This is a genomic window from Delftia acidovorans NBRC 14950, from assembly GCF_001598795.1.
GTDB lineage: Bacteria > Pseudomonadota > Gammaproteobacteria > Burkholderiales > Burkholderiaceae_C > Comamonas > Comamonas acidovorans.
This window is the reverse complement of record NZ_BCZP01000002.1, coordinates 170371-282478: the sequence shown is the minus strand read 5'-3', so window position 1 is coordinate 282478 and position 112108 is coordinate 170371. Positions and strand designations below refer to the sequence as shown.

Below are 112108 nucleotides of genomic sequence, written 5' to 3'. Positions count from 1 at the left end.
GGCACGATCTGGCGCACCAGCCGCGGATACAGCGACGCCAGGTCCAGCTGCCTGCAGGCCAGTTGCATGGAGATCGCCAGGGCGGCGGCAATGCCGCATCCCAGCAGGCGGTCGCTCCAGAACCCGGGCAGGCCCGTCAGCTGCTGCACCAGCCCCAGCGATACCACCTCATTGAGCACGCAGACGCTGAGATAGGCCAGGAACAGGCCGCTCAAGGGGGCCCGCGTGCCCAGCCAGAACACCAGTTGCACGCCGATCAACAGCAGGTACAACCCGAAATACAGGCCGAATGACAGGGCCTCACGCCGCGTGTGGTTGTCGAACGCCAGTCGCTGCCACAGATCGATGCGGGTGACGAGCGCGTTGCGCGCGCGCAGGCGCACCAGCAACTCGTAAGACCCGGCAGCAGGGGGCTCGAACTGGAATGCCGGACTGCGGTAGTCCACCGGCCAGGCGTGGCGCGGCACTTCTTCGCCGCTGCGCCCCAGCAGCTGCCAGGGGCCACCGGATCTGCGCACGTGAACCTCCACCTCGTCCAGCAGGGCATTGCCCAGCAGCAGCATCCAGCTGCCGGGCTGCTCCACCTGCAGCGGCATGCGCAGCCAGACCGCCACCTGCGTGAAACTGGCGTTCAGGTGACCGGGCAGCGGCTGCCATCCAGGGGCGGCGTCGGCTTGCCCGGCGTCGAGCAGGCCAGCAGCGTCATCGAGCCGCTGCCACTGACCGGCAGTCTCCAGCATCGGCAAATCGGGGTTCAGCAGGAGCGCCTGGGCCTGGGTCAGCAGCGGACACAGCAGCCAGGCCAGCAGCAGGAGGGTTGCACGGTAATATCGCATCGGAGGTCCACCACAGGGCCGCCAGCGTACACCAGCCTCCCGGCCTCGCCGCTCAGCCCCCTTCCCCCATGCTTGATGTGATCCTGCTCGAAGACGAGCCCGTGCTGCGCCATGAACTGGGTGAATTCCTGGAGGGCCTGGGCTACGCGCCGCAATGCGTTGCCAGCCTGCAGGAGTTCGACCGCCACTTCGACGCCCGGCGCCACCGCCTGGCCATCATCGACATCGGCCTGCCCGATGGCAGCGGCCTGGCCCTGATCCAGCGCCTGCGCCAGCAGGGCCAGCAACTGGGCATCATCGTGTTCAGCGCGCACAACACCAGCGCCAACCGCATCGACGGCCTGGAAAACGGAGCCGACCACTATCTGGGCAAAGGCTGTGATCTGGACGAGCTGGAGGCCACGCTGGCCGCGCTGGTGCGCCGCCTGGGCCTGCAGCAGCGCCAGGCGCGCTGGCTGTTGCAGCTGGGTCCGAGCCGCCTGCTGCCCCCATCGGCCCCGCCGGTCGCGCTCTCCCAGCAGGACCTGCTGGTGCTGCAGTGCCTCATGGGCCAGGCAGGCACCGAGGTGAGCCGCCGAAAGATCGTGCAGGCCCTGGGCGGCGACTATCTGGTCTACGACCAGCGCCGCCTGGACACCCAGATGCGCCGGCTGCGCCGCAAGGTGGAGGAGGCCAGCGGCCAGCAACTACCCGTCAAGACGCTGCGCAACAGCGGCTATTGCTTCTACCAGCCGGGCGAAGTGCAGGCCTGAAGGCGGGCCTGAAAGCCCCCGGCCTTGGGCCCGCAGAGAAATCAGACGACCGAACGCACCCAGCGCACGATCTCGCCGGCTGGCAGGGCGCCGGAGACACGGGCGATCTCGCGCCCTTCCTTGAACACCACCATGGTCGGGATGCTGCGGATGTTCCAGGGCGCGGCGGCCTGGGGATGGGCTTCGGTATCGAGCTTGGCCAGCTGCACGCCGGGCGCCAGCGCCTGCGCCGCCTGCTCGAAGGCCGGCGCCATCATGCGGCAGGGGCCGCACCAGGGTGCCCAGAAATCGACCACCACCGGCGCCTGGCTGCGCCCCACATGCCTGGCAAAGCTTTGCGCATCCAGCGCCACGGGCTGGCCGGTGACCAGCGGCTGGTGGCAGCTGCCGCAGTCAGGCGCGCTGCCGAGCTGGTCGGCCGCAATGCGGTTGGTGGTGTGGCAATGGGGGCAGACGAAATGCAGCTTGTCGGACATGGGCGGCCTCTTGTTGGCGAGTCATGGGGGCAATTGCATGCATATACGGGCGCTGCGCCCGTGCTTCAAGCCATGCTCAGACCAGCTTGGCGATCAGGGCGGCAATCACGCTGAGCAACACGGTGCTGGCAATGGGCAGAAAAATCACGCGGCCGAACAGGCGAAAGCGGAAGTCGCCCGGCAGGCGGCCCAGGCCTATGCGCTCCAGCCAAGCGTGCAGACCATTGAACAGCAGCAGGGCCAGGAAGATGACGAGGAGCCAGCGGATCATGGCGCCGAGTGTACGGCGGCGGCGCGTCATGGGCAGGACACATGGGCGTCCTACATTGGGAAAGTCCCGTGGCGGGAGGCTTCGGGACCATTCGCGACAAGCCCCTTCTTCCATGGCTCCATGCCGCAACAAGACAACCCCACCATGCAACACACATCCAGGCGCCTTCTTCTCGCCATCCTGCCTGCCGCCCTGCTGGCGGCCTGTGCCAGCGCTCCGGCCCCCACCACGGCAGCCGCAGCGTCGGGCGCCATCGACAACAGCGCCCTGCAGCGCAGCGATTTCCGCGCCCACCAGGCCACCTATGGCCTGGTCTACCGACTGCCGGCCGATGCCACGGCCATCATGGACAGCCAGGTCACGCCCGTGGTGCACGAGCAGTTGCTGCGCCTGAAGCTGGTGGCCGAGGCCAACACCTTCAACCTGCCCCATGTCACCGTGGTGCATATCCACAGCGCCGACCCGACCACGCCGCGCAAGATGCTGGCCGCCCTGCCGGCATTGCCGCCCGTGCTGCAGGACGTGCACCTGAAGAATTTCTACACCACCGAGGCCGCCAAGGGCGCCGGCAAGCCGTGGTGGCTGGACCTGGGCATCGTCAAGTCCGGCCCGGCCTACGAAGCCATGATGGACTTCAACACCCGCGCCACCGCCGCCATGGCACCGCTGCGCGACGGCCCGCTGCCGCGCGTGACGGGGCCCGTCTATGCCCGCATGAACGATTCGGCCAAGGCCATGGTGCAAAGCGTGGGCGTCAGCGGCATCAACCAGGTGCAGGCCGGCAAGGAGGTGCGCAGCCACAACCCGCACAACACCCTGGTCTACAGCGAAGCCACCTTCACGCCCGAGATCGAGCGCGCCATGGGCGAGACCGCCGCGCGCCTGAACCGCATCCTGCCCGGCGGCTTCACGACCACGTTCGAGAACCTGTCCATCGTGGAGCTGGGGTTTTCCGGCAACGTCACGCGCGAGATCTACCGCATCAACCTCAAGGACCAGACGGCCTACGAGGTGAGCAACGGCCGCAGCGTCCAGCGCTGAGGCCGGGGCGGAGCTCTGGCCGGCGGCTACAGGCGGTGCGTGCGATCGCCGCGCACAAAGCCCATGGCGTCCCAGGGCTCCACGCCCTTGGCCAGGCCGATGACCTTGAACAGCTCGCCCATCTCGTGCTCCATCATCAGCTTGGTGGCCATGGCGCGCGGCCCCTGGGCCAGTGCGTCGAGCTTGGGCCCCAGGCCGCAGTTGATGAGGAAGTGGGCCTGTGAGGTATAGCCCAGCACCTCGAAGCCCGCCTCCTGCGCGGCCACGGCCGTGCCCGTGAAGTTCACGTGGGCCGTGATGTCCTTGAGGCCGACCTCGGCCAGCGGGTCGTCGTCCACCTTGTGCAGGCGGTGGCAGACCAGGGTGCCCATGTGGCGCTGCGGATGGAAGTACTCGGACTCGCCGAAGCCGTAGTCGATGAAGAAGGCAGCGCCCCGCGCCATGCGCTCGCCCAGCGTGCGGATGAAGGCCTCGCCCTGCAGATGGATCTCGGTCAGGTAGTCGTGCTCGCCCTCGATCTCCATGGGCGGGCGCAGCTGCGTGGGCCGGTCTTCCCAGCCCAGGCTGCCGTCCGGCTGCAGCACCACGCCGCGCTCGTGCCAGACACCTGCCTTGCGCACCAGCAACTGCACGGGCATGGCATCCAGTACCTCGTTGCCGATGACCACGCCTTCGAGCCGCTCGGGCAAGGCATCGGCCCAGTGCACCAGTCCTTCGTACTTCACCAGCCTGAGCTGCTGGCGCGCACGCAGCGTGCCCGACAGATCGACGATGGTGTAGCGGTCCGGCCGCACGCCCAGGGCGGCCAGCTCGTCCAGCACCTGCAGTGCCAGCGCGCCCGTGCCGGCACCAAACTCCCAGACTTCGCGGGTGTGCGTGCGCTGCAGCGCCTCGGCCACCTGGGCGGCCAGCAGCTGGCCGAAGACCGGGGACATCTCGGGCGCGGTCACGAAATCGCTGCCCGACGATGGCATCAGCCCGAACTTGGCGGTGTCATTGGCGTAGTAGCCCAGGCCCGGCTCGTACAGTGCCAGGGCCATGAAACGGTCGAAAGCCAGCCAGCCTCCAGAGGACGCAATCTCTTGCGCAACACGGGATTGCAGGGCGGCCGTTAAAATTGAGGGTTCTGTCGTCACGATCCGTAGATTGTCCTCGAATGTCCACACCTGCCCGAACACGCACCGTTTTGGTGACCGGCGCGGCCCGCCGCCTGGGGCGCGACATCGCGCTCGCGCTTGCCAGCGCCGGCTGGCAAGTGGCCGTGCACTACCGCGACTCGCACGACGAGGCGCTGGAGACGGCCGCCGCCTGCGCTGAACTGGCCGGCGACAGCGCCGCCCTGGATGCCGATTTCTTCAACGAGGATTCGGTGCGCTCGCTGGTGCCGCGCGCCGTGGCGCACTTCGGCCACCTGGATGCCGTGGTCAACAACGCCTCGCTGTTCGAGCATGACGACGCCGGCAGCTTCAGCTACGTGGCCCTGGAAGCCCACCTGCGCAGCAACACCGGCGCGCCCATCCTGCTGGCCCAGGCGCTGCATGCCCATATCGAAGAGCGCGTGGCCGCCGGAGAGGAGCATGCCAGCGGCGCCGTGATCAACATGCTGGACCAGAAGCTCTGGAACCAGAACCCCGATTTCCTCAGCTACACGCTGTCCAAGGCGGCTCTCGAGGCCGCCGGCACCATGCTGGCGCTGGCGCTGGCGCCGCGCGTGCGCGTTGTCGGCGTGGCCCCGGGCCTGACGCTGACCAGCCACATGCTGAGCCAGGAGCGCTTCGAGTCGCTGCACCGCCTCAGCCCGCTGGGCCGCTCGTCCAGCGCGGCCGACGTGGCCGCCACCGTGTGCTTTGCGCTGGACAACCAGTCCATCACCGGCACCACCTTGCTGGTCGATGGCGGCCAGCACCTGCAGCGCTTCGAGCGCGACTTTTCCATGATGTAGGCGCCTGCGCGCGCCACCCCAAACACTCCACGGCTTTTCCCCATGCACTCCGCCACCGGACAACAGATCCTGACGCTCACGGGTTTGCGCTTCGACGCCAACCTGGGCATCCTCGCCCACGAAAAACAGACGCCCCAGCCCATCCAGGTCGATGCCGAGCTGAGCCTGGGCACCCAACCGCTGGCGCCGCGCGACGACGACATCCTGCATGTGCTGGACTACCGCAAGGTGCGCCAGATCATCATCGATGAATGCACGGCCGAGCATGTGAACCTGCTGGAGAGCCTGATCGGCAAGCTGGCCCAGCGCCTGATGCAGCTGCCCGGCGTGCTGGGCGTGCGCGTGAAAATCGCCAAGCTGGAAATCTTTGAAGACTGCGAAGTGGCCATTCGCATAGAAACCGGACAATGGTGAACCCCATGAATGCAGTGACCGACAACCCCTGGCTGGCCGAAGAAGCCGCCCCCGAAACCGCCGCCGCCGATGCGGATGCCCAAGCCAATACCGCGAACGGCAACCGCATCAAGATCGAGCGCGAGCAGGTCAAGCTGGAAAAGCGCCTGTGCCGCGAGGTGGGCCGCGCCATCACCGACTTCAACATGATCGAGGAAGGCGACAAGATCATGGTCTGCATGTCGGGCGGCAAGGACAGCTACACGATGCTGGACGTGCTGCGCAAGCTGCAAAAGCGCGCGCCCGTCAAATTCGAGCTGGTGGCCGTGAACCTCGACCAGAAGCAGCCCGGTTTTCCCGACCATGTGCTGCCCGAGTACTTCAAGAGCATCGGCGTGGACTACCACATCGAAACGCAGGACACCTACAGCGTGGTCAAGCGCGTGGTGCCCGAGGGCAAGACCACCTGCGGCCTGTGCTCGCGCCTGCGCCGGGCCATCCTGTACAAGGTGGCCGACGAGCTGGGCTGCACCAAGGTGGCCCTGGGCCACCACCGCGACGACATCGTGCAGACGCTGATGCTCAACATGTTCTACGGCGGCCGCATGAAGGGCATGCCCCCGAAGCTGGTCTCGGACGATGGCAAGCATGTGGTGATCCGCCCGCTGTGCTACGTGCCCGAGAAGGACACCGTCCGCTGGGCCCAGTACCAGAACTTCCCCATCATCCCCTGCAACCTCTGCGGCAGCCAGGACGGCCTGCAGCGCGTGGCCGTGGGCGAGCTGCTGCGCGAATGGGACAAGAAATTCCCGGGCCGCGTGGAAAGCATGTTCCGCGCCATGGGCCACATCGTGACCACGCACATGATGGATCCCGGGCTGCACGACTTCAAGAACGCCAAGGCCACCGGCATTGCCGACCCCAACGGCGACATGGCCTTCGACCATGAAGAGATGCCCGTCTCCGCATCACTGCCCGGCCTGCAGGTGGTACAACTGTCGTCCTGACGGCTGAACCTATAACAATCGCCCCACTCCAACCAAGGCCCGTGCAAACGGGCCTTTTTTCGACCAAGGAGTACACCATGAAGCTGCGCTGCATCCATGTCCTGGCCATCGTGGCCACGGCCTTGCTCACGGGCTGCGCCAGCGTGCGCGAAGTCCAGAGCACCGTCCAGAGCTATTCCACGCTGGGCGCCCTGCCCGCGCCGCCCACCTACCGCCTGGAAGTGCTGCCATCGCAACGCGAGGCGCAGACGCACTTCGCGGCCATCGAGTCCCAGGCCCAGCAGGCCCTGGGCCGCGTGGGCCTGCAGCGCGATGACTCCCGGGCCAGCCTGATCGTGCAGATCGGTGCCGACGCACGCTATGCGCGCGACTACGCCGCCTGGCCCTACTACGACCGCTGGGGTGGCCCGCGCTGGGGTTGGGGCGTGGGCTACGGGCGCGGCTGGGGCATGGGCTTTGGCGGCAGCTTCATGTTCGACGGCCCGCCGCTGGAGTACTACCGCGCCGTCAGCATCGTGATGCGCAACGCCACCACGCAGCAGATCGTCTATGAGACCTCGGCCCAGCGCCAGGATGTGTGGACCGACGACCCGGCCATCTTCGGCATCCTGTTCGACGCCGCCCTGACCGGCTTCCCCAACCCGCCCAAGGGCTCGCGCGTGGTGCGCACCACCATCGGACCGGTGCAGCAGGGTGGCGCGCCGGCGCAGCCGCCGGCTCCGTCGGCACCCACTGCAGTCCAGGCCGCACCGGCAACGCCAGCACCAGCCCGGTAAGCCATCGCGCCCCCAAAGCAAAGGCCTGCATACGCAGGCCTTTTTTGCATGGTTATGACGCGTGAAGCAGTGCCTCAGTGCACATGCTCCATATCAGGCACGGCAGCCATCAACGCGCGCGTGTATGCATGCTGCGGTGCATCGAGCACGGCGCCGGCCTCGCCGGCCTCGACCAGGCGGCCGCGCTGCATGACGCCGATGTCGTCGCACATGTGGCGGATCACGGCCAGGTTGTGGCTGATCAGCAGATAGGTCAGGCCGAACTCTTCCTGCAGGTCGCGCATGAGGTTGAGCACCTGGGCCTGGACCGAGACGTCCAGCGCCGAGGTGGGTTCGTCGCAGATGATGAATTCGGGCCGGCTGGCCAGGGCGCGCGCGATGGCGATGCGCTGGCGCTGCCCGCCCGAGAACTGGTGCGGGTACTTGCGCGCATCGTCGGGCTTCATGCGCACGCGGCGCAGCGCCTCCTGCACGCGCTCGGCCGTCTCGTCCTTGCCGGCCGTGAGGGCCAGCACCTGCAGGGGCTCGGCAATCAGTTCCTGCACGGTCCAGCGCGGGTTCAGGCTGGCATACGGGTCCTGGAAGATCATCTGGAAGCGCCGGCGCATGGCCACGGTCTGGGCGGCCGGGCTCCACTTGTCCACGCCGTCGAACAGCACGGTGCCGCTGGTGGGAGGCGTCAGCCCGGCCACCATGCGCGCCACCGTGGATTTTCCCGAGCCGGACTCACCGACCAGGCCGAAGGTGGAGCCCTTGCGGATGGAGAAGCTGACGCCGTCCACGGCCTTGAGGATCTTTTTGTCCTCGCGCGCCAGCAGACGGGCCAGCCAGCCGCTGGACAGGTCGAACTCCTTGCACAGATCCCTGACTTCCAGCAGGGCAACCGCGGGCTCCTGCGCACCGACCCCAGGCTGCCAGGGCACGGCGGGCGCGGCCGGGCCGCCGCCCACCTCGGGCACGGGCAGGCGCTGCACGCGGTGGTGCACGCTGGGAATGGCACCCATCAGCACCTGGGTGTAGGGCTGCTGCGGTGCGTCCAGCACCTGGCGCACGGGGCCGGTTTCCAGCACGCGGCCCTGGTACATGACCATGACGCGGTCGGCCGTCTCGGCGATCACGCCCATGTCGTGGGTGATAAGCATGGCGGCCGCGCCGCGCTCCTTGCACACGCGGCGCAGAAGGGCAATGATCTGCGCCTGCACGGACACGTCCAGCGCCGTGGTGGGCTCGTCGGCGATGATGAGTTCGGGCTCGGCGCACAGCGCCAGGGCGATGGCCACGCGCTGGCGCATGCCGCCCGAGAACTGGTGCGGATACTGGGCCATGCGCTCGCGCGCCTGCGGGATCTCCACCTCTTCGAGCAGGGCCAGCGCGCGGGCTTCAGCCTCCTTCTCGGAGACGGGCAGGTGCGTGCGGATGGTCTCCACCAGGTGCCGGCCCACGGTGTAGACCGGGTTCAGGCTGGTCAGCGGGTCCTGGAAGATGGAGCCTATGCGCCGGCCGCGTATGCGCCGCAGGTCCTCGCCGCGCAGCGTGTCGATGCGCTCGCCGCGCAGCTGCACCGTGCCGGCCGAGATGCGGCCCGGCGGCTCGATCAGGCCGATCACGGCGGCGCCCGTCATGGACTTGCCCGCGCCCGACTCGCCGACCACGCCCAGGATCTCGCCGGGCGCGATGTCGAAGGACACATCGTCCAGCACCTGCACGGGGCCCTTGTAGGTATCGAAGGTGACGGACAGGCCGCGAACGCTCAGCACCGGAGGCTGTGCAGGGGGCTGCCCGGATTCTTGTGTCGTGCTCATTGCAGCTTGGGGTTCAGTGCGTCGCGCAGCCAGTCGCCGACGAGGTTGACGGACAGCGCCAGCGCCAGCAGCACCAGCGAGGGGAACAGCAATATCCACCACTCGCCCGAGAACAGGAAGCCTTGGCCGATGCGGATCAGCGTGCCCAGCGAAGGCTGGGTGGGCGGCAGGCCCACGCCCAGGTAGGACAGCGTGGACTCGGCCACGATGGCATGCGCGAAGCTGATGGTGGCGATCACCAGGATGGGCGCCAGCAGGTTGGGCAGGATGTGGCGCACCAGAATGGCCACGCGGCTGCGGCCTATGAGCTGGGCCGCCAGCACGTAGTCCTTGTGCTTTTCCACCATCACCGCGCCGCGCACGGTGCGTGCGTACTGCACCCAGTCGGACAGGCCGATGGCCACGATGATCACGAAGACCGCCATGTCGTCGCGGTAGCCCTCGGGCAGCAGGCCGCGTGCGATGCCGAAGACCAGCAGCGCCACCAGGATCACGGGAAAGGTCAGCTGCACATCGGCGATGCGCATCATCAGCGTGTCGAACCAGCCGCCCGCATAGCCGCAGACCAGGCCCAGGGGCACACCGATCAGCAGGGACAGCCCCACGGCCGACACGCCCACCAGCACCGACATGCGCAGCCCGTAGAGGATGGCGCTCCACACATCGCGGCCCTGGTCGTCCGAGCCCAGCGCGTACAGCGTGCTGCTGGTGCCCGCCTGGCCCGGCGGCGTGAAGGCATCCATCAGGTCCAGATTGGCCGGATCGAAGGGGTTCTGCCAGGCCAGCCAGGGCGACAGCAGCGTGGCCGCCACGATCAGCGCCAGCACCAGCGCCGCCGCCTGCACCAGGCGCGAGCGTGCAAAGGCGCGCTTGACCGGCGAGTCGCTGGCGCGCCAGCCCGTGGGAGGGATTGCTTGTTTGGCGGAATCGGTCATCGGTTTCTCAAGCGGGGGTCCACGATCACGTACAGGAAATCGACGAGCAGGTTGATGCCCACGTACAGCAGCGCGATGAACATCAGGTAGGCGGCGATCAGCGGCACGTCCACGCCCTGGATGGAGGAGATGAACAGCAGGCCCACGCCGGGCCACTGGAACACGGTCTCGGTGACGATGGCAAAGGCGATCAGCGAGCCGATCTGCAGGCCCGCGATGGTGATCACGGGAATCAGGGTGTTGCGCAGCGCATGGCCAAAGTACAGGTCGCGCTCGCGCAGCCCGCGCGCACGGCCGAAGCGCATGTAGTCGGCGCGCAGCACCTCCAGCATCTCGGCGCGCACCAGGCGCATGATCAGCGTCATGTTGTAGAAGCCCAGCGTGATGGCCGGCAGGATCAGCGCCGACCAGCCCGAGGCCGTCAGCAGCCCGGTCTCCCAGCCGCCCAGCTTCACTGTCTCGCCGCGCCCGAAGGACGGCAGCCAGCGCAGCTCCACGGCGAACAGGTAGATCAGGGCGATGCCGATCAGGAAGGTGGGCAAGGACACGCCCACCAGCGACACCGTCATGATCGAGCGGCTCAGCCAGCCCTCGCGCCGTATGGCCGTATACACGCCCAGCGCCACGCCGATGACCAGGGCGAACAGCGCCGCCGTCATCGCCAGCTCCAGCGTGGCGGGCAGGCGCTCGGCAATGATCTCGGTCACGGGGCGCTTGAGCCGGTAGGAGATGCCCAGGTCGCCCTGCAGCACCTTGCCCACGTAACCCAGGTACTGCAGGGGCACGGGCTTGTTGAAGCCCAGGCTTTCCGTCAGCGCCTCGCGCTCGGCAACCGTCGCGTCCTCGCCCAGCAGGCTGATCGTGGGATCGCCGATATGGCGGAACACCATGAACGAGACAAAGGAAACGGCCAGCAGGACCAGGGCGGACTGGCCCAGCCGGCGCAGCAGATGGACCAGCATCGGCGCTTACTTCTTCTCGAACTTGACGAACTTGAAGTGCAGCGCGTTGTCCGGGTGCACGGGCACATTGATCCGGGGCACGGACGCGAAGTGGATCACCTGGTCATGCAGCGCAATGTAGAAGCGCTCCTTTTGCACGGTCTCCCAGATGCTCTTGATGGTGGCATCGCGCTTTGCCTTGTCGCTCTCCGAGGACAGGGACAGTATCTTGGCATCCACATCGGCATTGCTGTAGTGCGTCGCGTTCTGCGCGCCACGGCTGTCCTTGCCGCGCGTGTGCACCAGGAAGTCGAAGATGTAGGCCGAGTCATAGGTGGGCACGCCCCAGCCGTACAGGTAGAAGTCGCTGTCCGCCTTGGTCAGCGACACGCTGTGCATGGCAATCGGCCGGGCCGAGACTTCGGTCTTGATGCCGATGCGGCCCAGGAAGCCCGCGACTGCCGTGGCAATGGCCTCGTCGTTCACATAGCGGTCATTGGGCGTGTTCAGCGTGATGGTGAAGCCGTTGGGGTATCCCGCCTCGGCCAGCAGCTGCTTGGCCTTGGCGGCATCCGCCTTGGGATAGGCCGCAAAGGCCTTGTCGTAGCCATTGACGAACGACGGCGCGATCACGCCCGTGGGAATCGACAGGCCGCGCATCACCGAGCGCTTGATCGCATCGCGGTCGATGGCCAGCTCAATGGCCTGGCGCACCTTGGGATCGGCCAGCGGATTCTTGCCCTTGACGTTGCTGCTCTTGAGCTCTGCCGCACCCACGTTCAGGCCCAGGAAGATGGAGCGGTTCTCGGGACCTTCATTGATGCGCAGGCGCTTGTCCTGCTTCAGGCGCGCCACGTCCTGCGCGGGAATGTCCTGGGCGAAGTCCACCTCGCCCGACAGCAGGGCCGCCACGCGCGTGGCCGGGAACTTGATGGGCAGGTAGATCAGCTCGGTCACCTGCAGCGGGAACTGGCCCTTGCCCCAGTAGTCGGGGTTGAGCTTCATCACCGTCTTCGAATCGACCTCGCGGCTGGCCAGCACATAGGCGCCCGTGCCGTTGGCCGCGCGCGTGGCGCCGTTCTCGGTCTTGCTGGCCGTGTCCTGCGTGGTCTCGGCGCCGTTGGCCTTGGACCACTTCTCGCTCATGATGAAGAGGTTGGTCAGGTTGTCGGGGAAGATCAGGTTCGGGCCCTTGGTCTTCACCTGCACCGTGAGATCGTCCACGGCCTTGGCCTCCTCCATCGAGGACAGCAGGGACTTGACCTGGGCGTTCTCGCCCTTGGCGCGGTTCAGCGAGAAGACCACGTCGCGCGCCGTGAACGGCGTGCCGTCATGGAACTTGACGTTGGGACGCAGCTTGAACTCCCAGACCGACGGGTCGGAGGTCATCTTCCACGAGGTGGCCAGCGTGGGCACCAGCTTGCCGTCGGCCGAGCGGATGACCAGGGTTTCGTAGATCTGGTGCAGCAGCACGAAATTGGTGCCCACATTGAAGGCATGCGGGTCCAGCGAAGTCGGATCGGAGCCGCGCGCCCAACGCACGGTCTCGGCCTGGGCCAGCGCGGCCGAGGTCAACAGGCCTGCGGCCAGCAAAGAACTGCCCAGAATCTTCATGATCATTTGTCTGCTCCCCTGTGGATTGATTGGAATGGCGGCGGTCATGCGACGCAGCAGCCCGGGCGCCGCAAGAAGCGGGCCATATAGGTGCGCCCCACTGTAAATAACTTTTACAGCTTGTTGAATTGATTTTTATACTTAAAAGCCATTTCCAAATAACAAGACCGCCGCCTGCGGCCCGCCATTGGCGTGCGGCCATTATGGACAGGCCAACGGCTTTGACAGCTAGTGAAAACGCGAAAGACCGCCACGGCCTGCTCTGGCAAAGGTTTGCAATCGGGCACAGGTCTGCGCCGCACGGCGTGCTAATTTCAGGCCCTGTATCGAGCCTGCGGGTTGCCGCGGAAAGGAAGCATCCATGAAGACATCCATTGCCAGCGCACTGCTATGCGCCATGCTGGGCCTGGGCGCCCTGCCTGCCCAGGCGTCGGGCCTGGGCGACTCGCTGCGCCAGGCCTCCGGGCTTGGCGGTGACAAGGCCGCCGCCAGCAGCGAAGGCGCCGGCTCCGGCCTCGGCGGCATGCTGGGTGCGGGGGCAGGCGGTGCGGGTGCGCTGTCCGCCCTGGGCCTGAGCCCCTCGGCCACGGCCGGCAATGCGGCAGGCGTCATCTCCTACTGCATGAAGAACAACTACCTCAATGCCGACAAGGCTGCCCAGGTCAAGGACCAGTTGCTGGGCAAGCTGGGCATGCAAAAGCAGGAAGAGCCCAAGGACACGGGATTCCAGAACGGCCTGGGCGGCCTGGTCACCGGCTCCAACGGCAAGAGCTTCAGCATCGACAAGCTCAAGGGCGACCTCAAGGAGAAGGCCTGCGACTTCGTGCTGGACAACGCAAAATCGCTGATCTGACCCCCTGAGCGGCTGCGCCGCTTCCCCCTTCTCGCTTCGCGGAGGGGGACGACGCCTTCGGCCGGGCGCCCCCGCCGCGAGGCGGCTCTTGCTCGGCGTCCCTGAGTTGGGCCGCGCCAGTTTCAACGGTGGCGCGCGATGCAGGCTTGCCTGGCTTGCGGGACAATGCCTGCTCTTTTTGCAGCACCCCACGCCAGCCCCTCATGCAAGCCACGCGCATCATTGCCATCCGCCACGGAGAAACCGCCTGGAATGTGGACGCCCGCATCCAGGGCCATCTGGACATTCCTCTGAACGACATGGGACTTTGGCAGGCCGCCCAGGCCGGCAAGGCCCTGGCGGGTGAGTCGGTGGCCGCCATCTACAGCAGCGACCTTCTGCGTGCCTATGTCACGGCCGAGGCCGTGGCCGCAAGCACGGGGGCGACGCTGACGGCCGACAAGGGCCTTCGCGAGCGCTGCTTCGGCAGCTTCGAGGGCCAGACCTTCAACGATATCGAGGCGTCCCACCCTGAGGATGCGCTGCGCTGGCGCAAGCGCGATCCCGAGTTCGTGCCCGCAGGCGGCGGCGAGTCGCTGCTGATGCTGCGCGACCGCATCTCGGCCACGGTGAACCGGCTGGCCATTGGCCATCCCGGCGAGCAGATCGTGATCGTGGCGCATGGCGGCGTGATGGATGTGCTCTACCGCCTGGCCACGCACCAGGAAGTGCAGGCGCCACGCACCTGGGCGCTGGGCAACGCGGCCATCAACCGCCTGCTGTGGACGCCCCAGGGCCTGGGCCTGGTCGGCTGGGGCGATGTGCAGCACCTGGAAGGCGGTGCGCGCGACGAGGTTTTCAGCTGAGCACCCGCACGGGGAAAGGCGCCGCAGCGCACCTCCCCGCCGCTTGTCGCTTACCAGTTGTCGTCGTCCTTCTTGCCGACCGGGGCATCGGCCTCCTTGGCGGGCGAGGCCGCGCGGCGTGCTGCGGGCGGTTGTGCAGCACGGGCCGGTGCGGCCTGGGGCTCAGCGGCCGCGGCCGTATCGCCTGATGCAGCCTGTGCGGCCAGCACCGGCGCGGCGGATGCCTTCAGCACCTCACGCACCTGCAGCCCGCCCGGTGGCAGGTCTTCCATGCCGCCGCGCATGTTCTCCAGGTGGCCGTAGGAGAGGTTTGGAGTCACGCGATCGACCACCAGTTCGCAGCACGGTGACTCCAGGCGCCCCAGGCTTTGCCCGGTCTGCGGGTCCTTCATCTCCTTGCCCATGGCCACCACCTGGTAGCGCGCGCCCTCCTTCACGGCCTGGCCGCCCTGGCTCAGCACCACGCTTTCGCCATCGCGGGCGACCACGGTCAGCGGAAAGGTGCGCTGCAGGATGGAGCTGACCACGCCGGCGACCAGCGCATCGCTCATGTCGGTCATGACCTTGTTGCCATCCACGCCCGCGCCCAGCGTGGTCGGTGCCGTGGAAGGGACGGAGCCGCGCAGCGAATCCGAGGCCGTGACCTGGCGCGTGGCCACATTCACCAGCTTCTGCGACAGGGCCCAGCCGCCCGAGTAGCTCACCAATTGGCGGTCACTGGTCTTGAGCTGGCGGGCATGGCGGTTGTAGGCAAAGCTGCTGACGCGGGCGCTCCACACCAGATCGGCGCTGGCAGCCTGGGACAGCTTGGCCAGCTCGGCACTGGGCGCCTGGCCCGTGGCGATGATGGCCAGTTCCTGCTCGATCTCGGGGCTGAATTCGCGGTCCAGCACGGCAAAGCGGCCTGTCTGCACCAGGGCGTCGCTGATGCGTTGCCTCAGCGTTGCACCCACCTCGGCGGCGGAAACGCTGCGGTCGCCCATGGGCAACGAGGCCTGCTCGAAGCGCATCGGCCCGACCACGACCTTGATCTTCTGCATCTCGGCCGAAGGCTTGAACTTGGAGATGCTGGCCTTGATGGTGTACTTGTAGCGCTTGGCCCAAGGCTTGGGCTCTTCCAGATCCACCACCTGGACCGACTGGATGACGCCACCGGACTTTTGCTTGACCACCTCGGCGAAGGCGCTGGCGCGCAGCGAGGCGGCGTCCTGCCCCAGCGCCACGTCGAGGCCGTACTTGGCCGTGACCGAGGCGGACTGGATCACCGCGCCATTGACCTGCAGCAGCGCCATCTGCAGCGCCTGCGCCATGGCTTCGCCAGGGGACTGGCCCAGGCCGGTGACCTGGACCTCGACGGTCTCCAGCCTGCCCACGTCGGGCACGGGCGGGGCGACGCTTTGGGGTTGTTCAGGCGCGTCGGTCCTGGGCTGCTCGGACGGCTTGTCGCCACAGCCGGACATGGCGGCGCAGGCAGCCACGACGGCCGCAATGATGCGGATACGCATAGAAAGTGCTCCTTGCCTGTACCGGATCACAGCTTGAGCGTGCCCAGCGCGGCCGTGGCGTCAGCCGCATTGGCCGGCACCTCGATGTCGTTGGCCCGCGCGAATGCAATGGCCGTCTGCACAGTGCTGAACAGGTCGGAGGCCGAGCCGGGGAACTTGGACACCACCCAGGCCGCGGAGGTGAGCTTGGTCAGTTGCATGGGGTTGGCGCTTTGCAGGCTCTTGCCCATGACCGATACATCCTTGCCCATGCCGGCGTACTTCACGCTGCCGTTGACCAGGTGCACCAGCCCCTCGGCGAAGGTGGCCTTGGAGGCGGCATCGAGCACGGGCTTCTTCGCCATGGACTCGGCAATCGCGCCGCTGGTGTCCGAGACCACCTTGTTGCCATCGCCCAGCGCGCCGAGGGTGGCGCCATCACCCAGGCTGTCCGCCGTGCTGGCGGCGCTGGCGGCCTGCTCCTTCAGGCCCAGGGCCGTGGCCATCTTGGCATTGGCGCTGAGCACCTCCTTGCTGGCGCCCACATAGCTGCGCACCAGGGCGTCGCCCTGGCCGGCCACGTCGGCAGAGCCGCTGCCGCCCATGAGCTTGCCGACACCCGGGATGGAGGGCATGGAGAACTGGGCCTGTGTCAGGGCGGGGCTGGCCATGGCGGCGGCAACGGCGACGGTGGTGAAGAGCTTTTTCATGGAGATGGACTCGGGTTGCAGCAGTCCGTGAACGCGGACGGCGAAGATAAAAACGAGGAAAGCGAAAGAACGGAAAAAAGGTCCGGCTGCATGGCAGCCGGACCTTGGAAGCCGCAGCGCTCAACGCAGGCCCAGATTGGTGACCTGGCTGGTGAGATCGCGGGCCGCGTTGTTGGCGGCCAGCTTCAGCGCGTTGTTGCGCGCCTCATCCTCGGACGGGCCGGTGCCCGCGTACAGCACGGGGCCGACGGCGGCAATCGTGTCGGGAATGGTCTGGGCGATGTCCAGGATCTTGGCGTTGACCGTCACGCTCACGCGCATCAGGCCGGTCTGGGGATCGGGCTCGCCCATGCCCACATCCAGCGTGCCCAGGGCGATGTAGGGAATCTGCGCCGTGCGCATGCCGGCCACCATGGCCGCCAGCGTCGAGGGCTGCAGGTCCATGCCGCTCTTGTAGTCGTTCTCCACGGCCGCGACCTTGAAGTGGCCGCCCGTGTAGGGCTCCACCATGGCAGCCTCTGACACCTTGAAGCCGGCCTTGGCGAAGTTGGAGGAAAAGACCTGGGACAGGTTGGCGCTGGGGATCACGCGCCAGGTGGACTCGGCCGAGCGTCGCGTTGTGCTGCCGCCGGTCTCGGAAGTGCGGCTACTCTTGACCGAGGCAGTGCCCGAGGTCGCCGTGGAGGCATTCGTGCTGATGCGTCCGCCACGGATGGATTCACCCTCGCTGCCCTTTTCGGAAGCGCTGACCTGGGCCTTGACGTCCTCGGTCTCGTCCACGCGCTTGTAGACGCGGTCATCGAAGGACTTGGTCGTGGCCACCTGGCGCGAGACGAACATGAAGGCCAGCGGCGACCGGCCTGCAGGCCCGCCCCTGGCCACGGCAGAGTTGGCCTTGACGGCATTGCGCAGATTGGCCACGTTCAGCGCCACGCGCACGGAGACCGTGTACTGCTTTCTGTCGGCGTTGTCCTCTTCGCTGAGCACGGTGTGCTCAAGGATGTAGCGATCGGGGTTGGCCAGGATCTTGTCGCGCACGGCGTCGAAATTCTCGGCCTCCGACTGGCCCGCTTCGGCGTAGTAGAACTCCACGGCCTTGAGCTGGGCCGCCATCAGTGCACGCTCCTTGTCCTGCGGGCTGACCTTTGAATCCTGATAGCTGACCGAGGCCTTGCCGCGTGCCTGCTGCACCTGCGCGCCCGCACCGGCCGCGAACAGCGCCATGGAAAGGCACAGGAGGATTTTCTGGATTACTTGCATAGATTCATCAGGTCTTTTGTTTTGACAATTTGCGCTTCGATGTCGCTCTCGGCAGCAGCCGACTTGAGCCAGTCATTGCCCTTTCCAGCCGCCACCGTCTCGGCCAGCTTCACGAAAAGGCCGTTGAGCGAGTCATAGAACGCCGGAAAGTCATCGACATGGGTTTGCGTGGAAGGCACCACCTTCACTTCCGCGTTCTTCAGCGAGGCGCCGAGAAACACCGGCCCATTGGGTTCCTGGATGCGCATATCGGCAAAGGTGCCGTAGACATAGCTGGTGCCGGCGCTGGATTCCTTGAACTTGAGCTTCTTGAATCCCTTGAAATCGACGCTGATGGCGTAGTCGGCACTGGGCAGCTGCAGCGTGTAGACCTCTCCGTCAAGCACCTGCATGCGCATCACATTGCCCACGGCATAGCCCATGGCAAAAGGAATGATGGGCACACCAATGCGGCTGGAAATGGCCTCGCCCACGATATCGGCAGCCCAGGTCTTGTGCACCTGCGGGTCCTGCAGATAGCCGGGCAGCATCTCGGCCATGGCGGCGGGAATCTGGATATCGGTGACCTGCAGGAAACGCGGCGTCTGCGAGGGCACGGTGGCCGTGGCCAGCACCTGGGCAAAACGGCCGAAGATGCCGGGCTTGCCTCCCGCGCCTTCGTATACCTTGGTCACGCGCTCCATGATTTCCTCTTGCGACGGCTCGTGGCGCAGGTTGTCGATGAAGGCAAAGCTGAGCGGATACGAACGCACCGCCGTCATGGACTTGAAGTCGAAAAACAGGGCCTGTCCACGAATCAGGATGAACAGCTTGCGCACGCCGCCAAAGCTTTCCACGGAGACCGTCTCGGAATTGAGCACCAGAGAAACCACCAGGGCCTGGTCGCGCCCCTTGAGCTCATCGATGGGATTGGTGGATATCTGCAGATGCTGTGCAGGCGCCTGCTGCACGAATGCCAGTGCCCGCGCATAGGCACTGTGCCCGGCGGCCTTCAGGCGGCTCTCATACTGCTTTGAATAAGGGAATCGCTGCTGCTGCGAACTGGCGTCGCCCGAATAGGCGACTCCCGCAAAAGTGACATTGGGCCGGTCCTCGGCCATTGCAGCGCCCGACGCTGCAAGCGCAAAAAGCCAGAGCCATGCCATGGCCCGGCGCATGATTTTCTCCACCCCCACACCGCCCCCTTAAAAATGTAAGCGGAGGGTAACAGATTTCACACACCAATACGTGGCACTCGGCTCACAAAGGCGACTGCAGACAATGCCGCCGATTTCGCCGGTCCAGTCTTCATTCAATGGAAAAAAACGGTCACCCGCTGACCGCCAGCGCGGCCTATTCCACCTGGATATTGGCGGACTTGACGATCTGCGTGTAACTCGCCTTTTCCTTTTTCAGGAACTGGGCGAACGTGGCCGGCGTGCCCGAGCCGGGCGTGGCGCCACTGTCCTGCAGGCGCTTGCGGACCTCGGGCAGCTTCAGCACCTCGGCCAGTTCGGCGGCCAGGCGGCTGACCACGGGTTCGGGTGTGCGGGCGGGGGCGAACAGGCCGGTCCAGGCTTCCAGCTCGAAGCCCTTGAGATCGGGCGCCTCCGCAAAGCTCATCACCTCGGGAATCACGTCGATGCGCTGTGCCGAGGTCACGCCCACGCCTTCCAGCTTTTTCTGCTGCACCAGCGGCGTGGCGCCGGTGGTCATCAGAATGCCCAGATCGACCTGGCCGCCCATGACCTCGCTGGTCACCTGGGCCACACCACGATAGGGCACATGGACCAGGCGGATGCGGGCGCGCTCCTGCAGCCGTTCCATGGCCAGGTGCAGCACCGTTCCCACGCCCGGCGTGGCATAGGTCAGCGCGCCGGGCCGGGCGCGGGCCATGCTGATCAGCTCGTTGAGGTTGTGCACCGGCAGGCCAGGGCGGGCCACGATCACCATGGGCGCCACCGAAGTCAGGCCCACGGGAGCCAGATCGCGCTCGGCGTCATAGCGCACGGAGGAGTTCACCAGTTGCGCAATGCTCACCGGCCCGTCAAAGCCCAGCAGCAGCGTATAGCCATCGGCGTGCGAGCGTGCCACCTTGCTCACGCCCAGCACGCCGCCCGAGGCCGGCACGTTGTCCACCACCACCGACTGGTGCAGCCGCGCACCCAGCTTTTCGGCGATCAGCCGTGCGGTGGCGTCCACATCGCTGCCCGCGCCAAAGGGCACGATCAGGGTGATGGGCCCGGCTGCCGGCCAGGGCTTGCCCGCGCCCGGCGCGGCATGGGCGGCGGGTGCAGCGGCAAGGGCCGCAGCCAGTGAGGCGGCAGCCGATAGCAGGGAGCGGCGGGACAAGGGCATGGGGCTTGGGCATGCAAGGCGCATGCCGGCAAAGGCGGTGCGGGCTGGCGATGGCCTGCAGGGCAAGCACGTCCAGCGCGTGGAAAGCGGGCGATTCTGCCATAGGGCGCAATTTTCCTGCCACGTGCTTGCCATGAAGCCCCATTTATTGCAATCCGTTTCAACCCTTGTGATTCCGTGTCCTAGGGTTCTCGCCTAAGGCGCTGCCCCGCCGCCATGCCCAGAATCGGCTGACCATGCTCTCACCCAGCCAAGTCATTGTCTTCGCCACGCCTGCCTTTTTGCTGCTGATCGCGCTGGAATGGGGCGTGAGCCTGTGGCGCGGGCGCAATGCCTACCGGCTGGCCGACGCCATCAGCTCCATCAGCCTGGGCATGCTCAGCCAGACCAGCGCCGTCTTCACCACGCTGCTGCGCGTGGGCCTGTACACGCTGGCCTTCGAGCACCTGGCGCTGTGGCGCAACGATGCCTTCTGGACCAGCATTCCCGGCTGGCTGCTGGCCCTGCTGTTCTACGACTTCTGCTACTACTGGCTTCACCGCATGGGCCACGAGGTGGCCGTGCTGTGGGCAGCCCACGCCGTGCACCACCAGAGCCAGGACTACAACCTGTCGACGGCGCTGCGCCAGACCAGCTCGGGCGCGCTGCTGGGCTGGCTGTTCTACCTGCCCATGGCGCTGGCGGGCGTGCCGCCGCTGGTGTTTGCCATCGTGGGACTGATAGACCTGCTCTACCAGTTCTGGGTCCATACCGAGCAGGTTCGGCGTCTGGGCTGGTTCGACCGCTGGTTCTGCGCGCCCAGCAACCACCGCGTGCACCACGCAGTCAACGACGCCTACCTGGACAGGAACTACGGCGGCATCCTCATCGTCTGGGACCGCATGTTCGGCACCTTCAAGCCCGAGGACGACAGCGAGCCCTGCGTCTACGGCACGCGCGGCCTGCTGCAAAGCTGGGATCCGCTGTGGGCCAACGCCGTGGTGTACCGGCAACTCATCCATGACAGCTGGCATGCGCGGCGCTGGAGCGACAAGCTGCGCGTCTGGCTCAAGCCGCCCGGGTGGCGCCCTGCCGACGTGGCGCAGCGCTTTCCCAGGCCGGCCTTCGACTTGGACGCGCACCGCGTGCTCTACGCACCCGACATGCAGCGCAGCCTGCGCTGGTTTGCGGGCTTGCAGTTCGTGGCGCTGATCGCCGGGGTGTCGCTGTTTCTGTGGCATGCCGACCAGTCCTCGACGGCGCGCAATGCGCTGTGGTTTGGCGTGCTGCTGGCCTGCCAGTGGGCACTGGGCGCGGCCATGCAGGGGCGTATCAGCCTGTGGCTGGCACTGGCCATTGAGGCCGGCGCACTGGCCACCGCCACCGCCGCGCTGGACATGCTGCACTGGCACTGGCTGTTCAAGCCGCTGACCATGGTCTTTGCGCTGATCGCCGTCATGCAGCTGTGGCGCGGCAGCACGGCCTTCTCGGCACTGGCGAAACCCGCGCGCGGCGCCTGCTGGCTGGCCGCGGCGCTGGCGGCCTCGATGGCGGGCGACGTGTTCCTGATGCTGCCCGATCTGTTCATCCCGGGCCTGGCCAGCTTCCTGCTCGCCCACCTGGCCTATATCGTGCTGCTGCGCCAGGACGCACCCTGGTTTGCACACCGGCCCTCGCTGGCCGCCACGCTGGCCCTGGGCGCGGGCATGTATGCCGTGCTCTGGCAGGGCGGGCTGCCCGCCGCGCTGCGCCTGCCCGTGGCCGCCTATGTACTGGTCATTGCGCTGATGGCGGCCCAGGCCCTGGGCCGCGCCAGGCACCTGGGCGGCCAGCCCGCCTGGACCGTGGCCATCGGCGCCTGCCTCTTCATGGTCAGCGACTCGCTGCTGGCCATCAACCGATTTGTGCAGCCCTTCGACGGCGCGCAAGCCGGCGTGCTGTCCACCTACTACGCGGCGCAACTGCTGATCGTGCAGGGCTGGCTGGCCCGTGGCGCATCGACATCAGGGTTGACCCGAAGCAGCTCGCAAGGCACAATCGAGGGATCGCATTTTCAGGAGTCCTCCGTGGACAGTGCCAGTTCAACCAGTGACAAACAGCGCGCCGCAATGGCTTCGCTGCTGGCTGACTGACCGACTCCTGTGATGGGAGCGGCCATGTCGGTCGGCTTCCATCCATTGCTGCGTTTCCCCTTGGATCTTCGCGCCGCCCGGCGCTGCAGTGGCGCTTGGCCTGCATCAGGCACGCCGCTCCTGCACCGAAGATTCCAATGGCTGTTGATCACTGACCGCGTGCCCGTGTGGCTGCCATCGAGCAGCACCCGGCCCACGCTGCTTGACGGCCCTGCCTACGGCGGTCTTCCTGGTTCGCCAAGGAGAAAGCCATGTCCACACCGTTCGTCCGCCCCGCAATGCAACGCCTGCAGCCTGCCACTGCCGCGCCCTGCCCCGGCGCCACCGGTACGCGCGTGGCTGCCTCCCAGGCAGCAATGCAGGCCAAGGCACAGGCACAGATGCAAGCCCAGGCCCCTTCGGCCATGGAGCACGCCATGCACCTGGACCTGCAGACCCACTGGCCCACGCACCGCATCCGCAGCTTTCTGAGCCTGCAGCCGCGCTGAACGCGCGCCGCAGCCTTGTCCGCCCCATCGTCAGAAAGGAGTTCCCCCATGGACCCCGATCCGAGTCGATCTTGCCCTGACCCCTCCGATACGGTCCGGCCGCACATGCCTGCGGCCCTTCCGCCTCATCCCAAGGCCCCGGCCGGGAGACCCGCGCACGTCCATTGATGGACAGATGGCGGGCTTCTTTCGGCCGCAACGAAAGAAGCCCGCCATGCAACACGTCATCACCGCGCTGCGCACCACGCCGGCAACCACGCCCGCCACAGCACCCGTCTCCACACGCGCCAGCCACACCTCCCGCGCCAGCACCCTGCAGCTGGCCCTGCAAGCCGCCATTGCGGCACGCCATACCGGACAACTGCACGCCCTGCTGCAGCAACACGGCCCCGGTCTCTTCGCCCCTGCCCTCGTGGCGCTCACGCAGCGCCAGCAGGCCGACGTTCTGTCCCTGCTGGCGGCGCAGGAGCGCGCCGAGGTCTACCGCCACCTGCCTGCCCATGCGCGTCGCCAATGGCTGCAGTCGGCCACCGTGACCCGCCCGCCGCTGCGCCGCCGCCTGCTGTGCGCCTGCCAGCGCAACTGGCACTGGCTGCGCGCCACCCTTCGTTCGAGCCAGGCCTGAGCCGCCAGGGAGGTCACCATGAAAAGCCTCAAGCACCTGTTCCAGGCATTTCTGCGCAGCCGCCACGCCCTGGGGCTGTTCCGGCGCAATGCCCTGCCCTCGGGCACGGCCGTGCACCACTCGTGCTCGGTATCGCCGACCCTCACGCGCGAGCTGCTGCGCGCCTCGCGCGATGACATTGCCGCCGTGCTGGCGCGCACCGGCTCCAGCGAGGACGGCCTGACCCGCGAGCAGGCCCGCGCCGCGCTCGCACGTCTCGGCCCCAACGAGGTCGAGCACGAAAAGCCGCTGCCCGGCTGGCTGCACCTGTGGTACTGCTACCGCAATCCCTTCAACCTGCTGCTGACGCTGCTGGCCGTGGTCTCCTACGCCACGGAGGACATGAAGGCCACGGTCGTCATCGCCTCCATGGTGCTGCTGTCCACGCTGCTGCGCTTTGTGCAGGAAGGCCGCTCCAACCGCGCCGCCGCGCGGCTCAAGGCCATGGTCAGCAGCACGGCCACGGTGCTGCGCCGCAATGGCGGCCCACCGGCCCCTGCAGATGCCGACTCCGCAGATGCCCCGCACAGCGGCTTCGGCCAGCAGGCGCGCCGCTACGAGGTGCCGCTGCGCGAGGTCGTACCCGGCGATTTCGTGGTGCTGTCGGCCGGGGACATGATTCCTGCCGACTGCCGCGTGCTCAGCGCCAAGGACCTGTTCGTGAGCCAGTCCGCCATGACCGGCGAATCCCTGCCCGTGGAAAAGCGCGCCGACGCCAGTGCATCGAATGGCACCGGCGTGCTGGACGCCAGCAACCTGCTGTTCATGGGCACCAACGTGGTCTCGGGCACGGCGCTGGCCGTGGTGCTGGCCACGGGCAACCGCAGCTATTTCGGCACCATTGCCACGCGGGTGACCTCCAACGACCGCGCGCCCACGGCCTTCGAGACCGGGGTCAACAGCGTCAGCTGGCTGCTGATCCGCTTTGCGGCCGTGATGGTGCCCGTGGTGCTGTTCATCAACGGCTACACCAAGGGCGACTGGGCCGAGGCCTTCCTGTTCGCGCTGTCCGTGGCCGTGGGCCTGACGCCCGAGATGCTGCCCATGATCGTGACCTCCACCCTGGCCAAGGGCGCCGTGGTGCTGTCGCGCCGCAAGGTCGTGGTCAAGCGGCTGGACGCCATCCAGAACTTCGGTGCCATGGACGTGCTGTGCACCGACAAGACCGGCACGCTGACCCAGGACCGCATCGTGCTGGAGCGCCACACCGACGCCTTCGGCCAGCCGTGCGACGAGACGCTGCGCTTCGCCTACCTCAACAGCCACTACCAGACCGGCCTGAAGAACCTGCTCGACCATGCCGTGCTCGAGCATGTGGAGCTGCACACCCAGATGCGCCTGGCCGAGGACTACCGCAAGGTCGATGAGATCCCCTTCGACTTCGAGCGCCGCCGCATGTCCGTGGTGGTGGCCGAGCGCGGCCACCACCACGAGCTGATCTGCAAAGGCGCGGTCGAGGAAATCCTGGGCGCGTGCACCCGGCTGCGCGAGGGCGACGGCACGCGCCCGCTGGACGAGGAGCAACTGGCCCGCGTGCGCCGCGTGACGCGCGAGCTCAACCGCGAGGGCCTGCGCGTGGTCGCCGTGGCCATGAAGGAAGTGCCGCCGCACAAGAGCGACTACGGCGTGGCCGACGAGTCGGAGCTGACCCTGATCGGCTACATCGCCTTCCTGGACCCACCGAAGGAAACCACGGCCGAGGCGCTGGCCGCCCTGGCCGCGCACGGCGTGGCCGTCAAGCTGCTGACCGGCGACAACGAACTGGTGGCCGCCAAGGTCTGCCGCGATGTAGGGCTGCCCGCAGACCACATCATCCTGGGCACGCAGATCGAGCACATGAACGACGAGATGCTGCGCCAGACGGTGGAACGGCACCAGCTGTTCGCCCGGCTCACGCCGCTGCACAAGGAGCGCATCGTGCATGCGCTGCGCGCCAACGGCCACATCACCGGCTTCATGGGCGACGGCATCAACGACGCACCGGCCCTGCGCGCGGCCGACATCGGCATCAGCGTGGACAGCGCCGTGGACATCGCCAAGGAAGCGGCCGACATCATCCTGCTGGAAAAAAGCCTGATGGTGCTGGAGCAGGGCGTGATCGAGGGCCGGCGCACCTTCAGCAACATGCTGAAGTACATCCGCATGACGGCCAGCTCCAACTTCGGCAACGTGTTCTCGGTGATGGTGGCCTCGGCCTTCATCCCCTTCCTGCCCATGCTGCCGCTGCACCTGCTGGTGCAGAACCTGCTGTACGACCTCTCGCAGATCGCCATCCCCTTCGACAACGTGGACGACGAACTGGTGCGCCAGCCGCTGCGCTGGAACCCGGCCGACCTGGGCCGCTTCATGGTGTTCTTCGGGCCCATCAGCTCGCTGTTCGACATCCTGACCTTCGCGCTGATGTGGTTCGTCTTCGCCGCCAACACGCCCGAGCAGCAGACGCTGTTCCAGTCGGGCTGGTTCGTCATCGGGCTGCTCACGCAGACGCTGATCGTGCACATGATCCGCACGCCCAGGATCCCCTTCCTGCAAAGCCGCCCGTCCTGGCCGCTGCTGCTGGCCACGGCGGCCGTGATGGCGGCCGGCATCTTCCTGCCGATGGGGCCGCTGGCCGGCTACTTCAAGCTGCAGGCGCTGCCGGCGGCCTACTTCCCGTGGATGATTGCCATATTGCTGGGCTACGCTTGCCTGGCCACGCTGCTCAAGCGCGTCTACATCCGCCGCTACGGCTGGCAGTGACGCACCCTTCAACGCCTCTTTCAACGCCCCTTCAACCCATTCACCAGGAAAGCCCGGAACCCCATGCAGGCCCTGCAGAACCTCAACCCCGGCGCCATGCTGGACACCTTCGTCAGCCTGACCACGGCCTTCGTGTTCGGCGCCCTCATCGGCCTGGAGCGCCAGGTGCGCCAGCGCACGGCGGGGCTGCGCACCAACACCCTGGTCGCCGTGGGCGCGGCCGTCTTCGTGGACCTGGCCGTGCGCCTGGGCGGGGCCGAGGGCGCCACGCGCGTGGTGGCCTACGTGGTCTCGGGCGTGGGCTTCCTGGGCGCGGGCGCCATCATGAAGGAAGGGGCCAACATCACCGGGCTGAACACGGCGGCCACGCTGTGGGGCTCGGCCGCCGTGGGCGCCTGCGCGGGCGCCAGCCTGGTGGCCGAGGCGGGCCTGGCCACGCTGTTCGTGCTGGCCAGCAATACGTTGCTGCGCCCCGTGGTCAACCGCATCAACCGCCGCCCGGTGGATGACGAATCCACGGAGTCGACCTACTACGTCTACGCCATCTGCCACCGCGGCGCCCAGGGCGATGTGCGCGAGCAGATGCTGGAGCTGCTGGAGAACGCCAGCTACCCCGTGCGCGGCTTGGAAACCCATGCCTTCGGCCCGCAGGACACGGAGATCGAGGCCATGCTCTACGCCACCTCGGTGGACTCCGACGAGCTCGACCGCGTGATCGCCGCCATCGAGGCCCTGCCCGGCGTGCTGCAGGCCTTCTGGAACGCCGGCACGGAGGAATGAGCCGTCGTCAGCTGGCGTCGTCGCCCGGCACGGGAAGGCCCAGGTGGCGGTACGCCGCCTGGGTCGCCATGCGCCCGCGCGGCGTGCGCTGCAAAAAGCCCTGCTGGATCAGGTAGGGCTCGATCACATCCTCGATGGTGCCCGCTTCCTCGCCGATGCTGGCCGCGATGTTGTCCAGGCCCACGGGGCCGCCGTCGAAGCGGTGCACCACGGCCTCCAGCAGCTTGCGGTCCATGATGTCGAAGCCCTGGGGATCGACATCGAGCATGGCCAGCGCACGGTCGGCCAGCTCGCGCGTGATGCTGCCGTCGCCGCGCACATCGGCATAGTCGCGCACGCGGCGCAGCAGGCGGTTGGCAATGCGTGGCGTGCCGCGCGAGCGGCGCGCGATCTCGAAGGCGCCCTCGTCATCGATGGGCGCGTTCAACAGGCCTGCACTGCGCCGCACGATGCGCGCCAGCTCCTCGGCCGTATAGAACTCCAGCCGCGCCACGATGCCGAAGCGGTCGCGCAGCGGGTTGGTCAGCATGCCCGCGCGCGTGGTGGCGCCCACCAGCGTGAACGGCTGCAGGTCCAGCTTGATGGAGCGCGCCGCCGGCCCCTCGCCGATCATGATGTCGATCTGGTAGTCCTCCAGCGCCGGGTAGAGGATTTCCTCGACCACGGGCGACAGGCGGTGGATCTCGTCGATGAACAGCACATCGTTGGCTTCGAGGTTGGTCAGCAGCGCCGCCAGGTCCTTGGGCTTTTCCAGCACGGGGCCGCTGGTCTGGCGCAGGTTCACGCCCAGCTCGGCCGCGATGATGTGCGACAGCGTGGTCTTGCCCAGGCCCGGCGGGCCGAACAGCAGCACATGGTCCAGCGCCTCATTGCGCTTTCGGGCCGCGCCGATGAAGATCTCCAGCTGCTCGCGCGCCTTGGCCTGGCCCACGTACTCCTGCAGCAGCTTGGGGCGCAGGGCGCGCTCCATGGCCTCTTCCCCGCGCGAGACCGGTGCTGCCGAGATCATGCGCGGCTTTTCCGGGGCCTTGTCGGGCGCGAAACCGCCCTGCCCGAAATCGTCGGTATGGATGCTCATGCGCCGCTCACTTGGCCAGCGCCTTCAGCGCCAGCTTGATGCCTTCGGTCACGCCCACGTCGGGCGGCAGCTTCTTGAGCGCGGCGGCCGCATCCTTGTCGGAATAGCCCAGCGCCATCAGCGCCTGCACGATGTCGTTCTGGTCGTTGTTCACGAACAGCGACTGCGCGCCCGTATCGGCGCCGATCTTGCCCTTGAGCTCCAGCAGCAGGCGCTCGGCCGTCTTCTTGCCGATGCCCGGCACCTTGACCAGGCGGCCCACCTCCTGCAGCGTCACGGCCTGGGCCAGGTCCTCCACGCTCATGCCGCTGAGCACCGACAGCGCCATGCGCGGGCCGATGCCGGTGATCTTGATCAGCTCGCGGAACGCCTGGCGCTCGCTGTGCGTGCCAAAGCCGTACAGAAGCTGCGCATCCTCGCGCACCACGAAGTGCGTCAGCAGGCTGACCTTGGCCCCACTGGCGGGCAGGTTGTAGAAGGTGCTCATGGGCACCTGCACCTCGTAGCCCACGCCGCCGCAGTCCACCAGCACCTCGGGCGGGTTTTTTTCCAGCAGCGTTCCTGTCAATTTGCCTATCATTGGTGTCCTTTGCCGCCCCAGGGGCGGCTTTTCATGCCCGTCCGCAACCGAACGCCGGCCCATTCACAGGGTATGGCACCACGCCCTCGCGCTGGCCGCCGCCCGGAATCTCTGGAATTATCCGCGTGATCCTGCGCCACACCTTCACACCCCACGACAACAACCGGTTGAGCCACGTCTGCGGCCCGGCCGACGCGCACCTGCGCACCATCGAGATCGCAATGGGCGTCAAGATCGCCCACCGCCACGAGCAATTCAAGATCGACGGCCCCAAGGCCAAGGCCAACGACGCACTGGAGCTGCTGCAGGCCCTCTACGAGATGGCCGACGACCCTATCCTGGACGACTCCCTGCAACTGATGCTGGCCGGTGACACCGAACTCATCGAGCAGCCCCAGGACGCCATCCAGCTGTCCACGCGCCGCCCCGACCTGCGCGCGCGCACGGCCAACCAGTCGGCCTACCTGGAGAACATCGCCCGCCACGACATCACCTTCGGCATCGGCCCGGCCGGCACCGGCAAGACCTACCTGGCCGTGGCCTGCGCCGTGGACGCGCTGGAGCGCAGCGCCGTGCAGCGCATCGTGCTCACGCGCCCCGCAGTGGAGGCAGGCGAGCGCCTGGGCTTCCTGCCCGGCGACCTCACGCAGAAGGTCGACCCCTACCTGCGCCCGCTGTACGACGCGCTCTACGACCTCATGGGCTACGAGAAGGTGCAAAAGGCCTTCGAGCGCAATGTGCTGGAGATCGCGCCGCTGGCCTTCATGCGCGGGCGCACGCTGAACAACGCCTTCGTCATCCTGGACGAGGCGCAGAACACCACGCCCGAGCAGATGAAGATGTTCCTCACGCGCATCGGCTTCGGCGCCCGCGCCGTGGTCACGGGCGACGTCAGCCAGATCGACCTGCCCAAGGGCGCCCTGAGCGGCCTGATCGATGCCGAGCGCGTCTTGAAGCGCGTCAAGGGCATCGCCATCAACCACTTCACCAGCGCCGACGTGGTGCGCCACCCGCTGGTGGCCCGCATCGTGGACGCCTACGACGCACGCGGCCAGGCCCCTGCGCGCCGTGCCGCACCGCGCCTTGCAGCGCCTTGATCCCGACAGCCACAGCAGACGCCCGCACACGGGCGCTCCAAAGCACACGCCCAAGCTCACGCCCACGCCTCCTCCCATGTCCCTGAACCAACTGCAACTGTCCCTGCAATTCGCGCGCTTTGCCGAGGCGCCCGTCCACCGCGCCGTGCTGTCCCGCAGCAAGGTCACGCGCTGGATACGCCATGCCCTGGCCGTCGATGCCGAGATCACCGTGCGCATCGTCGACGCCGAGGAAGGCCAGCAGCTCAACCGCGAGTACCGGCAGAAGGACTACGCCACCAACGTCCTGACCTTCGACTACCAGCAGGAGCCCACCGCCATGGCCGACCTGGTGCTGTGCGCCCCCGTGGTCGAGCGCGAGGCGCGCGAGCAGAACAAGACACTGGAGGAGCACTACGCCCACCTGCTGGTGCATGGCACGCTGCATGCCCAGGGCTGGGACCATGAAACCAGCGAGCAGGACGCCGAGGAAATGGAAGCCTACGAGACCGAGATCATGGTCGAGCTGGGCTTTGCCGACCCCTACGCCAAGTAGGCGGCACCAGAGCCCACGCGGGCCTCAGCGCGCCGTATCGATGACGACCCGGCCGCGCACCTGGCCGGCAAGCAGCCGGGGCGCCAGCGCAACCGCATCGGCCAGGCCCGCCTCTTCGGTATTGCGCTCCAACACCTCGCGCGGCAGTTCGGCAGCCAGCCGCGCCCAGGCCTGCTCGCGCCGCGCCTGCGGCGCATAGACGCTGTCGATGCCCAGCAGCGACACGCCGCGCAGAATGAACGGTGCCACGGAAGCCGGCAGGTCCAGCCCCTGGGCCAGCCCGCAGGCCGCCACGCAGCCGCCGTAGCGCAGGCTGGCGCACACATTGGCCAGCGTATGGCTGCCCACGCTGTCCACGGCCGCCGCCCAGACCTCCTTTTGCAGCGGCTTGCCGGGCGCATCCAGGCTGCTGCGCTCCACGATCCGCGCCGCGCCCAGCGCCTTCAGGTGCTCGGCCTGTTCGGGCCGCCCGGTGCCGGCATGCACCTCGAAACCCAGGCGCGACAGCAGGGCCACGGCAATGCTGCCCACGCCGCCGTTGGCCCCCGTCACCAGCACCGGGCCGCTGGAAGGCGTGATGCCATGCGCCTGCAGCGCCATCACGCACAGCATGGCCGTATAGCCGGCCGTGCCTATGGCCATGGCATCCCGTGCGCTGAAGGCCTCGGGCCGGCGGATCAGCCAGTCGCCGTTCACGCGCGCCTGCTGGGCGAGCCCGCCCCAGTGGGTCTCGCCCACGCCCCAGCCGTTGAGCAGCACGGCATCGCCGGGCTGGAAACGCGCGTCCTCGCTGTCCAGCACCGTGCCGGCCAGGTCGATGCCCGGCACCATGGGGAACTGGCGCACCACGGGCGAACGCCCCGTGATGGCCAGTGCATCCTTGTAGTTGAGCGTGGAATGCGAGACGGCCACGCGCACCGCGCCGGCGGGCAGGCTGGCTTCGTCCAGTTCCACACACTCGGCACGGGTTTCACGCGGTACGGGTTGGGTCAGCAGCAAGGCTTTGAACATGGGGTCTCCAGCAAGGCAGTGGCAAAGGAATCCACAGGCAATCAGGACTGCGGCGCGCCCAGCACGCCGCTGCGGCACAGGCGGGCGATGGCCTCGTCCGCCATCCCCAGCTCCCGCAGCAGCGCGAGATTGCCATCGCCCAGGACGGGGGCCGGCGCACCCGGCAGGGGCTCGGCATCCATCCACCGGAACCCCAGTCCCGGAGTGTCCACCGCAGCGCCGCCGGCGCCATAGCTCACAGGTGACACGGTGCCGGCGGCGCGGGCCTCGCCCAGGAATTCGCCCAGGCGCCGCACCCTGGCCGCAGGCACGCCCACGGCGTTGAGCCGGGCTTCCATGTCCCGAGCACTGCGTGCGGCGAAGGCCTCGGCCAGACATGCCTGCAGCCGCTGCAGCGCGGACGCATCGCGCGCGGCGACAAAGCCGCCCTCGGGCGCGTTGAAGGCATCGAGGTCCAGCAGCGTGGCGTCCTCGCACAGGGCATCGAGCTCCAGCACGCTTGCGAGCCTGCGGAACTGCTGCGGCGTATTGGCGGCCGTGGACAGCCAGCCGTCGGCGCACCGGTAGGTGTCGGCCGCCGGGCTCCCCGTATAGCCCCGGTTGCCCACGCGCCGTGGCTCCACGCCATGGGTGAGATAGGTACAGGCATGCGGGTACATCAGCATCAGCGAGGCCTGCAGCATGGAGGCATCGATGTGCTGGCTGCGCCGCTCGCCAGGCGCCCGGGCGTTGCGCTGGTGCAGGGCCGCCGTGACCGACAGCGCCCCCAGCATGCCCACCGCCACGTCGATCACGGGAAAGCCCACCTTCACGGGCGGCGCTTCCTCGTCGCCCCCCGCCATCATCATCATGCCCGTGAGCGCCTGCACCACATGGTCATAGGCGCCCCGCCCGGCCCACTCGCCCTGCTGGCCAAAGCCCGAGATGGAGCAGTACACCACGTCGGGACGCACCGCCCGGATGTCCTCGTAGCCCAGGCCGTGGCGCGCCACCACGCCGGGGCGGAAGTTCTCGATGAACACATCGGCCGTGCGCGCCAGGGCACGCACGATGTCCGCGCCCTCGGGCTGGCGGATGTCCACCGACAGCGAACGCTTTCCCGCATTGAGCGCCACGAAGCCCGAAGGCATGCCGCCCCCGGGCTCGCCGGGCGCCCGGCTGTTGCGCATGACCTCGCCACGCGTGGGCTCGACCTTGATGACCTCGGCCCCGAGCTGGGCCAGGTAGTGCGAGGCCAGCGGCCCCGCGATCACATGCGACATGTCGATGACGCGCACTCCTTGCAGCGGCTTGTCCATACCCGTCTTGCCTTTCCCTGGTTCAACTGTTGGCGGTGATGCCGGCCAGCTCGATGATGGCGGCCCACTTGCGGTTCTCGCTGCGCACGAAATCGGCGAAGGCCTGCGGCGAAGCGCTGGCCGTGGCCTCGTTGCCGACAGCCTCGAACGAGGCGCGCAGTGCTGGCTGGGCGGCGGCCTGGCGCACGGCGGCGTGCAGGCGCTCGACCACGGCAGGGGGTGTCCTGGCCGGAGCCCACAGCCCGAACCAGGACTCCTGCACTGCCAGCTCGCTGCCCAGCACCTCCTGCAGCGTGGGCACCTCGGGCAGCTGCGCCAGGCGCTTGCGGCTGGTCACCGCCAGGGCCCGCAGCTTGCCGCCCTGCACCTGGGGAATGCCGGTGCCCGCCACCGGAAACGCATACTGCGTATCGCCGCGGATCAGCGATGCCGCAATCTCCACCGATCCCTTGAGCGGTATGTGCGTGACCTGCAGGCCCGCCAGCGAGGCCAGCGTGGCGCCCGCCAGATGGGCCGAAGTGCCTATGCCGCCCGAGCCGTAGTTGGCCTGCGCCGGCTGGGCCTTCAGCCCCGCGATCAGCTCCCGGGCCGTGCGCCAGGGCGCATCGGCACGCACCACCAGCACCGTGGGCGACGAGGCCAGGTTGCTGACGGGCGTGAAGTCGCCGATGGGGTCGAAGCGCAGGCCCGGTTGCAGCAGCTTCTGGATCAGGTGGGTGTTGGAGCCCATCAGGCAGGTGTAGCCATCGGCGGGCTGCTGCGCCACATACTGCGCGGCCAGCACGCCGGCCGCACCCACCTTGTTCTCGATCACGATGGACTGCCCCAGGATCTCCCCCAGCACCGGGCCGGCCTGGCGCAATTGCACATCAGGCCCCCCGCCCGCCGCATACGGGGAAATCACCCGCACCGGCCGGCTCGGAAAATCGCTGGCCCGCACCAGCGGAAGCGCGGCAGCCGCCAGGCTGCCTGCCAGAAAGACGCGTCTGTCCATGGTCCTGTCTCCTTGTCGCTTGTCGTCGTGGGGTCACGATAGAACGGCAGGCCCATTTCCAATAGTGATATGTTTGGATGGATGGCAAACCTCCGGTAATCACTCCACCCCCGGGAACATGCACGACTTCGACCCGCAACGCCTGCTGTCGCGGCTGCGCTTCAAGCACCTGCAGCTCCTGCTGGCCCTGCACCAGGGAGGCAGCCTGCGTGCCGCCGCCGGCCTCATGCATTTGACCCAGCCCGCGCTGAGCAAGGCCCTGGGCGAAATCGAGGCGGCCTTCGGCGTGACGCTGTTCCTGCGCAATGCGCGCGGGCTCGAACCCACGGCCCAGGGCGAGATCGCCATCCGCGGCGCGGCCATGCTGCTGGCCGAGCTGCGCCATCTGGGCAGCGAGACCGCCCAGCAACCCGCCATCACCTTGCTGCGCATCGGCACCCCGCCCTTCGTGGCACAGGGCTACCTGCCCGGCGTACTGGCGGACCTGGCCGCACAGCAGCCCCATGTGCGTGTACAGCTCAAGGAAGAACGCGTGCCTTTGCTTGTGCAATGCCTGCTGGACGGCCAGCTCGATGCCCTCATCACCAGCTACCCCACCGAACTGCCCGAGGCTGCAGGCCAGCCGCTGCGCTACGAAAAACTGTTCGACACCGGCTTCACCGTCATCGCCCCGCCGGACCACCCTGCAGGCCACGCTCGCAGCAACCGCTGGGAGGAGCTGGCGCGCCAGCGATGGATCCTGCCCACGCGCAGCTCCATGCTGCGCCGCATGATGGAAGAGGTGTTCCGCCGCGAAGGCGTGATCGCGCCCACGCCCGTCATCGAATCCACCAGCCCCTTCACCAACCTGCAACTGGTCCGGGCCGGCCTGGGGCTCAGCGCCGTGCCCGACTCCACGCTACAGGCCTCGCCCCGGTCGCTGGGGGTGCGCAGGGTGCATGTCACACCCGCCATCTCCATGGGCCCCGTGGCGCTGATCTACCGCAGCGCCGTCGCCAACCCACGCGTCGCCCTGCTGCGCGCCACGCTGGGCCTGCCCGGCCCGGGGGTGGAGCCGCCCTAGTCGCCAGGCGGCCACCACGCCAGCGCGATCCTGTCCTTTTGCGCAAAGCAGCCCTGACCCCGCCGCCATGCCGGTGCGACAGCCCGCCCGATGGTCCGGCACTAAGATCGGCCTCGACCTATAACACCGGCCTGGCCGCGCAAGGCCACGGCGGCCTGCCGATGCCCGGCTCCAGGAGGAGACAACACCCATGTGGGACATCGCACTGCTCATGAGCGCCGCCTTCGTGGCCGGCGCGCTCAATGCCGTTGCAGGAGGCGGCAGCTTCCTCACCCTGCCCGCCCTGGTCTTCACCGGCGTGCCGCCCGTGGCCGCCAACGCCACTGGCACCGTCGCCCTGCTGCCCGGCTACATGGCCGGTGCCTGGGGCTTTCGCCAGGACATGGAGCCGCCGCCCGGCCTGGGCATGCGCGGCGTCATCGTGCTGTCACTCATCGGCGGCTCTCTGGGCGCGGCCCTGCTGCTGGTCACGCCCGACCACCTGTTCCGCAAGGTCGTCCCCTGGCTGCTGCTGGCCGCCACCGCCATGTTCGCCTTCGCGCCCCAGCTCAGGCGCATGGCATCACGCGGCAGCGCCGAGCATGCCGCCCATGCATCGCCCCTGAAGGCCGGCGCCGGCATGCTGGCCGTGGCCATCTACGGCGGCTACTTCAACGGCGGCCTGGGCATCCTGCTGCTGGCCCTGTTCGGCCTGCTGGGCCAGACAAGGCTGCACGCCATGAACGGCATGAAGAACCTGGTCTCCGCCCTGCTCACGGCCATTGCCGTCGCCATCTATGCGGCCGGCGGCGTCGTGCAGTGGGAGCAGGCCCTGGTCATGATGATTGCCGCCACCGCAGGCGGCTACGGCGGCGCCCGCCTGGCGCGCCGCATCCCGCCCGAATGGCTGCGCGCAGGCATCGTGCTGACGGGGCTGGTGATGGCGGGGGTGTTTTTCTGGAGGCAGTGAGGCGGGGTTTTTGAAGAAGGGCCGCTGCTCAGGCCTTCCTTGGCCGCTGCCTATTCTTTGGCGGCTGTGCATCCACCGGTGCCGTCTCAGCAGACACCAATGGCATTGCACGCAGGCTTTCAGCAACCCTGCGTGCGACGTCCTCTTTCCATGACTCATCCTGGGTCAGCGTCAAAACGGCCACATCCGCAAGCGACGCCGCCATCGCGGACCGAACGGCCACATCCTGTCCAAAGTCTGCTTTGGCACCGGTTGCGTCAAGGCTGCTCTCCAGCCTCGCAATGATTTCTGCGTTCACGCTGCGATTGTTGTTCTTGGCAACGAGGGTGAGCTTTTCACGCAGCTCCACAGGCATACGCAACGGGTAGGACGGCACTTGCTTGTCAGTCATCCGCCAGATTCTGGACATCAGAAAGATTCATGACAAAGAATCTATTTGACATCAAACAATCAAAAATATCTAATAGATTCAGAGTGGCTCGCCACGCACCAATACCGAATCGGGAGGAGTTACCGACATGGATGCCGCGTCCAAGCAGTCGCACCTAGTAGACACCGCTGCCTGGCCAACCATGCAGCAAATGATCGCCCTGTCCATTGCCCGCGCAGAGATGGGGCTGGTTGCCCTGATCGAAACACGCTGTGCCGACATGGACTGGCATGACGCGGATGTAGAGGTGGACCTGGCCGCAGACCTGGCGCTGAACCACATCCGGCAAATTCGGCACAAGGTATTCGAGGACGCCAGCGAATTCGACAACGAGTGGTACCTCGCCCGCGCAGCCATCGCCCTGGCCGCCCAGGCCTTCAACCGGCCACAGAGCCTCTACGCCCGGCACCTGAAACTGCTCTTGCAACTGTTTGATGAAGCACCGTCCTTTGTGGAATACGCGGAGCATGGTCCGGAAGGTTGAATGCAGGCAGGCCTGTGCCGCATCCAGGGCAGTCGGCTTTCATGTGTCGAATGACTGGGCGGAAGTGGATGAAAAAAAGCGCCTTGCTTTCACAAGGCGCTTTCGCATTTCAATAGCCGGAGAGTGTCACTGCATCTGCTTCAGATTCCCGATGCGCACCAGCATTTCCGTGAACATCTGCATGTCGGCGCGCAGGTCGGGCAGCTCCTTGTATTCGAGCGCGTTGTGCGCCGTGTACTTCTTGCCGGGCATGGCGGGGCCGAAGTTGATGGCGTTGGGCATGAGCTTGGCCGTGGTGCTGCCGGCCGTGGGCACGGGCTTGGCGTCCAGGCCCGTGGTGTCGCCGAAGATGTTGAGCAGGGTGGACAGCCAGGCGCCCTTGGGGTCGCGCGCCATCCAGTTGCCCTGGGTGTATTGCAGGGTCAGGGGGACCTTGGCGGCCGCGCTCCAGCGGGTGATGCGTTGCTCGACTTCGGTGCGCAGTTGCTCGGGCGTCTTGCCGCGCGGCATGCGCACGTTGGTGGTGACTTCCAGCTTGCCGTCTGCCGCCTTGATGAGGTTGGGCGACAGGGTCAGCGGGCCCATGAAGTCGTCGGCATAGGCAACGCCCAGTTGCTTGCCGAAGTAGTCGAGGCCAAAGGCGCCGTTGATGTAGCGCAGGGCGTTGCTGTAGGCATTGGGCTGGACCAGGGCCACGCCATCGGTGGGCATGAGCACCTGCTGCAGGAACAGCGTCAGGCGCGGCACGGGGTTGACGCCTTCCTCAGGGCGCGAGCCGTGGGCCGAGGTGCCCGTGACCTTGACGGTGGCTGCGGTGCCGCTGCGCTGGATGTCGATGGTGAACGGCCCGCCCTGCCCTGCATAGCTGGTGGTGAAGTCACCCTTGGCCGCCTGCAGGCGCGCGGCGATGGCTTCGATGGCGGCTTCGTCGCCGGCCGTTATGGTGGCGGTGGCGGTCTGGGCAATGGCGTTGGCCGATGCGGCGCCGGCCATGGCGGTGATGGCGGGCTGGGCGGGATCGGCCTTCACGTCGTCAAACACGGCCTTGAGCGCGCCCGAGCCTTTTTCCGCGACGACGGCTGGGTACTTGCTGTCCAGCACGATGTTGTAAGCGGGCAGCGTGGTCTTGCCCTGGTAGTACTTCATGGCATCGCCGCCGGTTTCCTCGGTGGTCTCGATCATGAGGCGAATGCCGCGCGACAGGGGCAGGCCGCTGTCCTTGACGGCCTTCATGGCGAACAGCACGGTGGCGATGGAGCCCTTGTCGTCGATGGTGCCGCGCCCGTAGAGCTTGTCGCCCACGCGCGTGACCTTGAAGGGGTCGATGGCCTGGCCGTCCAGCACCCATTCGGCGGGGACGACGGGGACGACGTCTGCATGGGTGAGGATGCCGAATTCATCGGTGCCCGAGTTCGAGGCACTCGCGGCGTTCGCAGGCAGGGTGACTTCGAAGATGCGGTTGTCCACGTTGCGGTACTGCAGGCCGAAGTCCCTGGCCATCTGCTGCACCAGTTCGCCGAAAGCCAGGATGGCCGGGCTTTCATGGGGCGGCACCTTGGCATCGCGCACGGTGGGCAGGGCGACCATGCGCTCGATGCTGGCGAGCACGGCCTGCTCCTGCGTGAGCCGCGTGTACAGGCCCAGCAGGCGGGCGATGTGGTCGAGGTCCTCTCCCGCAAGCGCCTGGCCTGCCGCATGTCGCTGCACGGCCTGGGCGATGACAGGCTGCGCGGCCGCGGCCTGCTTCAGGAAGCTGGCGAAGTCGGTGGGTGCCGGCTGGGCCTGGGCCAGCGCGTCCAGCGCGGGCTTCCTGAGGGTGTCGGCGCCGGCCGCGCCGCTCCACGCCAGGGCCATGCTCATGGCAAGGGCCAGGGTGGAGGCTTTGAACGGATGGTTCTTCATGGTCGTCGGTCTGTCGATGAATGCTGAGGCCGCAAGAATACGGGCTTTGCAGCCCTTTTCCGGCCAGGACGTGCTCGCAGATCGCGCCAGAATCCGCCCCAGAACAGCAGGTCTGCAGCAGGTCTGCGGCAGCTAAGCGGCTGCGGCTGGGGGGATCGACAGCGGAATGGTCACGGGCCCGTCGTTGAGCAGGTGCACCTGCATGTCGGCGCCGAAGCGGCCCGTGGCCACGTCGGGATGCAGGGCGCGCGCCCGCTGGACGATGTAGTCGTACAGGCGCTCGCCCTCGGCCGGTGGCGCCGCGCGCGTGAAGCTGGGGCGGTTGCCGCCGCCGGTGTCGGCCGCCAGCGTGAACTGGCTGACGATGAGCAGGCCCCCGCAGGCGCCCTGCCCGTCCAGGTCCTGCACGCTGCGGTTCATCTTGCCCGCGTCGTCGGCAAAGATGCGCAGCTTGAGCATCTTGGCCAGCAGCTTGTCGGCCTCGGCCTCGGTGTCGCCGCGCTCTGCGCAGACCAGGGCCAGCAGGCCGGGGCCTATGCTGCCGGCGACCTGGCCGTCGATTTCCACGCGCGCCTGTTTCACGCGCTGCAGGATGCTGATCATTGTTCGGGGTTCGGGTTCTTGTCGGTGGATGGGGAAGGAGTGTCCGCCTGGCCTGCCGCCTCGATAGCGGCTTCCATGGCGGTCTGCATGCCCAGGGGCAGCAGCTCGATGCGCGCATACAGGCCGGGCACGGCCTGCAGCAGTTCGGCCTCGATCTCGGTGCGCAGCCGCGCGGCGCGGGCCACGCTCCAGTCGCCGGGCACATGCATGTGCAGATCGGCAAAGCTGCGCTCGCCGGCACGCCGGCTGGAGATGTTGTCGAAGACCACGCCATGCTCGCGGTGCGCATGGCGGTCCAGCACGGTGTCGATGCGCAGGCGCTCGGGCGCGTCCAGCGCCTGGTCCATCAGGCCCTGGGACGACTGCCAGACCAGTTGCGCGCCCTGCACGCAGATGTTGATCGCAACCCCTATGGCCACGGCCGCGTCCAGCCACAGCCAGCCTGTGAGCGCTGCGCCCATCAGGCCGATGACGACGCCGGCCGAGGTCCAGACATCGGTGAGCAGGTGGCGGGCATCCCCCTCCAGCGCCATGGAGCGGTGCTGGCGCGCCGAGCGCAGCATGGCCACGGCCAGCAGCCCGTTGAGGGCGGAGCTGACCACGGACAGCGCCAGGCCCCAGCCCAATTGCTCCAGCGGCTGCGGGTTCCACAGCCGCGCCAGCGCCGCCCAGGCGATGGCCAGGCTGGCACCGATGACCAGGATGCCCTCGAAGCCCGCAGAGAAGTACTCGGCCTTGTGGTGGCCATAGGGATGGTCGGTGTCCGCCGGCCGCTTGGCGATGGTGACCATGGTCAGCGCGAACACGGCACCGGCCAGGTTGACGAAGGATTCGAGCGCGTCCGACAGCAGGCCCACCGAGCCCGTGAGCCACCAGGCCAGGGTCTTGAGCACGATGGTCAGCAGCGCCACGACGACCGAGATGCGCAGCAGGCTGTGCGGCGCCATCCAGTCGGGTGCGTTGGCGGTAGATGGAGTGGACTCGGCCATGCTGCGCTGCGATAGGTGGGGGTGCTGCGGATTAGACCACTGCCTGCGCGGGCCGCATGCCAGAATCCGCGCCATGAATGGATGGCAGCGAACAGCGGGGTGGGTGCTGGCCTGGGCCGTGGCCGCAGGCTGCGGCGCGGCCTGGCTGGCGCACGCTCGCCTGCAGTCGCTGCGCGAGGTCTTCGATACCGATGCCCGCATTGCCCACCGGCTGCTGAGCCAGCGCATGGTGCAGCACGATGCCATCCTGGGCACGCTGGCGCTGCTGCAGCCGCGCCAGCCCGCGCCCGACCAGGCCTCGTGGAAGCAGTTGCCGCGCCTGTATCCGCAGGTGCTGGATGTGGCGCGCCGCTCGGCCGCCGCAGGCGAGTCCTGGCCCGCGCCCTGGCCGCACGGCATGGCCGAGGCCGAGCGCCGCTCCCAGGCCAGCGGCCATGCCGAACTGGCCCTGGCCGATCTCGCCCGGGGCCGCCTGTACCTGGTGCAGGCCGGGCTGCCGGCCAGCTATGCATTGCTGCTGGATCTGCGCTCCATCATTCCCGCCGACGAATGGCCCATGCCACCGGCCACCAGCCCGGTGCGCGCCTGGCTGGCCCTGGGCGGGCAGGAATTCCTGATCCAGCCAGGCAGCACCGGCTCGCCAGGCTGGAACACATGGTCCTGGGAGGTGAGCAAGACCCTGGCCTCGCCCAGCCAGCCGCTGGTGCTGTACCTGCGCCAGCCGCTGGACGCCTCGGTGCTGCCCTGGACGGCCATGCTGGGCTGGGCCCTGGGCTGCGCGCTGGCCGTGGCAGCGCTGCGCGCCCTGCTGCGCCAGCGCGTGGCCCGCCGCCGCGCCGAGCAGTTGCTGCAGCTGGGCCAGGTGGCTCGGCTCAATACGCTGGGCGAACTGGCCGCCGGCATGGCGCATGAGCTGAACCAGCCGCTGACGGCCGTGCTGTCCAACAGCCAGGCCGCGCGCCGCCTGCTGGCCGAGGACCCGCCCGAGATGGACGCCGCCCGCCAGGCCATGACGCAGGCGGCCGAGCAGGCCAAGCGCGCGTCCGCCGTGGTAGGACGGCTGCGCCGCCTGGTGGAGCAACCGGGGCTTGCGCCCCAGGCCGAGCCGCTGGATCTGAACCAGGCCGTTGCCGAAGCGCTTTATCTGCTGGAGCCCGAGCTGCGGCGCCGCCAGGTCCAGGTCAAGGTGCAGATGAAAGTGCAGGCCGCCGATCTGCCCGCCGCCCAGGCCGACCCCGTGGCCGTGCAGCAGATACTGCACAACCTGCTGGTCAATGCGCTGCAGACCATGGACGAGCAGCCGCCCGCAACACGCCATCTGCGGGTGGAACTGGAACGACGCGACAACCGCCTGCTGGTGGCGGTGCAGGACAGCGGACCCGGCGTGGCGCCCGAGATGCGCCAGCGCCTGTTCACCCCATTTGCCACGGGCCGCGCCCAGGGGCTGGGCCTGGGCCTGACGTTGAGCCAGAGCCTGGCCGAATCCATGAGCGGCAGCCTGGAGCTGGCCGCCTCGGGACCGGGCAGCGGAGCCCGCTTCGAGCTGCTGCTGCCTGCGGCGTGCGCCAGTGCATGCGCCAATGCATCCACGGCACGCGCCGCCCCCACCGCATCCACACCACCACCACCACCGAACCCATGACCGCCGCGCCTGCCCAAGACCTGTCCCCGCTGATCCATCTGGTCGATGACGACGAGGCCGTGCGCGACAGCCTGGCCCTGCTGATCGGCACCGTGGGCCTGCGTGTGCAGTGCTGGGCCGATCCGCTGGCCTTTCTCGAAGGGCTGGACCGCCAGGGCATAGGCGCCATCGTGATGGACGTGCGCATGCCCGGCATCGGCGGACTGGCCCTGCTGGGCCGGCTGGTGGAGCAGGGCGTGGACCAGCCCGTGATCATGCTCACCGGCCATGGCACGGTGGACATGTGCCGGCGCGCCTTCAAGGCCGGCGCGGCCGAGTTCCTGGAAAAGCCCGTGGACGACGAAGTGCTGATCGACGCGCTGCAAGGCGCCGTGCGCCAGCATGTGCAGTCGCGCGAACGCCAGCAGGCCGACCGCGATGCGCAGCAGCGCTTCGCCCAGCTCTCGGCACGCGAGCGCGAGGTGCTGGCGCTGATCGTGCAGGGCCTGACCAACAAGGAGATAGGCCGCAGCCTGGAGCTGTCGCCACGCACGGTGGAAACGCACCGTGCCAACCTCTTCGCCAAGCTGGAGGCGCCCAGCCTGGCCCAGCTCATACGCCGCTACGCCAGCCTGGCGGACACGGCGGCAGGCGCCTGAAGCGCCACCTCCTCGCCCAGCAGCGCGCCTGGCTTCTCCGTATTTCTACGCAGCGCCGCGCGTAACCGTCCGAATGGTGCGCGGCGGCGGCATTTTCTACAGTGCGTGCATGCCGTCCGGGCTTGTGGCCCGGGCCGTACTGACCCCCAAGGAGAAGACCATGCAACGCCACGCCACCAAGCTTGCCACCCTCGCTGCCCTGACCCTGGGCCTGATCGCCACCGCCGCCCAGGCCGAGGCCGTGCGCACGGAAAAGAACATGTCGCTGGAGCTGGCCAACCAGATCGCCGCACGCAGCGTGGCCGCCTGCGCCGCCGACGGCTATGCCGTCACCGCCACCGTGGTGGACCGTGCCGGCACCGTGCGCGCCGTGCAGCGCGCCGACAACGCGGGCCCCCACACGCTGGAGGCCAGCCGCCTGAAGGCCTACACGGCCGCATCGGCCAAGAACAGCACGCTGGCCATCATGGAAGGCGCGCAGAAGAACCCCGGCGCCGCCAACCTGGTGAACATTCCCGGCTACCTGCTGCTGGGCGGCGGCCTGCCGGTGAAGGTGGGCAACGAGGTGATCGGCGCCGTGGGCATCGGCGGCGCGCCCGGCGGCCACCTGGACGACAAGTGCGCCCAGACTGCACTGGGCCAGGTGCAGGACCTGCTCAAGTAAAGAAGCCGCGCCGCACGTGATGCGGCGCTGCAAAAAAAAGACAGGCCGCCATGGCGGCCCCCGATGCCCGACAGCCGCACGCGCTCCCACGCGTCAGCGGCCGCTCACCCTCGCACAAGAGCGCTATCAAAATCTCGGCGATTCCGCTATAAATCCCCAGCGAGGGGGACGCATGCCAGAGAACATCGATGCGCAAGACACGGGGCCCGACGATGCGCTGTTGCGGCTGATAGCAGATACGGCTCCGGCCATGCTGGCCTACTTCGATGCGCGCACGCTGCGCTGCCGCTTCGCCAACATCAACTACGCACGCAATTTCGGATTGACGCCCGCCGAGGCGGTCGGCAAGACCGTGCGCGAGATCGTGGGCGAAGCCGTGTGGCAGCTCATCGCCGAGCATGTGGAGCGCGGCCTGCGCGGCGAACATGTGCGCTACGAGCGCGAGGTGCCACAGCCGGATGGACCGCCTCGCCATATCGAATCGCTGCTGATGCCGCACTTCGAGCACGGGCAGCTGCAGGGCGCCGTGGTGCAGATCACCGACGTGAGCCACCACCACCATGTGGCGCAGAAGGTGCGCGACAGCGAAGAGCGCATGCGCAAGTTCACCGAGGTCACGACCGAGGCCATCGTCATGCACCGCGATGGCCTGATCATCGACGGCAACGAGGCCCTGTCCCGCCTGGCCGGCTACACGCTGGACGAGCTGACCGGCCGCCCCATCCTCGACTACATCTGCCCCGAATTCCGCCTCTACGCACTGCAGTACATGCGCAGCGGCCGCGAGGACCGCTTCGACGGCGCCATCCAGCACAAGGACGGCCACCGCATCCCCGTGGAGATCGAGGCCAAGACCATGCCGGCAGAGGGCGGGCCCTACCGCATCGTGCTGGTGCGCGACATCACGCTGCGCCAGCTGGCGCAGGAGCGCATGGACTTCCTGGCCCAGCACGACCAGCTCACCCAGCTGCCCAACCGCGTGCGCCTGATCCAGATGCTGCGCCAGGCGCTGTCGCTGGCTTCGGTCAAGCAGCGCACGCTGGCCGTGCTCCTCATCGACCTGGACCATTTCAAAACCATCAACGACTCGCTGGGCCACCAGGCCGGCGACCTGCTGCTGTGCGAGGTCGCCCAGCGCCTGCGCGGCAGCGTGCGCGCCCATGATCTGGTGGCGCGCGTGGGCGGCGACGAATTCGTGGTCGTGCTCACCGACGACCCCGATCCGCAGGAAACCGAGACACAGGCCAGCCACCTGCAGCGCATCATCGAGGCGCCCTGCGCCATCGATGGCACGCCGCTGGTGATCTCGCCGTGCATGGGCATCGCCATGTACCCCGGCGACGGGAAAAACGCCGAAGAGCTGCTCAACCGCGCCGAAAGCGCCATGCACATGGCCAAGGACAGCGGCCGCCGCAACCTGCAGTTCTATGCACCCGCACAGGACGGCCAGGCCACCCAGGCCCAGATGCTGATGCAGGAGCAGCAGCTGCGCGGCGCGCTGGAGCGCGGCGAGTTCGAGCTGTACTACCAGCCCCAGACCTTCACGGCCGATGGCCGGCTAGCGGGCTTCGAGGCCCTGGTGCGCTGGCGCCACCCGCAGCGCGGCCTGGTGCTGCCCGGCGAGTTCATCGGCTTTGCCGAGGCGCGCGGCCTGATCTCGGCCATAGACCACTGGGTGCTGCGCGAGGCCTGCCGCCAGGCGCGCCAGTGGCAGGACGAGGGCCTGGCGCCGGTGCCGCTGTCCGTGAACCTCTCGGCGTTGGAATTCCGCCAGCGCGACATGGCGCGCGAGGTGGCACAGGTGCTGGAGGAAACGGGGCTGGAGGCGCGCTGGCTGCACATCGAGCTGACCGAGTCCACGCTGATGCACACCAGCGGGCAGGTGCAGGACACCTTGCAGGCGCTGCAGGCCCTGGGCGTGGGCCTGGCCATCGACGACTTCGGCACCGGCTACTCCTCGCTGGCCTACCTGCGCCGCCACCCGATCAACCAGCTCAAGATAGACCGCTCCTTCATCGCCGACGTCCCCGATAGCGAGGACGACACGGCCATCGTCACCGCCATCGTGCAGATGGGCCACAGCCTGCACCTGGACATCGTGGCGGAAGGCGTGGAAACACCTGCCCAATTGGCGCTTTTGCGCGAGCTGGGCTGCGGCATGATGCAGGGATACCTTGTGGCGCCGCCCCTGCCGGCCGAGAGGGCGCGCGCCTGGCAATTGCACAACAGTCATCCAGTCCAACGACAATAGCCCATGGTTTTGCTTCACAACCCCTCGCAGGCCTCCAGGGCCGCAGCCACCTTGCACACCGACCCCCAGCGGGCCCTGGAGCACGTACAGCAGATCTACCGGGAGCAGATAGAGCACCTTCGCTCGAACATGCAGCGCTTCGTCTCCGGCGAAACCCCGGCCGCTCCCGTCCACGCCTACTACCCCTTCGTTCGCATGCACACGAGCACCGTGTCGCGCGCCGACACGCAGCTGGCCTACGGCTTCGTCGAGGGCCCGGGCACGCATGAGGCCACGCTCACGCGGCCCGACCTGTTCTCGCGCTACTACGCCGAGCAGTTCCGCCTGCTGATCAAGAGCCACGGCGTGCCGCTGGAGGTGGGCCTGAGCGACAAGCCCATTCCCATCCACTTCTCGTTCGCCGAGAACGACCACATCGAGGGAACGCTCACGCGCGAGCGGCGCCAGCTGATGCGCGATGTGTTCGACCTGCCCGACCTCGAAGCCATGGACGACGGCATTGCCAACGGCACCTGGCGCCCGCATCCCGGCGAGGCCCTGCCGCTGTCCCTGTTCACCGCCCCGCGCGTGGACTACTCGCTGCACCGCCTGCGCCACTACACGGGCACCCAGCCCGAGTGGTTCCAGAACTTCGTGCTGTTCACCAACTACCAGTTCTACATCGACGAATTCATCCGCCTGGGCCACGCAGAAATGGCCAGGGAAGACAGCGAATACGTGGCCTTCATCGAGCCCGGCAACGTGGTCACGCGCCGCACCGGACTGCCGGCCCAGCCCAATGACGAGCTGGGCACGCCGCCGCCGCGCCTGCCGCAGATGCCGGCCTACCACCTGGTGCGCGCCGACCACAGCGGCATCACCATGGTCAACATCGGCGTGGGTCCGGCCAATGCCAAGACCATCACCGACCACATAGCCGTGCTGCGCCCGCACGCCTGGATGATGCTGGGCCACTGCGCGGGCCTGCGCAACAGCCAGCAACTGGGCGACTACGTGCTGGCCCACGCCTATGTGCGCGAGGACCATGTGCTGGACGAGGAACTGCCGCTGTGGGTGCCCATTCCCGCGCTGGCCGAAATCCAGCTGGCACTGCAGCAGGCCGTGGCCGACGTCACGCAGATGGACGGCCCCGACCTCAAGCGCATCATGCGCACCGGCACCGTGGCCAGCACCGACAACCGCAACTGGGAACTGCTGCCCAACAACCTGCCCCAGCTGCGCTTCAGCCAGAGCCGCGCCGTGGCGCTGGACATGGAAAGCGCCACCATCGCGGCCAACGGCTTCCGCTTCCGCGTGCCCTATGGAACGCTGCTGTGCGTGTCCGACAAGCCGCTGCACGGCGAGATCAAGCTGCCCGGCATGGCCAACCACTTCTACCGCGAGCGCGTGGACCAGCATCTGCGCATCGGCATGCGCGCCATCGACATCCTGCGCGAAGGCGGCACCCAGCGCCTGCACAGCCGCAAGCTGCGCAGCTTCGCGGAGGTGGCGTTCCAGTAGCGCCCCGCCACCGGCCACCTCCTGCCTCGGGCCACGCTTCGCACCGCCATCCAGGGACGCACATGCCATCCACGCTGCCCACCCTGGACTTTTTCTCCATGACCGCCGTCGTGGCCATCAACATGATGGCCATGTCGGCCGCCCTGCCGCTGGCCATGGGGCGGCGCGTCAGCGGTGCGGCGCGCCATGCGCAGCACTTCTTCCTGATGCAGGCCCTGGCCTGGACCCTCATCCTGATCGCCAGCCGCCTGCCCCACGGCCTGATGGGACGTGACCTGCTGTCGCTGGGCGCGGCGGCGTTGGCCGCCACCGCCCAGTGGCAGATGGCGCGCGCCCTGCGTGAATGGCTGGGGCCGCGCCCGATGCTGCTGGAACGCGGCCTGATCGCGCTGTGCGTGCTGGGGCCGCTGGGCTTTGCGCTGCTGCTGCCCCAGGCGGCCCTGCGCACCGGCTGGTTCAGCGCCGTCCATGGCCTGTGCCTGATGGCGCTGGCCGGCCTGTGCCTGGACCCACAGCGGCCCGTGGCGCGCAGCTGGCGCTACCTGATGTGCGGCGTGGCCGCCTTCATGGGGCTGATGCTGTTCGTGCGCAGCTACCTGGCCCTGGCCACACCCTTCCTGCCCAGCTTCACCGCGGACAGCGGCGCCAACCAGATCTTCGCCCTGCTGACCACGCTGAGCAGCACGCTGCTCATGGTGGCCGTGCTCGTGGCCTGGCGCGACGAGACCAGCCAGCAACTGCGCGACCTGGCCTTGCAGGACATGCTCACCGGGCTGCCCAACCGCCGCGCCCTGCTGGAGCGCGCACCCGCCATGCTGGCCCATGCCCAGCGCCACCGCCAGGCCCTGGCCCTGGTGATGCTGGACCTGGACCACTTCAAGCATGTCAACGACGAGCACGGCCACGCCGTGGGCGACCAGACGCTGTGCCTGTTCGCCCGCCTGCTGCAGCAGCAGCTGCGCAGCGACGAAATCGCCGCGCGCTGGGGCGGCGAAGAGTTCTGTCTGCTGCTCTACACCACGGACGATGGCGTGGACACCCTGTGCACCCGCCTGCAGTCCGCGCTGCTGCAGGCCTCGCGCAAGGTGCTGGGCTTCGAAGTGCGCTTCAGCGCCGGCTGCGCCCACGCACCCCAGGCCTGGAACGGCCTGTGCCTGGAGCTGATGCTGGCCCCCGCAGACGCCGCCCTCTACGCCGCCAAGCGCCGCGGGCGCGACTGCTGGACGCAGGTGCGGCTGAGTCCGGTGGCCGCGTCCGAGGAGCAGGGGCCGCAGCCGTCGGCCTCCATCCCGGAGCAGGCCATGGCGCACGGGCGCACGCCAGGCACCTAGAGGGCTCCCCCGCGGATCATGTCCACGGCCTTCTCCGCGATCATCACCGTGGGCGCATTGGTGTTGCCGCTGACGATGCGCGGCATGACCGAGGCATCGACCACGCGCAGGCCCTTGATGCCGTAGACACGCAGCTGCGCATCGACCACGTCCATGGGCCCCGGCCCCATGCGGCAGCTGCCCACGGGATGGTAGATGGTGTCGGCATGGCTGCGAATGAAGGCCTCGATGCCCGCATCGTCCTGCGCGCTGGCCGAGGCCGGCATCTCGCGCCCGCCCAGGGCCGCCAGCGCCGGCTGGGCCAGGATCTCGTGGGCGCGGCGCACGCCGTTCACCATGCGCCGCAGGTCCTGCGCGTCGGAGAAGAAGGCCGGGTCCACCAGCGGCAGGGCCAGCGGGTCGGCACTGGCCAGGCGCAGGCTGCCGCGGCTGGCCGGCTGCAGCACGCAGACATGCAGCGAATAGCCATGGCCCCAGACCGTCTTGCGCCCATGGTCCACCAGCTTGGCGACGACGAAGTGCAGTTGCAGATCGGGCGCAGGCTCGCCAGGGCTGCTGCGGATGAAGCCGCCCGCCTCGGCGAAGTTGGTGGTCAGCATGCCGCGCCGCTGGCTGCGCCATTGGCCCACGGCAGCCAGCAATCTGCGCGCACCGCCCAGTGACAGGCCGAAGCTGTCGGTCAGCTGCGCGCCATCGACCACCAGCACCACATCCGGGTGGTCATGCAGATGGGCGCCCACGCCGGGCAGATGGTGGACCACATCGATGCCCAGCGAACGCAGGTGATCGCCCGGCCCCACGCCAGACAGCATCAGCAGCTGCGGCGACAGCAGTGCGCCGCCGCAAAGCAGCACCTCGCGCCGGCAGTGCAGTTGCTGCACCGTACCGCCCTGCAGGTACTCCACGCCCACGGCGCGCCGGCGCTCGAACAGAATGCGCAGCACCTGCGCACCCGTTTCCACGCGCAGATTGGGCCTGGCACGGTGCGGCGCCAGATAGGCCTTGGCGACGTGGTGGCGCTCGCCGTTGCGCTGGGTGACCTGGTACAGGCCCACGCCCTCCTGCGCCTGGCCGTTGAAATCCGCGTTGTGCGCATGGCCGGCCTGCACGCCCGCCTGCACGAAGGCCCGGGACAACGGGTTGGGATCGCGCAGGTCGGCCACGTTCAGCGGCCCGCCCGCGCCATGCCAGGCATCGGCGCCGCGTTCGTTGTGTTCGGCGCGCAGGAAATAGGGCAACACCTCGCTCCAGCTCCAGCCCGGGTTGCCCTGGGCCGCCCAGTGGTCATAGTCGGCCGGCTGGCCGCGCACATAGACCATGGCGTTGACCGCGCTGGAGCCGCCCAGCACCTTGCCGCGCGGCTGGTGGCCACGCCGCCCGTCCAGGCCCGACTGGGGCACGGTGGACAGGCCCCAGCTGTGGCGCCCGCCCTTGGCCATGGCGGCCATGCCCGCCGGACAGTGGATGAGCACGCTGGAGTCGGCCGGCCCGGCCTCCAGCAGCGCCACCTGCGTCTCGGCATCCTCGCTGAGCCGCCCGGCCAGCACCGAGCCCGCCGATCCCCCTCCGATCACGATGAAATCCAGCATGTCTCCCCTCCCCTGCGGTGTAGCCATCCACTGTTGCAGTCGCCTGTGCGGCGCCGCAAGCCGGGGCAAACCCGGTGGATGCTCCGAATCCCGCTACGATCGCCGGATCACATTCACGTTCGCATTCACTTTGTTCGTTTGAGGAGACTGACAGTCATGGCAATTCAAACCGTAGGCATCATCGGCGCAGGCACCATGGGCAACGGCATCGCGCAGGCCTGCGCGGTATCGGGCATCGACGTGGTCATGGTGGACATCTCTGAGGCCGCCGTCCAGAAGGGCGTGGCCACCGTCTCGGGCAGCCTGGACCGCCTGATCAAGAAGGAAAAGCTGACCGAGGCAGAGAAGACCGCCGCCCTGGCCCGCATCAAGACATCGACCGACTACGCGGCACTGAAGGGCGCGCAACTGGTCATCGAGGCCGCCACCGAGAACTACGAGCTCAAGGTCAAGATCCTCAAGCAGCTGGACGCCCTGCTGGATGCCGACGTCATCGTCGCCACCAACACCTCGTCCATCTCCATCACCCAGCTGGCCGCCGTGACGGGCCGTGCCGACAAGTTCATCGGCATGCACTTCTTCAACCCCGTGCCCATGATGGCGCTGGTGGAGATCATCGTCGGCCTGCAGACCAGCGACGAGACGCACGCCACGGTCAAGGAACTGTCCGAGCGCCTGGGCAAGAGCCCCATCACCGTCAAGAACGCCCCCGGCTTCGTGGTCAACCGCATCCTGGTGCCCATGATCAACGAGGCCTTCTTCGTGCTGGCCGAAGGCCTGGCATCGGCCGAGGACATCGACGCCGGCATGAAGCTGGGCTGCAACCAGCCCATCGGCCCGCTGGCCCTGGCCGACATGATCGGCCTGGACGTGTGCCTGGCCGTGATGGAGGTCTACCTCAAGGAATTCGGCGACAGCAAGTACCGCGCCTGCCCCCTGCTCAAGGAAATGGTCGCCGCCGGCCGCCTGGGCCGCAAGACGGGCCGCGGCGTGTACAGCTACTGATACACGGCCTTTGCCTGCCGGCCCGCACGGGCCTGCCGTCTTCTGCGCGACTGCGCCCTCCAGCGGCCTGCTCTAAGGTCCATGCGCAGGAGACAACCATGGACATCAACACCCCCACCCCGCCGCCCGAAGGCTGCATCAGCTGCGAAGTGCGCGGCCATGTGCTGCTGATCGGGATCAACCGCCCCGCCAAGCGCAACGGCTGGACGCCGCCCATGTTCCAGCAGCTGGCCGAGGCCTATACGCGCCTGGACGACGATCCGGAGTTGCGCGTGGGCGTGCTGCATGCGTTTGGCAGCCATTTCACGGCGGGGCTGGACCTGCCGGTGATGGCGGAGTACTTGCGCTCGGGCAGGAAGGCCATCCCGCAAGGCCTGGTGGAGCCGCACGACTACGGCCTGGTCGGCTACCGGCGCCGCGCCAAGCCCATGGTGGTGGCGGTCAAGGGCATTTGCTTCACGGTGGGCATCGAGCTGATGCTGGGCGCCGACATCGTGGTCGCGGCCGATGACTGCCGCTTTTCCCAGCTGGAAGTGCAGCGCTGCATCATGCCCACGGGCGGCGCCACGCTGCGCATGGCCGAGCGTGCGGGCGTGGGCAATGCCATGCTGCACCTGCTCACGGCCGATGAGTTCGACAGCGCCGAGGCCTATCGCCTGAACTTCGTGCAGAAGGTGGTGCCGGCCGGTCAGGAACTGGCCGAGGCCCTGCGCATTGCCGAGCGCATTGCCGCCCAGGCCCCGCAGGCCGTGGTGGCCACGCGGCTCAATGTGCTCAAGGCCATCGAGCTGGGCCAGGCCGCCGCCGTGGCCGACTTCATTCCCGTGCAGCAGCGCCTGGCCAGCAGCGAGGATGCCGCCGAAGGCGTGCGCTCCTTCATCGAGAAACGCCCCGCGCGCTTCACGGGCCGATAGGCCTTTCTCGCCCTCCCGATCTTCCCCCTCCGATCTGGAGGGATTTCATCAATTAAGTTGTGCACAATTTAATTGACAGCAATAATTCAACCCATGCCACGCAACGCCCTGCCCACCAACACCCCCGAGCTTCTGCGCCTGGACAACCAGGTCTGCTTTGCGCTGTACTCGGCGTCGCTGGCCATGACCAAGCTCTACAAGCCCCTGCTCGACGGCATCGGCCTGACCTATCCGCAGTACCTGGTGATGCTGGTGCTGTGGGAGCGCGACGGCCTGACCGTGTCGGAGATCGGCGAGCAGCTGACCCTGGATTCGGGCACGCTGACGCCGCTGCTCAAGCGGCTCGAAGGCGCGAACCTGCTGGAGCGGGTGCGCGATGCGCAGGACGAGCGCCGCGTGCGCATCACGCTCACCCCGCAAGGCCGGGCACTGCGCGATGCGGCTGAAAAGATTCCCGCCTGCGTGCTGCAAAGCACGCAGTGCACGCTGCCCGAGTTGCAGGCGCTGACGCAGCAACTCGGCGCACTGCGCGAGCGGCTGGCGCCGCGCCGCAGCGACTGACAACGGATTGCCGATTTCCTCCACCCGTCCGCACAGCCGGACAACTTTGCAAAAGGAAGACACCATGGCCCAGCTCGAAAAAGTCCTGTACACCGCACGTGCCCACACCACCGGCGGCCGCGACGGCGCCTCGCGCACCGATGACGGACGCCTGGACGTGACCCTTTCCTCGCCAGGCACCAGCGGCACGGGCACCAATCCCGAGCAACTGTTCGCCGCAGGCTACTCGGCCTGCTTCATCGGCGCCATCAAGGCCGTGGCCGGCAAGCAGAAGATCAGCCTGCCGCAGGACCTGTCCATCGACGCAGAAGTGGACCTGGGCACCATCCCCAACGCCTACGGCATCGCTGCCCGCCTGAAGGTCAGCCTGCCCGGCATGGACAAGGCCGCCGCCCAGGCCCTGGTGGACGCAGCCCACCAGGTCTGCCCCTACTCCAACGCCACGCGCGGCAACATCGACGTGCAGATCACCCTGGTCTGATCAGGCCCAGCCCGGCCGCTCCCGCCATTGCAGCCTGCGACCCCGGAGGTCGTAGCGTGCATGGCAGGTCAGCGGGCCGTGCAAGGCGTCGGCTGCATAGCTGACCAGCGCGATCTCGCCCACGGCGGCCTGCCAGTGCTCCAGCACCGGCAGGCCGCTTATCCATTGCAGCACCTGGGCGCGTGGCCAGGCGGCGTTCCAGGCGCCCAGCGTCACATGGGGCACGTAGGGGCGCAGTGCTTCGGTCAGCGCCAGCCCGGGTCTTGCCGACCTGAGTGCACCATGCAGCATGCCCAGCGTGGGCCCGCCCTGGCTGCGGTCGCGCACCTGCAGATACGGCGCCATCTCGAAACTGCTCCAGCCGCCGAATTCCAGTTGCAGCGGTGCGGCCGGCAGGTCCTGCAGCGCGTGCAAGTCGCGCGATAGTTCCGCCGCGCCGTAGGCATCCGGCAGGGCCGCATCGCCATCCAGAAAGCCGGCCGTGGCCAGGGTCACATGCAGCTGCCGCTCGTATCGCGGAACCAGCGCAGCGGCCAGGGCCTGGCGCGCCTGCGCACAGGCGCGGCGCACGGCTTCGCCCTCGGCAGGGCCCATCGCATGGAGCTCCAGCACCCAGACCGCATAGCGGCGCCGGCCCAGGTGCCAGCCGCTCCAGTCGTCGGATGCGCCTGCTGCACTGGAGCTGGCGCTGGCGCTGGCGCTTGCTATGGCATGGGATTGCAGGAAATGGGGCAGCAGCGGCACGGCGGGCGAATCGGCGAAGGCTAGGCAGCCGCACAGCTTAAGCCAGCCCGGCGACAATCGCCCCATGTCCGCCACACCGCACGATCCTGATCTGAATGTCGTCCCCGACGACGACTCGCACGCCTATGCCCGCCTCACGCCCGACGTGGTGCTCGACGCCCTGGCCTCGGTCGGCCTGTGGGGCGACGGCCGGCTCACGGCCCTGGCCTCCTACGAGAACCGCGTCTACCAGGCCGTACTGGAAGACGGCGATCGCGTCGTGCTCAAGTTCTACCGCCCGGGCCGCTGGAGCCGCGCGCAAATCCTGGAAGAGCACGCCTTCAGCGCCGAGCTGACGGCCGCCGAAGTGCCCGCCGTGCCCCCGCTGGTGCTGGAAGGCGCCACGCTGCACAGCCACGCGGGCTTTGATTTCTCGGTCAGCCCCTGGCGCGGAGGCCGTCCGCCCGAGCTGGACGACTTCGAGGTGCTGGAGTGGACCGGGCGCTTCCTGGCACGCATCCATACCGTGGGAGCGGCCCGGCCCTTTGCGCACCGGCCGGCGCTGGACCTGGCCACCTTCGGCCACGACTCCATGCAGTGGCTGCTGGACCGGCAAATGATTCCGCTGGAAGTGGAATCCACCTGGAAGGCCGCCTGCCAGCGCGCCCTGGACCTGATGGCACCCGCTGCCGACGGCCTGAGCGCAGCCGGCCACTTCGGCCTGCACAGCGCGCGCACGCTGCGCCTGCATGGCGACTGCCATCCCGGCAACGTGCTGTGGACGCCGCTGGACGACGAAGGCCGCGGCGGCCCGCATTTCGTGGACCTGGACGATGCGCGCACGGGCCCGGCCGTGCAGGACCTGTGGATGCTGCTGTCGGGCGACCGGGGCCAGCGCACGCGCCAGCTGGGCGCCCTGCTGGATGGGTACGAACAGTTCCGGCCCTTCGACCGCCGCGAGCTGGCCCTGATCGAGCCGCTGCGCACGCTGCGCCTGATCCACTACAGCGCCTGGCTGGCGCGGCGCCAGGACGACCCGATCTTTGCCATCAACTTCCCCTGGTTCGGCACGCCCGACTACTGGCGCGGGCAGGTGGACATGCTCAACGAGCAGATCGAGGCCATGCAGGAAGAGCCTCTATACGCCTGAGGCCACCGGGCTGCCTGCCTCCCGAAGACAGATATCTTTACAAATTGTCCAGGCCCGCGGCGCCCTATCCAGGGCTGCGGGTTCCGGGGTATTCTCGGCCCGAAATCCCATCGGCCATGCCCTACTCCGCCTTCCCACCATCGCTGCCCAACCCGCTACAGCCCTTGCCTGCCGCGCAAAAGGTGCTGGTGGTGGACGACGTTCCGGACAACGCCACCATCATCTGCCAGGTGATCAAGGATCTGTGCGGCCCGCTTGTGGCCTACACCGGCGAGGACGCGCTGACCCTGGCCCGCCAGTACCTGCCCGACCTCATCCTGCTGGACATCCGCATGCCCGGGATGGATGGCTTCGAGGTCTGCCGACGCCTCAAGGCCGACCTGCAGACCGCGCATATCCCCATCATCTTCCTCACCGCGCTGACCGAGCCCCATTGCGAGGAACTGGGCCTGAACCTGGGCGCCGTGGATTTCGTGACCAAGCCCTTTCGCCCGGCCGTGCTCAAGGCACGCGTGCGCACGCATCTGGAGATTGCGCAGCAGCACCAGATGCTGCAACTGCTGTCGCACAGCGACGGGCTGACGGGCGTGGCCAACCGGCGCTTCTTCAGTGCCCAGCTGGAGCGCGAGTTCATGCGCCTGCAGCGCCTGGGCGAGCCGCTGTCGCTGGTGATGATGGACGTGGACCACTTCAAGGCCTACAACGACCACTACGGCCATCTGGTCGGCGATGAATGCCTGAGCCAGATCTCCCAGGCCATTCAGGGCGCACTGCACCGGCCGGGCGACCTGCTGGCGCGCTATGGGGGCGAGGAATTCGTCTGCCTGCTGCCCCATACGGCGCTGGATGGCGCGGTGCTGGTGGCGCAGGGCATCGTCGATGCGCTCAGGCTGCTGGACCTGCCCCATGCCGCCTCGCCCCTGGGCCAGGCGCTGACCGTGAGCCTGGGCGTGGCCTGCATTGCGCCTTCGCCCACCAACAGTGCCCAGCAACTGCTGGCCGATGCCGATCGGCGCCTTTATCTCGCAAAAAACGCTGGTCGCGACCGCATCGTCTGGGCGGGGTGATCAGAAGCACCCCCTGAGGCGCTACGCGCCTTTCCCCTCTCTCGCACCGGCTCAGCAACGTCCATCGACGCGGCAGGTCGGCACGACCTGACCGCTGGCATCACGCCATTGCACCTGGCCGGCCGGGGTATGAGGCGGGGCAGCAGGCGCTGGCTCCGGGGCCGGTTGAACGTTGGAGCGCTGCGGATCGTGCAGCACGGTGGATGAGCCCACGCCCACGCCGACCCGCGCGCCGCCCACACCCGTGGAGGCGCCCACGCCTGCGCTGCCCAGCACCTGGCCGCTCTGGTTGACGCCGACACCGACGCCGACCGGGCCCACGCCCGTGCCGACTCCGGCACTCAGCCCGCCGCTGCCCAGTCCCACGCCCACCGACACGGGGCCGACCGGAATTCCGATGCCCACGCCGCCACCCACCGAGCCGCAGCCGGCCAGCAGCAGCGCGCAGGCGCCAAGCGCGGTCCACGCTGCCTTGCGGGATGGCTGGGAGGTCATGAAAGCGGAGGATGGAACTGGCATGCCGGACTCTCTGGACAAGGGAAAACACAGGGACGGCCACAGGGTACACCCGCCCGCCCGGCGCACGTTGCCAGCGGTATGCCCGGGTCCATGCCAGGGGCTCGGAGGCAGCGAAACACTCAGGACACGCGGGTTTCTTAGAATTCACCCATTGGCCTGCGGGTCATTCCAGATTCCATGCGCTCCCGGACAGTGCCGTGGCGCCCCGGTGGCGCCAGGCCTGCGCGGCGCCGCTTTCCCCTTCGCTTTCTTCGCGCTCCCTTTTCGCTCCCTTTTCTATGCAAACCCGTTGGCCACCCTATGCGTGGGTGTGTTTTTCCATGTGCGTGGGTGTCATGGGCACAGCCCTGGCCAGCCCGCTGTACCCGCTGTACCAGCAGGCCTGGGGGCTGCAGCCCAGCCACATCACGCAGATCTTCGTGGCCTATATGTTCGGCGCGCTGGCCAGCCTGCTGTTCCTGGGCCGGCTGACCGACCGATTCGGCTTTGTCACCGTGCTGCGCGCCGGGCTGATCCTGATGACGCTGGGCGTGCTGGCCTCCGCCGTGGCCTGGAACGTGCCCAGCTTTGCGCTGGGGCGCGTGGTGATCGGTGTGGCTTCGGGGCTGATCACCACCTCGGCCTCGGTGGGCATGACCCGGCTCAACAACCGGGGCGACCTGCAGCGCGCCGCGGCCACGACCAGCCTGACCATTGCCTTCGGCTTCGGGCTGGGGCCGGTGGTGGGCGGGCTGATCGCGCAGTGGCTGCCCTGGCCGCTGGTCACGGCCTACATCCCCTCGCTGGGGCTGGGGCTGCTGGCCGTCTATGCGCTGTACCAGGTGCGCATCGCCGAGCCGGCCGAGCTGGCCTCCACCCAGGCACGCGCGCTGCACTGGCGTGATTTCATGCCCACCATCACGCTGCCGGAGCGCCGCTTTGCGCGCCACTACGCACTGGGCGGCATGTGCGCGTTCTGCGCCTTCGGCATGTTCAGCCTGTTCGCATCGCTGGCGCCCAGCTTCATGCAGCGCATGGTGCCCTGGCACGGGCCGGCTGTCTCCGGCCTGTCCATCGGCGTGATCCTGTTCCTCTCGGCGGGCTTCCAGTACCTGGCGCGCCCGCGCCCGACCAAGGGCTCGGCCATTGTGGGCTTTGCCTGCCTGGTGGCCTGCAACCTCCTGCTGCTGGTCAACAGCTTCGCGGGCTCGGCCTTGCTGTTCGCGCTCAGCGTGATCACCACGGCGGCGGGCCACGGCCTGTGCAACCTGGCGGGCATGTCCATCGTCAACAAGGTCTCCACGCCGGCCACGCGCACGGGCCTGCTGTCCACGTACCTGGTGGTCGGCTACCTGGGCACCATCGTGCCCATCCTGGGCCTGGGCTGGCTCTCGGACCATATCGGCATCACCGAGGCCCTGGTCGCCTACTGCATCGTCATGGGTGCGCTGGCCGGCTGGCTGTGCTGGATGTGCACGCGCACGCCCACGCTGCCCATGCCCAAGCACTAGTTCCGCCCAGGGCGCATGCCCGTTCAGCGAAAGTGCGGCCCCGGCCCGTCTTCGGCCAGGCAGTCGCCGTCATTGCGCAGCGGGCAGGCCTTGAGGGACAGGCAGCCGCAGCCTATGCAGCCGTCGATCTGGTCGCGCAGCTGGGTCAGGCCCTGGATGCGCGCATCCAGCGCATGGCGCCAGCGCGCGGACAGCGCGCTCCAGTCGGCCTGCGTGGGCGTGCGGCCGCTGGGCAGGTCCTGCAGCGCCTCGGCAATCTCGGCCAGCGGCACGCCCATGCGCTGGGCCACCCTGATGACCGCCACGCGCCGTAGCACGGCACGCGCATAGCGGCGCTGGTTGCCGGGCGTGCGCAGGCTCTCGATCAGCCCCTGGCGCTCGTAGAAATGCAGGGCCGAGACGGTGATGCCGCTGCGCCGGGCGACTTCGCCCACGGAGAGGATGGCCGGCCCGTCATGGTCGGACGCGGTGACACCGGCAGAAGACAGATTCATGGCAGCAGGAAAATAGGCGCAGGAAAAATAGGTCCAAGCAGGCCTGCATTTGACCTCAACTTTGGTTGAGGTTTCACACTGGCAAGCCTCGCCGCCCGGTCCGGCCCACTCTCAGACTCCAAGCCATACATGCCACACGACGCACTTGCCACCTCCTCGGCACAGCCCGCAGCTTCCACGGCCCCGCAACTGCACCATCTGCAGCCCGCCGGCCTCTACGACGCCACGCCCAACGGCTACACCCATGTGGTCACCGTGCACGGGCCGGCGCAATGGGCCTTCGTCTCGGGCCAGGGGGGCGAAAACCAGGCGGGCGACCTGCCCGACAGCTTCGCGGCCCAGGCGCAGCAGGCGCTGTCCAACCTCAAGCTGGCGCTGCAGGCGGCGGGCGCGGACATGGGCCAGGTGGTCAAGCTGACCCTGCTCATCGTCGACCACTCGGAGGCCCGCTTCAACGACTGGCAGGCCGCCGTGCGCCTGCATTGGAGCGACGGCGCCCCCGGCGATGGCGCCCCCAGCAATACCCTGCCGCGCTTTCCGGCCTGCACCCTGATCCCCGTGCCCCGGCTGGCCCTGCCCGGCATGCTGATCGAGGTTGATGCCGTGGCCGCACTGCCCGCCCACGCCCAGCCCGCACGGCCGCCGCTGTGGGTCTGAGCCATCCGTTTGCCACCCATAAGCAGATAACACAGGCATTCGTCAGATGAACAGATCCTCCCCGGCCCCCGCCCTGCCCTCGCCGCCCATGCAGGCCACCGCCACGCCCGTGCTGCCCCAGAGCACCCTGCTGCTCATGGCCACGGCCTGCGGCCTGTGCGCGGGCGCCAATTACTTCAACCAGCCGCTGCTGCACTCCATCGCCATCGACCTGGGCATCAGCGAGGCGCGTGCCTCGCTGACGGTGACCATGGCCCAGGTCTCCTATGCGCTGGGGCTGCTGCTGCTCGTGCCGCTGGGCGACATGCTGGAGCGCCGCCGCCTGGTGCTGGGCCTGATGCTGCTGGCCGCGCTGGGCATGCTGGCCAGCGGCATGGCGCACAGCTTTGCGCTGCTGGCGGCGGGCACGCTGATGACGGGGCTGTTCTCGGTCGCGGCCCAGGTGCTGGTGCCCATGGCGGCCAGCTTTGCGGCGCCCGGCGCCAGCGGGCGCGCCGTGGGGCTGGTCATGAGCGGGCTGCTGATCGGCATCCTGGCGGCGCGCAGCGTGGCGGGCCTGCTGTCGGAGCTGGGTGGCTGGAATGCCGTCTACTGGGTGGGCGCCCTGGCCACGGCCGGCGTTGCCCTGCTGCTGCGGCGCGCGTTGCCCCTGGCGCAGCCGGCCCAGCCCATAGGCTATGGCGCGGTGATGCGCTCCCTGCTCACGCTGGCGCGCGAGCAGCCGCGCCTGCGCAGCCGGGCTCTGATCGGCGGCATGGGCTTTGCCACGGTGAGCGTGCTGTTCTCGACCATGGCACTGCTGCTGGCCGGGCCGGGCTACGGGTTTGGCGATGCGCAGATCGGCCTCATCGGCCTGGTCGGCGTGGCCGGCGCCCTCATGGCCAACATGGCCGGCCGGCTGGCCGACCGGGGGCTGGAGCAGCGCACCACGCTGGCAGGCGGCCTGCTGATGCTGGCGGGCTGGGGGGCGCTGTGGCTGGGCGGCACCAGCCTGTGGTGGTTCCTGGCGGGACTGCTCATCGTCGATGCCGCGCTGCAGGCCCTGCACATCAGCAACCAGAATGTGATCTATGCGCTGGCACCCTTGGCGCGCTCGCGCATCAATGCGGTCTATATGACGGGCTATTTCATCGGCGCCTCGGCAGGCTCGGCCGTGGGCTCGGCGGTCTGGCTGCACTGGGGATGGACAGGCGCCAGCGTGGCGGGCCTGATTCTGAGCCTGGCCACGCTGGCCGTCGTGGCCTGGGACAGGTCCCTCGCGCGCCAGGCAGGCCAGCCACAGGGCCGCGCGTAAGAAAGAGCACCAGCCTGCGGCACGCTGCGCAAGAATGCACTGCAAACGTGCCGTCTTGCGCGCCTTGCCATGCAGGAAACGCACCAATCCGATGCGCCAGCGCACCAGCATGGCGCAACCGCCACTGCACCGGATTGGCACGCTAAATGCATGACAAAGGCCGTTACAACCACCACGCCCTGTACCGCCCCTCACGCCCATGTCCGCAGCGCTACCGATCACCGCCGTGCCCGCTTGCGCCTCGGGCTGGCAGGCCATGCTGGACCTGCGCTTCGGGCACCGCGCCGGCCAGGGCAGCGTGCTTTCCCACGCACGCCACAGCGGCCCGCTGCGCGTGCAAAAACCGCTGCACCCCGAAGGCCCCGGCATCTGCCATGCCGTGCTGCTGCACCCGCCCGGCGGCGTGGCCGGCGGCGACCAGTTGCAGATCGATGTGACCGTGGAGCCCGGCGCCCACGCCCTGCTGACCACACCGGGCGCCACGCGCTGGTACAAGTCCCAGGGCCGCCCGGCCGCGCAGCGCGTGCGGCTGCGCGTGGAAGAAGGCGCCATCCTGGAATGGCTGCCACAGGAAAACATGCTGTTCGCCGGTGCCGACGCCACCATGGCGCTGGACCTGGATCTGGCGCCGGGCGCGCGCGCCATCGGCTGGGATGCCGTGGTGCTGGGCCGCTATGGCGCGGGCGAGCACTGGAACCACACCGGCGCCGCGCCCACCGCTGCCGCGCGCCTGCAGCTTCACAACCGGCTCGCATGCGGCGGACGGCCGCTGTGGCTGGAGCAAGGCGAACTGCACGCCGGCCATGCACTGCTGTCCAGCCCCGTTGCCTGGGCAGGCTTGCCCATACAGGCCAGCCTCTGGGCCGTGGCCCCGGAACCCCTGGCGGCCATGGAGCCATTGAGCGAGCAACTGGCCGCCAGCCTGCCCTGGAGCGATGAAGTGCGCGCCGGCGCCAGCCTGCTGGCCGGCCAGGGCGGCGCGCCCTCGGTGCTGCTGCTGCGCGTGCTGGCCCGGCGCATGGAGGCAGCACGGGCCGTGCTGCATGAAGGCTGGCGCCTGCTGCGCCCGGCACTGCTGGACCAACCGGCCCGCCCCCCGCGCCTGTGGGCGACCTGATCAACGGAGACTCATCCATGGAACTCACCCCGCGTGAAAAAGACAAGCTGCTGCTGTTCACCGCAGCCCTGGTGGCCGAGCGGCGCAAGGCGCGCGGCCTGAAGCTCAACTACCCCGAGGCCGTGGCGCTGATCAGCGCCGCCGTGCTGGAGTGGGCGCGCGACGGCAGGACCGTGGCCGAGCTCATGCACCTGGGCACCACGGTGCTGACGCGCGCCGATGTGATGGAGGGCATTCCAGAAATGATCCCGGACATCCAGGTCGAAGCCACTTTCCCGGACGGCACCAAGCTGGTCACCGTTCATCACCCGATCGTTTGAGGAGATCCGCCATGTTCCATCCCCGCCTTCTGCTCGCCCCGGCCCTGCTGGCCGCCGCCACGGCCGCCAGCGCCCATACGGGGGCCGGCGCCCACCTGCATGCCGGTGACGGCGCCATGCAGGCCCTGATGGCCGGGCTGTCCCACCCCATCGCGGGCCTGGACCATCTGCTGGCCATGCTGGCCCTGGGCCTGTGGTGCGGGCTGATGCTGCAGCGCCAGTGGCTGCCGCCCGTGGCCTTTGCCGCCTGCATGGCGCTGGGCCTGGCGCTGACGCAGACCCCGCTGGAGCTGCCGGCCGTGGAGCCCATGGTGGCCGCCTCGCTGCTGGCCTTCGGCCTGCTGCTGGTGGCCCAGCGCCGCCTGCCCGTGGCCCTGGCCATGGTGCTGGCCGGCGCCTTCGCGCTGTTCCACGGATACGCGCATGGCGAGGTCTTCCCCCACGCGCTGCCCGCAGCCGTGTTCTGGGCCTACATGGCGGGCATGGTCGCCACCACGCTGGTGCTGCATGCGCTGGGCGTGGCCTTTGGCCGGGCCATGCGCGGCGGCACGGCATCGGCCTGGGCCGCACGCCTGGCCGGAGTGGCCGCCATGGGCTACGGTGCCGTGGCGCTGGCAGGCTGAGCGCGGGAGCCGCACATGACTGAGCGCATCATCCCCGGCGAGCTGCTCGCCGAGCCCGGCGAGATCCTGCTGAACGCGGGCCGGCCGGTGCAGACCCTCACGGTCACCAACACCGGCGACCGGCCGGTGCAGGTGGGCTCGCACTTTCATTTCTTCGAAGTCAACGAGGCCCTGCACTTCGACCGCGCCGCCGCACGCGGCTGGCGGCTGAACATCGCGGCCGGCACGGCCGTGCGCTTCGAGCCCGGGCAGGAGCGCACCGTGGAACTGGTGGAAATCTCCGGCGACCGCATCATCTATGGCTTCAACGCCAAGGTGATGGGGCCTCTCTGAAAGGGAACATTCATGGCAAGCATCACGCGCCAGGCCTATGCCGAGATGTTCGGCCCCACCGTGGGCGACCGCCTGCGGCTGGCCGACACGGCCCTGGTCATCGAGATCGAGAAGGACCACACGATCTACGGTGAAGAGGTCAAGTTCGGCGGCGGCAAGGTCATCCGCGACGGCATGGGCCAGAGCCAGCGCATGGCCGCCGACTGCGCCGACACCGTCATCACCAATGCCGTGATCATCGACCACTGGGGCATCGTCAAGGCCGACATCGCCATCAAGAACGGGCTGATCGCAGGCATAGGCAAGGCCGGCAACCCGGACATGCAGCCGGGCGTGACCATCGTCATCGGCCCCGGCACGGAAATCATTGCGGGCGAGGGCATGATCGTCACGGCCGGCGGCATCGACACGCACATCCACTTCATCTGCCCACAGCAGATCGACGAGGCGCTGACCAGCGGCGTGACCACCATGATCGGCGGCGGCACGGGCCCGGCCACAGGCACCTTCGCCACCACGGTCACGCCCGGCCCCTGGCACATGGAGCGCATGCTGCAGGCCGTGGACGGCTACCCCATGAACATCGGCCTGCTGGGCAAGGGCAACGCCAGCCAGGCCGCGCCGCTGCGCGAGCAGATCGCGGCAGGCGCCATCGGCCTGAAGCTGCACGAGGACTGGGGATCGACGCCCGCCGCCATCGACTGCTGCCTGGGCGTGGCCGACGAGACCGACACCCAGGTCGCCATCCACACCGACACGCTCAACGAGGGCGGCTTCGTCGAGGCCACGGTGGCCGCCTTCAAGGGCCGCACCATCCACACCTACCACACCGAAGGCGCGGGCGGCGGCCACGCGCCCGACATCATCAAGGTCTGCGGCGAGGCCAACGTGCTGCCCTCGTCCACCAACCCCACGCGGCCCTACACGGTGAACACGCTGGACGAGCACCTGGACATGCTCATGGTCTGCCACCACCTGGACGCCTCCATTGCCGAGGACATCGCCTTCGCCGAAAGCCGCATCCGCCGCGAGACCATCGCCGCCGAGGACGTGCTGCACGACCTGGGCGCCTTCTCCATGATCTCCAGCGACAGCCAGGCCATGGGCCGCGTGGGCGAGGTCGTGCTGCGCACTTGGCAGACCGCGCACAAGATGAAGGTCCAGCGCGGCAGCCTGCCGGGCGACAACGCGCGCCACGACAACTTCCGCGTCAAGCGCTACGTGGCCAAGTACACCATCAACCCCGCACGCACGCATGGCATCGCCCATGTCGTGGGCTCGGTCGAGGTCGGCAAGCTGGCCGACCTGGTGCTGTGGCGGCCGGCGTTCTTCGGCGTCAAGCCCAGCCTCATCCTCAAGGGCGGCAGCATCGCCAGCGCCGCCATGGGCGATCCCAACGCCAGCATCCCCACGCCCCAGCCCGTGCACTACCGGCCCATGTTCGCGGGCCAGGGCAGCGGCGTGGCGGCGGCCAGCCTCACCTTCGTCTCGCAGGCCGCCCAGCAGGCCGGCGTGGCAGACCGCTACGGCCTGCGCAAGCGCACCGTGGCCGTGGAAAACTGCCGCAGCGTCAGCAAGCGCGACATGGTGCACAACGACTGGCAGCCCGACATCAGCGTCGATCCCGAGACCTACCAGGTCGTGGCCGACGGCCAGCTGCTGACCTGCGAGCCCGCCACCGAGCTGCCGATGGCGCAGCGGTATTTTCTGTTCTGACTATCTGGTCATCCCTATGCAGAGCAGATTCACGCGTTTGCATCGCCTGAAGAAGATGTACCCGTACCACCCGGAAGATGATCATCCGGGTCATAGGCAAATAAGGTGACACTGCCGTTCGCAGACTCCCTCATGTACAAACGGTCAACTTCGCCGAGCTTCAAACGCCTCAGCAACTCCTCGGGAAAGATCAATCCCAAGGCATCTCCTACCTCGATCAGTTTGACGGCGAACATGATGACCCCTCCTTTGCTGTCTTCGGTTGCGTCACGCGGTACCCACTCTTAGTAAAAAGCAAATCCATGCTCACCGTCAACAAACACATGCCCCAGGGCGGCGGCCTTGCCGCCGTGCTGGTCAGGCGCGCCGCCACGCTGGAGCTGGACTGGGACATGCGCCAGAAGAGCCGCTTTGCGGCAACGGACTCCACGGGGCGCGAGCTGGCCGTGGTGCTGGCGCGCGGCAGCGTGCTGCGCGGCGGCGATGTGCTGGTGGCCGAGGATGGCAGCCTGGTCGCCGTGCGCGCGGCGCCCCAGGCGGTGTTGCGCGTGACGGCGGCCACGCCGCTGGGCCTGCTGCGTGCGGCCTACCACCTGGGCAACCGGCATATCCCGGTGGAGGTCACGCCCACGCACCTGCACCTGGAAAACGACCCCGTGCTGCACGACATGCTGCTGCGCCTGGGCGCGCAGGTGGCCCTGGTGGATGCGCCCTTCGAGCCCGAGGCCGGTGCCTATGGCGGCGGCCACCGCCACGGCCATGACGCCAGCTTTGCCGAGGACCAGGCACTGGCGCAGAGCGTGTATGCGCTGCATGACCATGGGCACGCACACGGCCATTCACACGATCATTCCCACGGGCATGAACATGGCCACGATCACAGCCATGACCATGATCACAAAGGCTGCTGCGGACACGGGCACGGCCACGACCATCCGCATGGCTGACCTGTCGATACAGGGGCTGTGCGCCCTGCTGCACCTGGCATCGCCCCAGCTGCCCGTGGGCGGCTTCAGCTATTCGCAGGGGCTGGAGGCCGCCATCGAGCACGGCCTGGTCACGGATGCCGGCACGGCGCGCACCTGGATTGCCGATGCGCTGGCCCACGGCTTTGCACGCTGCGAGGCGCCGCTGTGGCTGCTGCTGCGCCGGGCCTGGAGCGCAGGCGACGAGGGGGCGGTGCACGAATGGAACCAGTGGTTCATTGCCAGCCGCGACAGCCGCGAGGCCCGTGCCGAGACGCTGCAGATGGGCTGGTCGCTGCACAGCCTGCTGCGCTCCGTGCCCTGGGGCGGCGAGGCCTTTGCACCCCGCATCGCACAACTGGGCGCCCTTGTGGAGGGACCGGGCCTGGCCTATCCCACGGCCTTTGCCTGTGCCTGCGCCGCCGTGGATGCCGACGAGGACCATGCCCTGCTGGCCTATGGCTTTGCCTGGCTGGAGAACCAGGTGGCCGCCGCCATCAAGGCCGTGCCGCTGGGCCAGGTGGCGGGCCAGAGCCTGCTGCTGGCCCTGCATCCGCTGCTGGAGCAGGCCGTGGGCGAGGCACGCCGCCGCGCCAGCGAGGCGCCGCCCCGGCTGGACACCATGCTGCCCCAATGGAGCGTGCTGCAGGCACGGCACGAACACCAGTACTCCCGGCTCTTCCGGTCCTGATCACTCACCCCAAGTCCACCATGAACACCCGCACCAAGAAACTCCCCCCGCTGCGCGTCGGCATCGGCGGCCCGGTCGGCTCCGGCAAGACCACGCTGCTGGAGATGCTGTGCAAGGCCATGCGCGCCCACTACGACCTGGTGGTCATCACCAACGACATCTACACCAAGGAAGACCAGCGCCTGCTGACGGTGGCCGAGGCCCTGCCGCCCGAGCGCATCATGGGCGTGGAGACCGGCGGCTGCCCGCACACGGCCATCCGCGAGGACGCCTCCATCAACCTTGAAGCCGTGGACCGCATGCTGCGCCAGTTCCCCGAGGCGGACATCGTCTTCATCGAAAGCGGCGGCGACAACCTGGCCGCCACCTTCAGCCCCGAGCTGTCGGACCTGACCATCTACGTGATCGACGTGGCCGGCGGCGAGAAGATTCCGCGCAAGGGCGGCCCCGGCATCACCAAGAGCGATCTGCTGGTGGTCAACAAGACCGACCTGGCGCCCTACGTGGGCGCCAACCTGTCCATCATGGAAGCCGACACGCAGCGCATGCGCGCCCACAAGCCCTATGTGATGGGCAGCGTGAAAAGCGGCAAGGGCCTGCGCGAGGTGATCGACTTCATCACCGAGCGCGGCCTGCTGCCGCCCATGCCCGCGCAGGGCTGAGAAAACAGGGCCTGCCCGCCAGCCGGGAAGTGCAGGCCTACTGCGCCGGCCCCGTGGTCTTGGCCTTGGCCCGTGGCAGGGTAGCTGCGCTGCTGGAGGACACCAGCGGGTTGCCGGTGGAGGTGGCCGCGCCATCCGTCTGGCGCCATGCCGAAGGCTTGGGCGCCACCACGGGCTGCGGTGCGGCGGCAGCACGGCTGCGGTTCCAGGCCGGCAGCAGCACGCGGCGCACAAAGCCCATGTCCAGCACCAGCCACAGCAGTACAGGCGCCAGCGTGGGCACCATCAGGCCCCCCATCTGGTAGCCGTAGACAATGGCATTGAGCTGCCATCCCTGGAGACCCAACACATTGAGGTCCAGCTTGGCCGCCAGGCACAACTGCATCAACACCTGCGTGACCACACTGAAGGTCTGCAGCGGCAGCAGCGCCACATACCCAACCAGGATGCGCCACCACCGGCCCGGACCCCAGGCCGCCAGCAGCATGGCCACCAGCACCGGCAGGCCGTAGCCGTAGCGGGCGGGATCGACCTCGACGATGGCCTCAGCGCGGCGCCAGCCGGTCTGCTCGTTGGAGACCTGGACCGAGGAATTGACGACCAGGCTGCGGGGCGTCTCCATGTCCACGCGCTGCACCCAGCCGTTGGCGGCGTTCTCCAGCATCCACTTGCTCATGCCGGACACCGGCACGGCCAGCCAGCCAGCCGCCAGCGTCCAGGCCAGGGTCAGCACCACGATGCCGCCCATGGCCAGGGCCGCGAAGCGCGAGATGGGATTGCGTCCGATCATGGCCTGCTCCTCAGGCGGCCACGGCGGCGGAAGCTGCAGCGGCGGGCGGCAGCGGCGGCTGGCCGCCATCATCCTGCGACGGCGCCTTGCGGCCGCTCCAGCGCACCCACAGCAGCCAGAACACCAGCACGTCCAGCATGATCAGCGCCTGCCAGAGGTACTCATGCGCGAAGTTGAAGGCCGTGGTGCTCCACTGGCCCAGGTAGAACAGGCTGATGACGCGCAGCACATTGATGGCCTGTACGGCCACGAAGCCGGCCAGCAGGCCCACCAGCTTCTGGCGCCATGACGAGGGGAAGGCCATCACGGCGGCAAACAGCACGATGTAGGCCTCCAGGCCATTGCAGCCGGCCTCGATGGAGACGCCGAAGCCCGTGGCCGTGTTCCACAGCACCTTGCCCGTGGCCGAGGCCGTGCTGTCGAACCAGGTCACCAGCGAGGCACAGATGTGCGCCAGGAAGGCCGTCCAGGGCAGCACGATGTGCTGCTGCACCCAACTGAGCAGGTTCAGCCCGAACATCGTCAGCTGGATGGCCAGAAAGATCAGAAAGAAGCGCAGCATGGCAGGTCTTGGAGTGTTGGTTGCCGGGCTTGCGACCTGGCAGTTGCGAAACAGTGTCCCTCTATAGGCTCGCATTATCTTCGGACCGCTCAAAGACGACAAAGGCCGGTGCGTGAATCACGCCACCGGCCCTTGCCGTCACGGGCGCATCACCGACGCTCGCGCCTGCGCATGGTCCCCAGCGCCATCAGCGCCAGCAGGGACGACATCAGCATCAGGCCCCACTGCGACAGCGTGGGAATGCTGGCCGTGGTGTCCGGGCCCGGCTTGAGCGGCGTGGTGGTCGTGCTCTTGTCGTTGTCGGGATTGCCGTCACCGGGCACCGAGACCGTGGCCGAGTTGACCAGCGGGCGGGCGCCCTTGTAGGGCTTGTCCAGCTTTGTCTCCAGCGTGAAGACCGCCGTGCCGCCCTGGGCCAGCTGCGGCACGCTGCAGGTCACGGTGCGCGTGCCGCTGGCGTAGCTGCAGCCTGCCGAGGCCGAGACGAACTCCAGCCCGGCGGGCAGCACGTCGGTCACCGAGCCGCCCGCGGGCGACTGCGGATCGCGGCCGTAGTTGGTGACGGTCAGCGTGTAGCTGGCCGTGTCGCCATCGTCCAGCGGGCCGGCGGGGCCCTGCTTGCCGATCCCCAGGTCCACGGCATTGCCCTGGCGGCTGGTGGAGGTCCGGTCGGTGGTGGTGTTGTTGACGATCACATCGCCGCCATTGCTCAGCCATTCCGTCTCGAAGGGCTTGACCGAGGCCTCGTGGTAGATGGTGCCGCCCGATGCCTTGTCGGGCAGGGTCTGTGCGCGCATCTTGAACTTGATGGTCATGCTCTGGCCCGGCGCCAGCGCAGGGATGGTGCACTGCAGCGGCCCGCTGGTCGCGTTCAGCGCCGGCTGCACGCCGCACCAGGATGCGGAGGCGCCGGGAATGCCGGCCAGCGCCAGGCCGTTCTGGTAGCTGAAGGTGGCCGTGGAGCCCGATGCGGGGAACTTGTCGGTCACGACCACCTGGGTGGCGTAGGAGGGGCCGGAGTTGGTCACCGTGATGGTGTATTCGGTGTCCTCACCCAGCACCAGGCCGTCCGCCGTGTGGCGCATGCTGATGTTCACATCCAGCTCGGCACGCTTGAGCCGGGCCTTGGCCTCGGCCTGGTTGTTGGCCTTGGTCAGTTCCTCGGTGGCGGTGTCCACGGCGACCGTGTTGAGGATCTCCGTGTCGGCCGCCAGATCGCCGCGCGAGCGCATCTTGTAGCTCACGGTGTACTGCGCGCCTGTGGGCAGCGGATTGGTCCAGGCGCACTCCAGCGTTCCGCCCTGCACGCCATCGGTGGCAGCCGGAGTACAGGTGCCGCCGCCGGAGACCGTGGGCGTGCCGATGAAGATGGCGTCTGCAGGCAGCACGTCCTTGAGCGTGACATTGGCGGCCGACGAGGGGCCGTAGTTGGGCACCGTGACCGTATAGGTCAGCGGCTCGCCCGCAGCCGCCACCTTGGGCGAGACCTGCTTTTGCGCGGCGATTTCCGCGATGGCCTGCACGGTGATGCTGGCCGTCGAGGAATCGTTGCCGGGATCGGCGTCATGGATGTCCAGGGACTGGGCCGAGGCCGCGTTGGCATAGGTGCCGGTGGTGGCGCGCTTGGGGCGGATCTTGACCTCGATCACCACTTCGGCGTCGGGAGCCATCGAGGCAATGGTGCAGGTCAACTCGCGCGCCTCGCTGTTGACGCCGCCCGTGGGCGTGCCGCAACTGGCGTTTGCGCCGGAGACGATGCGGCTGGAGACAAAGCCGCCGCCCGGGTAGGTGTACGGCACGGGATTGCCGGCCTCGTCCACCGGGTTGCCGCCCACGATGCGCACGCCGTCGGTCTGCTTGACCAGGGACTGCAGCGCGTCGCGCACGCGGACATTCGTCACCGTCGTGCTGGCCGAGTGGTTCTTCACCACCAGCTGGTAGGTGACCTCTTCACCGCTCTTGATGGAGGCCGGCGGCACAGGGCTGACCACGCTCTTGACGATGCCCACATCCACCTTGTCGGCAGACACGGTGACCGTGGCCGAAGTGCTGGCCGATGCATTGTCCCGGCCGACCACGCCAGCGGAGGCGTTGTTGGTGAAGTCCAGATGGCCCGACGCCAGCGTGACCTTGGCCCTGACCGTGATCTGGCGGCTGGCGCCCACGGCCAGGCCCGCGGTCGAGGTGCAGCTCTGGGCGGCGCAGGTCCAGTCACCCGCGCCGGTGCCCGCACCGGACATGCCGATGACGGTCATTCGGTTGTCCGCAGGGGTGTCGGATACGGTGATCAGCTGATTCGGCAGCACAGGCATGGGACCGTTGTTGGTCACCGTGATCGTGTACTGGAACTCCTCACCCGCCAGCACCGGGCGGCTGGGGCCGGCCTTGACGAGGCGCAGCCGCGCATCGTTGCTGAAGCTCACCGCCGCGCTATCGGTGTTGTTGGTCTTGTTGGGCTCGTTGAGTTCGGGTGGAACCCCGATCACGCCCTGATTGACCAGTTGCGCACCCGGCGTTCCACCCGCAGCCACGCTGGCCTTGAAGCGGATGGCCTGCATGTTGGCGTAGCCGGCCACCGGGTACTCGCCCGCGTGGGTGCAGGTAATGGTGCCGCTGTTGTGGCCGCAGTTCCAGGGCGCCGTGCTGCCGTCGAAGCCCGTGAAGGTCACGCCGGCCGGCAGGGTGTCGGTGACGGTGAGATCGCGCGGCACGAGGGAGCCGCCCTCGCGGCGCGGCTGCAGCGTGTAGGTGACCTCGGTCGCCTGCAGCGCATCCAGCACCGTGGGCGCCACCTGCTTGCGCAGCGAGACATCCACGAACTCGCTGCCGCTGGAGACCACGGCGGCGCTGGCGGTGTTGTTGCCGGACTGGCCGTCCGGCATCTCCGTGCTGGCGTCCTTGTAGCCCTTGACGCTGGCAGCGCCAGCAATGGTGCCGCTCATGTTGGCGATGGCCGGCACGGAGATGGAAGGCAGCACGGCGCCCGGCGCCACGGGTCCGCCGCGCGTGCAGCTGAGTTCGCCCGAGATCAGCGGATAGCCCGAGGCGGGCGTACAGCTCCAGCCGCTGCCTGCAGGCGCGCCCGTGATCACGGCGCCGTTGGGCACGGGGAAACGCACCACGGTACGGCCACCGGCGGGCACCTCGGACGGGCCCTTGTTCTGCACGTCGATGGTGTACTGGAAGGCGCCGCCGTTGGCGACGCTGGCGGGAGCGGCCATCGCGATGGCCAGATCGGCGGCCTCGGTGGTGGTGAAGTTGCGGTCCAGCTGCGTGTTGTTCTGGTCGTTGTCGTAGTCGGGCGAGGCCATGCGCGCACTGGCCACGGCGCGCCAGTTGGTGCCGACGGTCGGCAGGATGACCTCGAAGCCCACGGACTTGAAGCCATCGGCGGGCGCCAGGTTGCCGATGTTGCAGACCAGCGTGTTGTTGCCTGCGGTGAGCACCGTACCGGCCGCGGGTGCCGTGCAGGTGATGCCGCCCGGGCTGCTGCTGTAGCCCTGGAACACGGCGCCCACGGGCAGCACCTCGGTCAGGGTGACGCCTACGGCGTCGGGACCGATGTTGTTGTGCCTGACCTTGGCCACATAGGTGAAGGTGCCGCCGGCAGGGCCTGCCGATGCGTCCTGTCCGTCATAGAGACCGTCCTGGTTGACCAGGATGTCGGTGTCGGCCGGCGCCGCCACGGCAGCCGCTGTTGCCAGCAAGCCGCCGGACAGCAGCGCACGCGCCAGCCAGCCCTTTCTCGTGAAAGCCATACAAACCTCTCTTTTGCTTCGTTGACAGCGCCGAATGCCGCAGGCACGGACGCACGAGGTGCCCGGCTGGAACAGCTCTGTCAAAAAGCCGACAACCGGACGCACCAAAAGGAGGCATGATGGTTCTTTATTACCAAAAGTAAATATGATCTGGAATTTTTAACAAAAGTGAGTATTTAGAAGTATTTGTGAGTTTTTTGTGAGTCGAGCTTTTTCGGTCGGTTTTCCTCACGGAACGCAGACGTGAAAAAGCCGGTGGCAGCTTGGCTGGCACCGGCTTGCAATGCTGATCTGCCGCGCGCTGGCGCGGCAGTGAGCAGGCACTAAGGCCTAGGGAATGCGGCGAGGCAATCCTTGTGAGGAACTCACGCCAGCAGCGCGTTCACGCGCCTGACGTAGGCGGCCGGGTCTTCGGGCATGCCGCCTTCGGCCAACACGGCCTGGTCGAACAGGATGTTGGCCAGGTCATGGAAATGCACCGAACCGTCCAGCTTCTTGACCAGCGGATGCTCGGGATTGACCTCCAGCACGGGGCGGGCGTCCGGCGCCTGCTGGCCGGCCTGCTTGAGCAGGCGCGCCAGTTGCAGGCTCATGCCGCCGTCCTGCACCACCAGGCAGGCGGGCGAGTCCACCAGGCGCGTGGTCACGCGCACGTCCTCGGCCTTGTCCTTGAGCGCTTCCTTGAGCTTGGCCAGCAGGGGCTTGAAAGTCTCGGCCGCTTCCTCGGCGGCCTTCTTTTCCTCTTCGTCCTGCAGCTTGCCCAGGTCCACGGCGCCCTTGGCCACGGACTGCAGCGGCGTGCCGTCGAATTCGGTCAGGTAGCCCATGGCCCATTCGTCCACGCGGTCGGCCATCAGCAGCACTTCGATGCCCTTCTTGCGGAAGACTTCGAGCTGCGGGCTGTTGCGGGCTGCGGTCAGGGAGTCGGCCGTGATGTAGTAGATCGCGTCCTGGCCTTCCTTCATGCGGGCCTTGTAGTCGGCCAGCGAGACGATGGCCTCGTCCTGGCTGGTGGAAGAAAAGCGCAGCAGCTTGGCGATGCGTTCCTTGTTGGCAAAGTCCTCGCCCAGGCCTTCCTTGAGCACGGGGCCGAACTCGGCGTAGAACTGGCTGTACTTGCCTTCCTTGGCCTTGTCCTCTTCACTGACCACGTCGGTGACGCCGTCGGCCGCCGCGTCAGCGGCAGCGTCGTGGCGATCGTGCTTGGCCAGGTCTTCCAGCATGGACAGCACGCGCTTGGTCGAGCCGTCGCGGATCAGGCGCACGTCGCGGCTTTCCTGCAGCAGCTCGCGGCTGACGTTCAGCGGCAGGTCGGCCGAGTCGATCACGCCCTTGACGAAGCGCAGGTAGCCGGGCATCAGCGCCTCGGCGTCATCCATGATGAAGACGCGCTTGACGTAGAGCTTGACGCCGGCCTTCTTGTCGCGGTTGTAGAGGTCGAACGGCGCCTTGGCGGGGATGAACAGCAGCTGCGTGTACTCGGTGTTGCCCTCGACGCGGTTGTGGCTCCAGGTCAGCGGGTTCTCGAAGTCGTGGCTGATGGCCTTGTAGAAGTCCTGGTACTGCTCGGCCGTGATGTCCTTCTTGGGACGCGTCCACAGCGCGCTGGCCTTGTTGATGGTCTCCCACTCGCCCGTCTTCTCCATGGTGCCGGGCTGGTCGTTCTCGCCGTCCTTCCACTCCTCTTTTTCCATGAGGATGGGCAGGCTGATGTGGTCGGAGTACTTGCCGATGACCTGCTTGATCTTCCAGGCGTTGAGGAACTCCTCGGCCTCGGGGCGCAGGTGCAGCGTGATGCTGGTGCCGCGCTGGGGGCGCTCGATCTGCTCGACCTCGAACTCGCCCGTGCCGCCGCTGGTCCAGCGAACGCCTTCGGAGGCCGGCAGGCCCGCGCGGCGTGTTTCCACGGTGATCTTGTCGGCCACGATGTAGCCCGAGTAAAAGCCCACGCCGAACTGGCCGATCAGCTGCGAGTCCGACTTCTGGTCGCCCGACAGCTTGTCCATGAAGGCCTTGGTGCCGCTCTTGGCGATGGTGCCCAGGTTGTCGATGGCTTCCTGCTCGCTCATGCCGATGCCGGTGTCGGCAATGGTCAGCGTCTTGGCGGCGGCGTCGAAGGACACGCGCACTTCCAGGTTGGGCTGGTCTTCATACAGCGCGGCATTGTTCAGCGCCTCGAAGCGCAGCTTGTCGCAGGCGTCGGAGGCGTTGGAGACCAGCTCGCGCAGGAAGATCTCGGGGTTGGAGTACAGCGAATGCGTGACCAGGTGCAGCAGTTGTGCAACTTCGGCCTGAAAAGAATGGGTTTGCTTGCTCATGCAGACAGTGTCCTATGTCCTATGGGTTCACAACAGGGAAAAAATCAGCCCTCATCTCGGGCCGGCGAGCGCATTATCAAGACCCCGCCGCCCCTGTGGCGACGCAGGCTCTGGACGATTGTTCACTTTTTCGCCCTCACGGCGGGGCTGGCGCAGGGCTATAACTGCGCCACTTTCCGCTGTGCGGCGGACGGTGCGCGCAGGGCCCGGGCGCAATGGCGGGCCTGCTTCAGGAGATTTTCCATGCACAGCTCTGTTCAAAAATGGTCCGCCGAATTCCTCGGGACCCTGTGGCTGACCCTGGGCGGCTGCGGTGCGGCCGTGCTGGCCGCCGCCTTCCCGCAGGTGGGCATCGGCCTGGTCGGCGTCTCGCTGGCCTTCGGCCTGACGGTGCTCACGGGCGCCTATGCCTTCGGGCCCATCTCGGGCGGGCACTTCAACCCGGCCGTCTCCGTGGGCCTGGCCATGGGCGGGCGCTTTGCCTGGAGCGAACTGCCGGGCTACATCGTCTCGCAGGTGCTGGGCGCCATCACGGGCGCGGCCATCCTCTATGTGATCGCCACGGGCAAGGCCGGTGCCGACATCGGCGGCTTTGCCACCAACGGCTACGGCGCGCATTCGCCGGGCGGCTACGGCATGACGGCAGCCCTGGTCACCGAGGTGGTGATGACCGCCTTCTTCATCCTGGTCATCCTGGGCGCCACGGCCAAGCGCGCGGCGGCCGGCTTTGGCGGGCTGGCCATCGGCCTGTGCCTGACGCTGATCCACCTGATCTCGATTCCCGTGACCAATACCTCGGTCAACCCCGCGCGCAGCACGGGCCCGGCCCTGTTCGGCCCCGAGATCGCCATCTCGCAACTGTGGCTGTTCTGGGTGGCCCCCATCGTGGGTGCGCTGATCGGCGCCGTGATCTACAAGGCCCTGCTGGCCAACCCGGCCAACGAATAAGGCCAGGGACGGGCGCTGCAGGCGCCTCGCAGCAGACTCAAGCGGCTGGCGACAGCCGCTTTTTCATTGAATCTTTGGTGAAACACGGTTTTCGTTTGTTGCATGGCGGCAACGCGAAGGACTTTTACCCAGGGCAAACAGGCCAACTTTACGAAGCAGAAACCGAACACTAGTGATTCGCAATAACAATCCGCGGGCTTTCATCGGAGTGAACATGAGCAAAATCCAACAAATCCTCCCCCCCGCGAACCTCACCCAGCTGGCCCTTGCCGCTGCCCTGTGCCTCGCGGGCACCTCGGCCTTCGCGCAGACCAGCACCACGCTGGGCACCGTGAACGTGACGTCTTCGACCGAAGCGCCCGTCAAGACCGACAACGCCTCCTCGGCCAAGTTCACGGCCCCGCTGGTGGACACGCCCAAGACGGTGCAGGTCATCAACGAGGAAATCATCAAGCAGACCGGCGCGACCAGCCTGCAGGAAGCCCTGCGGTCCACGCCCGGCATCACCTTCGGCAACGGCGAAGGTGGCAACCCCTCGGGTGACCAGCCCTTCATCCGCGGCATGGATGCCCAGGCCAGCACCTTCGTGGACGGCATGCGCGACATTGCGGCCGGCACGCGCGAGGTGTTCAACCTGGAAGCGGTAGAAGTCATCAAGGGCGCCGATTCGGCCTATGCAGGCCGTGGCGGCGCGGGCGGCTCCATCAACCTGGTGACCAAGAAGGCCAGGAACGAGAACTTCATCAGCGGCGACGTGGGCCTGGGCACGGACAGCTACCGGCGCGCCACCATCGACGCCAACCGCGTGCTGGGCGAAGGCGTGGGCCTGCGCCTGAACGCCATGGTGCATGACGCCGACGTTCCCGGCCGCAGCGGCCCCGAGAACAAGCGCTGGGGCATTGCCCCCACGGTGACCTTCGGCATGGGCACGCCCACCGAGGTCTCGCTGTCCTGGCAGCACCTGCAGACCGACAACATTCCCGATGGCGGCGTGCCCTACCTGTACAGCAACACGGCTGCGGCCGGCCTGCGCGGCGGCAGCGTGGTGCGTCCCACCTACGGCAACAACCGCGACAACTGGTACGGCCTGACCAGCCGCGACTACGAAAAGGAAAAGAGCGACCTGTTCACGGCCACCGTGGAGCACAAGTTCACCGACACCCAGAAGTTCCGCAACAGCCTGCGCTACAGCAAGACCGAACAGGACTACCTGTGGACCCAGCCCGACGACAGCAAGGGCAATGTCGTCAATGGCTATGTGTTCCGCCGTGGCAATGCACGCGTGGCCGACATCAAGACGCTGCAGAACCTCTCGGAATTCACGGGCAAGGCCCAGACCGGCAGCGTGGGCCACAGCTACTCGTTCGGCCTGGAGCTGTCCAAGGAAAAGGCAGAATCCCGCACGGCTGCCGTACAGACCACCAACACCACCTGCACGGCCGCCAGCCTGTGGTGCGCCTCGCTGAACAACCCCGACAGCAGCCCGCTGTGGAACCTGCCCGTGACGCTGGGCGACCCCAGCCACAACCAGATCGACACCGTGGCGCTGTACGGCTTCGACACGCTGAAGTTCAACGACCAGTGGTTGCTCAACGCCGGCCTGCGCATGGACCACTACAAACTCAGCGCCTCCGGCCCCGCCGGCCGCAACACGCCCGCCTATGACCTGAGCCGCTCGGACACGCTTTTCAACTACCAGCTGGGCCTGGTCTACAAGCCGGCCACCAACGGCAGCATCTACGCCAGCATCGGCACCTCCTCGCGCCCCGGCGGCTCCATGCTGGGCAACGGCAACGAGGACCTGGGCATCTCCACCGACCAGCTGGCCAACCTCGCTCCCGAGAAGACCCGCTCGCTCGAACTGGGCACCAAGTGGGACCTGATGGAAAAGCGCCTGGCGCTGACGGCCGCGCTGTTCCGCAACGACGTGACCAATGCGCGCATCACCGAAAACGGCGTCACCTATATGGGCGGCAACAAGGTGGTCAACGGTGTGGAGCTGGGCTTTACGGGCAGCGTGCTGCCGGGCCTGAGCGTCTTCGGCGGCTACACCTACATGGACAGCGAGCAGAAGAACGCCGGCGCGGGCAGCGTGGCCAATGGCCAGCCCTTCCCCAACACGCCCAAGCACAGCTTCAGCCTGTGGACCAGCTACAAGCCCATGGCAAAGCTGACCGTGGGCCTGGGCATCTACGCCCAGAGCAGCGTGAACCAGAGCTACATCCTGTCCACGGTGGATGGCGGCATCGTCACCAAGGGCGCCAGCGGCTATGCGCGCTACGACGCCATGGTGGCCTACCAGATCGACCGCAACCTGACCGTGCAGCTGAACCTGTACAACCTGGGCGACAAGGTCTACTACAGCGGCATCCGCTCGCCCCACTACGCGACCATGGCCGCAGGCCGCTCGGCCGTGGCCTCGCTCAAGTGGACATACTGATCTGCTGATCGCCCCGGGCGAACGCTCAGCGGCTTGACGCTGCGCAGATCACCGCAAAGCCCCGCAGGCCATCGCCGCCTGCGGGGCTTTTTTGCGGGACACTCGCTGATTCCCCCCTGAGGACCGCCTGCCATGATGCTCCGCATACCCGCCCTGCTCAGCCCCGACGAAGTGCGCCAGTGCCGCCAGGCGCTGGAGCAGGCCCCGTGGCAGGACGGCCGCGCCACGGCCGGCCCTCTGGCGGCCCAGGTCAAGGCCAACCTGCAGCTGCCGCTGGACAGCCAGGCCGGCCAGGCGATAGGCAACCTCATCCTCGACAAGCTGGGGGCCAGCGCGCTGTTCATGTCGGCCACCCTGCCGCTGAAGGTGCTGCCGCCGCGCTTCAACCGCTACGAGGGCGGCGGCACCTACGGCAACCATATAGACAACGCCATCTTCACTATCCCCGGCACGGCCATCAAGGTGCGCAGCGATGTCTCCACCACCGTGTTCTTCAGCGAGCCCGACGAGTACGAAGGCGGCGAGCTGATCGTGGAGGACACCTTCGGCCACCAGAGCGTGAAGCTGGCCGCAGGCGACGCCATCGTCTACCCCGGCACCAGCCTGCATCGCGTCAACCCCGTCACGCGCGGCACGCGCTACGCCAGCTTCTTCTGGACGCACAGCCTCGTGGCCTCGGACGAGAAGCGCCGCATCCTGTTCGACCTGGACCAGCAGATCCAGCAGTTGACGGTGCGCCACCCGGGCGACCCCGCGCTTTCCGCGCTGTCCGGCACGTACCACAACCTGTTGCGGATGTGGTCGCAGGCCTAGTGGCACAGCCGCCAGGCAGCCGCATCAGAACCTGTAGCGGGCCGTGACCAGCACATTGCGCGGATCGCCATACACGCCCGTGCCATAGGAGCCCAGACCCGGCATATAGGTCTTGTCGAACAGGTTGTTGACGTTCAGCGTCACCGACCACTGGCGGTCCACGTCGTAGCGCGCCATCAGGCCGACCAGCGCATAGGCGCGCTGGTCGGCGCGTGCATAGGGTGCGGAGGATTGCTGGTAGTAGGTCAGGCTCTGCCAGGCCAGCGACCCGCCCACGGTCCACTGCGGGTTGAGACGGTAGCTGGTGCTGAGCTTGAACAGGTGGCGCGGCTGGTTGGTGTTGACGGCGCTGAGGATCACATCGGGCTGGGCCGGCGCGCGCGAGGTACGGTAGGTGTAGCCGCCGTAGATGTTCCAGGCCGGCGTGATGCTGCCTGAGACCTCCATCTCCACGCCCTTGCTGGTCACGCCGTCGATGGCCGCATAGACCTCTTCCCCAGTCTCCGGATTGGCACTGACGTACTGCGCGGCATTGCGCTGCTGGATGTGGAACAGCGCCAGCGAGGCGTTGAGCCGGCCGTCCAGGAACTCGCCCTTCACGCCCACTTCGCGGCTGCGGCCCGTGAGCGGCGGCAGCGGGCTGCCGGCAGCGTCCTTGTAGTAGGTCTGCGGATTGAAGATATCGGTCTGGCTGGCGTACAGCGACAGCTGGCGGCTCAGGTCATAGACCACGCCTGCATAGGGCACGGTCTTGTGCGCCACGCGCAGCGCGTTGTTCACGCCGTAGCTGCCGTCCAGGCCCGTGGTGTCGTCCAGCATGTCGTACCAGCTCACGCGCGCGCCCAGGATCACCGACAGCTCGTCCGTGGGCCGCAGGCGCGCGGCGCCGAAGACGCCCTTTTCCACGATGCGCGTCATGCGGTGGTCGCGCAGCTGGAAATCGGGCCGCGGCACCTGGCCGTCCCACTCGAAGTAGTTGCCCACGGGGCCGTAGGCGTTGGTGTAGCCGGGCGCATGGCGGCGCTGGCGCGACCAGCTGGCGCCGAACGACAGCTCGTGCTCGCGCCCGAACAGCTGCAACGGCCCGGACAGCGCCGCATTCACGGCCTGCGTGGTGGCATCGGTGGGAATCTTGTTGGACAGCATGTTGATGCCCAGGCCGCTGACCGGGTCCACCATGCCGTGGGCGGCCACGCCGACCTCCACGTCGCGCGACTGGCGCAGCCGGCTGGCCGACAGGTCCGCCTTCCAGCCATTGCCGAAACTGTGCTTGAGTTCGGCAAACAGGTTGGTGCTGTCGTTGTCCCAGTACGACCAGCGCGCGGCCGGGTTCAGCGAGGTCGGGAAATGCGTGCGGCTGCCATCCTTGAAGAACAGCGGGATGTGGCCGAAGCTGGCCCCGTTGGCGCGCGTCTGCATGTGGTCAATGCCCAGGCTGGCCACGGTGCTGGGACCCAGGTCGGCCTCGATGATGCCGTACAGGCTGCGCACGTTGCGGCTGTAGTCGTCCACATGGGACTTGGCGTTCTGCGCCACGGCCACCACGCGGGCGCGCACGCGGCCGTCCTCGGTCAGCGGCGCGGAGATGTCGCCCACGCCGCGCAACCGGTCATGGCTGCCGATGGCCGCCTCGGCCGAGGCCTGGAAGGTCTTGGTGGGCCGCTTGCGCACCAGGTTGACCACGGCCGACGGATAGCCCGCGCCCGTGAGCAGGCCGGTCGCTCCCTTGACCACCTCCACGCGGTCATAGATGGCGCTGTCGGCCAGCGAGGTGGTGTACTGGTTCGCCGAGTCCATGGTGTTGGGCACGCCGTCGAACTGGAAATTCTCGATGGCATAGCCGCGCGAGTAGAAGGTGGTGCGCTCGCTGTCGTTGCGGCCCACGGTGATGCCGGGGGTCTTCTCCAGCACCTCCGGCAGGCTGGTCAGGCCCTGGTCGTCCATGAGCTGGCGCGTGACCACGCTGACCGACTGCGGCGTCTCGCGCTGCGACAGGCCCAGCCGTGTGGCCGTGCTGGACTGGCGCGTGGCGTAGGAGCCCGTGCCTTCGGAGACCGCGCTGCGCTCGGCAGCCGCCGTCACGTTGACCGTGGCCAGCGTGGCGCCTGCAGCGGCAGCGGGCACCACCTGCTCCACCCGCCGCAGCGCATAGGCGCCGCTGGCCTGGCGCACGGCCTGCCAGGCGGTGCCGGCCAGCAGGGCCTCGAAGGCAGCCTCCACCGTGTAGCTGCCGCGCAGTCCCGCGCTGCGCTGCCCGGCCGTCTGCTCGGCCGTGAAGATCAGGGCCACGCCGGCCTGGGCGGCCGTGCTGCGCAAGGCGGCATCCAGCGGGCCGGCAGCGACGTCATAGCTGCGCTGGGCCTGGGCCAGCACGGCGGCGGGCATGAGCGCGATGGCCAGCGCCAGCGCGGGGCGGGGCATGAAAAGGGGTTGCATGGTCCTGGGTTCTCCCTGTGTTCCGATGTCGAAAATCAAAGCTCTCGGAAGCAAGGAAGCGCGGCGCGGGAAATCGGGTCACCCCCGGCGCAAAAAAACGAAAAGGAAGAAAAAGCCTCAGCCGCGCGCCTGCACAGGCTCCACCACCACCCACCAGCGCGTGCGCCAGCGCAGTTGCACGGGCAGCGCACCGGGCAGCATGGCCAGCACGGCGTCCGTGCCATCGATGCCGCCTTCGTCCAGCGGGAACACGCCTGAGAACCGCAGCCCGGCCACGGCCGGATCGGCGTGCAGCCAGCCGGGGCGGTAGCGGTTGAGCTCGGCCAGGAAGTCGTCCAGGCGCTGGTTGTCCACCCACAATTGGCCCCGGCTCCAGGCGTCGTCCGCAGGGCCGGCCGGCTGCACCGTGCTCCAGCCCGTGCGCGTGAAGTCCATGGCCTCGCCCGCCTGCAGACGCCGTGCGGATGCGCCTGTACCGGCCGTGCGCAGTTCCACGGCGCGCTCGAACACCGCCACACGCGCACCTGCATGGTTGCTGCGCACCATGAAGCGCGTGCCCAGGGCGCGCACGCGGCCGTGGGCGGTCTCCACCACAAAGGGCAGATCGCCCAACGTTCCTGCGGGATGGCCGGTGGTGAACAGCGCCTCGCCAGCCATCAGGCGCAGCCGGCGTTCGCTGCCGTCGAACTGCAAGGCCACGGCGCTGCCGGGGCCCAGCAGCATGTCCGTGCCGTCGGGCAGGGTCCAGCGGCGGCGCTGCGTGCCCGAGGCGTAGTCGGCCGCCATCTGCTGCCACTGCGGCGTGCGGCTGGCCAGCCAGCCCGCGCCGGCCGCCGTGCCCAGGCCCGCAAACAGGCCCAGCAGGCGCCGCCGCGCAGCCCGGGGAGCGGCGGACAGGCTGCGATAGCCCGCGCCACCCGCGTTGAGCCCCGTCAGCGCGCCCGTGACGGCCTGCAGATGGGCCCAGGCGCGGCCATGGTCGGCGTCTTCATCGAGCCAGCGCTGCCAGCGCGCCCGGTCGGCGGCCGAGGCCTGGCCCGATTGCAGCAGCGCAAACCAGCCGGCAGCCGCCCGCGCCACGCCGGCCGGCAAGGGCCGGCCCAGCGCCTGGGGCGCCTGGATACTGCTGCCGGGTAGCGGCGCGGCGCTGGACAGGCGCCGAGGATCGGAAGGAGGCACCGGCGCCATCAGGACAGCGCCAGCACGAAGCAGCGCTCATAGCCCTGGGCCAGATAGCGCTTGACGCTGGTCATGGACACGCCCAGGCGCGTGGCGATGTCCGCATAGCTCAGGCCTTCGAGGTGGGCCAGCAGGAAGGCCTCGCGCACCTTGGGCGCCAGCGCGTCCAGCGCCTGGTCCACGGCCTGCAGCGATTCGAGGGCGATCAGCCGCTCTTCGGGCGAAGGGGCAAGTTCAGCGGGCAACAGGGCCAGGGTGTCGAGATAGGCGCGCTCCAGCAGCCGGCGCCGGTGCTGGCGGATCACAAGATGGCGGGCCACGGTGGCCAGAAAGGGGCGCGGCTGCTCGATGCGGCCGGCCATGCCCGAGGTGATCACGTTGACGAAAGTGTCGTGCGCGATATCGGAAGCCTCGAACACATTGCCCAGCTTGCGGCGCAGCCAGCCTTGCAGCCAGCCGTGGTGTTCGACATAGAGGGTGTGTACGGGATCGGCCGGTGCGCGCATGAAAAGACGGACGCGCCCCGGACTGGCGTGCCGCAGCGCTGAAGCTCGTTTGAGAATGGTTCGCATTCTAAACACGAGCCGTGCGCTCACTGAAACCGGCGCGGCCCAAGACCAGAGACACCAAGCAAGGGCCGCCCCGCCGCGAGGGTGTCGTCCCCCTCCCCCGCGAAGCGGGTAGAGAGGGGGAAGCGGCGCAAGCCGCTCAGGGGGTGCTAAAAGCCTTCGTGTGCACCCAGATAGCGCCACTGGCCCACAGGCAGGTTGCCCAGCGTCACGCGGCCGATGCGGATGCGCTTGAGGCCCACCACGCGCAGGCCCACCAGTTCGCACATGCGGCGGATCTGGCGCTTCTTGCCTTCGGTCAGCACAAAGCGCAGCTGCTCGGGGTTCTGCCAGTCCACCTTGGCGGGCTTGAGTGCCTCGCCGTCCAGCGACAGGCCATGGCACAGGCGTGCCAGCTGCTCGGCCGGGAACACGGATTGCACGTCGATGTCGCGGTCACCGTAGGTCACGCGCACCAGGTACTCCTTGTCCATCTCCGAGTCTTCGCCAATGATCTGGCGCGCCACGCGGCCATCCTGGGTCATGACCAGCAGGCCCACGGAGTCGATGTCCAGCCGGCCGCAGGGCGCCAGGCCCTTGAGCTGCGCGAAGTTGAAGCGCGTGCGGCTGGTGTCCTGGTTCCAGTGGTTCTGGGGCGTGACCAGGACCACGGCGGGCTCGTGGCCGTCCTCGGCCTGGCCGCTGACATAGCCCATGGGCTTGTGGATAAGGATGGTGACCTGCTGGTCCTGGCGCTCGCGCGCCTCGCGCTCGACGGTGATGCGGTCGGCCGCCACCACGTTCTGGCCCATCACGGCGAGTTCGCCATTGACGCGGACCCAGCCCTTGTCCACCCACTCGTCGGCCTCGCGGCGCGAGCACAGGCCCATGTCGGCCAGGCGCTTGTTGATGCGCACGCCACCGGGAACCTGCTCCTGCAGCGGCTCGGGAGCACGCTTGACGGGGATTTCGCGGCTGGCGCCACCGTCGGCAGGACGGTAGGTGCGGATGCCGCTGAGCGGACGGTAGGCGGGCTCGGCCTGGGGCGCCTCGTCGCGGCGCGGGCCACGGGCGTCATCACGGCGGGGACCACGGGCGTCGTCGCGGCGCGGTCCGCGCGCATCGTCACGGCGGGGGCCGCGGGCGTCGTCACGGGGACGGTCGCGGAAACCACCTTCACGCGGGCCGTCACGGGGACCGTCGCGCTGGCCGTCACGTTGGCCGTCACGTTGGCCATCGCGCTGACCATCACGCGGACGCTCATCGCGCTGGCCATAGGGCCGGTCGCGGCGATCGTCCGGGCGGGGCGGGCGCGGGGGGCGGGCATCGCGCGTATCCCGGGCATCGCGCATGTCGCGCTGCTCGCGCGGGGCACGGTTTTCGCCGCCGCCCTGTTCGCGCCAGTCGCCACGCGGCTGGGAACGGTCCAGGTCCTCGGCACGGCCGAAACCGCTGCTGCGCGGGCGCTGGTCACGGGCGTCGTCGCGGGGTGCTGCACCGCGGGCATCGCCTCGGGGTGCCGCACCGCGGGCATCGCCGCGAGGGGGAGCATCACGGCGGTCGGAGCGCTCGTAGCGATCATTGCGGCCGCCACGGTCGCCGCCACGTTCATTGCGGTCGTTGCGGTCACTGCGCGGGCCGCCGCGTGCGCCCGCAGATTTGCCCGCGCCACCCGAAGGGCGGCGGGCATCGCCAGCCGGCTCGGCCTGTGGCTTTTCGGGGCGGCGCAGCACAGGGCGCGCGGAGGGCGCTGCCGCCTCGTCGGCGCCGGGCCGGGACGGTTTGGAAGAAGTAGGGGATGACATTAGACCGCCATTGTCGCGCGGCAAGGCCCGCAGCGGCTGCGCCCTGCGGCCAATACGGGCATTGCGCTCGGCTATCGGGCGGCCTGCGTGCAGGCCGCCAGGGCCCCCTTGCCAGCTCCGCCGCCCGGCCCTGCGCCCCGGCGGGCTCGCCATGTTCCGCACCACACATTCATGCCCCATGCAATCCGCCTGGCGGCCGACCCATCCCGATCGCTGTATCCGGCACGATATGCACAACCGGATGAATCCTCAATGAAAAATCGACAAGAAGCGAATCACATCGGCAAAACATCTTCAATCCGGCCGATTGGGATCTTGCAATGCACGGCATGCGATATGTAAAAAACTGTATTTTATTTGAGCGATTTCATTCATTGACGATTGCGAATCAACCCATTGGGCTTGCCATTGCCCATACATCTCCCCATAGAATGGCGCCCGTCCAGAAACGGGGGGCTCTTTCGAGACAACAGCCCTTCGCGCAGCGCCTGCTGCGGTATCCAGACCATCCCGCCCGGACTCCCGCCTCATTCAACAAGGAAAACCATGAGCGATACACCCAACCTATCGAATTCCACTCCATTGAAAGAACAATTCAAGGCGCTGCTTATCACCAAGCCGGACTTGACTGGAATCGAGTGGTCCGATATGGAGACCGCCATCGGCCCGAATGCTGAAAAATACCGGCCACTGTGGGAGCGCATGGTCAGCGGGAAAAAGGGCTTTTTCGCATCCATGAGTCCCTGCTGGACCGCCATTCCCTTCATGGGCGTTTCCTGGGCCATTGCGCGCCGCGTCTACGCCTATGCCGTGGTGGCCTTCATCACCCTGTTGATCATCAATCTGCTGATGCCCGGCACGGGCGGCGCCGGGCGCGTGCTCGGCATCGCGGTGGCCATCTCGTTCACGGTCAAGCGCACCTACCTGCAATGGCTGGTCACGCGCATACAGCAGATCAACCAGAGGGGCCTGGTGGGCGCTGCGCGCGAAGAGGCGCTGCGCCAGATCGGCGGCCTGGACCAGAAGAACGGCTGGATCTCCTTCGGCGTGCTGCTGGCCATCGGCATCGTGCTGGCCGCCTTCTGAAGCGCCAGGCCCGCAGATCAGCGGTCCACGGGCAGCCGGTCGCACAGGGCCACCAACTGCGCCAACTGGGGGCCCACATCCCGGATCAGCGTGCGGGCCGGCATGCGCAGGCCCGGCACGGCGCAGTTGAACAGCAGCCGGCGCGACCCGTAGCGGATGCGCGAGGCCGCACCCACGGCGCACACGCCCAGGCCGGAGTCGCCCATGTTGACCGCGAAGCCCCGGGCGGCATAGTGCGCCAGGCTTTCGCTGGCGTTGTCCATGCAGCGCGCGTATTCCTCGGGCCGCTGGCTGCGCACGCGGTCCAGGAAGCGCTGCAGTTCCCCGGCATCGAGCTGGGCCAGCCCTGCCCGGCCCATGGCCGTTTCCAGCACGCCGCGCACGGCGCCCACGCCGGGTCGCTTGAGCGTGCCGCCCTCCCAGGCGCAGGTATCCAGATAGACCACATCCAGGTCCATGACCACGCCCACCGACACCGCCCCCTTCACACGGTCGGCCAGCGCCTGCATGGGCAGGCGCAGCGGGCCGAGCAAGGGCGTATTGATCACATAGGGGTAGCCCAGGGCGACGGCGGCCGGGCCGACGAAGTAGCGGTCCAGCCGCTCGTCATGGTCCAGGTAGCCCATGGTCTGCAGGCTGCGGCACAGCCTGGACACGGTGGGGCGCGGCAGGCCCAGGCGGCGGGCCAGCTCGCTGTTGGCATGCGGGCGCGGGTCGCTGACGAAGCACTGGAGAATCATCAGCCCCTTGGCCAGCGTGCCCGCGAAATACGGGTCCTGCTCGCGGATGCGGCAGACATCCTGCGAGTCCCTGGGTTGGTGGGCAATGGGGGTGTGGGGCACGTGGCGATTGTGCGGACCACGACCACAAAGCCGCAACTGCATTTCAATATTTGAAACTGCATTGCAGCCCTGGTGCCCGCGCTTCCTACAGTGCGGCCCATGAGCCAAGCCCCCACCCCCCATCCCGCCGACGCCCGCCTGCAGGCGTTGATCGCAGACATCCGCCATTTCGTGCGCCACCGCTGGCATCCGCTCGAAGAGCAGATCGAGCACGATGACGAGATCCCGCCCGCCGTGGTCCAGGAGCTGCGCGACAAGGGCTATTTCGGCTGGAGCATTCCCCAGGCCCATGGCGGCCTGGGCCTGAGCACCGAGGAGCTGGTGCGTTGCGCCTTCGAGCTGTCCCAGGCCTCGGTGGCGCTGCGGGCCCGCGTGGGCACCAACACCGGCATTGGCTCGGAAGCCCTGGTGGCCGACGGCACCGAGGCGCAAAAGCAGCGCTGGCTGCCGCGCATGGCGCGCGGCGAGCTCACGGGTTGCCTGGCGCTGACCGAGCCGGACGCGGGCTCGGAGGCGAGCAACATCCAGACCACGGCGCGCCGCGACGGCGACCACTATGTGCTCACCGGCAGCAAGCGCTTCATCACCAATGCGCCGCTGGCCGATGTCTTCACCGTCATCGCCCGCACCGGCGAAGGCAGCACGGGCAGCGAGGGGCTGACGGCCTTCTTCGTGGAGCGCTCGCCGGGCCTGGTGACGGGCCAGCCCTATCGCAAGATGGGCCAGGCGGGCTCGCCCGTGTCCGACGTGCATTTCCAGGACTGCCGCGTGCCGGCCGACCAGATCATCGGCGGGCGCGAGGGCCAGGGCTTCAAGACCGTGATGAAGGTGCTCAACAAGCAGCGCCTGCACCTGGCAGCGCTGTGCACGGGACCGGCGATCCGCATGCTGGACCTGGCGCTGGCCCATGTGCGCCAGCGCGAGCAGTTCGGCCAGCCGGTGGCGAACTTCCAGCTGGTGCAGGCCATGCTGGCCGACAGCCGCACCGAGATCTTCGCGGCGCAATCCATGATCCTGGAGGCCGCCCGCGCCCGCGACCGGGGCGAGGACGTGGCGCTGTCCGCCTCCATGTGCAAGTACTTCGCCTCCGAGATGTGCGGCCGCGTGGCCGACCGCGCGGTGCAGATGTTCGGCGGCGCAGGCTATGTGGCCGACTTCAGCCCCATCGAGCGCTACTTCCGCGACGTGCGCCTGTTCCGCCTCTACGAAGGCACCAGCCAGATCCACCAGCTCAACATCGCCAAGCTCATGCTGCGCGAGAGCGCCTGACACCGGAGGCCCCATGACATCCCCCCTCACCCCGAAGCACCTGGCCACCCTGGGCCTGCTGGCTGCGCTGTGTGCCTGCGCGCAGGCGGCCCAGGCGGCACAGGCGGCCCAGGCGACTTTTCCCGATCGGCCCGTGCGCGTGATCGTTCCCTTTCCCGCAGGCGGCAGCACCGACCTCGTGGCCCGGGCGCTGTCGGTGGAACTGGGCCAGGCCCTGGGCCAGCCGGTGGTGGTGGAGAACAAGCCGGGCGCGGGCAGCCTGGTCGGCTCGGAACTCGTGGCCCGCGCCGCGCCCGATGGCTACACCCTGCTCATGGCAGGGCTGAGCAATGTCTTCCTGCCCCATGTGCACGCCAACCTCAAGTGGAATCCGCTGACCGACTACGAGTACATCGGCCTGGTGGCGGACCTGCCCAACGTCATCGCCGTCAACGCCAAGACCCCCTACCGCACGCTGGCCGAATTGGTGGCGGCCGACAAGGCCAGGCCCGGCACGCTGTCCTTCGGCTCAGCCGGCACGGCCACGCCCTCGCACCTGGTCTGCGAGATGGTCAACCACCGGCTCGGCACCAAGATGCAGCACCTGCCCTACAAGGGCAACGCCCCGGCCGTGAACGACCTCATGGCCGGCCACATCCCGGTGATGTGCAACAACCTGGGCGGCACCCTGCCCTACATGCAGGGCGGGCAGATCCGCATCCTGGCGCAGACCGGCAAGAGCCGCTCGCCCGCAGCGCCCGACATTCCCACCTTTGCCGAGCTGGGCGTGACCGGCCTGGACACCGGCCTGTGGGTGGGCCTGGCCGCGCCCAAGGGCACGCCGAAGCAGATCGTGGCCACGCTCAACCAGGCGCTGGCCAAGGCCTTGCCCGAGACACGCGACAAGCTGGCGCGCCTGGGTGCCACGCCGCTGCCCACGCAGACGGCGGACTTCCACAAGCGCGTGGCCGAAGACCGCCGCGCCTGGGAGCCCGTGCTGAAGAACGTGGACCTGAAAGGCAACTGATGCAGCGCCAAGGCTATCCGCTGGAGGGTGTACGCATCCTCGACATGGCCACGGTGCTGGCCGCCCCCTTCTCGGCCACCCTGTGCGGCGACCTGGGCGCCGACGTCGTCAAGCTGGAGCTGCCCGACGGCGGCGACACGCTGCGCAGCCTGGCCCCCGTGCACGACGGCCACGCCGTGTTCTGGAAAACCGCCAACCGGGGCAAGCAGGGCATCTCGCTCGATGTGCGCAAGGCCGAAGGCCGCACGCTGTTCCTGCGGCTGATCGAGGATTTCGACGTGCTCGTGGAGAACTTCCGCACCGGCACGCTGGACCGCTGGGGGCTGGACCTGGCCACCTTGCATGCCCGCAACCCGCGCCTCATCGTGCTGCGCCTGACGGGCTTCGGCCAGACCGGCCCCTATGCGCGCCGGCCGGGCTTTGCGCGCATCTTCGAGGCCATGAGCGGCTTCGCCCACCTCACGGGCGAGGCGGACGGCCCGCCCCAGCACATGAACTACCCGCTGGGCGATGCCGTGGCCGGCCTGTTCGGCGCCTTCTCCATCGCGGCCGCACTGGCCGAGCGCAACGCGCAGCCGCCCGGCGAACAGCGCGGCGTGGAGATCGACCTGTCGGCCACCGAAGCCATGCTGCGCCTGCTGGACCCTCTGGCGGCCGAGTACCAGCTGGGCGGACAGGCACGCAGCCGCACGGGATCGTGCGCGGGCTACACGGCGCCCTCCAACGTCTACCGCACGCGCGACGGCGCCTGGCTCACCGTGGTCGCCACGGGCGACACCATCTTCACGCGCCTGTGCCAGGCCATGGACCGCGCCGACCTGGCCGCCGACCCGCGCTTTGCGGACAACGCCGCGCGCATACGCCACCTGCAGGCACTGGATGCGCAAATCGTGCAATGGTGCGCAGGCCTGGACTGCGCCCAGGCCATGGCCGCGCTGGCCGCGCACGACATTCCGTTCAGCAAGGTCTGCTCGGCCGAGGACGCGCTGCAGGACCCGCATTTCGCGGCACGCGGCAGCTTCATCACCCTGCCCGACCCCGACCTGGGCCCCCTCACCGCCCCCGCGCCCGTGCCACGCTTCACGGGCCGCCAGGCCCCTTCGCCCCGCAGCGGCCCGGCCACCGGCCAGGACAATGCACGCATCTATGCGGCGTTGGGGCTGGATGCGCAGCAGCAGGAGAGGCTGCGGGGCGAAGGCGTGATCTGAGGCCGCAAGTGGGTGGCAGCGGGCGGCGTCAGGCCGCCCGCCGCGCCGCCGCAAACAGCCCGCTGCGCAGCGCTTCCAGGTCGAGCACGCGCAGGCCGCCGTACTCCACGACGATGGCGTTTTCGCGCTGCAGCACGGACAGCGCCTCGTTGACGCGCTGGCGCGACAGGCCCACCAGGTAGGCCAGCTCCTGCTGGGTGATGCGCAGCACCTCGCCCACGCCCGGGTACAGCAGCGGGTGAAAGAGCGCGGCCAGGCTGCGGGCCACGCGCAGGTCGGGGTTGGTGAGGCGGTCGATTTCGCGGGCCGAGATGAACTGGCCCAGGCGCTCGTTGAGCTGGCTCATGACGAAGCGGTTGAAGCCGATGGAATGGTCCAGCAGCCAGTGGAAGGTCTCGATCGGCAGGCCGCCGACCACGCTGCGGCGTATGGCCTGCACGTTGTAGCGGTAGGGCTCGCGCTTGACGGCCGTGCCTTCGCCGAACCAGCCGCCCGGGGGCAGGCCGGCCAGGGTCATGCTGGCGCCATCGGCGCCGTCGGTGTTCATCTTGAGCAGGCCTTCGACCACGCCGAACCAGTAGGTGGGCGCGCGGCCGGTGCGGCAGACATAGTCGCCGGGCTGGGCGTCGCCGACGACCAGCGCCTTCTGGGCCCGTTCGCGCTCGGCGGGCTGGAGGACGGCCAGCCAGGGAATGCCTTCGAGTTCCTCGGGCCGGGGCGCGCGGCGGCGCTGGTGCAGTGACAGTTCTTGGCTCATGGAGTCGCGGCGAGGGTGCGCGGATCAATCATCAAAACCTCCCAAGCATTGCCCGAGCCCGGTGGCTGGCGTGAGCGGGATTTCCAGAAGGACCGCGGCACGCGCACATTCCCGGATGCGCAAGCCCCCAAGCGGGACATGAGACCGTTTTGGCACCTTTTGTTACGGCGCGTTTTCCCGATGATGAGTTTCCCGCGGATTGTCGTCAAACAGACACCACGGCGTCAAAGCCAGTCCTAGGATGCAGTCCAAGCCGGTAGGTCACAGCCTGGGCATCTGCACCATGCGGCCACCATTCACGAACATCCAAGGACATGGAATGACGACCACGTTCCCGCACCTGCTGCTCCAGCATGCCGCCCAGCGCCCCCAGGCGCCGGCGCTGCGCGAGAAGGAATACGGCATCTGGCAGACCTGGAGCTGGAGCGAGGCCGCCGAGACCGTGCGCCATATGGCCTGCGGCCTGGCGGCGCTGGGCCTGGCACGCGGCCAGAATCTGGCCTTCATCAGCGACAACCGGCCCCATGTCTACATGGGCTTCATTGCCGTGCAGGCGCTGGGCGGCGTACCGATCCCGCTGTACCAGGATGCCGTGGCCGCCGAGATGCGCTTCGTCATCGAGGATGCCGAGATCGACTTCGCCTTTGCCGAGAACCAGGAGCAGGTCGACAAGCTGCTGGAGGTGCGAGAGAGCGTCTCCGGCCTCGGCCACATCATCTATGACGACCCGCGCGGCCTGCGCCACTACGACCAGCCCGGGCTGATCAGCACCGAGGCGCTGCTGCAAAAGGGCAAGGAGTGGGATGCCGCACACCCGGGCGCCTGGGATGCGATGCTGGCCGCGCTGTCGCCCGACGATGTCTCGGTCATCCTCTACACCTCGGGCACGACGGGCAAGCCCAAGGGCGTGTGCCAGACGCACCGCAGCTTTGGCGAGTCGGCACGCGGCGGCGTGCAGGTGGACCGCCTGGGCCCCGGCGACAACGTGATCTCCTACCTGCCTCCGGCCTGGGTGGGCGACCATCTGTTCTCCTTCGCGCAGTGGCTGGTGGCGGGCTTCACCATCAACTGCCCGGAGTCGGCCTCGACCGTGTCCATCGACCTGCGCGAGATCGGCCCCAGCTACTACTTCGCGCCACCGCGCATCTTCGAAGGCATGCTGACCTCGGTGTCCATCCGCATGGAGGATGCCGCGCCCTTCAAGCAATGGATGTACGGCCGCGCCATGGCCGTGGCGCGCCGCGTGGGCTCGGACATCCTGGACGGCAAGAAGGTGGGCACGCTGGACCGCCTGAAGTACGCGCTGGGCGACCTGTGCATCTACGGGCCGCTGCGCAATGCCATGGGCCTGTCGCGCATCCGCGTGGCCTATACGGCGGGTGCGGCCATCGGGCCCGAGCTGTTCCGCTTCTTCCGCTCCATCGGCATCAACCTCAAGCAGCTCTACGGCCAGACCGAGACCTGCGCCTATGTATGCATACAGCGCGACGGGCAGGTGGAGCTGAGCAGCGTGGGCCAGGCCGCACCGGGCATCGAGCTGAAGATCGCCGACAACGGCGAGGTGCTGCTCAAGGGCGTGTCCGTGCTCAAGGAGTACTACAAGCGCCCCGACGCCACGGCCGAGGTGGTGGATGCCGACGGCTGGTTCCACACGGGCGATGCCGGCGTGATCGACGCCAGCGGCCAGCTGCGCATCATCGACCGCGCCAAGGACGTGGGCAAGACCAGCCGGGGCGCCATGTTCGCGCCCAACTACATCGAGAACAAGCTCAAGTTCTTCCCACAGATCAAGGAGGCCGTGTGCTTCGGCCACGGCCGCGACCAGGTCTGCGCCTTCATCAACATCGACTACGAGGCCGTGGGCAACTGGGCCGAGCGCCAGGGCCTGCCCTATGGCGGCTATGTGGACCTGGCATCGAAGGCCAAGGTGCTGGAGATGGTGGCCGACTGCGTGGCCCAGGTGAACGCCGACCTGGCCGCCGAGGCCGGCATGGCCGACACGCAGGTGGCACGCTTCCTGGTGCTGCACAAGGAGCTGGACCCCGACGACGACGAGCTGACCCGCACGCGCAAGGTGCGCCGCGGCTTCATTGCCGACAAGTACGGCGTGCTGGTCGATGCGCTGTACACGGGCAAACGTGAGCAGTTCATCGAGACCCAGGTCAAGTTCGAGGACGGCCGCACCGGCAGCGTCAGCGCCACGCTGTCCATCATCGATGCCAAAACCCATTCGGTGGCCGCCACCGCCAGGGCCTGACCGGAGCCGCTGACATGACCCACAAGAAGATCGGCGATGTCATCCTCGACATCAAGAACATCAGCCTGCGCTTCGGCGGGGTGAAGGCGCTGACGGACATCTCGTTCGATGTGCGCGAGCACGAGATCCGCTCCATCATCGGCCCCAACGGCGCGGGCAAGAGCTCCATGCTCAACTGCATCAACGGCGTGTACACGCCGTCCGAGGGATCGATCACCTTCCGGGGCAAGACCTTCAGCCACATGAACAGCCGCCAGGTGGCCGAGATGGGCGTGGCGCGCACCTTCCAGAACCTGGCGCTGTTCAAGGGCATGAGCGTGATCGACAACATCATGACCGGCCGCAACCTGCAGATCAAAAGCGGCATCCTGATGCAGGCCCTGCGCCTGGGCCCGGCCCAGCGCGAGGAGATCCGCCACCGCGAGTTCGTCGAGCACATCATCGACTTCCTGGAGATCCAGGCCTATCGCAAGACCCCCGTGGGCCAGTTGCCCTACGGCCTGCAAAAGCGCGTGGACCTGGGCCGCGCCCTGGCCATGCAGCCGCAGGTGCTGCTGTTGGACGAGCCCATGGCCGGCATGAACGTGGAGGAAAAGCAGGACATGTGCCGCTTCATCCTCGATGTCAACGACGAGTTCGGCTCCACCATCGTGCTGATCGAGCACGACATGGGCGTGGTCATGGACATCAGCGACCGCGTCGTGGTGCTGGACTACGGCAAGAAGATCGGTGACGGCGCACCCGACGAGGTGCGCCAGAACGAAGACGTGATCCGCGCTTACCTTGGCACCAGCCACTGAGGGGACTGACATGGGATTTTTTCTGGAAACCTTGTTCGGCGGCCTCATGGTGGGCACGCTGTACGCGCTGATCGCCATCGGCTTCGTGCTGATCTTCAAGGCCTCGGGCGTGTTCAACTTCGCCCAGGGCGCGATGGTGCTGTTCTCGGCCTTGGCCATGGCGCGCTTTTCCGAGTGGATTCCGAAGTGGATCGGCATGGAGCCGGGCTGGTTCACCAACCTGCTGGCCATCTGCGTGTCGCTGGCCATCATGGTGGTCGTGGCCTGGGTGATCGAGCGGCTGGCACTGCGCCACCTGGTCAACCAGGAGCCCATCACGCTCTTGATGGCCACGCTGGGCATCGCCTACCTGCTCGACGGACTGGGCCCGATGATCTTCGGCAGCGCCGTCTACAGCATCAACGTGGGCATGCCCAAGGACCCCATGTTCATCCTCGACGGCCTGTTCGAGGGCGGCGTGCTGCTGAGCCAGGAAGACCTGTATGCGGCCTGCATCGCCGCGCTGCTGGTGGCCGCGCTCAGCGTGTTCTTCCAGAAGACCAAGACCGGCCGCGCGCTGCGCGCCGTGGCCGACGACCACCAGGCGGCCCAGTCCATCGGCATTCCGCTGTCGCGCATCTGGGTCATCGTCTGGTCGGTGGCCGGCGGCGTGGCCCTGGTGGTGGGCATCATCTGGGGCTCCAAGCTGGGCGTGCAGTACTCGCTGTCGCTGGTGGCCCTGAAGGCCCTGCCCGTGGTGATCCTGGGCGGCCTGACCTCGCTGCCCGGCGCCATCATCGGCGGCCTGATCATCGGCGTGGGCGAGAAGCTCTCCGAGGTCTACCTCGGCCCCATGGTCGGCGGCGGCATCGAGACCTGGTTCGCCTACGGCCTTGCCCTGTGCTTCCTGCTCGTGCGGCCCCAGGGGCTGTTCGGCGACAAAATCATTGATCGCGTTTGACCGTTACGGAGAACTTGCACCATGTTTTATCGTGAGAACGGTCAATTCAAGACGACCTACGCATCCGACCAGCAGATCTTCGGCGTCGCCCAGGACCGCTGGGCCATCGTGGCGCTGCTGGCCGTCGCCTTCCTGGTGATTCCCTTCAGCGTCAGCGACTACACCTTCCAGGCCGTGCTGATCCCCTTCCTGATCATGTCGCTGGCGGCGCTGGGGCTGAACATCCTGGTCGGCTACTGCGGCCAGATCTCTCTGGGCACCGGCGCCTTCATGGCCGTGGGCGCCTACGCGGCCTACAACCTGCAGGTGCGCTTCGAGGGCATGCCGCTGCTGGTGGCCCTGATCGGCGGCGGCGTGCTGGCCATGGTCTTCGGCGTGATCTTCGGCCTGCCCAGCCTGCGCATCCGGGGCCTGTACCTGGCCGTGGCCACGCTGGCCGCCCAGTTCTTCGTGGACTGGCTGGCCAGCCGCGCGGCCTGGGTGACGAACAACTCCTCCTCGGGCTCGGTGAGCGCAGGCCCGCTGTCCATCATGGGCTGGAAGATCGACACGCCCATGGAGAAGTACCTGCTGTGCCTGGGCATCCTGTGCGTGCTGGGCCTGGCCGCCAAGAACCTGGTGCGCGGCGCCATCGGCCGCGAGTGGATGGCCATGCGCGACATGGACGTGGCCGCCAGCGTGATCGGCATCCGCCCGACCTACGCCAAGCTCAGCGCCTTTGCCGTGAGCAGCTTCATCGTCGGCGTGGCCGGCGCGCTGTGGGGCTTCGTTCACCTGGGCGCCTGGGAGCCCGCGGCCTTCAGCCTGGACCGCTCGCTGCAGCTGCTGTTCATGATCATCATCGGCGGCCTGGGTTCGGTGGTGGGAAGCATCTTCGGCGCGGCCTTCTTCGTGCTGCTGCCGCTGCTGCTCACCCAGGTGCCGCACTGGATGGGCCTGCCGCTGTCCACGGCCACGGCGACCTACCTGGAGCACATGATCTTCGGTGCGCTGATCGTGTTCTTCCTGATCGTGGAGCCGCATGGCCTGGCAAAACTGTGGGCGACCGCAAGACAAAAACTGCGTGTCTGGCCCTTCCCGCATTGAGTTGATCTGTATCGAGACAGGGCGCCACAGAGTGCCGGATAACCGGGGAATCTTCCCCAGCCAACTAGGAGACAACGTCATGATGTTCAAGAAAGTCGCCATCGCCGCTGCCACGGTCGCTGCTGGAATCGGCGCTCTCGTGGCCGCCCCTGCCGCCCAGGCCCAGGACCAGTTCGTGCCGCTGCTGGTCTACCGCACGGGCCAGTTCGCGCCGCTGGGCATTCCATGGGCCGATGGCAAGCAGGACTACATCAAGCTGGTCAACGCCAAGGGCGGCATCAATGGCGTGAAGATCGCCTACGAGGAATGCGAGACGGCCTACGACACGGCCAAGGGCGTGGAGTGCTATGAGCGCCTGAAGGGCAAGGGCGGCGGCGCGGCCGGGTTCGATCCGCAGTCCACCGGCATCACGTTCGCCGTGACGGACAAGGCGCCCGGCGACAAGATGCCCATCATCACCACGGGCTATGGCCTGTCGCAGTCGGCCGACGGCAAGGTCTTCGAGTGGAACTTCCCGCTGCTGGGCAACTACTGGACAGCGGCCGATTCCATCATCCAGGACATCCTCAAGAAGGAAAAGGGCAGCCTCAAGGGCAAGAAGATCGCCCTGGTCTACCACGACTCGCCCTATGGTAAGGAACCCATTCCGCTGCTGCAAAAACGCGCCGCCAAGGAAGGCTTCGACCTGACCCTGCTGCCCGTGACGGCGCCCGGCGTGGAGCAGAAATCGACCTGGCTGCAGATCCGCCAGCAGCGCCCCGACTACGTGCTGCTGTGGTCGGCCGGCGTGATGACGCCCACGGCCGTGCGCGAGGCGCAGGCCACCGGCTACCCGCGCGAGAAGATGTACGCCATCTGGTGGGCCGGCTCGGACCATGACGTGAAGGACATCGGCGCCGGCGCCAAGGGCTACAACACCGTGACCATCCACAACACGGCCGAGCACGACAAGGTGCACGACGAGGTCAAGGCCATGGTCTACGACAAGGGCCAGGGCACGGCCACCGACGCCAAGGAACTGGGCGCCATGGCCCACACGCGCGGCATGGTGATCTCCATGCTGCAGGTGGAGGCCATCCGCACGGCGCAGGAAAAATACGGCAAGGGCAAGGTCATGACCTCCGAGCAGGTGCGCTGGGGCCTGGAGAACCTGAACCTCACGCAGGAGCGCCTCAACGAGCTGGGCTTCGGCAAGATCATCCGCCCCGTCAAGACCAGCTGCGACAACCACCTGGGCACCGACTGGTCGCGCATCGCCCAGTGGGATGGCGCCAAGTGGAAGGTGGTCTCCGACTGGTACCAGGCCGACAAGTCCATGGTCGAACCGCTGGTCAAGGAGTACGCGGACAAGTACGCCAAGGAAAAGAACGTAAAAGCTAGAACTTGCACCCCCTGAGGCGCTTGCGCGCCTTCCCCCTCTCTCCCCGCTTCGCGGGGGAGGGGGACGACACCCTCGGTGCGCGGCGGCCCTTCCTCGGTGTCCCTGAGTTGGGGCATGCCCCGCGCAGAGATGCTTCGAGAGTTGCGGCCACCGCACTCTGCTTTCGTATCAACGCCCATGGACGACGCCATGACCACCGCACCCACCTCCGCCCCGGCCGCCAGCGATCCGCTGCTCGTGGTCAATGGCATCGAAGTCATCTACAACCATGTGATCCTGGTGCTCAAGGGCGTTTCGCTCCAGGTGCCGCGCGAGAGCATCGTGGCCATTCTGGGCGGCAACGGCGCGGGCAAGACCACGACGCTGCGCGCCATCTCCAACCTGCTCAAGGGCGAGCGCGGCGAGGTGACCAAGGGCACGATCGAGCTGGAGGGCGAGCGCATCGAAAGCCTCACGCCCTCCGAGCTGGTGCAGCGCGGCGTGGTCCAGGTCATGGAGGGGCGGCACTGCTTCGCCCACCTGACCATCGAGGAAAACCTCATGACCGGCAGCTACACGCGCACTGACAAGGGCGAGATAGCGGCCAACCTCGAGAAGGTTTACAACTACTTTCCGCGCTTGAAGACGCGCCGTACCTCGCAGGCCGCCTACACCTCGGGCGGCGAGCAGCAGATGTGCGCCATCGGCCGCGCGCTGATGGCCAATCCGCGCATGGTGCTCCTGGACGAACCTTCGATGGGGCTGGCCCCGCAGATCGTCGAGGAGGTGTTCAACATCGTCCGCGACCTCAACAGCAAGGAAAAGGTCACCTTCCTGCTGGCCGAGCAGAACACCAACATGGCGCTCAAGTACTCGGACTACGGCTACATCATGGAAAGCGGCCGCATCGTCATGGACGGCGCGGCCTCGGACCTGGCCAGCAACGAGGACGTCAAGGAGTTCTACCTGGGCGTGGGCGGCGGCGAGCGGAAAAGCTTCAAGGACGTCAAGAGCTACAAGCGCAGAAAACGCTGGCTGGCTTGAATGCCCCCTGAGTCGCTTCGCGCCTTCCCCCTCTCGCTTCGCGGGGGGGACGACACCCTCGGTGCGGGGCGGCCCTTCCTCGGTGTCTCTCGCCTGGGGCCGCGCCGGGTTCGCAGGCAACGGCGTTGCTGAATTTCTGGAATAAACCACTATCACTGGCCGGACTCCATCTGCCCTTTTCCACATACAGGACTAGCCATGAGTGCCTTCTACGACGCGCTGGAGACGCGCACCCCTGACGAACGCGAAGCGGCGCTGCTGTCCGCCCTGCCCCGGCAGATCGCCCATGCGCAGCAACACTCTGCCGCCTTCGCCCGGATCCTGGCCGGCGTCGATGCCGCGCAGATCACCAGCCGCGAGGCCCTGGCCCGCCTGCCGGTGACGCGCAAGTACGAGCTGCTGCAGCGCCAGGCCGAGCAGCGGCCCGCGCAGATCTTCGGCGGCTTCAACGCCATTGGCCTGGGCCAGCCCATGCCGCGCCTGTTCTGCAGCCCCGGCCCCATCTACGAGCCCGAAAGCCGCCGCCCCGACTACTGGCGCATGGCGCGCGCGCTGCATGCCTCGGGCTTTCGGCCCGGCGAACTGGTGCACAACTGCTTCAGCTACCACTTCGTGCCTGCGGGCTCGATGATGGAAAGCGGCGCCCATGCGCTGGGCTGCACGGTGTTCGCAGGCGGCACGGGCCAGACCGAGCAGCAGGTGCAGGCCATGGCCGACCTGCAGCCCGCAGGCTACGTGGGCACGCCCAGCTTCCTCAAGATCATTGTGGAAAAGTCCCTGGAGATGGGCCTGCCCATCCCCTCCGTGACCAAGGCCATGGTCTCGGGCGAGGCCTTCCCGCCCTCGCTGCGCGACTGGCTGGCCGAGCGCGGCATTGCCGGCTACCAGTGCTACGCCACGGCCGACCTGGGCCTGATCGCCTACGAGACCGAGGCGCGCGAAGGCCTGGTGCTGGACGAGCAGGTCATCGTCGAGATCGTGCGCCCCGGCACGGGCGACCCGGTGGCCCCCGGCGAGGTGGGCGAGCTGGTGATCACCACATTCAACCCCGACTACCCGCTGATCCGCTTCGGCACGGGCGACCTCTCTGCCGTGCTGCCCGGCCAGTGCCCCACGGGCCGCACCAACGCGCGCATCAAGGGCTGGATGGGACGCGCCGACCAGACCACCAAGGTGCGCGGCATGTTCGTGCACCCGGGCCAGATTGCCGACGTCGTGCGCCGCTTTCCGCAGGTGGGGCGGGCAAGGCTGGTGGTCACGGGCGAGATGGCCAATGACCAGATGCAGCTGCTGGTCGAAACCCGCGAAACCTCACCGGGCCTGGCCCAGCAGCTGTCCGATGCGGTGCGCGAAGTGACCAAGCTGCGCGGCGACGTGCAGATGGTGCTGCCGGGCACGCTTCCCAATGACGGCAAGGTGATCGAAGACGCGAGGTCGTACAAGTAGCCACCGAGGCGCGGGGGACAGCGGCCTCGCCGCCGAGCAGCCGTCGCAGACCCTGAAAACATGACGCCTGTCAAGCCTCCAAGGGTTTGCACTAGATCAATGGCAAGGGAATCTGCTGCGGCGCAATAGAAACAATTCTTAAAATTCGTCTCCTCGTGCATTCGGTTTCTTTTGCGTGTTTGCCCTTTAGGGCGAAAACGCATCGCCCCGTATCATTTGCACGCCATTCACCTGGAGACACTATGAAAGCATTGTTCAAGATCGCAGCCATCGCCCTGGCAGCCGGCGCAGCCATTGGCGCTCATGCGCAGGACTATCCTGCCGCAGGCAAGACGATCACCCTCATCGTGCCGTTCACTGCAGGCGGCCCGACCGACAAGGTGGCCCGCGATCTGGCCGAGTCCATGCGCAAGCACCTGAACAATGCCACCATCGTGGTGGACAACGCCGACGGCGCCGGCAGCACCATCGGCACGGCCAAGGCCGCACGTGCCCGTCCTGACGGCTACACGCTGCTGATCAACCACATCGGCATGTCCACGATCCCGTCGCTGTACCGCAAGCTGTCGTTCAACGTGCTCAACGACTTCGAGTACGCCGGCATCATCAACGACGTGCCCATGACGCTGATCGGCCGCCCCAGCCTGCCGGCCAAGAACTTCGCCGAGGTCAAGGACTGGATCGGCAAGAACCAGGGCAAGGTCAACCTGGCCAATGCCGGCATCGGTTCCGCCTCCCACCTGTGCGGCCTGATGCTGCAGTCGGCCATGAAGACCGAAATGACGCCCGTGCCCTACAAGGGCGCTGCGCCGGCCATCGCCGACCTGATCGGCAACCAGGTCGACCTGCTGTGCGACCAGACCACCAACACCACGGGCCAGATCACGGCCAAGAAGGTCCAGGCCTATGCCGTGACCACGCCCAAGCGCCTGGTCATGCCCGCACTGAAGGACCTGCCGACGCTGGCCGAAGTGGGCGTGCCCGACTTCCAGGTCACCATCTGGCACGGCCTGTACGCACCCAAGGGCACGCCGGCCGACATCGTCAAGAAGGTCAACGAGGCCATGAAGGCCGCCCTGAAGGACCCCGAGTTCATCAAGCGCCAGGAAGCCCTGGGCGCCGTGATCGCCAGCGACGGCCGCATCGAGCCCGAAGGCCACAAGAAGTTCGTCCAGGCCGAGATCGAGAAGTGGGGCAAGGTCATCAAGGCAGCCGGCACCTACGCCGACTGATCCCGAGGACCACCACCGCGACGGATCGCCCAGTTGCAACCACGATCAAGCCCGGCTTCGGCCGGGCTTTTTCGTTGGTGGGAGCCGCGCGACAGCAGCGACGCAGGCTCAGGGCGCCGGCCCGCGCAGCGCCATCACGGCTTGCCAGCTGCCGCCGCGCTGGCTTGCGTTGTAGAGGTTGCTCTGCGTGTTGCCGGGACCTTCGTAGTAGCTGCCGCGCATCAGGCATTGCGATCCCGAGGCCGTGCAGTGCACGAGCTCGACACCGAACATCAGCGCCGGCCGGCCGCTGGCCCGGTCCAGCACCTGCTCGCCGCCCTTGCCCACGTCGCAGGCCGAAGCCGGCCGCACATGGCTCTGGCCGCTGAGCAAGGCCAGCGTGCCCGCATCGGGGTCCAGCAGCGCCCAGCCCCGGCCGTTGCCTATGCAGTAGGCCGCCGCCTTGGGGCCGAGGTTGGAGGCGTTGTCCAGAAACAGCAGCGAATACACGGCAGCCGCCGCTCCCGGAGGTGCCTGCGGGCCGGTGGGTGCCTTGGGCCTGTCGGCACAGGCGGCCAGTGCCAGCGCGGCGGCCAGCGCGCCCAGCCAGGGCAGGAATCGGGAGGAATGACGGAGGCGGTGCATGGAAGTCCTTTCTTTCTCGCAATCTGCGTGCGTGTTTAACACGGCGCGCGGCCCCTGCTGCGGCTCAGGCCGGGCCTTCGAGTTCGGCATGCCGCCGCTCGAACAGTTCAATCAGGTGGTCGGCCACGGCCCGCACCCGCCGTGAATGGGCAAGGTCGGCATGCATGGCAAGCCAGATCGGCTGGTCGGCGCCCAGCTGCGGCTCCACGCAGACCAGCCCCGCCTGCCGCGCCAGGAAATGCGGCAGCACGGCCAGGCCCAGGCCGGCCTGGGCCGCGGCCAGCTGCGCGGACAGGGTGTTGGTCTCCAGCCGGCAGGGCCGCCCGCGCAGGGCGCGCGCCATCCAGCGTGCGGCGGGCAGGTGGGCATGGCTGTCGTCCCAGCCGATGAAGGCATCGCCCTCGAACGGGTCCGAGTCGTTGCCGCCTGCGCGGCCTTGCACGTAGCCGGGCGATCCGTACAGGCCGAAGCCCAGCGTGCCCAGGCGCCGTATCGTGAGGTGGCCGGCCTCGGGCTGGGTCATGCGCACGGCCAGGTCGGCGTCGCGCCGGTGCAGGTTCAGCGTCTGCACTCCGCTGACCAGCTGCACGCGCAGACCCGGGTGGCGGGCGAACAGAGGGACCAGCGAGGGCACGATCAGCGGGTTGGCCAGGTTCTCCGCCGTGGCCAGCCGCACCACGCCTGCGACCTGTGCCTGGCTTTGCGCGGCATCGCCCAGGGCCTGGGCCGCCTGCTCCAGCGCCTCGGCAGGGGCCAGCAGTGCCTGGCCGTCGGCGGTGAGCCGATAGCCGCTCTGGTGGCGGCTGAACAGGGGCATGGCCAGCGCAGACTCCAGCCGGTCCAGCCGGCGCGAGACCGTGGCCACGCCAAGCCCCAGCGCGGCCGAGGCACCGCTCAGGCTGCCGGCGCGGGCAATGGCCAGGAAGATGCGGGCGTCGTCCCACTGCAATGGAATGCTCCTTTGTTTTCGGGAATGTTTTTCGGGAATTTTTTCGGGAATGCTTTCCGAAAATGGAAGATCAAAGCGCGATTTTGTCAGTAGGCAAGGCCGCTTCGGAAAACCATACTGGCCCCTTGTTTCAGCAAGAGGATATGCAATGCAACAACGCAAACTTGGCCACGATCTGCAGGTATCCGCCCTGGGCCTGGGCTGCATGGGCATGAGCGAGTTCTATGGCCCGCGCGACGACGCTCTGGCGCTGCAGGCGCTGGACCATGCCGTGGAGGCCGGCATCGATTTCCTGGACACGGCCGATGTCTACGGGCCGCACCACAACGAGGAGCTGATCGGCCGCTTCCTGGCCACGCGCCGCCCGCGCGTGAAGATCGCCACCAAGTTCGGCATCGTGCGCAAGGCCGGGGAGTACCGGCGCAGCATAGACAACAGCGCGCAGTACGCGCGGCAAAGCTGCGAAGACTCGCTGCGGCGCCTGGGCGTGGAGCGCATCGACCTGTACTACGTGCACCGCGTCGATGCCACGCGCCCCATCGAAGAGACCATGCAAGGCCTGGCGCAGCTGGTGCAGGAGGGCAAGATCGCCCGCATCGGCCTGTGCGAGGTCAGCGCAGCCACGCTGCGACGAGCCCATGCCGTGCACCCGGTGGCGGCGGTGCAGACCGAGTATTCGCTGTGGACGCGCGAGGTGGAGGACGAGGTGCTGCCCGCCTGCCGCGAGCTGGGCGTGGGGCTGGTGGCCTATTCGCCGCTGGGGCGCGGCTTTCTCACGGGGCGCTTTCATGGCGGCACGGCCTTCGAGCAGGGCGATTTCCGCGCCAGCCTGCCGCGCTTTCAGCCCGGCAACATCGACACCAACCAGGCCCTGGTGGGTGCCGTATCGGCCCTGGCGCAGCGCAAGGGCAGCACGCCTGCGCAGATCGCCCTGGCCTGGCTGCTGGCCCAGGGGCCGGACGTGGTGCCCATTCCGGGCACCCGACGCATCGCCCATCTGCAGGACAACCTGGGCGCGCTGTCCGTGGCACTGACGCCCGGCGAGCTGGACGAGCTGCGGCGCGCCAGCGACGAGCTGCCCGTGGCCGGGCAGCGCTATACGGAAGAAGGCATGAAGGGCATCAACGCCTGACGTGCCAGCGGGAGGCGCCGGCTACCAGGTGACGTCGCTGTTCTCGGCGGCGCTGCGGCGCAGCATGTCGATCATGGGCGCAGCGCGCTGGCGCAGGCTGACGGCATCGCGTGCGCCCGGTGCGGCATTGTCCTGGTCGCCATCCTGCGCATCCTCTTCCTGGTTGGCCTTGCGGCGGGCGTCGTCGTCGGCGACGGCGGCCTCCAGCGCCTCGATGGCGGCGGGAATCTGCTGCACCGTGATGATGCCGCTGGCGCCGGGCGTCTTGCCGACGATCTCCAGGACCTGGCGGCCGTTGGATTCGAGCATGATGACGTCGGCCGTGGCACGGGACTTGAACTTGTAGAGCATGGCTATCCTTTTTCTGTGTGGCGTGTCATGCACTCAGCGGTACATGTACTCGCGGTTGAAAGCATAGTCCGATTGAGCCCCCACCATGGGTCCCGACTGGAGCCGTCCATCGGGATGCGTGCACAGCATCTGGTGCAGGGCGATCCAGCCGCGCTCGAATCCCATGGCGCAACCCGCCAGATAGAGCCGGTAGGCGCGCAGCACCTTGGCGGCACCTTCGGCATCGGCATGCTGCTCAAGGATACGCTGCGCCTGCGGCAGCCGGGCTTCCAGTGCGTCGGACCAGTTCCACAGCGTGCGTGCGTAGTGGGGCCGCAGGTTCTCCGTGTCCACCATTTCCAGCCCGCTGTGGCCCATGTCGTGCAGCACGCGGCTCACATGCATGAGCTCGCCGCCGGGGAAGATGTAGCGGTCGATGAACTCGCCCATGCCCGCGCCCAGCTCGGTGTTGTCCACGCCGCCCGCCGTGATGCCGTGGATCAGCGCCATGCCGCCAGGGCGCAGCAGGCGGTGCACGGTCTGGAAGTACTCGGGCAGCTGGGCCTGGCCCACATGCTCGAACATGCCCACCGAGCCTATCTTGTCGAAGGGCTGGGCGGGCGCCAGCGCGCGGTAGTCCAGCAGTTGCATGTCCACCTTGCCCTGCAGGCCGCGCTCGGCAATCAGCTGCTGCACGTAGCGGTGCTGGTTGTGCGAGAGCGTGATGCCCGTGGCCGTGACGCCGTAGTGCTCGGCCGCCCACAGCAGCAGCGCGCCCCAGCCCGCGCCGATGTCCAGGAAGCGCTCGCCGGGCCGCAGGTCCAGCTTGCGGCAGATGTGCTCCAGCTTGGCCTCCTGGGCCTGGGCCAGCGTCATCTGCGGATCGCGGAAGTAGGCGCAGGAATAGACGCGGCGCGGGTCCAGCCACAGGCCGTAGAAGTCGTCGGAGATGTCGTAGTGGAACTGGATCTGCTGGGCGTCGCGCGCCAGCGTGTGCGCGGCCATGGAGCGCATGCGGGCCATGGCATGCCCCCACCAGTGCGATGTGCCGCGCACCGGATCGGACTGCAGCAGGCTGGCGGCCACCGCCATCACGTCGCGCATGCGGCCATCGATGCGCACCAGCCCTTCCACGATGGCACCGCCCAGTGTCCCTATCTGCCCGGCCGCCAGGCTGGCCATGGCCGACATGGTCTGGAAATGCAGCACCACCTGCGCATCCGCAGGACCAGCGCGCTGGCCGGACGGCAGGATCACGGCCACGGGGACAGGGAGAGACGCCAGCCGCGCCTCGATGGAGCTCAGCACTTGTGTCATGGCGTTCATTTTTGACAGCAAGCAGCACTGCGTCAATCGCAGCCTGGGCTGTGCATGGCGGGGCATGGCGCCCCACCCGTGGTGCAGTGATCAGGCGATCAGCTGCCTGTAGTCGCGCCGTGTCTGATCCGTCACCGAAGCAAGCACTTGCTCGAAGGGCGTCTTGTGCCGTGCGACCAGCCGCAGGGATGCCACGGCACGCGATTTGCAAAACCAATGACAGGTGTACTGCATGAGCAACAGCTCGGCCGTCATCGTGAAGGCGCGCGCACGGCGTTCGTCCTCGTTGCGGCTGTCGGCCACGCGCACGGAGGCAATGCCGCGCGCATGCAGCTGCATGGCGTCGCGCAGATCGAAGGACGACGAGGGAAAGAGCCGGTCCAGATAGGGCAGCGCCACGGGCAGCGTGCTCACGCGCGTGAGCTGTGGATCGGCCGTGGCCATCTCCTTGGCAAAGCGCTGGAACTGCTCGGTCAGGTTGGCCTCGGTGTTGTCCAGCACGGTCCAGATCTGGGCACGGCGCTGCTCGTCGTTCTCACCCAGGGCGCGCAGATAGCCTTCGATCAGGCCGCCCATCAGCTTCTCGATCTGGAATCGCCCCAGATACTGGGCCAGCAGCAGGGTATGCCGGCGCTGTTGCTGCGTCTTGAGCAGGTAGATTGCGATGAAGACAATGATCGCCAGCGTGAAGAAGTCCATGAAAGCAGCAAGGGAGCCAAGGGTGCGAGAAGGCTTGAGTGTAGTCAGGCGCGGCCTGCCCGCGATTTTGGTGGGCATAGGCCTGCTGCTGGGCGGCTGTGCCAGCCGGGGGGCCGGTGGCGACGGGCTGGGTTATTACTGGCAAAGCCTGCGCGGGCAAATGCACCTGCTGCAGGCCAGCCGCCCGATTGACGACTGGCTGCAGGACGAGAACCTTGCGCCCGCACTGCGCGAGCGCCTGCTGTCGGCCCGGCGCATGCGCGCCTTTGCCGTGGAGCGCCTGGGCCTGCCCGACAACGCCAGCTACCGCCGCTATGCCGATCTGCAGCGGCCGTTTGCCGTATGGAACGTGGTGGCCGCGCCGCCCGACAGCCTGGAGCTGCACCGCTGGTGCTTTCCCGTGGCCGGCTGCGTGGGCTACCGGGGCTACTTTGCCGAGGCCGACGCCATGGCCCAGGCACGGCAACTGGCCGACCAGGGCCTGGAGTCCGGCAGCTACGGCGTGCCCGCCTATTCCACGCTGGGCTACCTGAACTGGCTGGGCGGCGATCCGCTGCTCAACACTTTCATCGGCTGGGGCGAGGGCGAGTTCGCCGGCCTGCTGTTCCACGAACTGGCCCACCAGGTGGTCTATGTGGCCGGCGACACGGCCTTCAACGAATCCTTTGCCACCACCGTGGAGCGCCTGGGCACGCCGCTGTGGCTGGCCACCGAGGCCGGCCCCGCCGCCCGCGCACGCTGGGATGCAGGCCAGCTGCGGCGCGCGCAGTGGCGGGCACTGACCGGCCACACGCGCCAGGCGCTGCAGCAGCTCTACCAGGACCCGCAGCAGCGCGGCCCCGCCATGGCGCAGGCCAAGGCGCAGATCTACCAGCAGTTCCGCAGCGACTACGCCGCGCTGCGCGCGCAATGGCGCAGCGCCGATGCAGCTCTGCTGACCACCGATGCACAGCGCCAGCTCTACGACCGCAACCAGGCGCGGCTGGACCAGTGGGTGGCCGATGCCAACAACGCCAGCTTTGGCGCGCTGGCCGCCTACGACGACTGGGTGCCTGCCTTCACCGCGCTGTGGAAAAAGGCGCAGACCCAGGCGCCGGCCCAGGCCGGCGGCGAGGCCGCCCAGGGCTGGCAGCGTTTCTATGCCGAGGTAGAGAAACTGGCCGCCCTGCCTGCCTTGCAGCGCAACACAAGGCTGTGCGGGCTCATGCCCGCCGATGCGCCCCTGCCGCCTGCCTGCGCCCCGGATCAGGACAGTGCGTCGGTATCCACGGACGGGTCGCATCCCGGCAACTGAATGCGGGCCAGCAGGCCGTTGGAACTGCCGGGCAGCGGCGACTGCAGCTCCAGGCTGCCGCCATGCTGGGCCACGATCATGGACACGATGGACAGGCCCAGGCCGTAGCCCGGCGACGCCAGCTCCCGCACGGTGCCCTGGGGCAGGCGCAGGTCGTCCACATGGCGCACATGGCGCTCGCGCGCGGTGCTCAGCGCCGCCGCATCCATGCCCGGCCCCTCGTCGCGCACCTGGACGGTGCGGCTGTCGCAGACTTCGAGCAGCACCTCCGAGCCATCGCTGTAGCGCAGCGCGTTCTCCACCAGGTTGCGCAAGGCGATGGCCAGCGTGTCCACATCGCCCGCCACCGGCCCGCAGGGCTGCTCGGGCAGCACCACATCCAGCCGCAGCTGGGTGGATTCGTCCTGCTGCCAGAACTCGGAGGCCACCATGCTGGCCAGCGCGTCCAGCCGCACCTCGTCCTGCGCCAGCGCCGAGCCCGAGGCCGCGCGCGACAGCTGCAGCAGCTTTTCCGTGCGCTGGCGCAGCCGCTCCAGCGCCTCATAGGCCGCGCGCACATCGGTGTTGTCCACGCCCCTGTCCAGGGCTGTCTGCAGGCGCAGCGTGGCGACGGCCAGCGGCGTGCGCAGCTCGTGGGCCGCATTGGCAGCCATGGAGCGCTCTACCTGCAGCGCATGCGACAGGCGCTGCATCAGGTGGTTGATGCCCCGGCCCAGCCGCCACAGCTCGCGCGGCATGGCGTCCAGGTCCAGCGGCTCCAGGTTGGAGCCGCCGCGCTCGCTCAGCTGCAGCTGCATGTCGCGCAGCACGCGCAGGCGCCGCCGCGCGGTCACGCGCAGCGCCCAGCCCATGAGGGCGAGCATGACCAGCATCACCGAGCCCAGCGCCAGCAGCGCCCGCTGCAGCGCCTCGCTGCGCTCGACCATGGGATCGGCCAGCATCAGGAACAGCGGCTGCCGGGGATGGGCCACCACATAGATGCGCCAGCCCTCGCGCTCGTAGAAGCCCTCGCGCATGGGCACGGCAAAGGCTGCCACGGGGGCGGCCTGGGTGCGCAGCAGCACGTTGCCGCGGCCGTCCTGCAGCTGGTAGACCAGATCCTCGGCCTCGTCGCCCGGCTGCGAGGCCACATGCGGGCGCTGCACGCCCTCGCGCGAGTGGTCCTCCTGTTCCAGCTGGTGCACGGCCACCTCCAGCAGGCGGTGGCCGCTGTCGATCATTTCCTGGTCGAAGTTGTGGTGCACGATGTGGCTGACATACCATGCCAGCGCCAGCACGCAGGCCAGCCAGACGGCGGCCAGGGCCAGTGTCAGCTCGCGGGCCAGCTGGTCGGCCAGACGGGGCGGCAGCGCCAGGCTGTAGCGCTGCGGCTCATCCATGCTCGAGGGCCAGGCGGTAGCCGGTACCGCGCACGGTCAGGATGCGGTCGCGCCCGAGCTTGCGGCGCAGCCGGCTGATGAACACTTCCAGCGTGTTGCTGTCGGCCTCGGCATCGAAGCCGTAGAGCGCATCGAGCAGATGCTCGCGCGCGTGCACACGCTGCGGCTGGGCCGTGAGCACGCGCAGCAGCGCCCATTCCTTGGGCGTGAGCAGCAGCGTGCGGCCGGCATCGCGCACCATTTCGCGGGCCAGGTCGATCTCCAGCGTGCCCATGCGCAGCACGGCGTCCTGCCCGGCCTGCATGCCGCCGCCGCGCCGGCTCACGGCGCGCAGGCGGGCCAGCAGTTCCTCGGGGTCGTAGGGCTTGACCAGATAGTCGTCGGCACCCGCGTCCAGCCCGCGGATGCGGTCGCTGACCTGGTCGCGCGCCGTCAGCACGATGGTGACGGGAGGCTGCTCCAGCCGGCGCAGCGTAGGCATGAGCGCCAGGCCGTCGCCGTCGGACAGGTGCAGGTCCAGCAGCACGGCCGCGTAGCTGGCACCGGCCAGGCAGGCGCGCGCCTGCGCCAGAGAAGGCACGCTGTCGATCAAAAAGGCCTTGGAGCGCAGATAGCTGCCCACCGCCTGGGCCAGTGCCTCATCGTCTTCGACCAGCAGGATTCGCATGGGAGGTTGGGCCTTCGCACATCAGGATGCGCACCGGATACGGACGGAACAAGCGTGGCGCAAGGGGGGCGGCAGGGGTTCAAGCTGAACGGAGTCTGAACGCGGGGTTCAGATGTTCTTAAGCTGCGAATTCTACGCTCGCGGCCATGTCAGAACGCCTGCTCGCCCGCCCCCCCTTTGCCGGCTCCTCCGGCACCGGCCAAGCCCCGGCCCCATCTTCTGCCCAGCCTGCCCAGGCGGCCCCCGCCAGCCTCCCGGCACGGCTGCGCACAGCCTGGAGCGCCCCGCGCTCGCCCCAGGCCGTGGCCCTGGTGCTGGCGCTGTGGCTGCTGGCCACCGCCAACTGGGCGCTGTGGCGGCGCCTGCCCCACCTGGAAGGCTATGACGGCAGCCTGGCCGCCCTGGTGCTGCGGCTGCTGCCCCTGGGCCTGGGCGGCCTGCTGCTGCTGCTGTCGCTGACGGCCTGGCCGCGCGGCATGAAGCCGCTGTGGATTGCCCTGCCCTGGATTGCCGGCGCGGCCCAGTACTTCATGACCGCCTACGGCACGGTGATGGACGGCGGCATGATCAACAACATCCTGCAGACCGACCTGCGCGAAAGCAGCGACCTGTTCAACCCCCAGCTGCTGCTGCAGCTGCTGCTGGTGGCCGGACTGCCCACGGCATGGCTGCTGCGGCTGCGCGTCATCCGCCCGCGCCGCAGCACGCAGACGGTGCTGCGCACGCTGGGGCTGCTGGCCGCCTCGGTGGTGCTGCTGGCGGCGTCGGTCTTTGTCTCGTACCGCGAGCTGGCCCCCGTGATCCGCAACAACCTGTGGATGCGCCACATGCTCAACCCCGTGAGCCCCGTGCTGGCCTCGCTGGACGCGGTGCTCAAGCCCATCCTGCGGCCCAAGCGCCCGTTTGCCAGCATTGCGGCCGGCGCCACGCTGGGCGCCACCTATGCGGCCGAGCGCAAGCCGCCGCTGTTCGTCATCGTGGTGGGCGAGACGGCGCGCGCCGCCAACTGGGGCCTGAACGGCTATGCCCGCGACACCACGCCCGAGCTGGCCAGGCGCAAGGTGCTCAACTGGAGCAACGTGACCTCCTGCGGCACCAGCACGCGCGAATCCGTGCCCTGCATGTTCTCCCACCTGGGCCGCACGGGCTTCTACAAGAGCAAGGTGGACTACGACAACCTGGTGGACGTGCTGTACAACGCCGGCCTGGCCGTGCTGTGGGTGGACAACCAGGCTGGCTGCAAGGGCGTGTGCGAACGCATTCCCAACGCCAGCACGGCCGACCGCCTGAACACGCCCGACGGCAAGGCCCTGTGCTCCAGCGACGGCGAATGCCTGGACGGCATCCTGCTCAGCGGCATCGACGAACGCATCGCCGCCCTGCCGCGCGAGCGCCGCGAGCGCGGCGTGGTGTTGGTCATGCACGAGATGGGCAGCCACGGCCCGGCCTACTACAAGCGCTCCACGCCAGAGACCAAGGTCTTCCAGCCCGAATGCCTGACCAATGCACTGTCCAGCTGCACGCGCGAGCAGGTGGTCAATGTCTACGACAACTCCATCCGCTACAACGACCACTTCCTGTCGCAGACCATCGATTGGCTGGCAAGCCAGCAGTCGCGCTACCAGACCGGCATGGTCTACATGTCGGACCATGGCGAGTCGCTGGGCGAGATGGGCATCTACCTGCACGGCATGCCCTACGCCATGGCGCCCGACGAGCAAAAGCACATTCCCATGATTGCCTGGCTGGGCAACCTGGGCGAGCGCACCGGCGTGTCCGAGCGCTGCGTGCGCGGCCAGCTGGACGCGCCGCTGTCGCACGACAACCTCTACCACACCACCCTGGGCCTGCTGGACGTGACCAGCCCCACCTACCAGAAGCCCCTGGACGCGCTGGCCGGCTGCCGCAGTTGAGCCGCCCGCGCAGGCGGCTCAGCCCTGTTGCCAGAAGCCCCGGTGCGGCGCCAGCATCTCCTCCTGCAGCGCAGGCACGGGCCCCACGACCTGCACGCTGCGCTGCCCGCGCGCGAAGACCTCGCGACAGGGCAGGGACAGCGTGGGGTTTTCGGGATGGTCGCCCGTCAGCGCCAGCAGCGCCGTTTCCTCGGCGCCGTAGAGCACGCGGCCTATGCCGGCCCAGTAGATGGTTCCGGCGCACATGGCGCAGGGCTCGAAGGTGGTGACCAGGGTGCACTGCGCCAGATAGGCGCCCGGATAGTTGGCGGCCGCCGTGCGCGCCAGGGTGGACTCCGCATGGTTCACCGTGTCGATGTTGCCCTGCTCGGCCAGCACGGTCTCGCCGTCGGGCGCCAGCAGCAGTGCGCCAAAGGGATGGCGGCCCATGGCCATGGCCCGCCCGGCCACGGCGCCTGCGCGGCGCAGCTGGCGGGCCGCCTGTTCGGCGGTCAGGGGCGTCATGGGCGTCATGGGCGGTGTCGTCGTGGGTGCGGGCATCATGGCCGGATTCTCACTCACCCTGCGAGCCGCGCCGGGCCCAGCCGGTGGTGCGCTTTTCGATGGCGCTGAACAGCTCGTACATCACCATGGCCATGGCGCCCACCACGATCAGGCCGGCAAAGGCCAGGCCCATCTGCATGGACGAGCCGGCCGACACCAGCAGGTAGCCGATGCCTTCGTTGGCCGCGGTCATCTCGCTGACCGTGGTGCCCACGAAGGCCAGGGTGATCGCCACCTTCAGCGAGCCGTAGAAGTAGGGCATGGAGCGCGGCAGGCCGACCTTGATCAGCACGTCCCAGCGCCGGGCGCCCAGCACGCGCAGCACATCCTCCAGCTCGGGCTCCAGCGTGGCCAGGCCGGTGGCGATGTTGACCATGATGGGAAAGAAGCTGATCAGGAAGGCCGTGAGGATGGCCGGTCCTGCGCCGATGCCGAACCAGACCACCAGGATGGGCACGAAGGCCGCCTTGGGCAGTGCGTTGAAGGCCGTCATCAGCGGATAGAACGCCGCATAGGCCAGGCGCGAGGAGCCGATCAGAAAGCCCAGCAGCACGCCCACCACGATGGCGATGCCAAAGCCCGCCATCGTCACCCAGTAGGTGCGCCAGGCGTGGGCGGCGATGATGCCGCTGAACTCGGCCAGCTGCCGGCCGATGGCCCAGGGGCTGGGGAAGATGAATTCCGAGACCTCGAAGGCCGAGCAGATGACCTGCCACAGCAGGATGACCGCCAGCAGCAGCACCCAGGGCGCCCAGCGTTCCGCGTATTTCTTGTGCATGTGAATCTCCCCCGTTCTATTGTTGGATGGCCGCGCCGGTCTTGCGCATGGCGCCGATGTGGCCGCGCAGCTCGTGCACGATGTCG

At 68.0% G+C, this 112108-nt stretch carries 106 protein-coding genes (2 of these 106 running past the window's edge); 59 read left to right on the top strand and 47 right to left on the bottom strand.

Annotated features, from left to right (window positions below; genetic code table 11):
* On the bottom strand, nucleotides 1–836 hold the start of the coding sequence (locus tag DA1_RS03955) for a sensor histidine kinase (RefSeq protein ID WP_034390200.1). Its footprint begins 1123 nt before the window's first position; only the first 836 of its 1959 coding nucleotides appear in the window; the start codon lies at nucleotides 834–836; its stop codon lies off the left edge, out of view.
* Nucleotides 837–904: 68 nt separating this feature from the next.
* Between DA1_RS03955 and DA1_RS03950 the strand changes: the two genes are divergently transcribed.
* Nucleotides 905–1588 (top strand): response regulator transcription factor, encoded by a 684-nt coding sequence (locus DA1_RS03950; protein WP_012203185.1) that lies wholly within the window; start codon nucleotides 905–907, stop codon nucleotides 1586–1588.
* A 41-nt stretch (nucleotides 1589–1629) separates the two neighbouring features.
* Here the strand turns inward: DA1_RS03950 and trxC are convergent, their stop codons facing one another.
* Both trxC and DA1_RS03940 read right to left on the bottom strand, forming a co-directional pair.
* Nucleotides 1630–2064 (bottom strand): thioredoxin TrxC, encoded by a 435-nt coding sequence (trxC, locus tag DA1_RS03945; protein ID WP_012203184.1) that lies wholly within the window; start codon nucleotides 2062–2064, stop codon nucleotides 1630–1632.
* Nucleotides 2065–2140: 76 nt separating this feature from the next.
* A complete protein-coding gene (locus tag DA1_RS03940; RefSeq protein WP_012203183.1) occupies nucleotides 2141–2335 on the bottom strand; it encodes a DUF2905 domain-containing protein in 195 nt (64 codons plus the stop codon).
* A 144-nt stretch (nucleotides 2336–2479) separates the two neighbouring features.
* Between DA1_RS03940 and DA1_RS03935 the strand changes: the two genes are divergently transcribed.
* Nucleotides 2480–3376, top strand: a complete 897-nt coding sequence (locus DA1_RS03935; RefSeq protein ID WP_034398130.1) for a hypothetical protein — start codon at nucleotides 2480–2482, stop codon at nucleotides 3374–3376.
* Between the two features lie 26 nt (nucleotides 3377–3402).
* Here the strand turns inward: DA1_RS03935 and DA1_RS03930 are convergent, their stop codons facing one another.
* Nucleotides 3403–4416: a class I SAM-dependent methyltransferase gene (locus DA1_RS03930; RefSeq protein ID WP_012203181.1), complete on the bottom strand. Its 1014-nt coding sequence runs from the start codon at nucleotides 4414–4416 to the stop codon at nucleotides 3403–3405.
* Between the two features lie 116 nt (nucleotides 4417–4532).
* Between DA1_RS03930 and DA1_RS03925 the strand changes: the two genes are divergently transcribed.
* The 4 genes from DA1_RS03925 to DA1_RS03910 all read left to right on the top strand — a co-directional run bounded on the left by DA1_RS03925 (nucleotide 4533) and on the right by DA1_RS03910 (nucleotide 7494).
* Nucleotides 4533–5318 carry an SDR family oxidoreductase gene (locus tag DA1_RS03925; RefSeq protein ID WP_034390196.1) on the top strand — a complete coding sequence of 262 codons (786 nt, stop codon included), beginning with the start codon at nucleotides 4533–4535 and terminating at the stop codon, nucleotides 5316–5318.
* Nucleotides 5319–5360: 42 nt separating this feature from the next.
* A complete protein-coding gene (locus tag DA1_RS03920; protein WP_034390194.1) occupies nucleotides 5361–5732 on the top strand; it encodes a dihydroneopterin aldolase in 372 nt (123 codons plus the stop codon).
* Nucleotides 5726–6718: a tRNA 2-thiocytidine(32) synthetase TtcA gene (gene ttcA, locus DA1_RS03915; RefSeq protein ID WP_034390192.1), complete on the top strand. Its 993-nt coding sequence runs from the start codon at nucleotides 5726–5728 to the stop codon at nucleotides 6716–6718. Before DA1_RS03920 ends, ttcA begins: the two co-directional genes overlap by 7 nt.
* A gap of 77 nt (nucleotides 6719–6795) precedes the next feature.
* Entirely contained in the window at nucleotides 6796–7494 is a 699-nt protein-coding gene (locus DA1_RS03910; RefSeq protein WP_034390189.1) for a DUF4136 domain-containing protein, read from the top strand.
* Between the two features lie 74 nt (nucleotides 7495–7568).
* Here DA1_RS03910 and DA1_RS03905 read toward each other — a convergent pair whose 3' ends face one another.
* Genes DA1_RS03905 through DA1_RS03890 form a run of 4 tightly spaced genes read right to left on the bottom strand, consistent with a single transcriptional unit; the run spans nucleotide 7569 to nucleotide 12792 of the window.
* A complete protein-coding gene (locus tag DA1_RS03905; protein WP_034390187.1) occupies nucleotides 7569–9296 on the bottom strand; it encodes a dipeptide ABC transporter ATP-binding protein in 1728 nt (575 codons plus the stop codon).
* The gene (locus tag DA1_RS03900; protein WP_034390185.1) at nucleotides 9293–10231 is read right to left on the bottom strand and encodes an ABC transporter permease; all 939 of its coding nucleotides are present in this window, start codon (nucleotides 10229–10231) and stop codon (nucleotides 9293–9295) included. The genes DA1_RS03905 and DA1_RS03900 overlap by 4 nt, the downstream gene beginning before the upstream one ends.
* Nucleotides 10228–11193, bottom strand: coding sequence for an ABC transporter permease (locus DA1_RS03895; RefSeq protein ID WP_012203171.1), 966 nt, complete (start codon nucleotides 11191–11193; stop codon nucleotides 10228–10230). The genes DA1_RS03900 and DA1_RS03895 overlap by 4 nt, the downstream gene beginning before the upstream one ends.
* A gap of 6 nt (nucleotides 11194–11199) precedes the next feature.
* Entirely contained in the window at nucleotides 11200–12792 is a 1593-nt protein-coding gene (locus DA1_RS03890; RefSeq protein WP_034390183.1) for an ABC transporter substrate-binding protein, read from the bottom strand.
* Nucleotides 12793–13147: 355 nt separating this feature from the next.
* Between DA1_RS03890 and DA1_RS03885 the strand changes: the two genes are divergently transcribed.
* Nucleotides 13148–13639, top strand: a complete 492-nt coding sequence (locus DA1_RS03885; protein ID WP_016446524.1) for a YjjA family protein — start codon at nucleotides 13148–13150, stop codon at nucleotides 13637–13639.
* Nucleotides 13640–13842: 203 nt separating this feature from the next.
* A complete protein-coding gene (locus DA1_RS03880) occupies nucleotides 13843–14484 on the top strand; it encodes a histidine phosphatase family protein (RefSeq protein WP_034390182.1) in 642 nt (213 codons plus the stop codon).
* Between the two features lie 50 nt (nucleotides 14485–14534).
* Here the strand turns inward: DA1_RS03880 and DA1_RS03875 are convergent, their stop codons facing one another.
* The 5 genes from DA1_RS03875 to DA1_RS03855 form a co-directional block, all read right to left on the bottom strand.
* On the bottom strand, nucleotides 14535–15989 hold the full coding sequence (locus DA1_RS03875) for a CsgG/HfaB family protein (protein WP_034390180.1): 1455 nt from the start codon (nucleotides 15987–15989) through the stop codon (nucleotides 14535–14537).
* Nucleotides 15990–16015: 26 nt separating this feature from the next.
* The gene (locus DA1_RS03870; RefSeq protein ID WP_034390178.1) at nucleotides 16016–16678 is read right to left on the bottom strand and encodes a hypothetical protein; all 663 of its coding nucleotides are present in this window, start codon (nucleotides 16676–16678) and stop codon (nucleotides 16016–16018) included.
* 120 nt (nucleotides 16679–16798) lie between these two features.
* Nucleotides 16799–17938: a hypothetical protein gene (locus DA1_RS03865; protein WP_034390176.1), complete on the bottom strand. Its 1140-nt coding sequence runs from the start codon at nucleotides 17936–17938 to the stop codon at nucleotides 16799–16801.
* Entirely contained in the window at nucleotides 17929–19083 is a 1155-nt protein-coding gene (locus DA1_RS03860; protein WP_230590704.1) for a hypothetical protein, read from the bottom strand. Before DA1_RS03860 ends, DA1_RS03865 begins: the two co-directional genes overlap by 10 nt.
* A 187-nt stretch (nucleotides 19084–19270) precedes the next feature.
* On the bottom strand, nucleotides 19271–20275 hold the full coding sequence (locus DA1_RS03855) for a Bug family tripartite tricarboxylate transporter substrate binding protein (RefSeq protein ID WP_034390173.1): 1005 nt from the start codon (nucleotides 20273–20275) through the stop codon (nucleotides 19271–19273).
* A gap of 236 nt (nucleotides 20276–20511) precedes the next feature.
* Between DA1_RS03855 and DA1_RS03850 the strand changes: the two genes are divergently transcribed.
* The 5 genes from DA1_RS03850 to DA1_RS03830 all read left to right on the top strand — a co-directional run bounded on the left by DA1_RS03850 (nucleotide 20512) and on the right by DA1_RS03830 (nucleotide 27057).
* Nucleotides 20512–22386 (top strand): lysoplasmalogenase family protein, encoded by a 1875-nt coding sequence (locus DA1_RS03850; RefSeq protein ID WP_034390170.1) that lies wholly within the window; start codon nucleotides 20512–20514, stop codon nucleotides 22384–22386.
* Nucleotides 22387–22637: 251 nt separating this feature from the next.
* Complete coding sequence (locus DA1_RS03845) at nucleotides 22638–22874, top strand: hypothetical protein (RefSeq protein ID WP_012203161.1); 237 nt, start codon at nucleotides 22638–22640, stop codon at nucleotides 22872–22874.
* Nucleotides 22875–23088: 214 nt separating this feature from the next.
* Complete coding sequence (locus DA1_RS03840; protein ID WP_034390167.1) at nucleotides 23089–23499, top strand: hypothetical protein; 411 nt, start codon at nucleotides 23089–23091, stop codon at nucleotides 23497–23499.
* 18 nt (nucleotides 23500–23517) lie between these two features.
* On the top strand, nucleotides 23518–26277 hold the full coding sequence (mgtA, locus tag DA1_RS03835) for a magnesium-translocating P-type ATPase (RefSeq protein ID WP_034390164.1): 2760 nt from the start codon (nucleotides 23518–23520) through the stop codon (nucleotides 26275–26277).
* 63 nt (nucleotides 26278–26340) lie between these two features.
* On the top strand, nucleotides 26341–27057 hold the full coding sequence (locus tag DA1_RS03830; protein ID WP_034390162.1) for an MgtC/SapB family protein: 717 nt from the start codon (nucleotides 26341–26343) through the stop codon (nucleotides 27055–27057).
* Nucleotides 27058–27064: 7 nt separating this feature from the next.
* Here DA1_RS03830 and ruvB read toward each other — a convergent pair whose 3' ends face one another.
* Nucleotides 27065–28135: a Holliday junction branch migration DNA helicase RuvB gene (gene ruvB / locus DA1_RS03825; protein ID WP_034390160.1), complete on the bottom strand. Its 1071-nt coding sequence runs from the start codon at nucleotides 28133–28135 to the stop codon at nucleotides 27065–27067.
* A gap of 7 nt (nucleotides 28136–28142) precedes the next feature.
* Nucleotides 28143–28715 carry a Holliday junction branch migration protein RuvA gene (gene ruvA / locus DA1_RS03820; protein WP_012203156.1) on the bottom strand — a complete coding sequence of 191 codons (573 nt, stop codon included), beginning with the start codon at nucleotides 28713–28715 and terminating at the stop codon, nucleotides 28143–28145.
* 125 nt (nucleotides 28716–28840) lie between these two features.
* On the opposite strand from ruvA, the gene DA1_RS03815 reads away from it, so the two are divergent.
* Nucleotides 28841–29812: a PhoH family protein gene (locus tag DA1_RS03815; RefSeq protein ID WP_034390158.1), complete on the top strand. Its 972-nt coding sequence runs from the start codon at nucleotides 28841–28843 to the stop codon at nucleotides 29810–29812.
* A gap of 76 nt (nucleotides 29813–29888) precedes the next feature.
* Nucleotides 29889–30347 (top strand): rRNA maturation RNase YbeY, encoded by a 459-nt coding sequence (ybeY, locus tag DA1_RS03810; protein WP_012203154.1) that lies wholly within the window; start codon nucleotides 29889–29891, stop codon nucleotides 30345–30347.
* 24 nt (nucleotides 30348–30371) lie between these two features.
* Here the strand turns inward: ybeY and acuI are convergent, their stop codons facing one another.
* The 3 genes from acuI to DA1_RS03795 are packed head-to-tail and all read right to left on the bottom strand — an operon-like array spanning nucleotide 30372 to nucleotide 33650.
* Nucleotides 30372–31358, bottom strand: coding sequence for an acrylyl-CoA reductase (NADPH) (acuI, locus tag DA1_RS03805; RefSeq protein ID WP_012203153.1), 987 nt, complete (start codon nucleotides 31356–31358; stop codon nucleotides 30372–30374).
* Nucleotides 31359–31399: 41 nt separating this feature from the next.
* Nucleotides 31400–32656: a CaiB/BaiF CoA transferase family protein gene (locus DA1_RS03800; RefSeq protein WP_034390156.1), complete on the bottom strand. Its 1257-nt coding sequence runs from the start codon at nucleotides 32654–32656 to the stop codon at nucleotides 31400–31402.
* Nucleotides 32657–32678: 22 nt separating this feature from the next.
* On the bottom strand, nucleotides 32679–33650 hold the full coding sequence (locus tag DA1_RS03795) for a tripartite tricarboxylate transporter substrate binding protein (protein ID WP_013804299.1): 972 nt from the start codon (nucleotides 33648–33650) through the stop codon (nucleotides 32679–32681).
* A gap of 118 nt (nucleotides 33651–33768) precedes the next feature.
* On the opposite strand from DA1_RS03795, the gene DA1_RS03790 reads away from it, so the two are divergent.
* Complete coding sequence (locus DA1_RS03790) at nucleotides 33769–34713, top strand: LysR family transcriptional regulator (RefSeq protein ID WP_034390154.1); 945 nt, start codon at nucleotides 33769–33771, stop codon at nucleotides 34711–34713.
* 190 nt (nucleotides 34714–34903) lie between these two features.
* Complete coding sequence (locus tag DA1_RS03785; RefSeq protein WP_012203149.1) at nucleotides 34904–35662, top strand: sulfite exporter TauE/SafE family protein; 759 nt, start codon at nucleotides 34904–34906, stop codon at nucleotides 35660–35662.
* 28 nt (nucleotides 35663–35690) lie between these two features.
* Here the strand turns inward: DA1_RS03785 and DA1_RS03780 are convergent, their stop codons facing one another.
* Nucleotides 35691–36053, bottom strand: a complete 363-nt coding sequence (locus DA1_RS03780; RefSeq protein ID WP_080736989.1) for an Arc family DNA-binding protein — start codon at nucleotides 36051–36053, stop codon at nucleotides 35691–35693.
* Nucleotides 36054–36180: 127 nt separating this feature from the next.
* Here DA1_RS03780 and DA1_RS03775 point away from each other — a divergent pair, with 127 nt between their 5' ends.
* A complete protein-coding gene (locus DA1_RS03775; protein ID WP_034390151.1) occupies nucleotides 36181–36576 on the top strand; it encodes a hypothetical protein in 396 nt (131 codons plus the stop codon).
* A gap of 126 nt (nucleotides 36577–36702) precedes the next feature.
* Here the strand turns inward: DA1_RS03775 and DA1_RS03770 are convergent, their stop codons facing one another.
* The 3 genes from DA1_RS03770 to DA1_RS03760 form a co-directional block, all read right to left on the bottom strand.
* Complete coding sequence (locus DA1_RS03770; protein ID WP_034390148.1) at nucleotides 36703–38478, bottom strand: dipeptidase; 1776 nt, start codon at nucleotides 38476–38478, stop codon at nucleotides 36703–36705.
* Nucleotides 38479–38610: 132 nt separating this feature from the next.
* The gene (gene dtd, locus DA1_RS03765; RefSeq protein WP_034390145.1) at nucleotides 38611–39081 is read right to left on the bottom strand and encodes a D-aminoacyl-tRNA deacylase; all 471 of its coding nucleotides are present in this window, start codon (nucleotides 39079–39081) and stop codon (nucleotides 38611–38613) included.
* Entirely contained in the window at nucleotides 39078–40070 is a 993-nt protein-coding gene (locus DA1_RS03760) for a cation diffusion facilitator family transporter (RefSeq protein WP_034390143.1), read from the bottom strand. Before DA1_RS03760 ends, dtd begins: the two co-directional genes overlap by 4 nt.
* Nucleotides 40071–40143: 73 nt before the next feature.
* On the opposite strand from DA1_RS03760, the gene DA1_RS03755 reads away from it, so the two are divergent.
* The 6 genes from DA1_RS03755 to DA1_RS03730 all read left to right on the top strand — a co-directional run bounded on the left by DA1_RS03755 (nucleotide 40144) and on the right by DA1_RS03730 (nucleotide 48096).
* The gene (locus DA1_RS03755; RefSeq protein ID WP_034390142.1) at nucleotides 40144–41712 is read left to right on the top strand and encodes a sensor histidine kinase; all 1569 of its coding nucleotides are present in this window, start codon (nucleotides 40144–40146) and stop codon (nucleotides 41710–41712) included.
* Complete coding sequence (locus DA1_RS03750) at nucleotides 41709–42350, top strand: response regulator transcription factor (protein ID WP_013804314.1); 642 nt, start codon at nucleotides 41709–41711, stop codon at nucleotides 42348–42350. Before DA1_RS03755 ends, DA1_RS03750 begins: the two co-directional genes overlap by 4 nt.
* Before the next feature lie 160 nt (nucleotides 42351–42510).
* The gene (locus DA1_RS03745; RefSeq protein ID WP_174549362.1) at nucleotides 42511–43014 is read left to right on the top strand and encodes a GlcG/HbpS family heme-binding protein; all 504 of its coding nucleotides are present in this window, start codon (nucleotides 42511–42513) and stop codon (nucleotides 43012–43014) included.
* A 172-nt stretch (nucleotides 43015–43186) separates the two neighbouring features.
* Nucleotides 43187–45265 carry a putative bifunctional diguanylate cyclase/phosphodiesterase gene (locus DA1_RS03740; protein WP_034390137.1) on the top strand — a complete coding sequence of 693 codons (2079 nt, stop codon included), beginning with the start codon at nucleotides 43187–43189 and terminating at the stop codon, nucleotides 45263–45265.
* A gap of 3 nt (nucleotides 45266–45268) precedes the next feature.
* Entirely contained in the window at nucleotides 45269–46765 is a 1497-nt protein-coding gene (locus DA1_RS03735) for an AMP nucleosidase (protein ID WP_034390135.1), read from the top strand.
* A gap of 62 nt (nucleotides 46766–46827) precedes the next feature.
* Nucleotides 46828–48096, top strand: coding sequence for a GGDEF domain-containing protein (locus tag DA1_RS03730; protein ID WP_034390134.1), 1269 nt, complete (start codon nucleotides 46828–46830; stop codon nucleotides 48094–48096).
* Here DA1_RS03730 and DA1_RS03725 read toward each other — a convergent pair.
* Nucleotides 48093–49685 carry a GMC family oxidoreductase gene (locus DA1_RS03725; protein WP_034390133.1) on the bottom strand — a complete coding sequence of 531 codons (1593 nt, stop codon included), beginning with the start codon at nucleotides 49683–49685 and terminating at the stop codon, nucleotides 48093–48095. The two genes, DA1_RS03730 and DA1_RS03725, sit on opposite strands and share 4 nt — an antisense overlap.
* Before the next feature lie 156 nt (nucleotides 49686–49841).
* Between DA1_RS03725 and DA1_RS03720 the strand changes: the two genes are divergently transcribed.
* The 4 genes from DA1_RS03720 to DA1_RS03705 all read left to right on the top strand — a co-directional run bounded on the left by DA1_RS03720 (nucleotide 49842) and on the right by DA1_RS03705 (nucleotide 52646).
* The gene (locus DA1_RS03720; RefSeq protein WP_012203129.1) at nucleotides 49842–50690 is read left to right on the top strand and encodes a 3-hydroxybutyryl-CoA dehydrogenase; all 849 of its coding nucleotides are present in this window, start codon (nucleotides 49842–49844) and stop codon (nucleotides 50688–50690) included.
* A gap of 98 nt (nucleotides 50691–50788) precedes the next feature.
* Nucleotides 50789–51604: a crotonase/enoyl-CoA hydratase family protein gene (locus DA1_RS03715; RefSeq protein WP_012203128.1), complete on the top strand. Its 816-nt coding sequence runs from the start codon at nucleotides 50789–50791 to the stop codon at nucleotides 51602–51604.
* Nucleotides 51605–51697: 93 nt separating this feature from the next.
* Nucleotides 51698–52165 carry a MarR family winged helix-turn-helix transcriptional regulator gene (locus DA1_RS03710; protein WP_034390132.1) on the top strand — a complete coding sequence of 156 codons (468 nt, stop codon included), beginning with the start codon at nucleotides 51698–51700 and terminating at the stop codon, nucleotides 52163–52165.
* 64 nt (nucleotides 52166–52229) lie between these two features.
* Entirely contained in the window at nucleotides 52230–52646 is a 417-nt protein-coding gene (locus tag DA1_RS03705) for an organic hydroperoxide resistance protein (protein WP_012203126.1), read from the top strand.
* Here the strand turns inward: DA1_RS03705 and DA1_RS03700 are convergent, their stop codons facing one another.
* On the bottom strand, nucleotides 52647–53456 hold the full coding sequence (locus tag DA1_RS03700; protein ID WP_051940514.1) for a 2'-5' RNA ligase family protein: 810 nt from the start codon (nucleotides 53454–53456) through the stop codon (nucleotides 52647–52649).
* On the opposite strand from DA1_RS03700, the gene DA1_RS03695 reads away from it, so the two are divergent.
* Together DA1_RS03695 and DA1_RS03690 are read left to right on the top strand one after the other, a co-directional pair.
* The gene (locus tag DA1_RS03695; RefSeq protein WP_034390131.1) at nucleotides 53455–54519 is read left to right on the top strand and encodes a serine/threonine protein kinase; all 1065 of its coding nucleotides are present in this window, start codon (nucleotides 53455–53457) and stop codon (nucleotides 54517–54519) included. The two genes, DA1_RS03700 and DA1_RS03695, sit on opposite strands and share 2 nt — an antisense overlap.
* A gap of 116 nt (nucleotides 54520–54635) precedes the next feature.
* Entirely contained in the window at nucleotides 54636–55586 is a 951-nt protein-coding gene (locus DA1_RS03690; RefSeq protein WP_034390130.1) for a diguanylate cyclase, read from the top strand.
* Nucleotides 55587–55637: 51 nt separating this feature from the next.
* On the opposite strand, the gene DA1_RS03685 is transcribed toward DA1_RS03690, so the two are convergent.
* A complete protein-coding gene (locus DA1_RS03685; protein WP_034390129.1) occupies nucleotides 55638–56105 on the bottom strand; it encodes a hypothetical protein in 468 nt (155 codons plus the stop codon).
* A gap of 278 nt (nucleotides 56106–56383) precedes the next feature.
* Between DA1_RS03685 and DA1_RS03680 the strand changes: the two genes are divergently transcribed.
* Nucleotides 56384–57595, top strand: a complete 1212-nt coding sequence (locus DA1_RS03680) for an MFS transporter (RefSeq protein WP_439822635.1) — start codon at nucleotides 56384–56386, stop codon at nucleotides 57593–57595.
* A 23-nt stretch (nucleotides 57596–57618) separates the two neighbouring features.
* Here DA1_RS03680 and soxR read toward each other — a convergent pair whose 3' ends face one another.
* Entirely contained in the window at nucleotides 57619–58089 is a 471-nt protein-coding gene (soxR, locus tag DA1_RS03675; RefSeq protein ID WP_034390127.1) for a redox-sensitive transcriptional activator SoxR, read from the bottom strand.
* 129 nt (nucleotides 58090–58218) lie between these two features.
* On the opposite strand from soxR, the gene DA1_RS03670 reads away from it, so the two are divergent.
* From DA1_RS03670 to ureC, 7 genes are all read left to right on the top strand, one after another.
* Entirely contained in the window at nucleotides 58219–58746 is a 528-nt protein-coding gene (locus tag DA1_RS03670; protein ID WP_013804326.1) for a RidA family protein, read from the top strand.
* Nucleotides 58747–58792: 46 nt separating this feature from the next.
* Entirely contained in the window at nucleotides 58793–60040 is a 1248-nt protein-coding gene (locus DA1_RS03665; protein WP_034390125.1) for an MFS transporter, read from the top strand.
* A gap of 199 nt (nucleotides 60041–60239) precedes the next feature.
* Entirely contained in the window at nucleotides 60240–61157 is a 918-nt protein-coding gene (locus DA1_RS03660) for an urease accessory protein UreD (RefSeq protein ID WP_034390124.1), read from the top strand.
* 17 nt (nucleotides 61158–61174) lie between these two features.
* Nucleotides 61175–61477 (top strand): urease subunit gamma, encoded by a 303-nt coding sequence (locus tag DA1_RS03655; protein ID WP_012203116.1) that lies wholly within the window; start codon nucleotides 61175–61177, stop codon nucleotides 61475–61477.
* Between the two features lie 11 nt (nucleotides 61478–61488).
* Nucleotides 61489–62100: a HupE/UreJ family protein gene (locus DA1_RS03650; RefSeq protein WP_034390122.1), complete on the top strand. Its 612-nt coding sequence runs from the start codon at nucleotides 61489–61491 to the stop codon at nucleotides 62098–62100.
* 27 nt (nucleotides 62101–62127) lie between these two features.
* Nucleotides 62128–62433, top strand: a complete 306-nt coding sequence (locus DA1_RS03645; RefSeq protein WP_174538844.1) for an urease subunit beta — start codon at nucleotides 62128–62130, stop codon at nucleotides 62431–62433.
* Nucleotides 62434–62445: 12 nt separating this feature from the next.
* Nucleotides 62446–64149 (top strand): urease subunit alpha, encoded by a 1704-nt coding sequence (gene ureC / locus DA1_RS03640; protein ID WP_012203113.1) that lies wholly within the window; start codon nucleotides 62446–62448, stop codon nucleotides 64147–64149.
* A 29-nt stretch (nucleotides 64150–64178) separates the two neighbouring features.
* Here ureC and DA1_RS30215 read toward each other — a convergent pair whose 3' ends face one another.
* On the bottom strand, nucleotides 64179–64385 hold the full coding sequence (locus DA1_RS30215; RefSeq protein ID WP_096914893.1) for an AbrB/MazE/SpoVT family DNA-binding domain-containing protein: 207 nt from the start codon (nucleotides 64383–64385) through the stop codon (nucleotides 64179–64181).
* Nucleotides 64386–64451: 66 nt separating this feature from the next.
* Here DA1_RS30215 and ureE point away from each other — a divergent pair, with 66 nt between their 5' ends.
* The 3 genes from ureE to ureG are packed head-to-tail and all read left to right on the top strand — an operon-like array spanning nucleotide 64452 to nucleotide 66467.
* Nucleotides 64452–65096 (top strand): urease accessory protein UreE, encoded by a 645-nt coding sequence (gene ureE / locus DA1_RS03635; RefSeq protein WP_034390118.1) that lies wholly within the window; start codon nucleotides 64452–64454, stop codon nucleotides 65094–65096.
* A complete protein-coding gene (locus DA1_RS03630; RefSeq protein ID WP_034398124.1) occupies nucleotides 65089–65805 on the top strand; it encodes an urease accessory protein UreF in 717 nt (238 codons plus the stop codon). The genes ureE and DA1_RS03630 overlap by 8 nt, the downstream gene beginning before the upstream one ends.
* Nucleotides 65806–65825: 20 nt before the next feature.
* Entirely contained in the window at nucleotides 65826–66467 is a 642-nt protein-coding gene (gene ureG / locus DA1_RS03625) for an urease accessory protein UreG (RefSeq protein WP_012203110.1), read from the top strand.
* 37 nt (nucleotides 66468–66504) lie between these two features.
* On the opposite strand, the gene DA1_RS03620 is transcribed toward ureG, so the two are convergent.
* The 4 genes from DA1_RS03620 to htpG all read right to left on the bottom strand — a co-directional run bounded on the left by DA1_RS03620 (nucleotide 66505) and on the right by htpG (nucleotide 73895).
* Nucleotides 66505–67257 (bottom strand): exosortase H-associated membrane protein, encoded by a 753-nt coding sequence (locus DA1_RS03620; protein WP_034398122.1) that lies wholly within the window; start codon nucleotides 67255–67257, stop codon nucleotides 66505–66507.
* Nucleotides 67258–67267: 10 nt separating this feature from the next.
* Nucleotides 67268–67819 carry an exosortase H gene (gene xrtH / locus DA1_RS03615; protein WP_034390117.1) on the bottom strand — a complete coding sequence of 184 codons (552 nt, stop codon included), beginning with the start codon at nucleotides 67817–67819 and terminating at the stop codon, nucleotides 67268–67270.
* 149 nt (nucleotides 67820–67968) lie between these two features.
* Nucleotides 67969–71577, bottom strand: coding sequence for an IPTL-CTERM sorting domain-containing protein (locus DA1_RS03610; protein WP_034390115.1), 3609 nt, complete (start codon nucleotides 71575–71577; stop codon nucleotides 67969–67971).
* 365 nt (nucleotides 71578–71942) lie between these two features.
* Nucleotides 71943–73895, bottom strand: a complete 1953-nt coding sequence (htpG, locus tag DA1_RS03605) for a molecular chaperone HtpG (protein WP_034390114.1) — start codon at nucleotides 73893–73895, stop codon at nucleotides 71943–71945.
* A 243-nt stretch (nucleotides 73896–74138) separates the two neighbouring features.
* On the opposite strand from htpG, the gene aqpZ reads away from it, so the two are divergent.
* From aqpZ to DA1_RS03590, 3 genes are all read left to right on the top strand, one after another.
* Nucleotides 74139–74843, top strand: coding sequence for an aquaporin Z (gene aqpZ / locus DA1_RS03600; RefSeq protein WP_012203105.1), 705 nt, complete (start codon nucleotides 74139–74141; stop codon nucleotides 74841–74843).
* 214 nt (nucleotides 74844–75057) lie between these two features.
* Nucleotides 75058–77283, top strand: coding sequence for a TonB-dependent receptor (locus DA1_RS03595; protein WP_034390113.1), 2226 nt, complete (start codon nucleotides 75058–75060; stop codon nucleotides 77281–77283).
* Between the two features lie 132 nt (nucleotides 77284–77415).
* A complete protein-coding gene (locus DA1_RS03590) occupies nucleotides 77416–78096 on the top strand; it encodes a Fe2+-dependent dioxygenase (protein ID WP_012203103.1) in 681 nt (226 codons plus the stop codon).
* Between the two features lie 24 nt (nucleotides 78097–78120).
* Here the strand turns inward: DA1_RS03590 and DA1_RS03585 are convergent, their stop codons facing one another.
* The 4 genes from DA1_RS03585 to DA1_RS31220 form a co-directional block, all read right to left on the bottom strand.
* Nucleotides 78121–80532, bottom strand: a complete 2412-nt coding sequence (locus DA1_RS03585; protein ID WP_034390110.1) for a TonB-dependent siderophore receptor — start codon at nucleotides 80530–80532, stop codon at nucleotides 78121–78123.
* 117 nt (nucleotides 80533–80649) lie between these two features.
* Nucleotides 80650–81720, bottom strand: a complete 1071-nt coding sequence (locus DA1_RS03580; RefSeq protein ID WP_034390108.1) for a FecR domain-containing protein — start codon at nucleotides 81718–81720, stop codon at nucleotides 80650–80652.
* On the bottom strand, nucleotides 81720–82217 hold the full coding sequence (locus DA1_RS03575) for a sigma-70 family RNA polymerase sigma factor (RefSeq protein WP_013804342.1): 498 nt from the start codon (nucleotides 82215–82217) through the stop codon (nucleotides 81720–81722). The genes DA1_RS03580 and DA1_RS03575 overlap by 1 nt, the downstream gene beginning before the upstream one ends.
* A 212-nt stretch (nucleotides 82218–82429) precedes the next feature.
* The gene (locus DA1_RS31220) at nucleotides 82430–84064 is read right to left on the bottom strand and encodes a pseudouridine synthase (protein ID WP_230590703.1); all 1635 of its coding nucleotides are present in this window, start codon (nucleotides 84062–84064) and stop codon (nucleotides 82430–82432) included.
* Nucleotides 84065–84610: 546 nt separating this feature from the next.
* Here DA1_RS31220 and DA1_RS03565 point away from each other — a divergent pair.
* The gene (locus tag DA1_RS03565; protein WP_013804344.1) at nucleotides 84611–85150 is read left to right on the top strand and encodes a hypothetical protein; all 540 of its coding nucleotides are present in this window, start codon (nucleotides 84611–84613) and stop codon (nucleotides 85148–85150) included.
* Nucleotides 85151–85167: 17 nt separating this feature from the next.
* Here the strand turns inward: DA1_RS03565 and DA1_RS03560 are convergent, their stop codons facing one another.
* Nucleotides 85168–86034, bottom strand: a complete 867-nt coding sequence (locus tag DA1_RS03560) for an IclR family transcriptional regulator (protein WP_013804345.1) — start codon at nucleotides 86032–86034, stop codon at nucleotides 85168–85170.
* A gap of 57 nt (nucleotides 86035–86091) precedes the next feature.
* Here DA1_RS03560 and DA1_RS03555 point away from each other — a divergent pair, with 57 nt between their 5' ends.
* Genes DA1_RS03555 through DA1_RS03545 form a run of 3 tightly spaced genes read left to right on the top strand, consistent with a single transcriptional unit; the run spans nucleotide 86092 to nucleotide 89475 of the window.
* Nucleotides 86092–87261 (top strand): acyl-CoA dehydrogenase family protein, encoded by a 1170-nt coding sequence (locus tag DA1_RS03555; protein ID WP_034390106.1) that lies wholly within the window; start codon nucleotides 86092–86094, stop codon nucleotides 87259–87261.
* A gap of 13 nt (nucleotides 87262–87274) precedes the next feature.
* Nucleotides 87275–88267, top strand: a complete 993-nt coding sequence (locus DA1_RS03550; RefSeq protein WP_034390105.1) for a Bug family tripartite tricarboxylate transporter substrate binding protein — start codon at nucleotides 87275–87277, stop codon at nucleotides 88265–88267.
* Nucleotides 88267–89475, top strand: coding sequence for a CaiB/BaiF CoA transferase family protein (locus tag DA1_RS03545; RefSeq protein ID WP_034390103.1), 1209 nt, complete (start codon nucleotides 88267–88269; stop codon nucleotides 89473–89475). Before DA1_RS03550 ends, DA1_RS03545 begins: the two co-directional genes overlap by 1 nt.
* Nucleotides 89476–89503: 28 nt before the next feature.
* On the opposite strand, the gene DA1_RS03540 is transcribed toward DA1_RS03545, so the two are convergent.
* Nucleotides 89504–90232 carry a Crp/Fnr family transcriptional regulator gene (locus DA1_RS03540; RefSeq protein ID WP_012203091.1) on the bottom strand — a complete coding sequence of 243 codons (729 nt, stop codon included), beginning with the start codon at nucleotides 90230–90232 and terminating at the stop codon, nucleotides 89504–89506.
* Nucleotides 90233–90551: 319 nt separating this feature from the next.
* On the opposite strand from DA1_RS03540, the gene DA1_RS03535 reads away from it, so the two are divergent.
* The 8 genes from DA1_RS03535 (at nucleotide 90552) to DA1_RS03500 (ending at nucleotide 100397) form a co-directional block, all read left to right on the top strand.
* On the top strand, nucleotides 90552–92489 hold the full coding sequence (locus DA1_RS03535) for an AMP-dependent synthetase/ligase (RefSeq protein WP_034390102.1): 1938 nt from the start codon (nucleotides 90552–90554) through the stop codon (nucleotides 92487–92489).
* 14 nt (nucleotides 92490–92503) lie between these two features.
* Nucleotides 92504–93289, top strand: a complete 786-nt coding sequence (locus tag DA1_RS03530; protein ID WP_013804350.1) for an ABC transporter ATP-binding protein — start codon at nucleotides 92504–92506, stop codon at nucleotides 93287–93289.
* 10 nt (nucleotides 93290–93299) lie between these two features.
* The gene (locus tag DA1_RS03525; RefSeq protein WP_016446594.1) at nucleotides 93300–94229 is read left to right on the top strand and encodes a branched-chain amino acid ABC transporter permease; all 930 of its coding nucleotides are present in this window, start codon (nucleotides 93300–93302) and stop codon (nucleotides 94227–94229) included.
* A 21-nt stretch (nucleotides 94230–94250) separates the two neighbouring features.
* Nucleotides 94251–95315: a branched-chain amino acid ABC transporter permease gene (locus DA1_RS03520; protein ID WP_012203087.1), complete on the top strand. Its 1065-nt coding sequence runs from the start codon at nucleotides 94251–94253 to the stop codon at nucleotides 95313–95315.
* 79 nt (nucleotides 95316–95394) lie between these two features.
* Entirely contained in the window at nucleotides 95395–96711 is a 1317-nt protein-coding gene (locus DA1_RS03515; protein WP_013804351.1) for an ABC transporter substrate-binding protein, read from the top strand.
* Nucleotides 96712–96885: 174 nt separating this feature from the next.
* Nucleotides 96886–97719, top strand: coding sequence for an ABC transporter ATP-binding protein (locus tag DA1_RS03510; protein ID WP_016446597.1), 834 nt, complete (start codon nucleotides 96886–96888; stop codon nucleotides 97717–97719).
* A gap of 198 nt (nucleotides 97720–97917) precedes the next feature.
* A complete protein-coding gene (locus DA1_RS03505; protein ID WP_034390101.1) occupies nucleotides 97918–99165 on the top strand; it encodes a phenylacetate--CoA ligase family protein in 1248 nt (415 codons plus the stop codon).
* A 242-nt stretch (nucleotides 99166–99407) separates the two neighbouring features.
* Entirely contained in the window at nucleotides 99408–100397 is a 990-nt protein-coding gene (locus DA1_RS03500; RefSeq protein ID WP_034390099.1) for a tripartite tricarboxylate transporter substrate-binding protein, read from the top strand.
* Between the two features lie 108 nt (nucleotides 100398–100505).
* On the opposite strand, the gene DA1_RS03495 is transcribed toward DA1_RS03500, so the two are convergent.
* Together DA1_RS03495 and DA1_RS03490 are read right to left on the bottom strand one after the other, a co-directional pair.
* On the bottom strand, nucleotides 100506–101021 hold the full coding sequence (locus DA1_RS03495; protein ID WP_034390096.1) for a hypothetical protein: 516 nt from the start codon (nucleotides 101019–101021) through the stop codon (nucleotides 100506–100508).
* 64 nt (nucleotides 101022–101085) lie between these two features.
* Complete coding sequence (locus DA1_RS03490) at nucleotides 101086–101970, bottom strand: LysR family transcriptional regulator (RefSeq protein WP_034390094.1); 885 nt, start codon at nucleotides 101968–101970, stop codon at nucleotides 101086–101088.
* Between the two features lie 148 nt (nucleotides 101971–102118).
* Between DA1_RS03490 and DA1_RS03485 the strand changes: the two genes are divergently transcribed.
* Nucleotides 102119–103102, top strand: a complete 984-nt coding sequence (locus DA1_RS03485) for an aldo/keto reductase (protein WP_034390091.1) — start codon at nucleotides 102119–102121, stop codon at nucleotides 103100–103102.
* Between the two features lie 21 nt (nucleotides 103103–103123).
* On the opposite strand, the gene DA1_RS03480 is transcribed toward DA1_RS03485, so the two are convergent.
* Genes DA1_RS03480 through DA1_RS03470 form a run of 3 tightly spaced genes read right to left on the bottom strand, consistent with a single transcriptional unit; the run spans nucleotide 103124 to nucleotide 105448 of the window.
* Nucleotides 103124–103453 (bottom strand): DUF1840 domain-containing protein, encoded by a 330-nt coding sequence (locus DA1_RS03480; protein WP_034390088.1) that lies wholly within the window; start codon nucleotides 103451–103453, stop codon nucleotides 103124–103126.
* Between the two features lie 33 nt (nucleotides 103454–103486).
* Nucleotides 103487–104815, bottom strand: coding sequence for a class I SAM-dependent methyltransferase (locus DA1_RS03475; protein WP_034390086.1), 1329 nt, complete (start codon nucleotides 104813–104815; stop codon nucleotides 103487–103489).
* Between the two features lie 24 nt (nucleotides 104816–104839).
* Nucleotides 104840–105448, bottom strand: coding sequence for a hypothetical protein (locus DA1_RS03470; protein ID WP_034390084.1), 609 nt, complete (start codon nucleotides 105446–105448; stop codon nucleotides 104840–104842).
* 22 nt (nucleotides 105449–105470) lie between these two features.
* Here DA1_RS03470 and DA1_RS03465 point away from each other — a divergent pair, with 22 nt between their 5' ends.
* Nucleotides 105471–106742, top strand: a complete 1272-nt coding sequence (locus DA1_RS03465) for an aminopeptidase (protein ID WP_034390082.1) — start codon at nucleotides 105471–105473, stop codon at nucleotides 106740–106742.
* Here DA1_RS03465 and DA1_RS03460 read toward each other — a convergent pair.
* Together DA1_RS03460 and DA1_RS03455 are read right to left on the bottom strand one after the other, a co-directional pair.
* Nucleotides 106694–108121, bottom strand: coding sequence for an ATP-binding protein (locus DA1_RS03460; protein ID WP_034390079.1), 1428 nt, complete (start codon nucleotides 108119–108121; stop codon nucleotides 106694–106696). The two genes, DA1_RS03465 and DA1_RS03460, sit on opposite strands and share 49 nt — an antisense overlap.
* Nucleotides 108114–108788: a response regulator gene (locus DA1_RS03455; protein WP_013804362.1), complete on the bottom strand. Its 675-nt coding sequence runs from the start codon at nucleotides 108786–108788 to the stop codon at nucleotides 108114–108116. Before DA1_RS03455 ends, DA1_RS03460 begins: the two co-directional genes overlap by 8 nt.
* A 146-nt stretch (nucleotides 108789–108934) precedes the next feature.
* Between DA1_RS03455 and DA1_RS03450 the strand changes: the two genes are divergently transcribed.
* Nucleotides 108935–110701: a phosphoethanolamine transferase gene (locus DA1_RS03450; RefSeq protein WP_034390077.1), complete on the top strand. Its 1767-nt coding sequence runs from the start codon at nucleotides 108935–108937 to the stop codon at nucleotides 110699–110701.
* Between the two features lie 18 nt (nucleotides 110702–110719).
* On the opposite strand, the gene DA1_RS03445 is transcribed toward DA1_RS03450, so the two are convergent.
* The 3 genes in view from DA1_RS03445 to DA1_RS03435 are tightly spaced (at most 16 nt apart) and all read right to left on the bottom strand, a layout consistent with a single transcriptional unit that may run on beyond the window.
* The gene (locus DA1_RS03445; RefSeq protein ID WP_080736790.1) at nucleotides 110720–111244 is read right to left on the bottom strand and encodes a nucleoside deaminase; all 525 of its coding nucleotides are present in this window, start codon (nucleotides 111242–111244) and stop codon (nucleotides 110720–110722) included.
* A 10-nt stretch (nucleotides 111245–111254) separates the two neighbouring features.
* On the bottom strand, nucleotides 111255–112022 hold the full coding sequence (locus DA1_RS03440; RefSeq protein WP_012203071.1) for an ABC transporter permease: 768 nt from the start codon (nucleotides 112020–112022) through the stop codon (nucleotides 111255–111257).
* Nucleotides 112023–112038: 16 nt separating this feature from the next.
* Nucleotides 112039–112108 carry the 3' end of an ABC transporter ATP-binding protein gene (locus DA1_RS03435; RefSeq protein WP_017406667.1) on the bottom strand. Its footprint extends 773 nt past the window's final position, so 70 of the gene's 843 nt are visible here — the last part of the coding sequence; its start codon lies beyond the right edge, outside the window; it ends in the stop codon at nucleotides 112039–112041.

Bases quoted from the DNA above. Each gene is read 5' to 3' on its own strand.
- DA1_RS03585 (WP_034390110.1), bottom strand. From the start codon at position 80,532: ATGCAACCCCTTTTCATGCCCCGCCCCGCGCTGGCGCTGGCCATCGCG.
- DA1_RS03705 (WP_012203126.1), top strand. From the start codon at position 52,230: ATGGCCCAGCTCGAAAAAGTCCTGTACACCGCACGTGCCCACACCACC.
- DA1_RS03725 (WP_034390133.1), bottom strand. From the start codon at position 49,685: ATGCTGGATTTCATCGTGATCGGAGGGGGATCGGCGGGCTCGGTGCTG.
- DA1_RS03670 (WP_013804326.1), top strand. From the start codon at position 58,219: ATGCCACACGACGCACTTGCCACCTCCTCGGCACAGCCCGCAGCTTCC.
- DA1_RS03720 (WP_012203129.1), top strand. From the start codon at position 49,842: ATGGCAATTCAAACCGTAGGCATCATCGGCGCAGGCACCATGGGCAAC.
- DA1_RS03750 (WP_013804314.1), top strand. From the start codon at position 41,709: ATGACCGCCGCGCCTGCCCAAGACCTGTCCCCGCTGATCCATCTGGTC.
- DA1_RS03930 (WP_012203181.1), bottom strand. From the start codon at position 4,416: ATGGCCCTGGCACTGTACGAGCCGGGCCTGGGCTACTACGCCAATGAC.
- DA1_RS03900 (WP_034390185.1), bottom strand. From the start codon at position 10,231: ATGACCGATTCCGCCAAACAAGCAATCCCTCCCACGGGCTGGCGCGCC.
- DA1_RS03905 (WP_034390187.1), bottom strand. From the start codon at position 9,296: ATGAGCACGACACAAGAATCCGGGCAGCCCCCTGCACAGCCTCCGGTG.
- DA1_RS03880 (WP_034390182.1), top strand. From the start codon at position 13,843: ATGCAAGCCACGCGCATCATTGCCATCCGCCACGGAGAAACCGCCTGG.
- DA1_RS03775 (WP_034390151.1), top strand. From the start codon at position 36,181: ATGGATGCCGCGTCCAAGCAGTCGCACCTAGTAGACACCGCTGCCTGG.
- DA1_RS03545 (WP_034390103.1), top strand. From the start codon at position 88,267: ATGCAGCGCCAAGGCTATCCGCTGGAGGGTGTACGCATCCTCGACATG.
- ruvA (WP_012203156.1), bottom strand. From the start codon at position 28,715: ATGATAGGCAAATTGACAGGAACGCTGCTGGAAAAAAACCCGCCCGAG.
- DA1_RS03785 (WP_012203149.1), top strand. From the start codon at position 34,904: ATGTGGGACATCGCACTGCTCATGAGCGCCGCCTTCGTGGCCGGCGCG.
- DA1_RS03520 (WP_012203087.1), top strand. From the start codon at position 94,251: ATGTTTTATCGTGAGAACGGTCAATTCAAGACGACCTACGCATCCGAC.
- DA1_RS03555 (WP_034390106.1), top strand. From the start codon at position 86,092: ATGAGCCAAGCCCCCACCCCCCATCCCGCCGACGCCCGCCTGCAGGCG.
- DA1_RS03630 (WP_034398124.1), top strand. From the start codon at position 65,089: ATGGCTGACCTGTCGATACAGGGGCTGTGCGCCCTGCTGCACCTGGCA.
- DA1_RS03440 (WP_012203071.1), bottom strand. From the start codon at position 112,022: ATGCACAAGAAATACGCGGAACGCTGGGCGCCCTGGGTGCTGCTGCTG.
- aqpZ (WP_012203105.1), top strand. From the start codon at position 74,139: ATGCACAGCTCTGTTCAAAAATGGTCCGCCGAATTCCTCGGGACCCTG.
- DA1_RS03910 (WP_034390189.1), top strand. From the start codon at position 6,796: ATGAAGCTGCGCTGCATCCATGTCCTGGCCATCGTGGCCACGGCCTTG.
- DA1_RS03620 (WP_034398122.1), bottom strand. From the start codon at position 67,257: ATGATCGGACGCAATCCCATCTCGCGCTTCGCGGCCCTGGCCATGGGC.
- DA1_RS03950 (WP_012203185.1), top strand. From the start codon at position 905: ATGCTTGATGTGATCCTGCTCGAAGACGAGCCCGTGCTGCGCCATGAA.
- mgtA (WP_034390164.1), top strand. From the start codon at position 23,518: ATGAAAAGCCTCAAGCACCTGTTCCAGGCATTTCTGCGCAGCCGCCAC.
- DA1_RS03590 (WP_012203103.1), top strand. From the start codon at position 77,416: ATGATGCTCCGCATACCCGCCCTGCTCAGCCCCGACGAAGTGCGCCAG.
- DA1_RS03925 (WP_034390196.1), top strand. From the start codon at position 4,533: ATGTCCACACCTGCCCGAACACGCACCGTTTTGGTGACCGGCGCGGCC.
- DA1_RS03745 (WP_174549362.1), top strand. From the start codon at position 42,511: ATGCAACGCCACGCCACCAAGCTTGCCACCCTCGCTGCCCTGACCCTG.
- trxC (WP_012203184.1), bottom strand. From the start codon at position 2,064: ATGTCCGACAAGCTGCATTTCGTCTGCCCCCATTGCCACACCACCAAC.
- DA1_RS03540 (WP_012203091.1), bottom strand. From the start codon at position 90,232: ATGAGCCAAGAACTGTCACTGCACCAGCGCCGCCGCGCGCCCCGGCCC.
- DA1_RS03870 (WP_034390178.1), bottom strand. From the start codon at position 16,678: ATGAAAAAGCTCTTCACCACCGTCGCCGTTGCCGCCGCCATGGCCAGC.
- ureG (WP_012203110.1), top strand. From the start codon at position 65,826: ATGAACACCCGCACCAAGAAACTCCCCCCGCTGCGCGTCGGCATCGGC.
- DA1_RS03830 (WP_034390162.1), top strand. From the start codon at position 26,341: ATGCAGGCCCTGCAGAACCTCAACCCCGGCGCCATGCTGGACACCTTC.
- DA1_RS03450 (WP_034390077.1), top strand. From the start codon at position 108,935: ATGTCAGAACGCCTGCTCGCCCGCCCCCCCTTTGCCGGCTCCTCCGGC.
- DA1_RS03500 (WP_034390099.1), top strand. From the start codon at position 99,408: ATGAAAGCATTGTTCAAGATCGCAGCCATCGCCCTGGCAGCCGGCGCA.
- DA1_RS03845 (WP_012203161.1), top strand. From the start codon at position 22,638: ATGTCCACACCGTTCGTCCGCCCCGCAATGCAACGCCTGCAGCCTGCC.
- DA1_RS03855 (WP_034390173.1), bottom strand. From the start codon at position 20,275: ATGCCCTTGTCCCGCCGCTCCCTGCTATCGGCTGCCGCCTCACTGGCT.
- DA1_RS03700 (WP_051940514.1), bottom strand. From the start codon at position 53,456: ATGGGGCGATTGTCGCCGGGCTGGCTTAAGCTGTGCGGCTGCCTAGCC.
- DA1_RS03695 (WP_034390131.1), top strand. From the start codon at position 53,455: ATGTCCGCCACACCGCACGATCCTGATCTGAATGTCGTCCCCGACGAC.
- DA1_RS03495 (WP_034390096.1), bottom strand. From the start codon at position 101,021: ATGCACCGCCTCCGTCATTCCTCCCGATTCCTGCCCTGGCTGGGCGCG.
- DA1_RS03710 (WP_034390132.1), top strand. From the start codon at position 51,698: ATGCCACGCAACGCCCTGCCCACCAACACCCCCGAGCTTCTGCGCCTG.
- DA1_RS03940 (WP_012203183.1), bottom strand. From the start codon at position 2,335: ATGATCCGCTGGCTCCTCGTCATCTTCCTGGCCCTGCTGCTGTTCAAT.
- DA1_RS03595 (WP_034390113.1), top strand. From the start codon at position 75,058: ATGAGCAAAATCCAACAAATCCTCCCCCCCGCGAACCTCACCCAGCTG.
- DA1_RS03550 (WP_034390105.1), top strand. From the start codon at position 87,275: ATGACATCCCCCCTCACCCCGAAGCACCTGGCCACCCTGGGCCTGCTG.
- DA1_RS03660 (WP_034390124.1), top strand. From the start codon at position 60,240: ATGTCCGCAGCGCTACCGATCACCGCCGTGCCCGCTTGCGCCTCGGGC.
- DA1_RS03665 (WP_034390125.1), top strand. From the start codon at position 58,793: ATGAACAGATCCTCCCCGGCCCCCGCCCTGCCCTCGCCGCCCATGCAG.
- DA1_RS03795 (WP_013804299.1), bottom strand. From the start codon at position 33,650: ATGGACAGACGCGTCTTTCTGGCAGGCAGCCTGGCGGCTGCCGCGCTT.
- htpG (WP_034390114.1), bottom strand. From the start codon at position 73,895: ATGAGCAAGCAAACCCATTCTTTTCAGGCCGAAGTTGCACAACTGCTG.
- ybeY (WP_012203154.1), top strand. From the start codon at position 29,889: ATGTCCCTGAACCAACTGCAACTGTCCCTGCAATTCGCGCGCTTTGCC.
- DA1_RS03730 (WP_034390134.1), top strand. From the start codon at position 46,828: ATGCCATCCACGCTGCCCACCCTGGACTTTTTCTCCATGACCGCCGTC.
- DA1_RS03560 (WP_013804345.1), bottom strand. From the start codon at position 86,034: ATGCAGTTGCGGCTTTGTGGTCGTGGTCCGCACAATCGCCACGTGCCC.
- xrtH (WP_034390117.1), bottom strand. From the start codon at position 67,819: ATGCTGCGCTTCTTTCTGATCTTTCTGGCCATCCAGCTGACGATGTTC.
- DA1_RS03890 (WP_034390183.1), bottom strand. From the start codon at position 12,792: ATGATCATGAAGATTCTGGGCAGTTCTTTGCTGGCCGCAGGCCTGTTG.
- DA1_RS03885 (WP_016446524.1), top strand. From the start codon at position 13,148: ATGAAGACATCCATTGCCAGCGCACTGCTATGCGCCATGCTGGGCCTG.
- DA1_RS03470 (WP_034390084.1), bottom strand. From the start codon at position 105,448: ATGGACTTCTTCACGCTGGCGATCATTGTCTTCATCGCAATCTACCTG.
- DA1_RS03800 (WP_034390156.1), bottom strand. From the start codon at position 32,656: ATGGACAAGCCGCTGCAAGGAGTGCGCGTCATCGACATGTCGCATGTG.
- DA1_RS03505 (WP_034390101.1), top strand. From the start codon at position 97,918: ATGAGTGCCTTCTACGACGCGCTGGAGACGCGCACCCCTGACGAACGC.
- DA1_RS03480 (WP_034390088.1), bottom strand. From the start codon at position 103,453: ATGCTCTACAAGTTCAAGTCCCGTGCCACGGCCGACGTCATCATGCTC.
- DA1_RS03575 (WP_013804342.1), bottom strand. From the start codon at position 82,217: ATGCGCGCACCGGCCGATCCCGTACACACCCTCTATGTCGAACACCAC.
- ureE (WP_034390118.1), top strand. From the start codon at position 64,452: ATGCTCACCGTCAACAAACACATGCCCCAGGGCGGCGGCCTTGCCGCC.
- DA1_RS03790 (WP_034390154.1), top strand. From the start codon at position 33,769: ATGCACGACTTCGACCCGCAACGCCTGCTGTCGCGGCTGCGCTTCAAG.
- DA1_RS03895 (WP_012203171.1), bottom strand. From the start codon at position 11,193: ATGCTGGTCCATCTGCTGCGCCGGCTGGGCCAGTCCGCCCTGGTCCTG.
- DA1_RS03650 (WP_034390122.1), top strand. From the start codon at position 61,489: ATGTTCCATCCCCGCCTTCTGCTCGCCCCGGCCCTGCTGGCCGCCGCC.
- DA1_RS03860 (WP_230590704.1), bottom strand. From the start codon at position 19,083: ATGGCATGGCTCTGGCTTTTTGCGCTTGCAGCGTCGGGCGCTGCAATG.
- DA1_RS03920 (WP_034390194.1), top strand. From the start codon at position 5,361: ATGCACTCCGCCACCGGACAACAGATCCTGACGCTCACGGGTTTGCGC.
- DA1_RS31220 (WP_230590703.1), bottom strand. From the start codon at position 84,064: ATGTCATCCCCTACTTCTTCCAAACCGTCCCGGCCCGGCGCCGACGAG.
- DA1_RS03445 (WP_080736790.1), bottom strand. From the start codon at position 111,244: ATGATGCCCGCACCCACGACGACACCGCCCATGACGCCCATGACGCCC.
- DA1_RS03580 (WP_034390108.1), bottom strand. From the start codon at position 81,720: ATGGCGCCGGTGCCTCCTTCCGATCCTCGGCGCCTGTCCAGCGCCGCG.
- DA1_RS03685 (WP_034390129.1), bottom strand. From the start codon at position 56,105: ATGCCAGTTCCATCCTCCGCTTTCATGACCTCCCAGCCATCCCGCAAG.
- DA1_RS03740 (WP_034390137.1), top strand. From the start codon at position 43,187: ATGCCAGAGAACATCGATGCGCAAGACACGGGGCCCGACGATGCGCTG.
- DA1_RS03485 (WP_034390091.1), top strand. From the start codon at position 102,119: ATGCAACAACGCAAACTTGGCCACGATCTGCAGGTATCCGCCCTGGGC.
- DA1_RS03755 (WP_034390142.1), top strand. From the start codon at position 40,144: ATGAATGGATGGCAGCGAACAGCGGGGTGGGTGCTGGCCTGGGCCGTG.
- dtd (WP_034390145.1), bottom strand. From the start codon at position 39,081: ATGATCAGCATCCTGCAGCGCGTGAAACAGGCGCGCGTGGAAATCGAC.
- DA1_RS03535 (WP_034390102.1), top strand. From the start codon at position 90,552: ATGACGACCACGTTCCCGCACCTGCTGCTCCAGCATGCCGCCCAGCGC.
- DA1_RS03735 (WP_034390135.1), top strand. From the start codon at position 45,269: ATGGTTTTGCTTCACAACCCCTCGCAGGCCTCCAGGGCCGCAGCCACC.
- DA1_RS03840 (WP_034390167.1), top strand. From the start codon at position 23,089: ATGCAACACGTCATCACCGCGCTGCGCACCACGCCGGCAACCACGCCC.
- DA1_RS03850 (WP_034390170.1), top strand. From the start codon at position 20,512: ATGCTCTCACCCAGCCAAGTCATTGTCTTCGCCACGCCTGCCTTTTTG.
- DA1_RS03565 (WP_013804344.1), top strand. From the start codon at position 84,611: ATGAGCGATACACCCAACCTATCGAATTCCACTCCATTGAAAGAACAA.
- soxR (WP_034390127.1), bottom strand. From the start codon at position 58,089: ATGAATCTGTCTTCTGCCGGTGTCACCGCGTCCGACCATGACGGGCCG.
- DA1_RS03715 (WP_012203128.1), top strand. From the start codon at position 50,789: ATGGACATCAACACCCCCACCCCGCCGCCCGAAGGCTGCATCAGCTGC.
- DA1_RS03865 (WP_034390176.1), bottom strand. From the start codon at position 17,938: ATGCAAGTAATCCAGAAAATCCTCCTGTGCCTTTCCATGGCGCTGTTC.
- DA1_RS03690 (WP_034390130.1), top strand. From the start codon at position 54,636: ATGCCCTACTCCGCCTTCCCACCATCGCTGCCCAACCCGCTACAGCCC.
- DA1_RS03530 (WP_013804350.1), top strand. From the start codon at position 92,504: ATGACCCACAAGAAGATCGGCGATGTCATCCTCGACATCAAGAACATC.
- DA1_RS03475 (WP_034390086.1), bottom strand. From the start codon at position 104,815: ATGCCCCGCCATGCACAGCCCAGGCTGCGATTGACGCAGTGCTGCTTG.
- DA1_RS03875 (WP_034390180.1), bottom strand. From the start codon at position 15,989: ATGCGTATCCGCATCATTGCGGCCGTCGTGGCTGCCTGCGCCGCCATG.
- DA1_RS03510 (WP_016446597.1), top strand. From the start codon at position 96,886: ATGACCACCGCACCCACCTCCGCCCCGGCCGCCAGCGATCCGCTGCTC.
- DA1_RS03655 (WP_012203116.1), top strand. From the start codon at position 61,175: ATGGAACTCACCCCGCGTGAAAAAGACAAGCTGCTGCTGTTCACCGCA.
- ruvB (WP_034390160.1), bottom strand. From the start codon at position 28,135: ATGAGCATCCATACCGACGATTTCGGGCAGGGCGGTTTCGCGCCCGAC.
- DA1_RS03935 (WP_034398130.1), top strand. From the start codon at position 2,480: ATGCAACACACATCCAGGCGCCTTCTTCTCGCCATCCTGCCTGCCGCC.
- DA1_RS03610 (WP_034390115.1), bottom strand. From the start codon at position 71,577: ATGGCTTTCACGAGAAAGGGCTGGCTGGCGCGTGCGCTGCTGTCCGGC.
- ttcA (WP_034390192.1), top strand. From the start codon at position 5,726: ATGGTGAACCCCATGAATGCAGTGACCGACAACCCCTGGCTGGCCGAA.
- DA1_RS03770 (WP_034390148.1), bottom strand. From the start codon at position 38,478: ATGAAGAACCATCCGTTCAAAGCCTCCACCCTGGCCCTTGCCATGAGC.
- DA1_RS30215 (WP_096914893.1), bottom strand. From the start codon at position 64,385: ATGTTCGCCGTCAAACTGATCGAGGTAGGAGATGCCTTGGGATTGATC.
- acuI (WP_012203153.1), bottom strand. From the start codon at position 31,358: ATGTTCAAAGCCTTGCTGCTGACCCAACCCGTACCGCGTGAAACCCGT.
- DA1_RS03455 (WP_013804362.1), bottom strand. From the start codon at position 108,788: ATGCGAATCCTGCTGGTCGAAGACGATGAGGCACTGGCCCAGGCGGTG.
- ureC (WP_012203113.1), top strand. From the start codon at position 62,446: ATGGCAAGCATCACGCGCCAGGCCTATGCCGAGATGTTCGGCCCCACC.
- DA1_RS03760 (WP_034390143.1), bottom strand. From the start codon at position 40,070: ATGGCCGAGTCCACTCCATCTACCGCCAACGCACCCGACTGGATGGCG.
- DA1_RS03525 (WP_016446594.1), top strand. From the start codon at position 93,300: ATGGGATTTTTTCTGGAAACCTTGTTCGGCGGCCTCATGGTGGGCACG.
- DA1_RS03460 (WP_034390079.1), bottom strand. From the start codon at position 108,121: ATGGATGAGCCGCAGCGCTACAGCCTGGCGCTGCCGCCCCGTCTGGCC.
- DA1_RS03780 (WP_080736989.1), bottom strand. From the start codon at position 36,053: ATGACTGACAAGCAAGTGCCGTCCTACCCGTTGCGTATGCCTGTGGAG.
- DA1_RS03515 (WP_013804351.1), top strand. From the start codon at position 95,395: ATGATGTTCAAGAAAGTCGCCATCGCCGCTGCCACGGTCGCTGCTGGA.
- DA1_RS03680 (WP_439822635.1), top strand. From the start codon at position 56,384: ATGCAAACCCGTTGGCCACCCTATGCGTGGGTGTGTTTTTCCATGTGC.